The organism is Cognatilysobacter tabacisoli, assembly GCF_003586305.1.
Classification (GTDB): domain Bacteria; phylum Pseudomonadota; class Gammaproteobacteria; order Xanthomonadales; family Xanthomonadaceae; genus Cognatilysobacter_A; species Cognatilysobacter_A tabacisoli.
In genome coordinates, this window is the sequence record NZ_QXJI01000001.1 from 54,747 (window position 1) to 163,009 (window position 108,263).

A 108,263-nucleotide genomic window follows, 5' to 3' on the forward strand; every position below is an offset into this window, starting at 1 on the left:
CCGCTGTGCAGCACCGTGTCGTCGATGTCGGAGATGATCCCCAGGCGCGACGACGGCGACACCTGCAGCACCGGCTGCTCGGTCATCAGCGTGCCGTCGGCCAGCGACACGCTGGCGTTGTCCCACGGCGCGTCGCTCGCGCCCGCGGTCGGGCGCAGGTGGACGCGGTAGTAGCCCTCGTGGTCGGTCACCGTGTCGGCGGCCGCGTCGCGGAAGCGCACCCGCAGCGCGACGCCCGGCACTTCGTCGCTCTCGAAGCGGCGGTAGGTGTTGAGCAGGTTGTCCCACCAGCCGTCCTGTTCGGTCGGGCCGCCCAGCGGCGGCTCGGCGAGCACGCGGCCGGTAAGTTCGACGCCGTCGTCGTCGACGAAGCTTCGGTACGTGGCGATGTGACGCGGGCGATCGAAGCGCAGCCGCGCGCGCAGTCGGCTGCGCGCGGCATCGAGGTGGTCGTCGGCGTCGATGACCTGCTCGCGCAGGAAGCGCGCGACGTGGTCGGGCCAGCGCGGTGGCGTGCTCGGCGCGGACATGCGCCCTCCGGTTCGGCAGCGGGGCGGGCAGTGTTGGGGCCGCACGGCCAAGGCGGCGTGAGTGCACCGCCTGGCGGGTGGCTCCCGGTGCCGTCGCGTGGTGGTGCCGCGGTGCCGATGTAACCGTCCGCCCCCTCGCGGCGAAGTGTCCCTGTGAGAGGCAGGCGGATGCGCGATCGGCGCGCCGGCGACGCCGCTCCACCCACACGAAGGAGATCCGCCATGGCCCACCGCATCAACGCCGTTCCTGCCCTTGCCCTCGCTGCTGCCCTCGGCTCCGCACTGGCGGTGGCCGCCGTGCCCGTCCACGCCGCGGGCGGCGCCAAGCAGGAAAAGTGCTACGGCGTGTCGCTCGCCGGCAAGAACGACTGCGCCGCCGGCCCCGGCACGACCTGCGCCGGCACCTCGAAGACCGACTACCAGGCGAACGCGTGGAAGCACGTCCCGGCGGGTACCTGCACGAAGACCCCATCGCAGACCTCGCCGACCGGCTTCGGCCAGCTGGCGGCGTTCAAGGGCAAGCCGGCGTCCGGCAAGGCGATGTGAGCGACGGCGGAGACGGCACGGTGCGCATATCGACCTCCCCATGCGTCGCGTCGTCCCTGCGCGATGCCGGCCTGCCCGCGCAGGCCGGCATCGGATTCAAGCCACGGCACTACGGCGCGCTGAGCGAAGACCCTCAACCGCCCGGGTTCATCGAGGTCCACGCCGAGAACTACCTGGGCGCCGGGGGCCTGCCGCATGCGCAGCTTGCCGCGCTGGCCGGGCGCGTGCCGCTGTCGGTGCACGGCGTGGGCCTGTCGATCGGCGGCGAACAGCTGGATGTGTCGCACCTCGACCGCATCGCCGCGCTGCTGTCGCGGTACCCGGCGGCGTCGTTCTCCGAGCACCTGGCGTGGTCGACGCACGACGGCCGGTTCTTCGGCGACCTGCTGCCCTTTCCATATGACGACGCGGCGTTGAGCCGCGTCTGCCGTCACGTGACGCGGGTGCAGGAACGAATCGGTCACCGCATGCTGCTGGAGAACCCGAGCACCTACCTGGCGTATGCCGCGAGCTCGCTCGAGGAGCCGCAGTTCCTCGCCGAGGTCGTCGCCCGCACCGGCTGCGGGCTGCTGCTCGATCTCAACAACGTCCACGTCTCGTGCCACAACCTTGGGCGCGACGCGCGCGCCTACCTAGCTGCGCTGCCGCTGCACCAGGTCGGTGAGATCCACTTGGCCGGGCACGCCGTCGAGGCGCTCGACGGCGCCGCGACGCTGCTGGTCGACGACCACGGTTCACCCGTGCGCGACGCGGTGTGGGCCCTGTATGCGGAGGTGATCGCGGCGATCGGTCCGGTGCCGACGCTGATCGAGTGGGACACCGACGTGCCCGATTACGCCGTGCTGCGCGCGCAGGCGCGGCGCGCGCAGGCAGTGCTCGACGCCTCGCGCAGCACCGACCGGACGTTGGCGGCATGAGTGCCGCGCGCGTCCTCGCCGACGTGGCGGCAGCGCTGTGCGCGCCGGAGCGCGCCGTTCCCGCGGTGCTGTGCGCGCCGTCCCCGGCGCAGCGCGAACGCCGCTTCGCCGTGCACCGCAACACCTTCGTAGCCGGCCTCGTCGACGGCCTGACGGCGTCGTTCCCGGTCACGCGAATGCTGCTGGGCGACGCGTTTTTCCGCGCGATGGCGCGGGAGTGCGTCCTCGCCGCGCCGCCGCGCTCGCCTGTGCTGATCGAGTACGCCCAGCACTTCCCGGCCTTCGTCGCCGAATATGGCCCCGCTGCGGGCGTGCCGTACGTGGCCGCCGTCGCGCGGCTGGAAGCAATGCGCGTGGCCGCGTTTAGCGCGGCGGATGCCGAGCCCCTGACGCCGGCCGCGTTCGCGCCTTGGCTTGCCGACCCGTCGCGGCTGGCGGCGCTGCGGCTCGCGCTGCACCCGGCCGCGTCGTGCCGTCGCTTCGACCACGCCGCCGTGTCGCTGTGGCGCGCGCATCCGGCCAACGGCGCGCCGGACCTGGACACCCTCGCCGCGATCGACGTGGACGCCAGGGAAGACGCGCTGGTGACCCGGCCGCGCTGGGACGTCTCGGTCGACCCGCTGCCCGCCGGCGCGATCGCGCTGCTCGACGCGCTGCGCGACGGCGCGCAGCTCGGTGACGCATTCGCCGCTGCACGCGCCGACGGCGACTCAATCGACGACGGCGCGCTGTTCGGCGTGCTGATCCGGCCCGGCGTGATTGCCGGCTTCCTGACTTCCGTGGAGTGAGGCCATGAGTACGACCGTTCCGACCGCGACGCCGCGCTTGGGTCTTCCGATCGCCGCGGCACGCGCGGCGATCCGGCGGCTGCATGCCGCTTTCGCGCGCATCCCGCACGCCGCCATCGCGCTGCTCGCGCGCTTTTCGCTCGCGGTCACGTTCTGGGTGTCCGGCCAGACCAAGATCGAAGGGCTTGTGCTCGACCCGATCGGCGGCACCGTGGCGCTCGGCGTGCCGCGCGTGGCGGACGGCGCGGTCGAGCTGTTCCGCAGCGAATACGCGCTGCCCCTCCTGCCGCCCGAGCCGGCGACGCAGCTGGCGGCGGTCGCCGAGCACGTGCTGCCGCTGCTGCTCCTCGTCGGGCTGGCCACCCGCCTGTCCGCGCTGGGGCTGCTGGTGATGACCCTGGTCATCCAGCTGTTCGTCTACCCCGATGCCTACGCCACGCACGGGCTGTGGGCCGCGCTGATGCTGTACCTGATGGCGCGCGGTCCGGGTGCGGTGTCGCTCGACCACCTGCTGGCGCGGCGCGGCGGGGGGTGAGCGCCGTGGCTGGCCGCCGTCCCGGAGCCGTCGCATGATGGCGACCATCCTTCCGTTTCCGGCACCGGAGTCGAACGCGTCCATGACGATGCCCGACGGCGCCGGATCGCCGCATCACGACGCCGCCCGCGCCGACAGCGGCGACCGGTGGGCGGCGCTGATGGTGCGCGCGCAGGACGGCGACCGGCAGGCGTACCACGCGTTGCTCGCCGCAATCGTCCCGTACCTGCGGGCGATCGCGATCCGTCATCTGGGCCGCGGCGAAGACGCCGAGGACGCCGTGCAGGAGATCCTCATCGTCATCCACGACATCCGCCACACCTACGAGGTCGGGCGACCGTTCAAGCCATGGTTGGGGACGATCGCGTCGCGTCGCTGCATCGACCTGTTGCGTCGACGCTCGCGCCGCCTGTCGCACGAGGTGGCCAGCGAGGACGGGTTCGAGCTGCACGCGGAGCCGTCGGCCGGGCCCGACGAGGCGACCGCGCGGCAGGATGCGTCACGGGAGGTGCGCGATGCGGTCGAGCGCCTCTCGCCCAAACAGCGTGAAGCCGTGCGGATGGTGCACCTGTCCGGGCTCTCGCTCGCCGAGGCCGCGAGCCGCTCGCGGCAGAGCGTCGGATCGCTCAAGGTGGCGTGCCATCGGGCGCTGAAATCACTGAAGCAGGTCCTGGGCGACCGGGAGCACCACCATGACTGACACCGACCACCTCATCGACCAGCTGGCCGCGCGCGCGCGGCCGGTCCAGCGCCTGGCATCGCCGATGCGCCGGACCGCGCTGTGGACCCTTGCCGCATCGGTCGTCATCGCGCTGATCGCACTGGCGTACGGCCCGCGCCCGGACTTCCTCCACACGCTGGCCGACGGACCCGCGCTGCTGGAGTGGACGGCGAGCATTGTCACCGGGCTGCTTGCCGCGTACGCGACGTTCCAGATCAGCGTGCCCGGGCGTTCGCCGTCGTGGGCCTGGATGCCGTTGCCCGCGCTGTTGGCGTGGCTGTTCGCAGTGGCCTGGGGCTGCGCGACTGACTTCGCCCGGCTGGGGCGCGACGCGTTCGCGATGCAGTACGGCTCGTGGGAGTGCGCGATGGCCATCACCGTGACCGGCGTGCCGCTCGGACTGGTGATGCTGCTGCTGGTGCGCCACGCCGGCGTTGTTCGGCCGGCCGCGACCGCGATGCTGGCGACCCTCAGCGCGACTGCGCTTTCGGCCGCAGGCGTGAGCCTGTACCACCACGGCGAGAGCGCGCTGATGGTGCTGACCTGGCACGTGGGCGCGGTGGCGCTGCTGTCGCTGCTGTCGCTGGCGTTCGGCCGATCGCTGCTTGGTTGGATCGGGCACGCGCGAGGCTGACGGGGCACGCGGACACGGGAGGCGCCGGCGAGCGCGTCGGCCGCGATCGGCATACGCTCTGCGCTCCGCCACGACGAGGTGCACCATGGACATCCCCCGACCCACCGCCGGCAGGCAGGCGCGCTACACCCGCCGCGGCCCGGTGCCGCAGGACGTGGTCTCCGCCGATTCATTCGACGTGGCGGCGCCGGCCGCCGGCCAGGTGCTGGTCGAGGTGCTGGCAGCGCCGATCAATCCGTCCGACGTGCTGACGCTGACCGGCGACTACGGCTCGCTGCCGCCGCTGCCGGCGATCGGCGGCAACGAGGGCGTCGGCCGCGTGATCGCGACCGGCGACGGCGTGACCGCGCCGCGCGTCGGCCAGACCGTCCTGCTGCCGGTCGGCTCCGGCACTTGGAGCACGCACCTGGTGCTCGACGCGGCGACGCTGGTGCCGCTGCCCGACGGCGCCGACCCGGTGCAGCTGTCGATGCTCGCGATCAATCCGCCGACGGCGAAGCTGCTGCTCGACGCGGTGCCGCTGCAGCCCGGCGACTGGGTGATCCAGAACGCGGCCAATTCCGCAGTCGGTGGCTACCTCGTGCAGCTGGCGAAGGCGCGCGGGCTGCGCACGGTCAACGTGGTGCGCCGCGACTCGGCGGTCGACGGCGTGCGCGCGCTCGGCGCCGACGCGGTGCTGGTCGATGGCGACGACCTCGCCGAGCGCGTCAAGGCCGCGACCGGCGGGGCGAAGGTCGCGCTTGGCATCGACGCGGTCGGCGGCATGGCCACCGAGCGGCTGGCGCAGGCGCTCGCGCCCGGCGGCACGGTGATCAACTACGGCGCGATGGGCGGCGAGGCATGCGCGATGTCGCCGGCGTCGCTGATCTTCCGCGGCATCACCCTGCGCGGATTCTGGCTGGCGCGCTGGTTCAAGACCGTCGACGCCGGCACGCGCAACGCGCTGTTCGCCGAGCTGGTCGCGATGATCGCCGCCGGCCGCCTGCACGCGCCGGTGCACGCGACCTACGGCATCGACGCGATCCGCGAGGCGGTCGCCGCGGCCGCGGCAGGCGGGCGCAGCGGCAAGATCGTCGTCGTGCCAACCGGCTGATCGCCGGGCGGTCGGCGGCGGCGCTGCGGCTCGTGCCGGGCGCGTGCCGGCGCCGTGGCTGGACGAAGTGCGGCGGTGTCGCCGCTTCGCACCCCGGCGATTGCGGGCACGGCCGGCACCTGTCAGTCGAGCGCCACCGTGCCCCGGCGCGGGGGCACCACGTGCACCTCGGCCGCGTGCGGTCCGCTGTCGTGGCCGTGGCGGTCGAGCCACTCGACCAGGTAATCGATGAACGCTCGCAGTTTCGGGGCGGGCAGCCGTTCGCGCGGGTACATCGCGTGCAGTAGGAGGCGCGGCCCGGACCACTCCGGCAGCACGCGCTGCAGCCGGCCGTCGGCCAGCTCGTTGGCCAGCATCGCGGCGCCCGCCATCAGGATGCCGCCGCCGGCGACCGCGGTCTGCACCAGTGGATCGGGATCGCCGGCGATGACGCCCGGCTGCAGCTCGGCGTCGACCGTGCGGCCGTCGTCGGCGTGCAGCCGCCAGCGGTAGCCGTCGCCGCGTCGGTGGGCGCGCAGCGCGAGCGTGCGGTGCTTGGCGAGGTCCGCCGGCTCGCGCGGCGCGCCGTGCAGCGCGAGGTATCCCGGGGCGGCGTACAGCCCGAGCGACAGTCCGCACAGGCGGCGCGCGGCCAGGTCGGAGTCGGGCAGGGGGTCCGGACTCAACCGCAGCGCGAGGTCGATCTCGTGCTCGATGAGGTCGAGCCGGTCGTTGGACAGGATCAGCTCGACCTGCAGCGCCGGATGGCGCACGCCGAGTTCGGCGAGCAGCGGCGCCAGCATCGCCGTCGCCAGCGAGAACGGCACGGTCACCCGCAGCGTGCCGCGCACGGCGCCGCTGAGTTCCATCACCGCCTGCTCGGCGCCGGCCAGGTCGCCAGCGATGCGCGCGCTTCGGCTGTAGTAGAGCGCGCCGGCTTCGGTAAGCGCGAGGCGTCGCGTGGTCCGGTGAAGCAGCTGCGCGCCCAGGTGCAGTTCCAGCTCGCGCACCTTGCGGCTGACCGTCGTCTTCGGCAGCCGCAGCGCGCGAGCAGCCGCGGCGAAGCTGCCCAGCTCGGCGACCTTGAGGAAGACCAGGGTGTCGTTCGCGTTGTGGGGCATCGGGCGACCCGCTCGGAGGACCGGACCACGGTCGGCATGATTATTCCCGAATCGGACCCCTAATCGCGCCGCCGGCGCTGCCACAGCATCGGGGAGTGCGGAGCCGCCGGCGCCGCCCGACCCCAATGGAGCGTCCCGATGAAAGCTGCGTTGCCCCTTGCTCTCGCCCTCGCCGGCGTACTCGCCGCCGCCCCCGCGCCCGTCCGGGCCGCCCCGCCGGCCGCCGTGAGCCCCGCCGCGCTGCAGCGCATCGCGCCGGAAGAGTCGGTGCTGGTGTACGTCGACTACGTGACCGGACTGGACAACCTGATCAACACGATCCCGCCGCGGCAGTTCCGCAACAACGTCGAGGCGTTCTCGAAGTTCAACGTGCTGTTCAAGCTTCCGGCGGCGGTGCTGGGCGAGGAGAACGACTACTACGGCACGTTCTTCCCGGAGATCAGCCGCAACGTCACCTACCAGTCGCAGCGTTTCCCGCGCACGTCCGTGTCGGGCTACACCCCGGAAATGGCCGCGTGGCTGAAGGGGCAGGGGCGCCGCAACGTCATCATCGGCGGCATCTCACTGGACAACTGCACGCTGGAGACGTCGCTGGACCTGCTTCGCGACGGGTACAACGTGTACGTGGTCGTCGACGTGTCGGGCAGCAACAGCCCCATGGCCGAGGCGATGGCGGTCAACCGGCTGCGCGACGCCGGCGCGGTCACGGTGACCTGGCTCAACGTGGCCACCGAGATGGCCGACGACTTCGCCACGCCGCTTGGCAAGGCCGCGATGGCGCTGATCGCCCAGCACTGGCCGGCATCGACGATCGGGCGGGTGCAGGACCTCACCCCCGACGGGCACGGCTGGCCGCTGCCCGAGGACATGCGCTGAGCGCAGGCCGCGTCGTGCATGCGGCCCCCGCGGCGCTGCGGCGCAGCGTCGCGGGGCCTACACCATCCACCACGCCGCGTGCAGGGCCAGCACGACTGCGCTGATGCCCAGCCGCATGCGCTTGTACGCGCGGCTCCACAGCGGGTCGCGCAGGTCGAGCAGCAGCCAGCCGGCGAACCCGACCGCCAGCACCACCAGCGCGGCGTGCGGGTGGTGCACGAGGAGCAGCGCAGTGAAGCCGAGCAGGCTCGGCAGCACCGCCTCGGCGTAGCGCGAGGCCGGCAAGCCGGCGCCGAGCCCGCGGCCCCAGCGCGCGCCGCCGAGGAAGCTCAGGATCACCGCGGCGTACGCGATGAACACCGACAGCGCGCCCTGCCGCCACTCCGGCAGCACCGCGGCAGCGGCGACCGGCGCGGCGAACGGCAGCAGGCCGCTCCAGCCGAGCAGGCGCAGGCCGCGCGGCAACGGGGCTTCGATCGGTGCGGACATGCGGTCTCCGGGCGGGGGCGAGGTCGCTGCGATGGTCGACGGCGCGCGCCGGCGGCGCAAGCGCGCGGCTGCTAGGCTCGCCGCACCACTTCCCGGGGAATGCACGATGGACGGACTGGACGCACTGCCGATCGAGATCCGCATGCTGGCCTGGGCGATCGCGCTTGGCCTGGCGCACCTGCTGCTCGCGGCGGCATTGATGACGCGCGAGCGCGGCCTGCGCTGGAACACCAGCGCGCGCGACGCCGAACCCGCGCCGCTGGGCCCGGTCGCCTCGCGCCTCGACCGCGCGCAGCGCAACTTCTGGGAGACGTTCCCGTTCTTCGCCGCGGCGGTGCTGGCGGTGGTCGTGACCGGCCGCGCCAGCGCCGACACGGCGTTGGGCGCGCAGGTCTACCTGTGGGCGCGGGTGGCCTACGTGCCGATCTACGCCGCCGGCATCCCGTACCTGCGCACCGCGGTGTGGGCGGTGTCGCTGTGGGGCCTGTGGACGGTGCTGAAGCCGCTGCTGTTCTGACCGCTGCACCGGCCGGGCAACGCGGGCGATCGGTCAGCGATCGCCCGGGTGCCGGAAGCTCCGTCGACTAGGCGTCGAGCTCGCGCAGCGTCACCGACGGCGGCGCGTCGAGCACCTTGCGCGTGGCGAACAGCCCCGCCAGCAGAGCTGCGACCACGCCGAACGCCGCGCCGGCCGACGCCATCCGCCAGTCGGCCGTCCACGGCAGGTCGAACACCTGCGTCGCGACGACACCGGCCAGCACCGACGCCGCGATCGCCGCCGTCGCGCCGGCGAGCAGGCCGATCGCCGCGAACTCCGACGCCTGCGCCAGCCGCAGCTGGCGACGGCTGCCGCCGATCGCGCGCATCACGCCGCCCTCGAGCAGGCGCTCGTCCTGGCTCGCGCTGACCGCCGCCATCAGCACCAGCAGGCCGGCGGCGAGCGAGAAGTAGAAGACCACCTCGACCACGGTCGACACCTGGTCGGCCGTGCTGCGAACCTGCTTCAGCACCGCGTCGACGTCGATCACCGACAGGTTCGGGAACGTCGACACCAGTCCGGCGGTGAAGCGGGTCTTGTCCGGCGGCACGTTGACCGCGGTGATCCAGCTGGCCGGGAAGCCGTCCATCGAGCCGGGCGACGCGATCACGAAGAAGTTCGGGCGGAAGCTCTCCCAGTCGACGCTGCGGAAACTGGTGACCGTCGCGGTGAACGGCTGGCCGGCGATGTCGAACGCGACCGTGTCGCCGAGCTTCCAGCCCAGCCGCTGCGCGAACTCCTCCTCGACCGATACCTCCGGGCGGCCCGGCCCGTCGGCGTCCCAGAACGTGCCCGCGGTGATCTGGTTGTCGTCGCGCAGCGTCGCGGCGACCGACAGGTTGAATTCGCGCTCGGCCTGACGCCGCGCGCGCTCGCCCTGTTCGGCGAAGTCGTCGCCGGTCACGGGCTTGCCGTTGAGCGACACCAGCCGTCCGCGGATCATCGGGAACAGGGTCGGCTCGCCGATGCCCTGCTGCGCGATGTACTTGCGCACGTCGGGGACCTGGTCGTCCTGCACGTTGATGATGAAGCGGTTCGGCGCGTCGGCCGACAGCGCCATCTGCCAGCGGTCGAGCAGGTCGGTACGCACGAACGTCAGCAGCAGCAGCGCCATCAGCCCGAGCCCGAGCCCGGCGATCTGGGCGACGCTGGTGCCGGCGCGGCGCGACACGTTCGCCAGCCCGTAGCGCAGGCTGCCGCGCAGGCGCGGGCGGACCTTGCGGACCACCACGACCAGCGCCCACGCCAGCAGCGCGAGCACCGCGAACGTGCCGACCAGGCCGAGCAGCATCGCCAGCGCCAACGTCGGCGAGCCGGCCTTCCACCACAGCAGCGCGGCCAGCCCGCCGAGGCCGAGCACGGCCACCAGCCACGCGCTCGGCTCGGTCGGGTCGAGGTCGCGGCGCAGCACGCGCAGCGCGGGCACGCGGCGCAGCGCCAGCACCGGCGGCGCGCCGAACGCGAGCAGCACCAGCAGGCCGACGCCGTAGCCCTGCAGCGCCGGCAGCCAACCGGCGGCGGGGATCGACAGTTCCAGCTCGCGCTCGAGCCACGCGCCGACGCCCCACTGCAGCCCGTACGCGAGCGCGACGCCGATCGTCGCGGCGAACAGCCCGAGCAGCACCAGCTCGCCGATGTGCACGGTCACCAGCGTGCGCTGGCTGGCGCCGAGGCAGCGCATCACCGCGGTGCCGGACAGGTGGCGCTCGCTGTGGCGGCGCGCGGCCATCGCGACGGCGACCGCCGCCAGCACCACCGAGACCAGCGCGGCCAGGCCGAGGAAGCGGCCGGCGCGGTCGAGCGCCGACCGGATCTCCGGGCGCGCCTCGCTGACGGTTTCGAGCCGCTGGCCGCGGCCCAGCGCGGGCTTGGCGGTGGCGACGAACTGTTCCACCGCGTTGGCGTCGCCGGCCACGACCAGGCGGTAGCCGATGCGGCTGCCTTCCTGCACCAGCCCGGTGGCGGGCAGGTCGGCGAGGTTGGCGAACACCTTCGGCGCGACGTTGAAGTAGTCGAGCGCCGCGTCGGGCTCCTGCACGACCAGCGCGACCAGCCGCAGCTGCGATTCGCCGATGCCGATCGAATCGCCGATCGACGCGCCGAGCGTGTCGGCGCCGGCGCGGCTGAGCCACACCGTGCCGGGCGCAGGGATCGCGCCGGCGTCGCGTTCGACGCCGTCGGCATCGACCACGCGGAACGTGCCGCGCAGCGGGAAGCCGTCGCCGATGGCGCGCAGCTCGCCGAGCTGCAGCCGCGCGGCGTCGCCGTCGCCGACCCGGATCATCGTCGACAGCTGCTGGGTTTCGGTGCGGCGCAGGCCCGGCGCGTTCGCCGCGTCGCGCACGACGCCGGCGATCGGGGCGTCGGCGCGCAAGACGGCGTCGCCGCCGAGCAGGCGGTTGGCCTCGATCGCGAGCGCGCGCTCGGCGCGGTCGGTGACGAAGCCGACCGCGGTCACCGCCAGCACCGCCAGCACCAGCGCGGCGAGCAGGATGCGCACGTCGCCCGCCTTGAGGTCGCGGCGCAGCTGGCGCCACGCGAGGGTCAGCGCGGTCACGGCGCGGCCACCGCTGCGGTCACGGGCGCGCGCGCCTCGTCGCCGAGCAGGCGCCCGCTGTCCAGCCGCAGGCGGCGTCCGCAGCGCGCGGCGAGGTGCTCGTCGTGGGTGACCAGCACCAGCGTCGTGCCAGCGTCGTGGTTCAGTGCGAACAGCAGTTCGATGATGGCCTCGCCGGTGTGGGTGTCGAGGTTGCCGGTCGGCTCGTCGGCGAACAGCAGCTGCGGCCGGGTGACGAAGGCGCGTGCGAGGGCGACGCGCTGCTGCTCGCCGCCCGACAGCTGGCGCGGGTAGTGGCCCAGCCGCTCGGACAGGCCGACCTTGGCCAGGATCTGCCGCGCCGGGCCCTCGACCTCGCGGTCGCCGCGCAGCTCCAGCGGCAGCATCACGTTTTCCAGCGCCGTGAGCGACGGCAGCAGCTGGAAGCTCTGGAACACGAAGCCGACGCGCTCGCCGCGCACCCGCGCGCGCCCGTCCTCGTCGAGCGTCGACAGCGGCTCGCCGGCCAGCGTGACCGCGCCGCTCGACGGCGTGTCGAGGCCCGCCATCAGCGACAGCAGCGTGCTCTTGCCTGAACCGGAGGCCCCGACGATCGCGACCGTGTCGCCTTGCGCGATCGTGAAGCCGACCCCATCGAGGATCGTGAGGTCGCCGTCCGGCAGCGCCACGTGCTTGCCCAGGCCGTCCACCTGCAGCATCGGCGGGCGCGTGGCGGCAGGGGTTTCAGCGTGGGGTCGGTTCGAGTCGGCCATGATCGTCCTTCGTGCGGTGCGGTCGACCGCGTTTCGATGTCGGGAGCGGCGCCAGCGCCGCGTGGTGGGCACCGGGCACCCAAGGGGCCCGGTCGTGCAACGGGCGCCGTGCGGCGCCCGAGGGAGATACGGGATGTTTCGAAGCAGATATGCGGCAGCGCGGCAGGGCCTTCAATGGGCCATCGGTTGGGCAACGCTGGTCATGGCGGCCGCGCTGCTGGCCGGCGCCGCGGCCGCGCAGCCGGTCGCCAAGGCCGCCTCGGCCACGGCGCCGCGCAGCGCAGCGCCGCGCACGGTGCTGGTGATGGGCGACTCGCTGTCGGCCGGCTACGGCATGGCCGCCTCGCAGGGCTGGGTGACGCTGACCGCGCAGCGCGTGGCCGCGACCCGCCCGGGCTGGCGCGTGGTCAACGCCAGCATCAGCGGCGAGACGACGGCCGGTGGCGTGTCGCGCATCGGCGGCGAACTCAAGCGGGTCAAGCCGGCGGTCGTGGTCATCGGGCTCGGCGCCAACGACGGCCTGCGCGGCCTGCCGCTGGCGCAGACGCGCGCCAACCTCGACCGGATGGTGCGCGCGTCGAAGGCATCCGGGGCCAAGGTGCTGCTGCTCGGCATGCGCATGCCGCCGAACCTCGGCAAGGCCTACACCGACGGGTTCGAGGCCAACTTCCGCGCGGTCGCCAAGCAGCACGGCGTGGCGCTGCTGCCGTTCCTGCTCGAGCCGATCGCGACCGACCGCAACGCATTCCAGGCCGACAACCTGCACCCGACCGTGGCCGCGCAGCCGAAGCTGCGCGACCACGTGTGGCCGGCGCTGGCGCCGCTGCTGCGCTGAGCGCGCGCCGCGTCAGGGCGCGGCGCGGACCTGCACGGTGACGCCCTCGAACGTCACCACCTGGCCGGCGCGGATCTTGGCGGTCTTGCGCAGTTCGACCGCGCCATCGACGCTGACCGCGCCGCTGGCGACCAGCTGCTTGCCCATCCCGCCGCTGCCGCACAGGCCGGCCAGCTTCAGCAGCTGGTTGAGCTCAATGTGCTCGCGGCCGGCGTCGAGGTCGAAGGTCAGCGTGGTCATCGTCGGGCATCGGGTCGTCGCGGCGGGTGCACAGGATCGCATGCGCCGTCGGCGCGGACCTCACGCCGGCGGCGCGCACTCGCCGCGGCACAGCGCGCGCTTGCGCTCCGGGCTGAGGCGCTTGATCGCGTGCTCGGCGCGGCTGGCTGCGGCGCGGTCGGCGTACGGGAAGTGCGCCAGCAGCCGCAGCGGCGGGTGCGATCGGGTGTAGCGCGCGCCCTTGCCGGCGGCGTGCTGGGCGTAGCGGCGCGCGACATCGACGGCGATGCCGGTGTACAGGCTGCCGTCGCGGCACTCGAGCAGGTAGACGAACCAGGCGCGCATCGGCCCAGCGTAGTCGACGCCGTCGCGGCGCGACCAGCGTGGGGGAACTCCCCGATGGCGGGTTCCGCAGGCGGCCGGGATCCTGTTCAGGCAACCCGTCCGCAACCGGGTGACGCCGCGCGCGCGACCGGCCAAGCTATCGCGCACCTACGACGCCGACCCGCCCGATGATCAGACCCGAACGGCCCGAGAACGACGCGGCCCGCGTGGCCGCACTGCACGCGTACCGCATCCTCGACACGGCGCCGGAGACCGACTACGACGATCTGGTCCGGATCGCGTCCGGCATCTGCGGCACGCCGATGGGGTCGGTCAGCCTGGTCGACGCCGATCGCCAGTGGCTGAAGTCGATGCACGGCTTCGACGCCTCGCCGACGAGCCCGCGCGAGGCGTCGTTCTGCGCGCACGCGATCCTGCAGCCCGACCGGGTGATGGTGGTCCCGGACGCATTGCTCGACGCGCGCTTCCACGACAACCCGCACGTGACCGAAGGCGGCATCCGCTTCTACGCCGGCGCGCCGCTGGTCGGCGAGGGCGGCCACGCGTTCGGCTCCCTGTGCGTGCTCGATGCGAAGCCCCACGACCTGTCCGACGCCCAGGCCGAGGCGCTGCAGGCGCTGTCGCGGCAGGTGTCGCGGCTGATGGAGTTGCGCCGGGTCAGCCACGCGCTGAACCTGCAGTTGCTCGACCGCGCCTGGTACGAGGAGCACCTGCTCGACTACCAGCGCCAGCTCGAGGCGCACAACGCCGAGCTCAGCGAGCAGACCCGCACCGACCCGCTGACCGGGCTGGCCAACCGGCGCGCGTTCATCGCGGCGCTCGAACTGGCGATCGCCGCGCAGCGCGGCTTCGCCGTGGCGCTGGTCGACATCGACCACTTCAAGACCGTCAACGACGTGCACGGCCACGCGATCGGCGACGAGGTGCTGGTCGCGGTCGCCGAGTCGCTGCGTTCGGCCAGCGGCGGGCACGGGCTGGTGGCGCGCCACGGCGGCGAGGAGTTCGTGTGGCTGATCCCGGAGGTCGACGCCGACCGTGCGCGCCTGAACTGCGAGTACCTGCGCGAGTCGGTGCACCACGCGTCGCAGTCGCTGCCCGTGACGGTCAGCGTCGGCGTCGCCGAGCGCCGCGCGGGCGAGAGCGTCGCGGCGGTGATGCAGCGCGCCGACGAGGCGCTGTATGCGGCCAAGCGCGGCGGCCGCGACCGCGTGGTCGTGGCCGACTAGCCCTGCCGCGCGCGGCGATCAGCGCCCGTTGGCGCTGTAGCCGCCCGGCCCCAGCAGGGCCAGCGCCGCGCCGGACGCCAGCAGCATCGCCTGCAGTTCGATCGCCCAGCCGCCCTGGCCGTTGAAGTCGGTCAGGTCGCCCATGTGCGCGAGGAAGATCGCGAACAGCATGTTGACCGCGATCAGCGCGCCGCCGAGCCGCGCGTAGAACCCGACCAGCACCAGGATCGGCGCGAGCACCTCGCCGGCGAACACGCCGTACGCCAGCCACGACGGCAGGCCGTGGGCGACGACCATCGATTCGATGCCGCCGATGCCGCCGCGCAGCTTGGCGATGCCGTGGAACAGCACCACGACGCCGAGGGTGAGGCGCAGCAGCAGCTTGCCGAAATCGGCCTGGGTGTTCGGATTCATCGGAGTCCCCTGTCGAGCGAAAGCGCGGCGCGAAGCATAGACGGCCGGCGACGCGCGCGGCGAGTGCGCGCGCGTGCGCGCGGTCACGGGCTAGCGGATCGGCACCTTCAGCCGGCGGCCCTGCCAGCCGAGCACGACGCCGTCTTCGGTGATCGAATCGACCACCGCATCGCCGACGCGGTCGCCCTCGCTGACACGGTTGCCGTCGACGATCGCGAACCGACGGTCGGGCGCCGGGTTCCACATCAGCATGCTGATCTTCAGCGCCGGCAGCTGCTGGCGCTCCTCGATCGAGAGGTCGGACAGCCGCAGCGGCGACGTCGGCGAGGTGAAGGTCGCGGCCGCCGGCGCCGTGTCGGGCGTGCTTGCCGGCGTGCGGGTCAGCGCGCCGCCGGGGGCGCGGGTGGACGGCACGACCAGCACCGGCGCGGGCTCGGGTCGGGGAGCGGTCGCGACGGTCGGAGCCGGCGGCAGCACCGCCGGTGCCTGCGCGCCACGCACGGGCGCCGGCACCGGGCCGCTGGCCGACGCGGGCGCGGGGACCTCGGCGGCTGCCTCAGGCGCGCCGGTGAGCGCCGGTGCGGAGGCGGCGGGCATCGACGGCATTGGCGCCGGGACGACGGGTGTCGCCGGCAGCGGAGCGGTCGACGATGCGGTTGCCTCCGCCGCGGTGGCGGCACCCGCGCGGGCCGTGCCGGTCGCGGCCACCCCAGTCGTCGCGTCGACGGCCGGCGGATTGCCGGCGGAGGCGTCCGTGTCCCGCGCCGCACGCAGCGCGTACGCGACCGCCAGCAGCACGGCGATCGCGGCGACGGCCCACAACCAGGCGCGCGGCGGGCCGGCGGCGCCAACGGGCGCGGCGACGGGCGCCTCGTCGAACAGGTCCGGCACGTCGGCGCGGCGCCGCTCGGCCTCGGACTTGCGCAGGGCGTCGAGGATCATCGACATCGCTTACTCCAGTGACGCGCGCAGGCGCGGCCCGGCGTCGCGCGCCGCGAGCGCCATCAGGGTTTCCGGTCCGACCACGCCGTCGGCGGCGAGACCGCGGTCGCGCTGGAAGCGCAGCACCGCGTCGCGCATCGCCGCGTCGAGCGTCGCCGGCGCGTCGTTGGCCAGGTACTGCGGCGCGAGCCCGTCGCGCACCCACGCCACCGCCGCCGGCGGGCTGGCGGCGGTGATGGGCGCGACCACGTCGTCGGGCGCGCGCCAGAGGACGGCGTATCCGCCGTCCCAGGCGCGCTCGAGCGCGATCCGCGGCACGTCGACGGTCGCGTCGTCGAGCCGCAGGCGCGCGTGGCGCGCGTCGGCGCCGAGCAGGGCCGCCCATCGCTGCGCGTCGCCGTCGCGCAGCAGCAGCATCGCCGGCCGCTCCTGCGCGGTGAGCTTGTCGAGGCTGCCGCGGCCGCGCAGGCAGTAGACGCCGGGCGCGAGCACCGGCGGGCACGCGGCCGCGCGCTCGGCGTCGGCGGCGGATGCGGGCAGGTTCCACAGGCCGAGCAGGTGCCGCCACGCGTCCCACGGCGCCGTCGGCGCCACGATGCGCGCGGCCAGCGACGCCGCGTCGAGGCGGGGCACCGGCGCCACCGCAGGCGCCGTCGATGCGCTGCGCGCGACCCGCGGCGCCACCGTGGTCGGCGCCGTCGTTGGGGGCGCACGCAAGGCCCACGCGCCGGCCGCTGCGAGCAGGGCGACGCCGAGCGCGACCGCGATCGCGCCCTCGCGCCGGCCGATCCGGCGCGGGCGTCTTTCCGGCAGCGCCTCGCGCGCGGCGCGGTCGACGAAGTGGTGGTCGATGCTGGTCAGGTCCTGCGCGTACGCGCCGAGCAGCGCGCGCTCGGCGATCACGTTGATCAGGCGCGGCACGCCGCCGGAGTGCGCGTGGATGCGCTGGATCGCGCGCGCGGTGAACGGCAGGTGCAGCCCGCCGGCGACGCGGAAGCGGTGGCGCAGGTACGCCGCGGTCTCGTCGGCGTTCAGCGGGGTCAGGTGGTAGCGCGCGGTGATGCGCTGGGCCAGCTGGCGCAGGTCGTCGCGGGCGAGGATCGTGCGCAGCTCCGGCTGGCCGATCAGCAGGATCTGCAGCAGCTTCTGCGTCGCCGTTTCCAGGTTGGTCAGCAGCCGCACCTGTTCGAGCGACTCGACCGACAGGTTCTGCGCCTCGTCGATGATCAGCGCCACGCGCAGGCCGCGCGCGTAAGCGTCGAGCAGGTACGCGTTGAGCGCGTCGACCAGCGCCTTCAGGCTGCCGCGGCGCGTGCCCGACTCGGTGCCGTCGAGCGGAATGTGCAGCTCCTCGCAGATCGTCTCGAGCAGCTCGACCGGCGACAGCCTGGGGTTCAGCACCAGAGCGACGCGGGTGGTGTCGGACAGCTGTTCGAGCAGCAGCCGGCACAGCGTGGTCTTGCCGGTGCCGACCTCGCCGGTCAGCTGGACGAAGCCGCCGCCGCCGCCCTTGTCGATGCCGAACAGCAGGTGCGCGAGGGCGTCCCGGTGGCGCTCGCTGAGGAACACGAAGCGCGGGTCGGGCGTGATCGAGAACGGCGGCTCCTTGAGGCCGAAGTGCTCGAGGTACATGCGCGTCCCGGTGGTGGCGAGGTCACTAGCCTGACACGAAACGCACGGCGCCAGGCGGCCGCGGCCCGCGGCGCGCGCGCGGGTTCAGTCGGCGATCTGCTTGGACTCGGAGGTGCCGAGCAGCTCGGCATGGCCGGCGCTCTGGTCGCGTCGCGGCTGGCCGAGCAGCGGGTGCACCAGCACCGCGACCAGGATGATCGCCACGCCGGCGTAGAACTGCGGGGTCAGCTCGCGCTGCTCGTTGAGCAGCACGATCGCCAGCACGATGGCGTAGACCGGCTCGAGATTCACCGCCAGCTGCGCGGTGAACGCGCTCATGTGCCGCAGCGCGACCAGCGACAGCGCGAAGGGCAGCAGCGTGCACGCCAGCGCCAGCGCCAGCAGCAGCCACGCGTCGCGCGCGCCGGGCAGCACCAGCAGGTCGCCGGCGAACGACGGGAACAGCAGCGGCATCAGCGGCGCCAGCGCGGTCATCGCCAGCGTGCCGGCGCCGAGCTCGATGCCGGTGACCGTCAGCGGGTCGCCGTGCTCGACCAGGCGCTTGTTGAGCGAGCCGAAGATCGCGCACAGCAGCGCCGAGACCGCGCCGACCGCGATCCCGAGCCGCATGCCGGCCGGCACGCCGCCGACCACCAGCGCCACGCCGGGCAGCACCGCCAAGCCGAGCGCGACCTCGCGCTTGGACAGGCGCGTGCGCGTCAGCCACGGCTCGACCAGCGCGGTGAACACCGTCGCCAGCGCGATGCAGGTCGCACCGACCGAGGCGTTCGAGAGCTTGATCGAGCCGTAGAACGTCAGCCAGTGCAGTGCCACGAGCACGCCGATGCCGGCGTAGGCCAGCACCAGCCGCGGCGGCATCGCGCGCAGCCCGCGCCACACCTGCGGCAGCACCGCGAGCGCTGCGACGACGATCAGCATCCGCCACCACACCAGCGGCAGTGCCGGCAGCGAGATCAGCTTGCCGAGGATGGCGGTGAAGCCCCACAGCGCCACGCAGAAGTGGATCTGCAGCAGCGCCTTGGTCGTCGGGGTGAGGGCGGGTCGGCTCATGGTGCGTGCATTTTGCACGCCCGCGCGGCGCCGCCGTCGCCGGCCTATGATCGCGACGGTCGGGCGCGCCGTCGCGCCGCCGTGGCAAGGGGGCTGGCATGCGTCGGATCGATAACTTGGCGCCGCTGGGCCGGCTCGCGCCGTTGTCGCCGGTGGGCCGGCTGGTGGCGCTGGCGGTGTGCGCCGTGTCGCTGGCGTCGTTCGTGCTGCAGTACGTGCTGCTGATCCGGCTGACGCTGGACACGGTCGGGCCCGGCTTCGCGACCGTGCGCTTCCTCAGCTACTTCACGATCCTCAGCAACCTGGCGGTGATCTGCGCGACCGCGAGCGCGGCGCTCGACGCGCGCGGGCCGCTTGCGGCGTACTGGCTCACGCCGCGCACCCTCGGCGCGATCGCGCTGTACATCGGCGTGACCGGGACCGTGTACGTGACCGTGCTGCGCCACCTGTGGCAGCCGACCGGCGCGCAGTGGTGGGCCGACAGCGGGCTGCACTACGCGACCCCCGCGCTGTACCTGGGCTGGTGGCTGGCCTGCGTGCCGCACGCGCGGCTGGCGTGGCGCGACGTGCCGGCGTGGCTGGTGTTCCCGGCCGTCTACCTGGCGTGGGCGCTGTTCCGCGGCACGTGGGCGCACGAGTACCCGTACCCGTTCATCGACGTCGCCGCACTCGGCGCCGCGGCGGTCGCGCGCAACGCGGCCGGGGTGATGGCGCTGTTTGTCGCGTTCGGCGCGCTGCTGGTGGGGCTCGACCGCGTGCTGCTGCCGCGGCTGGCGCCGCGCGCGCTGGCGTGAGCGCGGACTGGCTGGCGCACCTGCGCGACCTCTGCGCGCAGGCCGTGGGCGACCTCGGACCAGTCTCGACGCGCGCGATGTTCGGCGGCCACGGTCTGTACCTCGACGGTCGCATCGTCGGCGTGGTCATCGACGGGGCGCTGTACCTGAAGGTGGATCCGGACACGCGCGCGCGGTTCGCCGATGCCGGCGGCGCGCCGTTCGTCTATCGCGGCCAGGCCAGGCCGATCGAGATGTCGTACTGGTCCCTGCCCGAAGCCGCGCTCGATTCGGCCGATTTGTTGCGCCCGTGGCTGCGCCTCGCGCACGCCGCCGCGCTGCGCAAGCCGCCGCCGCGCGCTCCGCGGCGCTAGCGCGGCGGCTCGGCGAACCCGAGCAGCCAGTCGACGAAGCGCTGCGCCGCCGGCCGCAGCCGGCGGTGCGACGGGTACACGACGGCGTACCGCCAGCGGCCCGGCATCGACGGCCCGGGCAGGCGCACCAGCCGCCCGGCCTCCAGGTACGGCGCGACGATGCGTTCGCGCGCCAGCGCGACGCCGAGCCCGAACACCGCGGCGTTGAGCGCGTCGGTCGCATCGCTGAAGTGCAGGCGCTCGTCGATGCGCCCGTGCACGCCGGCCAGCCGGAACCAGTCGTGCCAGCCCTGCCGCGACAGGTCGGCGATCAGCGGCAGCGCGGCGATGTCCTCGGCCGTGCGCACGCGGTCGAGCCCGGGGAAGTCCGGCGCGGCCACCGGGAACAGCGCCTCGTCCATCAGGTAGTGCGCGGTCAGCCCCGGCCAGTGGCCGGGCCCGTGGCGAATCGCAAGGTCCGGGCCGCCGTCCTCGAAGCGGGTCAGCGAGACCTCGGTGTCGATCGCCAGGCGGACGTTTGGGTGCGCCGCGGTGAACTGCCCGAGCCGCGGCATCAACCAGGTGTAGGCGAACGAGTGCAGCGTGCTGATCCGCACCCGGTCCTGCTCGTCGCGGGCATCGCGCAGGTCGCGCAGCGCATCGTCGACGTCGGCCATCGCACTGCCGGCCGCGTCGGCCAGGCGGCGCCCCTCGGCGGTCAGGGTGACCCCGCGCGCGTGGCGCTGGAACAGCACCACCCCGAGCCGCGCCTCGAGCTTGCGCACGTGGTGGCTGACGGCGCTGGCCGTGAGGTGCAGTTCCTCGCCGGCGTGGGCGAAGTTCTGGTGGCGGGCGGCGGCTTCGAACGCCGCCAGCGCCGGCAGCAGGTCGGGACGGAGTGCCATGGAGCCTCAAGCCTGGTTTGCGTCTGACGCCGAAAGTACGCGCTTGCTTGCCCATCGGGCAACCGGACAATCGCCATACGACACGAGCCAGATTGACGCCAATCGCGGCGCTGGACCGTGCACCGCCGCCGTCGAACCCGGGACCCGCCATGAACGACCTCAGCTATGCCATCGATCCCGATGCCCTGCAGGCACTCACGCTCGACGAGGCCCCGGCGGTCGAGGTTGGCGACGGCTGCACCCGCCGCGCGCTGCCGAGCGTCCCCGGCGTGCGGGTCTGGGTGGTCGACATGGCGCCCGGCGCGTCGTGGCCGAAGATCGACCACCACGACACCGGCGAATCCTTCTACGTGATCAGCGGCGAAGTGATCGAGGGCGAGGCGCGATTCGGCGCCGGCACGTACGTGAGCTTCGCACCGGACAGCCGGCACCGCCCGCGAACCGAAACCGGCGTGCGCCTGATCGGCTTCAACCTCAGCACGCCGGCGTTCCTGGCCGCCGGCGGTGGCGTCGACGCGATCGCCCACGCCTTCCACCCGTCGCAGGGCTGAGCCCGCGACGCTTCCTGCCGCTCCGGAGCCGCCATGAACACTACCGCCGCCGCGCCGTCCCCCGCGCTGCCCGCGACCGCACAGGCCTGGCTGACGCCGCTCGAACTGGGCGTGCTCGGCGCGATCTGGGGCGCCTCGTTCCTGTTCATGCGGGTCGCGGCCGGCGACTTCGGCGCGCTGGCGCTGGTCGAGGTGCGGCTGGCGCTCGGCTCGCTGGTGCTGCTGCCGTTCCTGTGGCGCGCGCGGGCGCAGTTCCCGGCGCGGCTGTGGCCGAAGTTGGCGCTGATCGGCGCGATCAACTCGGCTGCGCCGTTCCTGCTGTTCGCGTGGGCGGCGCAGCGCGCGCCGGCCGGCGTCGGCGCGATCGCCAACGCGATGACGGTGCTGTTCACCGCGCTGGTCGGCTTCCTGTTCTTCGGCGAGAAGATCGGCGCGCGCCGCGCGGTCGCGCTGCTGGTCGGCTTCGGCGGCGTCGTGGTGCTGGCCAGCGGCAAGACCGCCGGCGCCAGCATCGGCTGGGCGGTCGCGGCCGGCGTCGCGGCGTCGTTCCTGTACGGCATCGGCATCAACCTGGTGCGTCGCCACCTCGGCGGGCTGCCGGCCGCGGCGGTCGCGTCGGCGACGCTCGGCGTCGCGGCGATCCTGACCCTGCCGTTCGCGGTGGCGACCTGGCCGACGCAGCCCATCCCGGCCGCGTCGTGGGCGTCGGCGGTGATGCTCGGCGTGGTCTGCACCGGCGCGGCGTTCGTCCTGTACTACCGGCTGATCGCGCGCGTCGGCGCCGGCCGGGCGTCGACCGTCACCTATCTGATCCCGGTGTTCGGCGTGGCGTGGGCGTGGGCGCTGCTCGACGAGCCGCTCACGCTGACGATGGCGATCGCCGGCGCGCTGATCCTCGGCAGCGTCGCGCTGAGCCAGCGCTCGCCGTAGCGCGCTGGCGCGGTGCTCACAGCCGCGCGAGCAGCGCCATCGCGGCGGCCGGGTTGCGCGCCTTCGCGGCGGCGATGAAGAACACGAACACGTCGCGCGGCTGGCGCGGCGCGGACGTCGACGGGTCGAGCTTCGGCAGGTCGTCCGGCTCGCCGCCCCCGGCCCACGTGCGGGCCCGTTCGGCCCAGCGGTCGAGTTCGCGCGGCGGGTAGCCGGTCGCGACGTCTTCGCGGCTGCGCATCAGCCGTGCGTAGACGACGTCCGCGGTGACGTCGGCGAACGACGGGTGCTCGTCCGAATCGGTGAATACCGCGGCGATGCCATGCCGGCGCAGCAGCGCGACGTGCTCGGCGTCGACCGACGCCGCGTCGCGCAGGTCGAGCACGTGGCGCAGTGGCCGACCGTCGGCCGTCGCCGGCAGCAGCGCCAGGAACGCGGCGAGGTCGTCGCGGTCGATCGGCGCCGACGGCTCGATCTGCCACACGATCGGGCCGAGCCGATCGCCGACGCCAGCCCGCCGACGAAGTCCTCGACCTGGCGGCCGGTCTTCGCCAGCACCTTCGCCTGGGTGATCCGCATCGGCGCCTTGGCCGAGAACACGAAGCCGTCCGGCGTCTCCGCGGCCCACTTGGCGTAGGTCGCCGGTGTCTGCGCGCGGTAATAGGTGCTGTTGACCTCGATCGCGGTGACGTGGCGGCTGGCGTGCTCGAGCTCGCGCCGCTGCACCAGGCCCTTCGGGTAGAAATTGTCGCGCCACCGCGCGTACACCCAGCCGCCGATGCCGACGCGGATCGCGCCGGTCTCGGGCTTGCCACCGCTGCGTCGCGTCGCCATCGCCGCGATGGCGCCGCTACTTGATCGGCTGGTCGAGCAGCAGCTCGCGGACGAAGCGGACCGGCGGCGACCCGTACGACAGCACCTTGTCGTGGTAGGCCTTGAGGTCGAACGCCGCGCCGTCGCGCTTCTCGATCTCGCGGCGCAGGTCCAGGTGTTCGCTGTAGCCGACGAAGTAGGTCGGCAGCTGCGCCGAGGTCAGCTGCGCGCGCACCCACTTGCCGGCCGCCTCGCGCTCCTGCTGGAACGTGGTCACCGTCATCAGCTTCATCGCGTCCTCGCGGCTCATGCCGTCGACGTGGATGGCCTGGTCGAGCAGCGCGTTGGCCATCGCCCGCAGCGCCCACTTGCGCTGGATCAGCTGCATCAGCGGGTCGTTGTCCATGTAGCCGGCGTCGGCCATGACCTTCTCGGCGTACATCGCCCAGCCCTCGATGAAGGGGCCGGAGCCGAGCACCGCGCGCAGCGTCGACGGGTGCTTGTTCGAGTGGGCGATCTGCAGGTAGTGGCCCGGCATCGCCTCGTGGATGCTGAGCTCGTGGATCGAGCGGGTGTTGTATTCGCGCAGGAACGAGTCGACCTGCTCGTCGGTCCAGTCGTCCGGGATCGGCGAGACCGCGTAGAACGTGTCCAGCCCCTTGTCGAGCGGGCCCGGGGAGTCGCAGTACGCGACGGCGACGCCGCGCTGGAACTCCGGCATCAGGATGATCTGCACCGGCGTGTCCGGCACGGTGACCAGGTTCTTCTCGCGCACGAACGCGGTTGCCTGCGCGGTGGACTCGCGGGCGACCTCGACCACCTTGTCGCGCGCGGGGCGCTCGGCGTAGGCCAGCTCCAGCGCCGCCTCGATCGCCTTCTGCTGCTGCGCGTCGCCGGGCTGCGGCGGCATGTCCTTCGGCGGCGCGACGCCGGCGGCCTGCGCGCGCTCGGTCAGCAGCTTGCGCGCGATCTCGTACATCTCCGCGCGCGTGGCCTTGATCGCCGCCTCGGCGCGCGTGCGGATCTCGGCCCGGGTCATCGGCGAGTTCAGCGCGAACGCGAGCTTCTCGTCGTACAGCTGCTGGCCGATGCGGAAGTTGCCGCGGGCGTTCGGCACCAGCGTGTCGTCGAGCCACGCCTGGTGCTCGGCCACCGCGGTGCGCAGGCCGGCGATCGCGCGGTCCAGCCGCTGCCGGTCGGCGCCGCCCAGCGCCTTCGCGTTGGGGACGACCAGCCCGTCGACCAGCTGCAGCAGGCCGGCGTTCTGCTTGGCGACGGTCTCGGCGTGGATCTTCGGCACGCGCGCCGGGTCGAGGTTCTCGCGCATCTGCGCCAGCAGCGCCGGCAGCTTCTCCATGCGCGCGGTCGCCGAGCGCAGGCGCTGCGGCATCGGCGCGAACTCGCGCGCCATCAGGTTGTAGATCGCGCTGCCGGCAAGCTGGCTGTAGACCTGCGGGTCCCACGCCCACGACTGCAGCGTCTCCAAGGTCCACAGGTCGTAGCGCACCTGGTTGCGCAGGATCGCCGCGTCGATCTGGTTCTCGCGCGAAAGGTCGGCGACCTGCAGCGTGTCGAGTTCGGCCAGCGTCTTGCGGTTGAAGTCGATGGCCGCCTGGCGGCCGGCGGGCCCGAGGTCGTCGATGCGGTCGTCGAAGTCGTGGCGGCCGACCTGGGTCGCCGCGACCGGCTGCAGCGCCAGCCAGCCGTCGAGCCAGCGCGCGGCGATGTCGGCGAAGCGCTGGTCGGCCTGGGCCGTGGTGGCGGGCGCCGGCGCGGTCGCGGCGGCCTTGGGCGCCGGGGCGTCCGGGCCGCAGGCGGCGAGGGCGAGCGCCAGCGAGGCGGGCAGCAGGAGGGCGGGCAGGCGGCGGGCGGACATGCGGCGACTCGCGGAGGGGGGGGCGATAGGCAGAGCATATCGCCGCCGCGCGATCCCCGGCGACGCCGATGGCGTGCGGTTCAGCCGCGCAGCGCGCCGGGGTGCGTGTAGACGTTGAAGCCGTCGTCGCGGGCGAAGCCAACCAGGGTCAGGCCCGCGGCCTGCGCGGTGCGCACGGCCAGGTCGGTCGGCGCCGACATCGCCACCAGCATCGCGATGCCGGCCGTGGCCGCCTTGTGCACGAGCTCGTACGACGCGCGCGAGGTCATCACCGCGAATCCGGCGTGCGGGTCGAGCGGGGAGCCCGGCGCGGCCATCGCGCCGATCAGCTTGTCGAGCGCGTTGTGGCGGCCGACGTCCTCGCGCACCAGCAGCCCGCGGTCGTGCACGAACGCCGCGGCGTGGACGCCGCCGCTGCGTGCGTTCAGCGGCTGCAGGCCGGCCAGCGCGCGCACCGCGGCGTGGACGGACGCCGCGTCGACGGGCCGCGCCGGCGCGACGGCCGGGACCGGCCGCAGCGCGGCGTCGAGCGACTCGACGCCGCACAGCCCGCAGCCGCTGGGTCCGTTCACGCTCCGACGCCGCGACTGCAGCGCATCGAAGCGCGCCTGCGGAATCGCCGCGTGCAGCGCGATGCCGCCGTCGTGCACGACCGTGTCGACCAGCGCGAACTCGGCCGGCGTCGCCACGATTCCTTCGCTGAGCGCGAACCCGAGCGCGTAGTCGGCCAGGTCGTGCGGCGTGGCCATCATCACCGCGTGCGACTGGCCGTTGTAGAGCAGGGCCACGGGGCACTCGACCACGGCCTCGTCGTGGGCCGCGTGGCGCGCGCCGGCGCGCACCCGCAGCGCGTCGACCGGCGCCAGCGGCCCGCTCACGCGCCCGCGCACAGCGCGCGCCCCTTGGCGGTCAGCCACAGCCGGGTGCGCTCGCCGTCGACGCGGGCCTCGACCAGCGCCAGGCCCGGCAGGCGCGGGTCGTCGCCGAGCGCGACCAGCAGCCGCTGCAGTTCGCTGGTGCGCAGGCCCAGCGCCTTGGCCGCGCGCGGCAGCGACGGGCCGTCGTCGCGGGCCAGCATCGCGAGCAGTGCGGCGGCCTGCGCGTCGGGCTCGCGTGCGGCGTCGTTCATGCGGGCGCCCGCGGCGACAGCCGCACGGGGATCGCCTTCGACGCCGGCGTGCGCGCGCGCTCGGCGTGGTGGTCCAGCGGCACCAGCGCGTTCGTCTCGGGGAAGTAGCTCGCCAGGCAGCCGTCAGGAATGTCGTACGCGATGAGGCGGAAGTCGGACACGGTGCGCTCCTCGAGCGCGCCGTCGGCGGCGTGCCACACCGAGGTGATGTCGACGTGCTGGCCGTCGGCCAGGCCGTGCCGCTGCAGGTCGGCCGGCGAGATGAAGCACACCCGCCGCAGCCCGTGCACGCCGCGGTAGCGGTCGTCGAGGCCGTAGATCGTGGTGTTGTACTGGTCGTGCGCGCGGACCGTCATCAGCGTGAACGGCGCTGGGGCGGGCGTTGCCATTGAGCCCTCGTCGAGCGGATGCGCGAACAGCTGCGCGCGGCCGGACGGCGTCGGGAAGCGGCGGTCGCGGCCGGGGTGGCGCAGGTGGAAACCCCCGGGCCGTCGCACGCGCGCGTTGAAGTCGTCGAAGCCGTCGACGACCTGCGCGATCCGATCGCGGATCCGGTCGTAGTCCTCGACCAGCCACGCCCAGCGCGTGCGGCTGCGCGGCAACGTGGCCGCGGCCAGCCGCGCGACGATCGCCGGCTCCGACAGCAGGTGCTCCGACGCCGGCGGGTTCATGCCCGACGACAGGTGCACCATGCTCATCGAGTCCTCGACCGTCACCGCCTGCGGGCCGCCGGCCTGCAGGTCGATCTCGGTGCGGCCCAGGCACGGCAGGATCAGCGCGTCGCGGCCGTGGACCACGTGCGAGCGGTTGAGCTTGGTGCTGACCTGCACCGTCAGCGCGCAGCGCTGCAGCGCCGCGTGCACGCGCGCGCTGTCGGGCGTCGCCGCGGCGAAGTTGCCGCCCATCGCGAAGAACACCGCCGCGCGGCCGTCGTGCATCGCCTCGATCGCGGCGACCGTGTCGAAGCCGTGCGCGCGCGGCGGGGCGAAATCGAACGCCGCGCCGAGGTGATCAAGAAAGGCGTCGCTGGGCTGCTCGTAGATGCCCATCGTGCGGTCGCCCTGCACGTTGCTGTGGCCGCGCACCGGGCACGGGCCGGCGCCCGGCCGGCCGATGTTGCCGCGCAGCAGCAGCACGTTGGCGAGCATCTGGATCGTCGCGACGCTGCGGCGGTGCTGGGTGATGCCCATGCCCCAGCACAGGATCGTCGCGCGGCTGTCGACGTACACCTGCGCGGCTTCCTCGAGCTGCTTGCGCGTCAGCCCCGATTCGCGCTCGAGCGCGTCCCATCCGGTCGCGCGCAGCGACGCGGCCAGCGCGTCGAAACCGTCGACATGCGCCGCGATGAAGGCGTGGTCGACCGCGTCGCGTTCGACCACGACCTTGGCGATCGCGGTCGCCACCGCGAGGTCGCCGCCGATGCGCGGCTGGTAGTAGTGCGTCGCGATCCGCGTGCTGCCGCCGCCGAACATCTCGGCCGGCGACTGCGGGTTGGTGAACCGCTCCAGCCCGCGCTCGCGCAGCGGGTTGAACGCGACGATCCGGCAGCCGCGCTTGGCCGCGCTGCGCAGTTCGCCGAGCATGCGCGGGTGGTTGGTGCCGGGGTTCTGGCCGAAGATGAAGATCGCGTCGCACTGCTCGAAGTCGTCGAGCGTGACCGAGCCCTTGCCGCTGCCGAGCTGTTCGGTCAGCGCCACGCCGGACGGCTCGTGGCACATGTTCGAGCAGTCCGGCAGGTTGTTGGTGCCGAACTCGCGCACGAACAGCTGGTACAGGAACGCAGCCTCGTTCGAGGTGCGCCCGGACGTGTAGAACACCGCCGCGTCAGGCGACGGCAGCGCGTGCAGCGCGGCGGCGATGCGCGCGAACGCGTCGTTCCAGCCGATCGGCACGTAGCGGTCGCTGGCCGCGTCGTAGGCCATCGGCTCGGTCAGGCGGCCCTGCGCCTCGAGGAAATGGTCGTCCTGCTGCGCGAGCCACGCCACCGGATGCTCGGCGAAGAACTCGCGGGTGACGCGCCGGGCGGTCGCTTCGTTGGCGACCGCCTTGACCCCGTTCTCGCAGAACTCGAACGATGAGTGCGCGTTGCGGTCCGGCCACGCGCAGCCCGGGCAGTCGAAGCCTGTCGGCTGGTTGGTGCGCAGCAGGGTGCCGGCGCCCTTGAGCACGACGTCCTGCTCGCGCAGCGCGTGCAGCGAGCTGCGCAGTGCATCCCAGCCGCCGGCGGGCTTGTCGTAGGGGGTTACGGGCGGGTCGTCGGCCATGGCCCGGATGATCGCGCCGGCGCCGCGGGCCGTCCAATCGGCCGTCGTGATCGCGCGGTGCAACGTGCCGGGGCGCGTCGCGACGTGCGCATCGACGGCCTGCGATCCGGCGCGGTCACGCGTGCCGCGCGATGGGAATCACTCGTCCTCTTCGCCGTCGTCGAATTCGACCAGAGCGTCGAGATCGAAGGCGAGCGCCTCGACCGTCTCGCGCACCTTGCGCTCGGTCGACGCGTTGGGGACCTCGATCTCGATCTCGTGGACGTCGGCGCCGCCGAGGTCGCTCAGGCCGGCCGAGCTGGAGTCGGAGTCGTCCATGCGCGGCATCAGGTCGGCGACTTCCTCGACGTGCTCGATGCCCTCCAGGCTCAGCAGCAGGTTGGAGATGGCGCGGGCGTCGTCATCGCTGCCGGTGACACGGATGCGCAACAGGGACATGGCGGTGGGCTCGATCGGGGGAGTGACGGGGAGGCTAGGCACGCGCCGGCTAAGGCGACGTGACGGCAGCGCGCGGCCGAGCGCCGGGATCGCCGGCCGGGGCGCTGTCGCGCCGTTGACGTGCCGCTGCGCTACCGTTGCCGCATGTCGACGCCGCTCCCGCCCGTGCCGCCGGAATCGCCGCAGCGCCCGCCCGGCGAGGCCCGCGTGTCGCTGCGCCCGCTTGAGCGCGGCGACCTGCACTTCGTCCACACGCTCAACAACAACCGCAGCGTGATGAGCTACTGGTTCGAGGAGCCGTACGAGTCGTTCATCGAGCTGGAGGAGCTGTTCCGCAAGCACATCCACGACCAGACCGAGCGCCGCTTCATCGTCGAGGACGGCGCGCAGGAGCGGGTCGGGCTGGTCGAGCTGGTCGAGATCGACCACCTGCACCGGCGCGCCGAGTTCATGATCATGATCTCGCCGGAGTTCCAGGGCCGCGGCCTGGCGCGCGCCGCGACGCGGCTGGCGGTCAACTACGCGTTCCGCGTGCTCAACCTCTACAAGTTGTACCTGCTGGTCGACGTCGACAATGCGCGCGCGATCCGCATCTACGAGGGCGTCGGCTTCCGCCGCGAGGGGGTGCTGGTCGACGAGTTCTTCAGCGACGGCCGCTACCACAGCGTGGTGCGGATGTGCCTGTTCCAGCACGAGGCGCTGGGCCGCCCGAGCCTGCCCGCCGGCTGACCGGCGCTGGCGTCAGCCGGCCTCGCCGGCCTGCGGCACGCGCACCACGGTGACCGTGCACGGGGCCTCGGCGACGACGTGCCCCGACACGCTCCCGAGCATCCGCCGCACGCCGGTGATGCCGCGCGCGCCCATGACCAGGTGGTCGACGCGGTTGCTGCGCGCGAACTCGAGCAGCGCGACCCCCGGGTCGGCGTGTTCGAGCACGTGCACGGTCAGGCGGCTGTCGCCGAGCTGCAGCGGGCGCGCCCAGTCGCGCAGCCCGAGCAGCCGCTTGACGTGGCGGTTGCGGCCGTCGGCGTCGAGCGTCTGCTCCATCCCGATGCGCGGGGTCCGCATCACCGTCACGCACGCCAGCCGCGACTGCGGGAACGCCGACAGCACCCGCTGCACCGCCAGCCGCAGCGCCTCGGTCAGGCGCGCGTCGGGCTGCTTGAGGTCGACGGCGACCATCAACAGCGGCGCGTCGCCGAGGTGGTGGCTCGGCCGCCGCGCCGGGTCGTGCTCGCGGCCGTGGCTGCGCCACCAGCGCTTCAGCACGGTCCAGCGCGCGTCGCGGTGCGCGCGCTCGGCGCGCGCGGTCAGCGCGACCTGCTCGGGATGCGCCAGCGCGTGCGCGACCTGCGCGGCGGTGGCCGGACGCCGGTCGGGATCGGCCTCGAGGCAGTGCAGGATCACCTCCTGCAGCCAGCGCGGCAGGTCGCGGACGAACGCGCGCGGCGGCACCGGGTCGCGGTACAGGCGGCGGCGCAGGCCGGCCGCGCTGGTCGGATTGCCGAACGGGCGATGGCCGGTGGCGAGGTGGTAAAGGGTCACGCCGAGCGCGAACAGGTCGCTGCGCGGGTCGTTGCGCGCGCCGAGCACCTGCTCGGGCGCGATGTACGGCGCGGTGCCCATCGGCACGTGGAACTGCTCGGCCAGCAGGTCCGGCAGCAGCTCGTGGTGCGACAGGCCGAAGTCGATAAGCGCGATCGTGCCGTCGGGCCGCCGCAGCAGGTTGCTCGGCTTGATGTCCAGGTGCACGACGTGCTGCCGGTGCAGCGCATGGATCGCGGTCGCAGCGGCGGCGCCGAGCGCGGCGACGCGTTCGGGCGGGAGCGGGGCCTCGTCGAGCAGCGGGCGCAGCGTGTCGCCGGCCAGGTGCTCCATCACCAGCCACGGCTGGTCGTCGAAGTCGCCGCTGGCGACGAAGCGCGGCACGTGCGGGCCGGTCAGCGTCGGCAGGATCATCCGTTCGACCTCGAAGCCGACGATCTGGGTCGCCGCCTCGCCGTGCCCGATGCGCGGCAGCTTCATCAGCAGCGGACCGGGGTGATCGGGGTGGCGCACCCGCCACAGGGTCGCCATGCCGCCGTCGTGCAGCCGTCCGACCAGCTCGAAGCCGCCGATCGTCAACCCTTCGCGGAGTCTGGCCGGCACGATCAGGTGCCCTCGGCCAGCCGCGCGGCGAACGACGGGGGCAGGCCGGCGGCAAGAATGCGCTCGGCCGCGGCGTGGTGGTCGTACGGCACCCGCAGGCAGGTCAACGCGCCGCGGTCGGTGTCGAGCCATGCGCAGCACGCCGACGGGTTGCCGTCGCGCGGCTGCCCGACCGAGCCGGGGATCGCCAGCCAGCGCTGCGACGCCGCGAGCGGGATCGGGAAGTCGCTGCGCGGCACGAACGCGCCGGCGTCCATGCCGGGCCGCGCGTGGTAGACGGCCGGCTCGTGCACGTGGCCGCAGAAGGTGATGCGCTGCGGCGTCGCCGCCAGGCTGCGCGCGGCCATGCGCGCGTCGTCGACATAGCCCCAGTTGCCGGGGTTCCACGCGTTGGCGTGAACGTACAGGCGATCCTCGTCGGTCACGGCCAGCGGGAGCGCGTCCAGGAACGCCAGCTGCGCGGGGTCGAGCTGGCGGTGGGTCCACTCGATCGCCTCGCGAGCCCGGGCGTGCATGTGCTCGGTCGCGCCGCGCACCGCGGCCTCGTCGTGGTTGCCGAGCACGCAAACCGCGCCGTCGTCGACCATCCGCTGCACGGTATCGACGGTCCACGACGCGTCGGCGCCGTAGCCGACGATGTCGCCGAGGATCACCGCGCGGTCGTAGCCGACCTTGCCCAGCCGCCGCAGGCAGGCCTCGAAGGCCTCGCGGTTGGCGTGCAGGTCGGCGAAGAAGGCCAGGCGCATCGGGTGGGTCGGCGGGCAGGGATGTCGCCGATGGTAGGCACGCCCCGTCCGCGCCGCGATGCGGCTTTGGTCGCGCCGGCTACTTCGCTGCGGCCGGCGGCGTGCGCGTCGGCAGCGGCACGTTGCACAGGTCGATGTGGCCGGCCGGGCGCTTGTAGAAGTCGTCGCGGCGGTTGCGGCGCGACTCGACCAGCGCGTCGAACGTCGGCGTGTCGGTGCGCAGCAGCTGCAGCGCGGTGCGCTCGGCCGCCGGCACCTGGCTGGCCAGCCGCACCGAGCGGATCGCCACGCGCTGCTCCGGCTGCTCGTAGAAGCCCAGCGGCCCGGTGCCGCGCGGCACCACCGACAGCCGCTCGATCCCGTGCACGACGCGGCCGACGACGGTGATGTTGCGGTCGAGCTGGCGCGGCGACTGGCCGGTCACCACGTACAGCTCGGCGCCGGTGCTCGAGTCGGCGTCGTTGTTGCGGCCGGCGCCGACCGCGCCGTAGCAGTGCGCCATCCACGCCACGTTGGCGGCCTCATCGCGCGCGGCCGGGAAGCCGTCGACGAAGCCGACCTGAGGCGCCCAGCCGTCGCGGTCGGGCAGCGCGTGGAACGCCAGCCCCTTGGCTGGCCGCTCGAACTCGGCGGGGAGCTTGGCCTTCGCGCTGCCGAGCGGCTTCTTCTTCGCCGCGTCGTCGGCGTTGGGGTCGCCCCACTGCACGACGAAGTTGTCCTGCGAGCGCACGATCGCCAGCCCGTCCCAGTAGCCCTCGCGCGCCATCGCCGTGATGTTCGCCACGTGCGCCGGGGCGAACTGCGGGGCCAGCTCGATCACCACGCGGCCGCTGTCCAGCTCCATGTACAGCGTGCGCGCCGGGTCCAACTCCCGCCAGTCGGACGGCTGCGACGCGTCGAGGACGTCCTGCATCGTGCGGGCCTGCATCGTGCGCGGCTCGGCCGGCGCGGCGGTTTGCGCGAGCACCGGCGCGAGCGCGGCGGCGACCAGGCTGGACAGCAGTACGGCGGTGGGCAGGCGCATCGGTCGTCCTCGGGTGGCAGGACGGCGAGTGTAGACGGCGCTCGGCGCGCCGCGTCCGCGCTCAGTGCCGGGTCGCGGGCTTGGTGCCCGCCTTGGCGCGCCCGGAGCCGGACTGCTTGCCGCCGCCGTCCTGTTTGTTCACGGTCGCCCAGGCGATGCGCTCGGCGTCCTCCTGCGAGCGGCCCTGCTCGCGCTCGCTTTCTTCGATGTGGCGGGCCTGGCGCTTCTGCTTGTCGGTGTAGGCCGACTTGTCGCCGCGGGTCATGGGGCGCTCCGGGCGCCGCAGACCGGTGCGGCGCAACGCCGGTGTAGCAGCGCGCGCGTCGCGCCTGCGCCAAGGACCGCGCCCGGGTCGCCCCCACCGCCCGCGAGCGCCGTGGCGCATGACCGACGGCACCCCACGACTAATGGCAGGGGCGCTATAGCCGACTCAACACTAGTGTGGAGTCCAAGGTAGCGGCCCCCGTCGGGCCCGCCGTGGAGGCGCCCGTGACCGACCCCGATCCGACGATGCCCGACCGCGCCGCGCTCGACCGCGCGCAGGTCGACGGCGCGCTGGTCGACGGCGCGCTGCGCAAGTTCCAGAAGGAGCTCAGCGCCGGCACGGTGTCGCTGGCGCTGCTGGCGGTGCTGGGCGCGGCGCGCGAGCCGATGTACGGCTACCAGATCGCCAAGCGGCTGGAGCAGTACGGCGACGGCGTGCTCAGCGGCAAGCAGAGCGCGCTGTACCCGGTGCTGCGCAACCTCGGTGCCGGCGGCCTGCTCGACAGCCACGTCGAGCCGTCCGTCGCCGGACCGCCGCGCCGCTACTACCGCATCACCGACGCCGGCCGCGAGGTCCTGCGCCAGTGGGTCGCCGCCTGGCGCGCGACCCGTGATTCCGTCGATTCCGTCCTTGAGGGGCTGCCGCAATGAACGCCATGAACGGTTCCGCCACCGGGGCGCTTCCGACCACGATCCCGGCCTACCTCGAGCAGCTACGCCGCTCGCTGGCCGGTGCCGACCCGGCGCTGGTCCAGGACGCGCTCTACGACGCCGAGGAGTACCTGCGCTCGGAGCTGGCCGAGAACCCCGGGCGCACCGAGGCCGAGGTGATCGCGTCGGTCGCCGGCAGCTACGGCGCGCCGGAGGAGGTCGCCGACATCTACCGCGACACGGAGGTGACGGTGCAGACCGCGCTGCGCACGCCGCGTCCGCCGCCGCGTCGCTCGCTGCTCGGGCGCTTCTTCGGCGTCGCGGCCGAGCCGCGCACGTACGCCGCGCTGTTCTACCTGCTGCTGTCGCTGGCGACCGGCATCTTCTATTTCACCTGGGTGGTCACCGGCGTGTCGCTGTCGGTCGGCCTGGCGGCGCTGATCATCGGCATCCCGTTCGTGATCGTGTATTTCGGCTCGGTGCGGCTGCTGTCGCTGGTCGAAGGCCGGCTGGTCGAGGTCATGCTCGGCGAGCGCATGCCGCGCCGCCCGCTGTACTCGACGCGCGGGCTGCCCCTGCTCAAGCGGATCGCCGAGCTGTTCACCGACCCGCGCGTGTGGGGCAGCCAGCTGTACTTCGTGCTGATGCTGCCGCTGGGCGTGGTCTATTTCACGATCGCGGCGACCGGGCTGTCGGTTGCGCTGTCGCTGATTGCCCTGCCGATCGCGCTGCTGCTGGGCTACGGCGGTCACCTGTTCGTGGACGGCTACAGCGTGCTCGACGCCAACCCGTGGTGGGCCGTGCCGGCCTGCGTGATCGGTGGCGTGCTGCTGCTGTTCGTGACCCTGCACGTCGCGCGCGGCATCGGCCTGATGCACGCGCAGCTGGCCAAGCACCTGCTGGTGAAGTGGGCGCAGTACTGACCCGGTGACCGGCGAAAACGCGGACGGCGCGGGGATCGCTCCCCGCGCCGTCTGCGTGTCTGCGGCCGGCGATCAGAAGTCGAACAGCTCGCCGAGCAGGTTCTTCTTGCGCTTGTGCTTGTAGTGGTCGCCGCCGTAACCGTGCGCGGGGTAGCGCGGCGTCTCGTACGCCGGCGGCGGTGCCTGGCGCGATGGCTGCGCCTGCACCGGCGGCGGGGCGGCCTCGGCGGACGCGCGCTCGATCAGCTTGTCGAGCTCGCCGCGGTCGAGCCAGACCCCGCGGCACTGCGGGCAGTAGTCGATCTCGATGCCCTGGCGGTCGGTCATGGCCAGTGCGACGTCACAGGTGGGACACTTCATCGGCAGCTCCATCGGGGCGGTCTTCCCGATGTCAGGCTGCCGGGGCGCCGATTCAAGCGGCGCGGGCGGGTCCGCGGCGAACCGCCGCATTGCGCACGGCGGCGGGCGGGGATCAGCGGCCGCGCGGTACCGCGCGCAGGCGGCGCTCGCCGGGCGGCTTCGCCCCGGTCTTGGCCGCGGGCACCTTGGCGGCGTGCGCGGCGATGAACTCCCGGACCTGAGGGTAGACCTGGGTGCGCCAGCGGCGGCCGCTGAAGATGCCGTAGTGGCCGGCGCCGCTGACCGTCAGGTGGCGCTGGTCGGCCTCGGGGATGCCGGTGCACAGCTTGTGCGCGGCGCGGGTCTGGCCCTGCCCGGAGATGTCGTCGAGCTCGCCCTCGATCGTCATCAGCGCGGTGCCGCGGATCTTCGACGGGTCGACGCGCTCGCCGCGCACGTCCCACAGGCCCTTCGGCAGCAGGTGCTGCTGGAACACGATGCGCACCGTGTCGAGGTAGTACTCGGCCGGCATGTCGAGCACGGCGTTGTACTCGTCGTAGAAGCGGCGGTGCGACTCGGCGTCCTCGAGGTCGCCCTTGACCAGGTGCTCGTAGAAGTCCCAGTGCGACTGGAAGTGGCGCTCGGGGTTCATCGCAACGAAGCCGCCGTGCTGCATGAAGCCCGGGTACACGCGGCGGCCGCCGCCGGGGTAGTTGGCCGGCACGGCGTGGATCAGGTTGGCCTCGAACCACCACAGCGGCTTCTCGACCGCGAGGTTGTTGACCTGGGTCGGGTTCTCGCGGGTGTCGATCGGCCCGCCCATCATCACCAGCGAGCGCGGGGTGGTCTCGCCGCGGCCGGCCATCAGCGACACCGCGGCCAGCACCGGCACGGTCGGCTGGCAGACGCTGATCACGTGCAGGGTGTCGGCGCCGATCGTGCGGATGAACTCCTGCACGTAGCCGATGTAGTCGTCGAGGGTGAAGCCGCCGGCCTCGGCCGGCACCATGCGCGCGTCGACCCAGTCGGTGATGTAGACCTTGTGGTCGCGCAGCAGCGTCTTGACCGTGTCTCGCAGCAGGGTGCTGTGGTGGCCCGACAGCGGGGCGACGACCAGCACCGGCGGGTCGTCCTTGAACGCGGCGATGCCGGCGGCGTCGTCGGCGAAGCGCTTGAAGCGCAGCAGCCGGCAGAACGGCTTGTCGACGACGACGCGCTCGACCACCGGGTACTCGGTGCCGTCGATCTCGACCTGGTGGATGCCGAACTCGGGCTTCTCGTAGTCCTTGCCGATCCGGTACATCAGCTCGTAGCCGGCGGCGATGCGCGACGCGCCCGGCACCGACGACAGCCAGCTGCCCGGCGCGCCGAACATCTTGGCGCCGGCGTCCGCCCAGTAGGTCATCGGCGCCATCCAGGCGCGGCCGAATTCGTGCATCTGGTAAAGCAGCATCGCGACGTCGTCCGGGAGGGATGATGCGCTGCAGCATACTCCGGCCCCGCGGGGGACGGATGAACCGGCGGGGAGGGGCCCCGCGGGGGTCCGCGCGGGGGCGGCGGGGTCAGGCCGGGACTTCGAGCGCGGCCGTGCCGTCGGCCAGCGCCGGGCCCAGCCACAGGTGCGAGCCCAGCGCGGTGAAGCCGTGCGCGGCCAGCCGCTCGCGGTAGAAGCGCGCCGGCCGGCGCTGGAAGCCGTGGGTGTCGCCCTCGATGCCGTCCTCGCGGGTGAACGTCTCCAGGAAGGCCACGCCGCCGCACAGCTCGGCCAGCCCGGGCAGGCCGCGGTCTAGCTCGCGCGCGTCGAGGTAGTGCATCACGTCGCTGCACACCAGCAGGTCGACCGGCGGGCACGGGCGCAGCAGCGCGAAGTCGCCGAAGCGCGCCAGGTGCAGGTTGCGGCGCGCGCCGTAGCGGCCGATCGCGTACTCGCTGGCGTCGAAGCCGAGGTAGGCCAGCTTCGGCCGCAGTTTCAGCAGCGGCGCGCGCCACGCGCCCTCGCCGCAGCCGACGTCCAGCACCGTGCGCAGCGGACGCTCGAGGTGGTACTCGGCGGTCGCGACGGCCAGCGCGACCTTGCGCGCAAGCCGCGCCGGGCCGCCGATCGCGGCGTCCTTCAGCGCGGGGTCGCGGTACCAGCGCTGGAAGTACGCGGCGTCGTAGGCCTTGGGGCGGGAGGTCGGCGGGGGCATGGCGGTCCTGCGTCGGGGCGGCGTGCGGTCGCGGGCGGCTGCGCGCGGCGTGGCATCCTAGCGCGCCCCCGCCACCCGACCGGAGCTTCGATGGATACGGCCTACGTTTGGACCAAGACCGCGCACCTGGTGTTCGTGATGGCGTGGATGGGCGGCGTGTTCTATTTGCCGCGCATCCTCGTCAACCTCGCCGAGGCCGGCGACGAACCGGCGGTGCGCGCGCGCCTGGTGCTGATGGGCCGCCGCCTGTACCGCTTCGGCCATTTGATGTTCGGGCTGGCGGTGCTGCTCGGCTTGGCGCTGTGGATGCACTTCGGCATCGGCGGCGGCTGGATGCACGCCAAGCTCGCGCTGGTCGCGCTGCTGTTCGCGTACTACATCGTCTGCGGGCGCTGGCTGAAGGGCGCCGAGGCCGGCAGGCCGCTGCCGTCGTCGAAGGCGCTGCGCTGGATCAACGAGCTGCCGGTGCTGGTGCTGGTCGCGATCGTCTACCTGGTGCTCGGCAAGCCGTTCTGACCGCGCGACCGCGCAGGGCCGGATCGTTGCCGCCGTGGGATGACGGCGTTGCGGCCGCGGCCTCGCGCCGGGCAGGGGCGCTCGGCTAAGGTGCGGGACGATGGCGCGGGCCGGTCCGCACCGAGGCGACGCGCATGGCCCTGCTGAAAGCCTGGTTCCGCATTCCGTTCTGGCAGCGCGTGCTGGCCGGCTTCGTGCTCGGCGCGCTCGCGGGCTGGCTGATGGGCCCGGCCGCCGACACCTGGTTCAAGCCGCTCGGCGACCTGTACGTCACCCTGATCAAGATGATCGCGGTGCCGCTGGTGTTCTTCGCGGTGATCAACGCGATCTCGTCGCTGCACGGCCAGAAGTCGATGGCCGCCCTCGGCGGGCGCACGTTCGCGTGGTTTGCGATCACCGCCGTGCTCGCGGTCGGCATCGGCCTGGCGGTCGGCATCGTGGTCCAGCCCGGCGCCGGCGTGGGCGCGCTGACGGTCGATCCGAATTTCGTGCCTCGCACCGTGCCGAGCCCGGTGCAGGTGCTGCTCGACGTGGTGCCGGCCAATCCGTTCTACGCACTGGCCGGCATCGGCACCCGGGTCAACGCCGCCGGCGAAACCGTGCTGGCGGCCGGCCGCGGCTCGATCCTGCCGGTGATCTTCTTCGCCGCGCTGCTCGGCTTTGCGATCGTCAAGCTCGGAGAGCGCGTGGCCGGCATGCGCAAGCTGGTCGGCGAGGCCAGCGACGTGATGATCCAGGTGACGCGCTTCGTGCTCGAGCTCACCCCGATCGGCACGTTCGGCCTGATCGCCTCGCTGGTCGGCGCCTACGGCTTCGGCAAGCTGCTGCCGCTGGGCTCGTTCGTGTTCGCGCTGTACCTGGCGTGCGCGCTGATGATCGTGGTCGTCTACGGCGGCCTGCTGCTCGCGCACGGGCTCAACCCGCTGAAGTTCTTCCGCGGCGCGGCGCCGGGCATGCAGGTCGGCTTCGTCGCCTCGTCGAGCTTCGCGGCGATGCCGGTGTCGCTCCGCTCGGTGACGCACAACCTCGGCGTCGACAAGGACTACGCGGCGTTCGCGGTGCCGCTGGGCGCGAGCATCAAGATGGACGGCTGCGGGGCGATCTACCCGGCGCTGTGCGCGGTGTTCATCGCCCAGTACACCGGCGTGCCGCTGACCGCCGACCAGTACCTGATCGTGATGATCGCCTCGGTGCTCGGCAGCTTCGGCACCGCCGGCGTGCCCGGCACCGCGGTGATCATGGCCACCGTGGTGCTCAGCGCGGCCGGGCTGCCGCTGGAAACGATCGGCTACCTGTACGCGATCGACCGCGTGCTCGACATGATGCGCACGATGACCAACGTGACCGGACAGATGCTGGTGCCGGTGCTGGTCGCGAAGGAAACCGGCCTGCTCGACCGCGAGGTCTACAACGCCGCGTCGAGCAACGTCGGCATCGCCGAGGGCGAAGAGCCCGGCACCCCGTAGGGCGGGCTCCAGCCCGCCAATGCCACACCGGTTCGCCCCGCGGCAATCCGCCGGGCGCCTGGCCGTGCATACGCGGCACGCGCATGCGCAGACAGCCCGACGCCATGGATGCGATCTCTGCGATCGCAGCGGGATGGCGGGCTCAGGCGCGCCTTACACCCGCGAGTAGCGCCACGACACCATGCGACCGTCGCGGTACGGCATCACGCCGTGGAACGGGCGCGGGTCGTCGTCGAACACCAGCGGCAGGAACTCGCGGTCACCTTCCCACATCGGCAGCTCGTGCAGGCGCTCCAGCGGCACCCACTCCAGCGTGCCCTCGGCGTTGCGCGCCGGCGGCGTGCCGTCGAACGCGGTGACGACGAACACGAAGCCGAGCCAGTCCTCCCCATGCTTGCCGAAGCCCGGCCAGCTGATCGTGCCGCGCAGCGACAGCGCGGTGCAGTCGATGCCGGCCTCCTCGACGATCTCGCGGCGCATGCCGGCGACGACGTCCTCGTCCGGCTCGAGCTTGCCGCCCAACCCGTTGTACTTGCCGAGCTGGTGGTCCTCGGGACGCGCGTTGCGGTGGACCATCAGCACCTCGCGGCCGTCCGGCGACAGCACGTAGCCGAGGGTCGCGACGATCGGGGTGTACGGCATCAGCGCGCGCCCTTCGACGCGTCGCGCTGCTCGTCGACGAGCTTGTCGAGGTTGCGTTCGGCGCGGTCGGCGTACGCGCGGCAGGTCATCGGCTCGGCGTGCGGCGCGGCGGTGTTGGCCGGCGTCCAGCCCGACGCGTCCGGGTGCGGGGTGATCAGCAGGTCGCACGGCAGCGCGCGCACGGCGGCGAAGCCGCGGCGGTAGTCGGCGACGATGTTCGGGTAGCGCGGGTTGTCGACCAGGTCGTAGCCGGGCGCGCTGAGGCTGTCGACGTAGGCGATGCGCAGCGGCGTGCCGGCGGGTCGGCGGCCTTCGATGGCGGTGTCGGTCCAGGTCCAGCTGGTGCTGCCGGGCGTGTGCGCCGGGGTGAAGTGCGCGGTGAAGCGCACGCCGCCGAGCTCGACCACCTCGCCGTCCATCACCAGGCGGTCGACCTTCGCCGGCGGGAACGGGATGCCGTCGCCATTGTGGATGTCGTCGGTGCCGCCGCGCGCCAGCAGCACCGCCGATTCGGCATTCGCGACGACGCGCGCGCCGGTCGCGCGGGCCAGCGCGGCGACCGGGCCGGCGTGGTCGGCGTGCGCGTGGCCGGCGAGGATCAGCTTGAGGTCGCCGGGCGCGACGCCGAGCGCGGCCATGCGCTGCAGCAGCATCGGCGCGGCCTGCGGCAGGCCGCCGTCGACCAGCACCGCGCCGGCGTCGGTCTTGACCAGCAGCGCGCTCAGGCCGGCGGTGCCGATGTAGTGGGTGCGCGCGCCGATCGCGAACGACGGCACCGGCTGGCGCCAGCTGTCCGGCGTCTCGTACCGGCCCGACGGCGGCAGCACCGGCTCGGCGGCGGAGGCGGACAGCGCGAGCAGCGCGAGCGCCGCAGGCAGGAGCGCGGGCACGGCGGGACGGTTGGGCATGGCGGTAGGCGTCGGCGGGGCGCGACAGTGTCCGCGATCGCCACCGCCGCTGTCAGCGGGCGCGTGACTTCCGGGGGGTTATCGCCATCGGCGACGCGGGGTAGGGTGCGGTTCCACTCCGGGGAAAGAAGGGGCGCTCCATGCGCATGCACCAGATCGCGGTGCTGCTGGGCGGATTCGCGTTGGCCGGTTCGACCGTTGCGTTCGATGCGAACGCGGCGGCCGGGCAGGGCGATCGCTGGTCCGTGCCGGTGGCCGTCAAGAAGCTCGACAACGGACTGACCGTGGTCGTGTCCGAGGACCACAGCTCGCCCACCGTCGGCATCAGCGTGGTCTACCACGTCGGCATGCGGCTCGAACCGAAGAACCGCACCGGCTTTGCGCACCTGTTCGAGCACCTGATGTTCGAGGGCACGCCCAACGCCGGCGAAGGCGTGTTCGACCGCGTGATCACCGGCGGCGGCGGCCGCAACAACGGCTCCACGCGCGCGGACTTCACCAACTACATCGAGGTCGCGCCGGCCTCGGCGCTCGAGCCGATCCTGTGGCTCGAGGCCGACCGCATGAAGACGCTCGACTTCAACCCGACCACGCTGAAGAACCAGCAGGACGTGGTGAAGGAGGAGATCCGCGTGAACGTGAAGAACCAGCCCTACGGCGGCTTCATGTGGATCGACATCGGCCAGCAGGCGTTCCAGAAGTGGGAGAACAACCACGACGGCTACGGCAGCTTCCAGGACCTGGAGAACGCCAGCCTGGAGGACGTCGCCGCGTTCCACCGCGACTACTACGGCCCGAACAACGCGGTGCTCGGCATCGCCGGCGACGTCACTCCCGAGCAGGGCTTCGCGCTGGCCGAGAAGTACTTCGGCGGCATTCCCGCGCGGCCGACGCCGAAGGCACCGGACTACCGCGAAGGCCTCAACACCCAGGAAAAGCGCATCACCCAGTCCGACGCGCTGGCGCAGGTGCCGGCCATCGCGGCGGCGTGGAAGATGCCCGACCGCGGCAGCCGCGACCAGGCGCCGATGGCGGTGCTGGGCGAACTGCTTGCCGGCGGCGACGCCTCGCGCCTGTACCAGGGTCTGGTCAAGGGCCGCGAGCTCGCGCTCAACGTCGACTCGCTGTACGGCCTGACCGACCCGTGGACCTACGACGGCCCGACGCTGTTCACCGTGTTCGCGCTGTACAAGCCGACCACCAACGCCGACGCGATGCTGAAGGCGATCGACGAGGAGGTCGCGCGCGTGGTCAAGGACGGCGTCGACGACGCGACGCTGGCGCGGGTCAAGACCCGCATGCTGGCCGACTGGTACAACTCGAACGAGGCGTTCATCAACCGCGCCGACACGCTCGCCAAGCTGCAGACGCTGTGGGGCGACGCCAACGTCGTCAACCAGGTCCCGGGCTGGATCGAAGCGGTGACGTCGGCCGACGTGCAGCGCGCCGCGCGCACCTACCTGACCACCGCCAACCGCACCGTCATCGACCGCAAGCCGGCCGCGATGCTCGCGCCCGCCGCGGCCGCGACGACGTCGAAGTAAGGAGACGACCATGACCCTGCACAAGACTCTCCTCGCCGTCGCGGTGTCGCTGGCGTTCGCCGGCGCGGCGGTGGCCGGCCCCAACGCGCCGCTGCCGAAAGATCTGCCGGCGTACGCGCCGGACCGGCCGCTGCCGGTCGCCGACATCGCCCAGAAGACCCTCGCCAACGGCATGACCGTGTGGGTGGTGCCGCGCGACGGCCTGCCGCGCGTCGACTACGTGCTCGCCGTGCGCGATGCCGGCTATTCGGCCGACGCCGCCGATGCGCCGGGCTTCGCCTCGATGCTCGCCGGCCTGCTCAGCGAAGGCACCGCCCAGCGCGATTCGAAGACCATCGCCGAAACCGCGCAGGGCTTCGGCGGCAGCGTTGGCGCCGGTGCCGGCAACGACGGCATCACCGTGTTCGGCAACGCGCTGGTGTCGAATGCCGCCGGGATGCTCGGCCTGCTGGCCGAGATCGCGCGCCAGCCGGCGTTCCCCGAGGGCGAAGTGAAGCTGGCCCAGGCCAACGCGCTGCAGGGGCTCAAGGCCTCCGAGGCGCAGCCGGCATTCAAGGCCGAGCGCGCGCTGGCGCAGGCGATCTACGGCGACCACCCCTACGCGCGGACGCAGCCGACCGAGGCCGCGATCACCGCGGTCACCCCGCAACAGCTGCGCGACGCGCACGCGCGCCGCTTCCGCCCGGAGCGCGCGCTGCTGGTGATCACCGGCCGCGTGTCGCCCGACGAAGGCTTCAAGCTGGCCGAGCAGGCGTTCGGCGACTGGCGTGCGACCGGGGCCGCTCCGCCGGCGCCGCCGAAGGCCACCGGCGCGGCCGCGACCAGCCGGGTGCTGGTGCAGCGACCGGGCAGCGTGCAGTCGGCGGTGCGGCTCGGCCGGCCGGCGATTGCCGCCACCGGCGAGGACTACATCCCGCTGCAGCTGGCCAACACCGTGCTCGGCGGCGGCTTCAGCAGCCGGCTGATGCAGAACCTGCGCGAGAACAAGGGCTACACGTACGGGGCGCGCTCGGGCGTCGGCGCGCTCGCCCACGGCGGGCGGATCAGCGCCAGTGCCGACGTGCGCAACGAGGTCACCGGCGCGGCGCTGAAGGAATTCTTCGCCGAGTACGCGCGGATGGGCAGCGAGCCGGTGCCGGCGCAGGAACTGGAAGACACCAAGCGCTACGTCGCCGGCGGCTACCTGATCAGCAACCAGCAGCAGGCCGCGGTCGCGTCGACGCTGGCGTCGAACTGGCTCGTCGGCCTGCCGCCGGAGTTCCTCGGCGAGTACGTGCCGAAGATCCGCGCGGTCGACGCGGCGCAGGTGCAGGCGATGGGCCGCAAGTACTTCGATCCGAAGGCCCAGTCGATTGTCGTGGTCGGCGACGACAAGGCCATTGCCGAGCAGCTCAAGGCGTACGGCGAGTTCGAGGTGCGGGCGAAGTAGGGCGGTCCAGTCGACCGCAGTCGGCGAACAACGTAACGGCCGGCGTCGCGAGACGCCGGCCGTTTTTCGTTCCGCGTTCGCGCCGACGACTACAGCTTCGGCAGCCCCTTGCGCGGCCGCGCGAACAGCCGCGCCGCCAGCAGCGCGGCCGGCACCGGCAGCAGCAGGCCGAGCGCGGCGACCCAGGTCGGGTGGTCCGGCACCATCACGATCATCGCGACCACGCCGGTCATCACCACCAGCCCGATCGCGATCGCCGCCGCATTGGCGTGGAACGCGATGCGCGCGGCCACCGCGGCGCCGGTGAATGCACCCAGCGTCCACGCCAGCACCAGCAGCGCGAACGCGCCGGTCGGCATTGCCGCCATCACCTGCGCGACCTGCGCCGGATCGCGCGGGTCGAGGCCCGGCGGCGGCGGGTACAGCGCGTGGCCAGCCATCTCGACGCCCATCGTCACCAGCCACATCGCGACCAGTCCGGCCACGATGCCGAGCACGGTTCGTCCCATCTGCAATCCCCCCGTCTGGAGGCGCCAGCTTTGCGCCGCCACGCCCGCGCCGCAAGGGGCGCGGCGCGCATAATCGGCGCGACTCCACGACGGAAGCCGACGATGCCCGCACCGACCCCGCGCCTGCTGGCCTTCGCCGGGAGCCTGCGCAGCGGCTCCTACAACCGCCGGCTGGTGCACGTGCTCGCCGACGGCGCGCGCGCGTCCGGCGCCGACGTGACCCTGATCGAACTGCGCGACCACCCGCTGCCGCTGTACGACGGCGACATCGAGGCGGCCGGCATGCCCGACGGCGTGCGCGTGCTGCAGCAGCTCGTGCGCGAGCACGACGGGCTGCTGGTCAGCACGCCCGAGTACAACGGCTCGATACCGGCGCTGGTCAAGAACACGCTCGACTGGATTTCGCGGCCGATGGCCGACGGGCGCTCCGGCACGACGCTGTTCACCGACAAGGTGGCCGGCATCGTGTCGGCGTCGCCGGGGCCGGCGGGCGGCCTGCGTTCGCTGATCGTGCTGCGCGACGCGCTGGCCAAGCTCGGCCTGGTCGTGGTGCCGCAGCAGGTCGCGGTCGGCCTCGCCGCCGAGCGGCTCCCCGAGACGGGCGTGCTGACCGACGAGCCCCTGCGCGCCGGCGTGCACGGCGTCGGCGCTGCCGCGGCCCGGCTGGCGCAGGCCCAGGCCCTGCTGCGGGCGAGCGCGGAGGTGGCGGCATGAGCGGGCAGCAGCGCGAACTGACGCTGCGCTTCCTGGCCGAGCCGACCGACGTCAACTACGGCGGCAAGGTCCACGGCGGCGTGGTGATGAAGTGGATCGACCAGGCCGGCTACGCGGCTGCGGTCGGCTGGAGCGGCCGCTACAGCGTGACGGTCGCGGTCGGCGGCATCCGCTTCGTCGCCCCGGTGCGGATCAGCGACCTGGTCACGGTCACCACCAAGCTGGTCTACACCGGCACCAGCAGCATGCATTTCTCCGTCGACGTCAGCGCGCGCGACCCGATGGGCGGCGAGGCGCGGCTGTGCACCCACTGCGTGATCGTGTTCGTCGCCCTCGACGGGGTCGAAGGCAAGCCCACCGCCGTGCCCAGCTGGGTGCCGGCCAGCGACGAGGACCGCCGCCTCTCCGAGTACGCGACCCGGGTCATGGAGCTCAGCAAGGGGATCGAGCAGACGATCGAGCGCTACCGCCAGCCCGCCGGCTAGTGGCGGGCGCCCCGCAACGAAAAAGGCCGCGCAGTGCGCGGCCTTTTCACGTCCGGGCGCGCGGGCCTCAGATGCCTTCGACCCGGCGGGCCTGCAGGAACTTGTTGCTCCAGTAGCCCTCGGTGAGGCTCGACACGGTGACGTCCTTGCCGCGGCTCGGCGCGTGCACGAAGCGGCCCTCACCGACGTAGATGCCCACGTGGTCGACCGTGCCGCGCTTGCCGAAGAACACCAGGTCGCCAGCGGTGAGCTTGGCGCGGTCGTCGATCAGCTGGCCGGTCTTGGCCATGTCGCGGGACACGCGCGGCAGCTCGATGCCGATCGCGTTGCGGAACACGTACCCGACCAGGCCGCTGCAGTCGAAGCCCTTGTCCGGGGACGTGCCGCCCCAGCGGTACGGGGTGCCCAGCAGCGCCATCGCGCGCTGCAGGACGGTCTTGACCTGGCCCGACGAGGCCGGCTCGCGGGTCGCCAGCGCGGCGCCCGGGATCAGCAAGCGGTTGAGGTCGGTCGCCAGCAGCAGGGCGCGGTCGGACACCGAGAGGGCGTCGGACAGGGCCGAGCGGGTGGCCGGGGCGACGTCGGCGGTGTCGGCGCGCAGCGAAGTGCTGTCGGCCGCGGCATCGGCGCCGGGGGCCTGCTGGGCGAGCGCCGGGGTGGCGGCGGCGAGCAGGAGGCAGGAAAGGACGGAGGCGAACACGCCGCGGCGGACGCGGACGGGGGTGGCGGCTTGGCGGCCTGGGCAGGTCGTATGGGTCGTCACGCGCTCATCACTAAATCGAAGACCGAGCGACCTTACCGGTGAAAGCGGTGTGATAGGTTCAAAAAATGTTAGAAATTAGTTAATGAATGCGGGCGGAGTTCCAGTTCCGGCCGAAACCGCAACCGATTCCGGGGCGGGGGTCAGCGCAGGACCCGCCGGGCGCCGGAGTAGTTGTCCCGCCAGTAGGCGCCGTCGAGGTGGTCCAGCCGCACCGTGCCGCCGCTGCTCGGGGCGTGCACGAACCGCCCCTGGCCGACATAGATGCCGACGTGGGTGACGCTGCCGCGGCTGCCGAAGAACACCAGGTCGGCGGCCGCCAGGCGTGCGGGGTCGATCCGGTCGCCCTGGTACTCGGCCAGCGCCCGGGAGGTCCTCGGCAGGCCGAGGTCGAGCATGTCGCGGAACACGTAGTTGACCAGCCCGCTGCAGTCGAAACCGCCCTCCGGCGAGTTGCCGCCGTAACGGTAGGGCGTGCCGACGAGGCTGATCGCGCGGATCACCACCGAATTGGCCGCGGCCGGATCGCCCGGGGCGACGACGGCCCAGTCGCGCTGCGGCGGCGGCGCGCGGCGGACGGTTTCGGGCGGGCGCCCGCAGCCGGCGACAAGCGCCGCGGCGATCAGCCCCACGAGGACGGCGCGGCGGCCCCGCGCTGGCGCGGGGGCAGGCTTGCCGGGATAATGCGCGGCCTTCGTCATCGGGCCACAGCATCCCCGCTGCGCCGCGCGACGACAAGCCTTCCACCGCAGCCGGTCGACGGCTGCACCGAGGTCGCCACCGCGGCGGCCGCCTCTCCCGGGCCGCCTTGGCCACCCATTCGAGTCCCGCAATGAAGATCGAGAAAGACCGCGTCGTCCGCTTCCACTACTCCGTTGCCGAAGTCGGCCAGGAGGCGCTGGAGAGCTCCGAGGGCCGCGACCCGCTGACCATCCTGGTCGGCCACGGCAACATCATCCCGGGCCTGGAGCAGGCGATGGACGGCCGCGAGGCCGGCGACAAGTTCGAGGTCGACGTCACCGCCGCCGACGCCTACGGCGAGCGCCGCGACGGCCTGACCCAGCGCGTGCCGAAGAAGCACTTCGGCGCGCAGAAGCTCGCCCCGGGCATGCAGGTCGTGCTGAACACCAACTTCGGCCCGCGCGCCGTGACCATCGAGAAGGTCGGCATGAGCGTCGTCGACGTCGACCTCAATCACCCGATGGCCGGCAAGGACCTGCACTTCGCGATCGAGATCGTCGACGTGCGCGAGGCCAGCCCCGAGGAAGTCGAGCACGGCCACGTGCACGGCGAGGGCGGCCACCAGCACTGACGCCTGGCTGCGAGCGCGACACCCGGACGGCCCGCGCGAGCGGGCCGTTCCGTTTCCGGGCCACCGGAAACCGGAGTTCCCGCCGGCCCACCGGCGGGCGCCGAGCGCGGCGCGCCACGGCCGCCGCCCCCCTGTCATGATCGCCGCCGACGCCTTCTCGAGCTGCGCCATGACCCTGACCGAACCGCTGTCCCCGATCGGCGCCCGCGAGCGCATCGTCGCGATGGACGTGCTGCGCGGCTTCGCGCTGCTCGGCATCCTGCTGATGAACATCGAGGCCTTCGTCGGCCCGCTGTTCGGCGCGATCACCGGGCTGGACCCGGCCCTGCGCGGCGCCGACCGGTTCGCCGATGCGGCGATCTACATCCTGGTGCAGGGCAAGTTCTACACGCTGTTCTCGCTGCTGTTCGGCATGGGCTTCGCGGTGATGCTTGCGCGCGCGCAGGCCGCCGGGCGCGGCTTCGTCGGCGTGTACCTGCGCCGCACCGCGATGCTGCTGGCGATCGGCCTGGTGCACGCGCTGCTGCTGTGGTCCGGCGACATCCTCACCGCCTACGCGGTGCTGGCGCCGGCGCTGCTGCTGTTCCGCAACACCCCCACCTCGCGCCTGCCGGTCTGGGCGCTAGTGCTGTACCTGCTGCCGATCGCGCTGGTGCTGGCGCTGGGCGCGCTCGGCTCGCTGGCGCAGCTGGTGCCGGCCGCCGCCAAGGAAATGGACGCCGCGCTGGCCGAGCAGGGGCGCGTGATGGGGGACGCGCTCGACGCGCAGCGCCGCATCTACGCCGACGGCACCTACGCCGAGGCGGTCGCGCGCCGGGTGGCGGACATGCAGCTGTTCTTCACCCACGTCGCCACGGTGATGGGCTGGCAGATCGTCGGGCTGTTCCTGCTCGGGGCATGGTTCGTCCGCAGCGGCGCGATCGCGAACCCGGAATCGCACGCGCGGCTGTACGCACGGCTGCGCACCCTCGGCTTCCCGATCGGGCTGGCGCTGACGCTGGCGTCGTTCGTCCTGCTGCCGACGGTCGACTTCGCGCGGATGGACCTGGTCAGCAGCGCGGCCACCGCGCTGGCGCTGGCCGGCAGCCTGCTGATGTGCCTGGGCTACGTGGCGTGGATCGTGCGCGGGCTGCAGTCCCCTGCGTGGGCGCCGCGTCTGGCGCTGCTGGCGCCGGCCGGGCGCATGGCGCTGACCAACTACCTGATGCAGACGGTGGTCTGCACCTTCGTGTTCTACGGCTACGGGCTGGGCTACTTCGAGCAGCTGTCGCGCGCGTGGCAGGTGCCGTTCGCGCTCGCGCTGTTCGCGCTGCAGGTCGCGGCCAGCCACTGGTGGCTGCGCCGGTTCCGGATGGGGCCGATGGAGTGGCTGTGGCGCGCGGCCACGTACCTGCGCCTGCCGCCGCTGCGCCACGCCGCCGCCGCGGCGTGAGTCGCGGCGCGCGTCCGCCGCGCGGCAGGGCGGACGCGCCGGGCATAATTGGCGTCCCTCCGCACACCGGCCGGCAATGTCGAGTCGCGACCACGATGTCCTGATCATCGGCGCCGGCGTCATCGGCCTGGCGTCCGCGCTGGCCCTGCTGGAATCCGGCCGCAGCGTGCGCGTCATCGACGCCGGCGCGATCGGCGGCGGCGCCTCGAAGGGCAACTGCGGCACGATCACGCCGAGCCATGCGCCGCCGCTGGCCGCGCCGGGCATGGTCGGGGTCGCGCTGCGCTGGATGCTGACGCCCGACGCGCCGCTGTACGTCAAGCCGCGGATCGACCCGCTGCTGTGGCAGTGGCTGCTGCGCTTCGCCGCGCGCTGCAACGTGCGCGACTGGCGGGCCAGCACCGCGGCGAAGGCGGCGATCCTCAACGATTCGCGCGCGCGGCTGGCGCAGTGGGTGCGCGACTACGGGCTGCAGTGCGAATTCGCCGAGTCCGGCGTCGACTACGTGTACCGCGACCGGCAGGCCTTCGCCCATGCGCAGGCCGGCATCGGCGCGCTGCGCGAGGCCGGCATCCCGGTAGCGATCGTCGACGCGGCGGCGTACGAGGCCGCCGAGCCCGCATTCAAGCCCGGCCTTGCCGGCGTGGTCCGCTTCGATGGCGACGCGGCGCTGCGGCCGGACCGCTACGTGGCCGAGCTGGCGCGCGCGGTCCGCCAGCGCGGCGGCGAGATCCTCGAGGACTGCGCGTTCGGCGCGCTCGACAGCACCGACGGGGTAGTCACGGTAGAAACGGCGCTCGGCCCGATGCGCGCGCGCGACGTGGTCGTCGCCGTCGGTGCGTGGTCGCCGCGGCTGGCGCTGGCGATCGGCGCGCCGTCGCTGCGGCTGGCGATGCAGCCGGGCAAGGGCTATTCGATCACCTACTCGCGACCGGCACGGGTGCCGTCGCGGCCGGTGGTGCTGAAGGAGCGGCAGGTCTGCGTCAGCGCGTGGGCCGACGGCTTCCGGCTCGGCAGCACGATGGAATTCTCGGGCTACGACGACACCCTCAATGCGCGCCGCCTCGGCGCGCTCGAGCGCGGCGCGGCCGAGTACCTGCACGAGCCGGTCGGACCGCAGCTGCGCGAACGCTGGTACGGGTGGCGGCCCATGAGCGGCGACGACGTGCCGATCATCGGCCGCGTGCCGGCGCGCGATGGCGTCTGGCTGGCGACCGGCCACGGCATGCTCGGCGTCAGCATGAGCGCGGCCACCGGTCAGCTGGTCGCCGACCTGCTGTGCGGGCGCACCCCGGCGATCGACCCCGCGCCGTTCCGGCCCGAGCGTTTCGCCTGATCGGGATAACGGGCGTGCGCGGGCACCGTCCGCATCGCCCGCCCGCTACGATCGACCCGGCGCACGCTGTGTGGCGCGACCGACGGGAACCGGCATGGACCGCGACTTCGACCTGATCGTCATCGGCGGCGGCTCCGGCGGACTGGCCGGCGCGTTCCGCGCGGCCGAGCACGGCGCGCGCGTCGCGCTGCTGGAGCCGCACCTGCTCGGCGGCACGTGCGTCAACGTCGGCTGCGTGCCGAAGAAGGCGATGTGGCTGGCCGCCGAGATCGCCGCGCGGCTGCGCATCGCGCCGACGCTCGGCTTCGCGCCGGGGTCGGCCGAGCTGGACTGGCCGACCTTCATCGTCCACCGCCAGCGCTACATCGCCGGGATCCACGACAGCTACCGGCGTCGCCTCGACGCGGCCGGGATCGTGTCGATCGCCTCCCGGGCCCGCTTCATTGCACCGCACGCGGTGCAGTGCGACGACGGCGTGCGCCTCGGCGCGCGCCGGATCCTGATCGCGACGGGCGGCGAGCCGGTCCGTCCGGCGATCCCCGGCGCCGACCTCGGCGCGGTGTCGGACGACTTCTTCCAGTGGACGGCGGCGCCGGCTCGGGTCGCGATCGTCGGCGGCGGCTACGTGGCGGTCGAGCTGGCCGGCGTGCTGCAGGCGCTCGGCAGCCGGGTCGAGATGTTCGTGCGCGGTCCCCGGCTGCTCGACGGTTTCGATCCCGAGCTCACCGAACTTCTGGCCGAGGACTACCGTCAGGCCGGCGTGCACGTGCACCTGGGCGCTGCGTGCGGCGCGGTGGAGCGCGACGCCGACGGGCGGCGCATGGTCCTCGACGCCGCCGGCGGGGCGCACGGGCCGTTCGACCAGGTGCTGTTCGCGACCGGGCGCCGCGCCAGCACCGCGTCGCTTGCGCTCGACGTCGCCGGCGTCGTCACCGACGCGCGCGGCAGCATCGTCGTCGATGCCTGGCAGGCCACCAGCGTCGAGGGCGTGTACGCGGTCGGCGACGTCACCGCGCAGCCGGCGCTGACGCCGGTGGCGATCGCCGCGGCGCGGCGGCTGATGTCGCGGCTGTACGGCGGAATCGTCGATGCGCGGGTCGACCTGCGCGACGTACCGACCGTCGTGTTCTCGCACCCGCCGCTCGCGCGGGTCGGCCTGACCGGGGACGAGGCGCGCGCCGAGCACGGGGAGGAGGCGGTGACGGTGCTGCGCGCTGGCTTCCGGCCGATGCTGCACGCGCTTGCCGACTCGCCGCAGCGCAGCCTGTTCAAACTGGTGTGCGTCGGCCCCGAGCGGCGCGTGGTCGGCATCCACCTGCTCGGCGAAGGCGCCGACGAGATCCTGCAGGGCTTCGCGGTCGCGCTGAAGCGCGGCATCACCCTCGACGACCTGCACGACACCATCGCGATCCACCCGACCAGCGCGGAAGAAGTGGTGCTGATGCGGTAGGGCGCCGCCCGGCGCTCGCCTCCGCATCGCAGTTGGCGGGTGCGTGATGGCGCGAAACGGGGGCGCGCAGCCGGTGGCGGGCCGGGGCCGCCCTACAATCGGCCGATGGACACGCTCGACACCGTCAACCTGCACCGCGGCACCGCGCCGCTGCTGGTCAGCCTGCCGCACGACGGCAACGCGATCCCGGATGACCTTGCAACACGGATGACGGCGGAGGCGCGCCGCGCCCCGGACACGGACTGGCACGTCGCGCGGCTGTACGACTTCGCCCGCGAGCTGGGCGCATCGGTGCTGGTGCCGCGGTACTCGCGCTACGTGGTCGACCTCAACCGCCCGCCCGACGACACCTCGCTGTACCCGGGCCAGAACACCACAGGACTCTGCCCGGCGGTGCGCTTCGACGGCGGGGCGGTGTACCTCGATGGCCAGGCGCCTGCGCCCGACGAGGTGGCCGCGCGGGTCGACCGCTACTGGCGCCCGTACCACGACGCCCTGCAGGGCGAACTGGCGCGGCTGCGCGCCGCGCACGGCCGGGCGACGCTGTGGGAGGGCCATTCGATCCGGGGCAGCGACCTGCCGTTCCTGTTCCCGGGACGGCTGCCGGACCTCAACCTCGGCACCGCCGGCGGCGCGAGCTGCTCGCCGGCCCTGCAGCAGCGGCTCGAGGCCGTCCTGGCCGGCCAATCGCGTTACGACTGGGTGGCGAACGGACGCTTCAAGGGCGGGTACATCACCCGCCAGTACGGCGACCCGGCGAACGGCGTCGATGCCGTGCAGCTGGAGATCAGCCAGCGCATCTACATGGACGAAACCACGTTCGCCTACGACGACGCGCTCGCCGGCCAGACGCAGGGTGTCCTGCGCAGCCTGCTGCTCGCGGCCTTGCGGTAGCGGTACGACCAGGGGGGACAGGGCATGAAGAACCACAATCCGGCCGGAAAGGGCCTGCGCTTCGCGCAGACGCGCCAGCGCCTCGTCGCAATGACGGTGCTGGCCACGATGGCTCTGCTGGTCTGGCTGGCGTGGAGCGGCCGCTACGACGTGGAAATCAACCGCTTTGCCGAGTGGCTGCAGCGCCAGGCCGGGCACGTCGCCAACGGCGTCCGCAACCTGTTCTGAGCGCGGCCGCCGGCGCGATGCGTCGGCGGCGGTCGAATCAGACCTCGAGCGTGGCCAGGTCGCCCTTGGCCTCGAGCCACGACTTGCGGTCGCCGGCGCGCTTCTTCGCCAGCAGCATGTCCATCAGCGAGTGGGTGTCGGCACTGTCGTCCACGGTCAGCTGCACCAGCCGGCGCGTGTCCGGGTGGATCGTCGACTCGCGCAGCTGCGCCGGATTCATCTCGCCCAGGCCCTTGAAGCGGGTCACGTTGACCGCGCCGCCGGAGCCCTTCTTGCGATCGGATTTCTCGCGCTCGATCTTCTCCAGCACGATCCGTTTTTCCTCTTCGTCCAGCGCGTACATCACCTGCTTGCCCACGTCGATGCGGAACAGCGGCGGCATCGCGACGAACACATGGCCCGCGGCGACGAGCGACGGGAAGTGCCTGAGGAACAGCGCGGTCAGCAGCGTGGCGATGTGCAGGCCGTCGGAGTCGGCATCGGCGAGGATCACGACCTTGCCGTAGCGCAGGCCGGTGAGGTCGTCCTTGCCCGGGTCGCAGCCGATCGCGACGGCCAGGTCGTGCACTTCCTGCGATGCCAGCACGCTACCGGAGGCGACTTCCCAGGTGTTCAGGATCTTGCCGCGCAGCGGCAGGATCGCCTGGAAGTCCTTGTCGCGGGCCTGGCGCGCGCTGCCGCCGGCCGAGTCGCCCTCGACCAGGAACAACTCGGTACGCGAGAGGTCCTGGCTGATGCAGTCGGCGAGCTTGCCGGGCAGGGCGGGGCCCTGCGTGACCTTCTTGCGCGTCACCTGCTTCTCGGTCTTCAGCCGCGCGCTGGCGCGCTCGATCGCCAGCTGCGCGATCTTCTCGCCCATCTCGGTGTGCTGGTTGAGCCACAGCGAGAACGCGTCGTGCGCGGCGCCCTCGACGAACCCGGCCGCCTGGCGCGAGCTCAACCGCTCCTTGGTCTGGCCGCTGAACTGCGGGTCGGTCATCTTGATGCTGAGGACGAAGGCGACGCGGTCCCACACGTCCTCCGGCGCGAGCTTCACGCCGCGCGGCAGCAGGTTGCGGAAGTCGCAGAATTCGCGCAGCGCGTCGGTGAAGCCGCTGCGCAGGCCGTTGACGTGCGTGCCGTGCTGCGCGGTGGGGATCAGGTTGACGTAGCTCTCCTGCACCAGCTCGCCGTCGGGCACCCACGCCACGGCCCAGTCGACGACCTCGGTGTCCTTCTTCAGGCTGCCGACGAACAGCTCCGGCGGCAGCAGCTCGCGGTCGGACAGTTCGCCGCGCAGGTAGTCGCGCAGCCCGTCCTCGTAGAACCACTGCAGCCGCTCGCCGCTGGCTTCGTCGAACAGCGACACGGTGAGGCCGGGGCACAGCACGGCCTTGGCGCGCAGCACGTGCTTGAGCGCGCGCAGGTTGAACTTGGGCGTGTCGAAGTACTTGCCGTCCGGCCAGAACCGCACGCGGGTGCCGGTGTTCTTCTTGCCGACGGTGCCGATGACTTCCAGCGGCGTGGCGCGGTCGCCGTGCCTGAAGGTCATCCGGTACTCGTTGCCGTCGCGCTTGATCCGCACGTCGACCAGGGTCGACAGCGCGTTGACCACGCTGACGCCGACGCCGTGCAGGCCGCCGGAGAACGTGTAGTTCTTGTTGCTGAACTTTCCGCCGGCGTGCAGCCGGGTCAGGATCAGCTCGACGCCGGGAATCTTTTCCTCCGGGTGGATGTCCACCGGCATGCCGCGGCCATCGTCGGAGACCTCGCAGCTGCCGTCGGCGTAGAGCGTCACTTCGATCGCGCGCGCGTGGCCGGCCAGGGCCTCGTCGACGGCGTTGTCGATGACCTCCTGCGCCAGGTGGTTCGGACGCGAAGTATCGGTGTACATGCCGGGCCGGCGCTTGACCGGGTCGAGGCCCGACAGGACCTCGATGTCCGCGGCGTTGTAGCGGTTGTTCATTAGTCAGACTGCTAACAAAGCGGAGCGGCGAGAATGGCGACGGCGCCGGAGCCGGTCAAGGCGCGCGACGCTTGTGTCACGCAGTCGGCAAGGTGAAGGGTTCGTTGTTCAGTGGCGAGCACGGGTGGCATCGCTACGGTGCGGTGGTCGCTGAGGGGAGCGGCTTCACGCAAGCCCTTGTTCCGTATCCCTTGTTCCACTTGGCAGCACAGGAGACCACGCATGAATTTCCGCAAGCTCACCATCGCCACGGCCATCGCCATGGTCCTCGCCGCCCCGGCCGCGTTCGCGCAGGGCGCCGGTGCAAAGGGCGGCGCTTCGATCGGCGCGCAGGCCGGTCCGGTCGGCGCCCAGGCCCAGGCCGGCGTCGACGCCCAGGTGCGCACCGACGTGATCCGCGACGCGGCCACGACCGCGCGCGATGCCGGCGACCAGGTCGGCACCGCCGTCCGCGACGCCGCCCGCACCGGCGCGCAGGCGACCGAAAAGGCCAGCGATACCGCGGTCGACAAGGTCCAGGCCAACGCCAACGCCAATGCGAATTCGACGCTCGGCACGGGCGAGGAGCCGACCGACACGCCGGAGCCGGAGGAAGACGACGAGTAAGCCGGTTGGCATCAGCGCCACGTTGCACCACGACGCCCCGGTTCGCCGGGGCGTCTTGTTTTGCACGCGTTCATCGAAACGAGGGCTCGCCGCCGGGTCGCGTGCGGCGGGCCCGAACCCAGGCCAGGCGGGGCTTTGCGGGGCATCGCGCGGTGCACCGTCGCGCCGACCCCGCGCGTGGCCGGGCGCGGCGGCAATCCGGGAAATCCTTCACACGGCGATTCGGGTTCAGTCGGCGGCCACGCTGCGCTGCCTAGGGTCGCCACGTCGCAGATGGCGACCCCTTGTCCTCAGGAGAAATGTCATGAACCGGAACTCGCTCATTCTGTCCCTCGCCATTGCCGCCGTGATCGCCGCACCGTCGGCCAGCGCGCAGCTGCTCGGCGGCGGCGTCAACATTGGCGGCGGCGGCGGCATCCAGGCCGGCCCGGCCAGCATCGGCGGCGGCGCGCAGGTGCGCGGCGATGCCGCGCTGCGCACCGACGCGGTCCGCGACACCACGCGCCGCGTGCGCGATGCCGCGGTCCGCACCGGCGCCGCCGCCGAAGGCGCGGCCAACGCGACGGTGAACGCCGGCCAGCAGGTCGCCGCCGACGCCGCCGCCCGCGCCCAGGCCTCGGCCACCGGTGCCGGCCAGGCGGCCGCGCAGGTCGGCGAGCGCGCCGCTTCGACCGTCGGCTCGACGCTGGCCACCGATGTCGCCGCGCAGGGCAGCGCGACGCTCGGCGTTGACGCCGCCGCGAACGCGAGCGACCGCGCCGTGGCGGCCGTGTCCGGCAACGCGACAGCCGCGGCGAACAGCGCGGTGACCGGCCAGGCGGGTGCTGCCGAGCCGACCGCGCCGTCCGCCGACGGCGACGCGGTCCCGGCCGAGCCGACCGACGACCGGGCCGACCGCCGCGAAGGCCGTCGTGCCGACGGGAAGCGCCCGACGCCGTAACGGGCGCGCGTCGCCACGCGGCAAGCTCCACACAGCGCCCCGGTTCGCCGGGGCGCTGTGCATCCGGGGCTCTTGCATGCCCCCGGCCCGCGCGCTCGGCGGGGCATGCGGATGGACCGTTGCGCGTCAAGCGGTCGCGGCCCGCGCAGTCAGCCGGTAAACTACGGCTTTCCAGCGGCAGCAATCCCATGACCCCCCTGATTTTCGTCACCGGCGGCGTGGTGTCCTCGCTTGGCAAGGGCATCGCGGCCGCCTCGCTGGCGGCCATCCTCGAAGCGCGCGGCCTGCGCGTGACGATGATGAAGCTGGACCCGTACATCAACGTCGACCCGGGCACGATGAGCCCGTTCCAGCACGGCGAGGTGTACGTCACCGACGACGGCGCCGAGACCGACCTGGACCTGGGCCATTACGAGCGCTACGTCCGCACCCGGCTCAGCCGCAAGAACTCGATCACCACCGGCCGGATCTACGAGAACGTGATCCGCAAGGAGCGCCGCGGCGACTACCTCGGCGGCACCGTGCAGGTGATCCCGCACATCACCGACGAGATCAAGCGCTGCATCGTCGAGGCCACCGAAGGCTTCGACGTCGGCCTGGTCGAGATCGGCGGCACGGTCGGTGATATCGAGTCGCTGCCGTTCCTGGAGGCGATCCGCCAGATCCGCAGCGAGCGCGGCCCCGAGGGCGCGCTGTTCATGCACCTGACGCTGGTGCCGTACATCGCCGCCGCGGGCGAGCTGAAGACGAAGCCGACCCAGCATTCGGTCAAGGAGCTGCGGTCGATCGGCATCCAGCCCGACGTGCTGCTGTGCCGCTCCGAGCAGCCGCTGCCGGACAGCGAGCGCCGCAAGATCGCGCTGTTCACCAACGTGCCCGAGCGCGCGGTGATCTCGGCCGTCGACCTGGACAACATCTACAAGCTGCCGCAGTGGCTGCACGACCAGGGGCTCGACACGATCGTGATCAGCCGCCTGCACCTGAAGGCCGGCGACGCCGACCTGTCGGAGTGGAACGCCGTCGTCGACGCGACCGAGCATCCGGTCGACGAGGTCACGATCGCCGTGGTCGGCAAGTACATCGACCACCAGGATGCGTACAAGTCGCTGGCCGAGGCGCTCAAGCACGGCGGCCTGCGCCAGCGCACCCGGGTGCGGCTGAAGTGGCTGGAATCGACCGACGTCGAGCGCGACGGCGCGGCGGCGCTCGAAGGCGTCGACGGCATCCTGGTGCCCGGCGGCTTCGGCGACCGCGGCTTCGAAGGCAAGGTCGCCACCGCGCAGTACGCCCGCGAGCACGGCGTGCCGTATTTCGGCATCTGCTACGGCATGCAGGCCGCCGTCGTGGACTACGCGCGTCACGTCGCGCACCTGGAAGGCGCCAACAGCACCGAGAACGACAAGAACAGCCCGTACCCGGTGATCGGCCTGATCACCGAGTGGCGCACGGCCAGCGGCGACGTCGAACGCCGCAGCGAAGACAGCGACCTCGGCGGCACGATGCGCCTGGGCCTGCAGGACCAGCGCCTCAAGCCCGGTTCGCTCGCCCGCGAGCTGTACGGCAAGGACGTCGTCGGCGAGCGCCACCGCCATCGCTACGAGTTCAACAACCGCTACCTGGCGCAGCTCGAGCACGCCGGCCTGGTCATCAGCGCCAAGTCGATGGACGAGACGCTGGTCGAGATGGTCGAACTGCCGAAGTCGCAGCACCCGTGGTTCCTGGCTTGCCAGGCGCACCCGGAATTCCTGTCGACGCCGCGCGACGGCCACCCGCTGTTCATCGGCTTCATCCGCGCCGCGCGCGAGCACAAGGCGCATGCCGGCCAGTCCGCCGGTGGGCGGCTGCTGAAGGAAGCCACCGCGTGATGGCAGCGGTACCGCGTCGCCCGTCCCCCTCGACCCCCGCGGCCCGCGCCGCGGCACCGGGAGCAACACGATGAAGCTGTGTGGATTCGAGGTTGGCCTCGACCAGCCGTTCTTCCTGATCGCCGGTCCGTGCGTGATCGAGTCGATGGAGCTGCAGATGGAGACGGCCGGGCGGCTGAAGGAGATCACCTCCGAGCTCGGCATCCCTTTCATCTTCAAGTCGAGCTTCGACAAGGCCAACCGCACGTCGGGCAGCAGCTTCCGCGGGCCGGGCCTGGAGGGCGGGCTGAAGGTGCTGGCCGAGGTCAAGCGCCAGCTCGGCGTGCCGGTGCTGACCGACGTGCACGAGTACACGCCGATGGACGAGGTCGCGTCGGTCGTCGACGTGCTGCAGACCCCGGCGTTCCTGTGCCGGCAGACGGACTTCATCCAGAACGTCGCCCGCGCCGGCAAGCCGGTCAACATCAAGAAGGGCCAGTTCCTGTCGCCGTGGGAAATGAAGCACGTGACCGACAAGGCGCGCGCGACCGGCAACGAGCAGATCATGGCGTGCGAGCGCGGCGTCAGCTTCGGCTACAACAACCTCGTCAGCGACATGCGCTCACTGAGCGTGATGCGCGATACCGGGTGCCCGGTCGTGTTCGACGCGACCCATTCGGTGCAGCTGCCGGGCGGCGCCGGCGGCAAGAGCGGCGGCCAGCGCGAGTTCGTGCCGGTGCTGTCGCGCGCGGCGATGGCCGTCGGCATCAGCGGCATCTTCATGGAAACCCACCCGGACCCCGAGAAGGCGCTGTCCGACGGCCCCAATGCGTGGCCGCTGCCGAAGATGCGCGCGCTGCTGGAGACGCTGAAGCAGCTCGACGAGATCACCAAGCGCAACGGTTTCCTCGAGGCCGACGCGTAAGCGCCGCCCGAACCCACTCCCACACTGCACAGACCCCACCGACCCGATGACCACGATCGCCAAAGTCCACGCCCGCGAAATCCTCGACAGCCGCGGGAACCCGACGCTCGAAGCCGAGGTCACCCTCGCCGACGGCAGCTTCGGCCGCGCGATGGTGCCGTCCGGCGCGTCGACCGGGACCAAGGAGGCCGTGGAGCTGCGCGACGGCGACAAGACGCGCTACCTCGGCAAGGGCGTGCGTCGCGCGGTCGAGAACGTCAACGGCGCGATCGCGCAGGCGCTCGGCGGGTTCGACGCGTCCGACCAGGCCGGGCTGGACCGCCGCCTGATCGACCTCGACGGCACCGAAAACAAGGGCCGCCTGGGCGCGAATGCGCTGCTGGGCGTGTCGATGGCCAACGCGCACGCGGTGGCTGCGTCGAAGAAGCTGCCGCTGTGGAAGCACCTGGCCGGCGACCGCGCCGTGGCGCTGCCGGTGCCGATGATGAACATCATCAACGGCGGTGCGCATGCCGACAACAACGTCGACCTGCAGGAGTTCATGGTGCTGCCGGTCGGCTTCGACAGCTTCGCCGAGAGCCTGCGCGCCGGCACCGAGGTGTTCCATGCGCTGAAGTCGGTGCTGAAGGGCCGCGGGCTCAGTACGGCGGTCGGCGACGAGGGCGGCTTCGCGCCGGACCTGCGCAGCAACGAGGAAGCGCTGGAAACCATCCTCGAGGCGATCGGCAAGGCCGGCTACAAGGCCGGCGAGGACATCCTGCTCGGCCTGGACTGCGCCGCGAGCGAGTTCTTCGACAATGGCAAGTACAACCTCACCGGCGAAGGCAAGCGCCTGACCAGCGAGCAGTTCGTCGACTTCCTCGCCAACTGGGCCGCGCAGTACCCGATCGTGACGATCGAGGACGGCATGGACGAGGGCGACTGGGCCGGCTGGAAGCTGCTGACGGAGAAGATCGGCCACAAGGTGCAGCTGGTCGGCGACGACCTGTTCGTGACCAATCCGAAGATCTTCCGCGACGGCATCGACCAGAAGGTCGCCAACGCGATCCTGATCAAGGTCAACCAGATCGGAACGCTGACCGAGACCCTCGAGGCGATCGCGATGGCCGACGCCCACGGCTACGCCGCGGTCGTCTCGCACCGTTCGGGCGAGACCGAGGACACCACGATCGCCGACATCGCCGTGGCCACCACCGCGACCCAGATCAAGACCGGCTCGCTGTGCCGCAGCGACCGCGTCGCCAAGTACAACCAGCTGCTGCGCATCGAGGAACAGCTCGGTGCCGCCGCCCGCTATGCCGGCCGCGACGCGTTCGTCTCGCTGAAGCGCTGACGCCCGATGCCCGCGCGCTGGCTCCGCGTGCTGCTGGTGCTGCTGGTCGCGCTGTTCGCGTTCCTGCAGTACCGGCTGTGGCTGGGCGAGGGCGGGCGCCGCTCGGTGGCCGCGCTGCGCGAGCAGGTCGAGCAGCAGGAACGCGAGAACGGCGGCCTGCAGCAGCGCAACGACGCGCTGGCCGCGGAGGTCGAGGACCTGAAATCCGGCGAGGCGGCGGTCGAGGAGCGCGCGCGCAGCGAGCTCGGCATGATCCGGCCCGGTGAGACGTTCTACCGCGTGGTCGAGCCGCAGGGCGCGCCGGGCGCGGAGTCGCCGCCCGCAGCCGGTGCGCAGCCGCCTGCGCCGGCCGATGCCGAGGAACGCAACGAATGAGTGGCATCGCCGTCGGGACGTCCGTGCGGTGATCTGGGCGATCGTCCCGGCCGCCGGTCGCGGCGCGCGCTTCGGTGGCGACGTGCCCAAGCAGTACCTGCAGATTGCCGGCGAGCCGCTCATCGCGCACGCGCTCGACGCGCTGCTGGCCGAGCCGCGGGTCGAAGGCGCGGTGGTCGCGCTGGCCGCCGACGACGCGCGCTGGCCGGGCTGGACGTCGCGCGCCGGCAAGCCGCTGCGGCGCTGCGACGGCGGCGGCGAACGCGCGGACTCGGTGCTGGCGGCGCTGCACGCGCTGCCCGCGGCCGTCGGCGACGACGATCTGGTGCTGGTGCACGACGCGGCGCGTCCGAACCTGCGCGTCGACGACGTGTCGCGCCTGATCGACGCCGCGCTCGGCCATGCCGACGGCGCGATCCTCGCTGCACCGGTGCGCGACACGCTCAAGCGTGCCGGCCGCGACGGCGCCATCGCCGCGACCGAGCCGCGCGAGGCGCTGTGGCGCGCGCTGACCCCGCAGGCGTTCCGCCGCGGTCCGCTGACCCGAGCGCTGCAGGCCGCGCGCGACGCCGGCGCCGTCGTCACCGACGAGGCGATGGCGATGGAGCGCGCGGGCGCGCGCCCGCGGCTGGTCGAGGGGCGCGAGGACAACCTGAAGGTGACCACGCCGGCGGACCTGGCGCTGGCCGAGTACCTGCTCGCGCGTCGCTAGGGCGGCGCGCGGCCCCTACAATCGCGGCCCCGCGTCGCGCAGGATCACCCCATGAACATCCGCATCGGCCAGGGCTACGACGTCCATGCGTTCGGCGACGGCGACCACGTCGTGCTCGGCGGCGTGCGCGTCCCGCACGACCGCGGCGTGCTGGCGCATTCCGACGGCGACGTGGTCATCCACGCGCTGTGCGACGCGATGCTCGGCGCGCTGGCGCTGGGCGACATCGGCACCCACTTCCCGCCGAGCGACCCGCAGTGGAAGGACGCCGACAGCCGGGCGTTCCTGCGCCACTGCGATGGTCTGCTGCGCGCGCGCGGCTGGCGCGTCGGCAACGCCGACGTCACGGTGGTGTGCGAGCGGCCCAAGGTCGGGCCGCACGCCGCGGCGATGCGCGCGGTGCTGGCCGAGGACCTCGGCGTCGGACTCGACGCGGTCAGCGTCAAGGCGACGACGACCGAGCGGCTCGGTTTCACCGGCCGCGGCGAGGGCATCGCCGCGATAGCCGTGTGCCTGCTGGTCGACGCGTGAGCGACGCGACGCCAGACGCGCTGCCGACGGCCCATGGCGCGCCGGCGCTGGCGGCGACGATCCGCGCGACGGCGGAGGACTTCCGCGTCGAGGAGCTTCCCGGTTTCGAGCCCAGCGGCAGCGGCGAGCACCTGCTGCTGACGATCGAGAAGCGCGGCATGAACACCGCGTTCGTGGCGAAGCGGCTGGCCCAGTGGGCAGGCATTCCCGAGCTCGGCATCGGCTACGCCGGCCTGAAGGACAGGCACGCCGTGACGTGCCAGCGGTTCAGCGTGCACCTGCCGAAGAAGGTCGCACCGGAGCTGGCCGCGATCGACTACGACGGCGGGCAGGGCGAGCGGCTGCGCGTGCTGGAGCACAGCTGGCACAGCCGCAAGCTGCCGCGCGGCGCGCTGGCGGGCAACCGCTTCGTGCTGGTGCTGCGCGACGTCGTCGGCGATCGCGACGGGATCGAACGGCGGCTGCGCGATATCGCCGCGGCAGGCGTGCCGAACTACTTCGGCGAACAGCGCTTCGGTCGCGCCGGCGACAACGTCGCCCAAGCGCTGGCGATGTTCGCCGGACGCCGCGTCCGCCGCGAGGAGCGCAGCGCGCTGCTGTCGGCCGCGCGTTCGGCGCTGTTCAACCGGGTGCTGGCCGAGCGCGTGCGGCGCGGCTGCTGGAGCACGCCGCTCGACGGCGAGGTCTGGGCGCTGGCCGGCAGCCGCAGCGTGTTCGGACCGCAGCCGTTCGACGACGCGCTCGCGCAGCGACTGGCCGGGTTCGACATCCATCCCAGCGGTCCGCTGTGGGGCCGCGGCGAACTGCGCACGACCGGCGCGGCCGCGCAGCTCGAGTGCGACGTGCTGGGCGACGCGGAGGCGCTGGCGCTTCGCGCCGGGCTGGAGCGGGCCGGCCTCGAGCAGGAGCGCCGCGCGCTGCGACTGCGTCCGGAACAGCTGGCGTGGCGATGGGTCGACGACGCTGCGCTGGAGGTGTCGTTCGAGCTGCCGCCGGGCACCTATGCGACCACCGTGCTGGCCGAACTGGGCGACGTTCGAGCCGGTCGGCCGCTGACGGCCACGTAGCCCGCGCAACCGCTCGTCGGAAACTCGCCGGGTGCACTGGTCCGCCGGAAGCGCCGGCGTATAAGCCGGAAGTGCGCCCGGCACGTGGCCGGGGCGGGGCCCACGCCCCACACGCTGCATCGGGAGACGCCGTCATGAGTGCATCGCTTCGCGTTGCCGTTCTGTCGCTGTCGATCCTCGGCCTGGCTGCCTGCGCGAGCACGGGCGGCACGGCCTCCGCGCCACCGCCGCCGGAGCGCGCCCCGTCCGTGATGGACAAGGACCAGGCCTACATCGCCGCGGTCGAGCGCATCGCACGCATCCGCGGCATCCAGGTCCAATGGGTGAACATGCCGCGCCTGCCGCGCAGCGAGACCGACCCGCAGGACGACAACTAGCAGGACGACAACGGGTCGATTCGCGCCGGTCCGTACCGGCGCGCGCAGCGCCGTCGCTCAGCGCGGGCGGCGCGGCGACACCAGCACCAGCACCGCGCCGGTGCCGCCTTGGGCGGCCGGCGCGGAGTGGTAGGCCAGCACGTCCGCGCGCTGGCGCAGCATCCGGTCGACCAGGTTCTTCAGCACCGGCAGCCCGCTGCTGTCGATCTCCGGGCTACGACGTCCCTTGCCGTGGATGACCCGCACGCATCCGGCGCCGTGGTCGCGCGCGTCGTTCAGGAACGCCCTGAGCAGCGCTTCGGCGGTGCGCGCGTCGCTGCCGTGCAGGTCGAGTTCCTCCTGCACCGCGATCTCGCCGCGCTTGAGCCGCTGCAGCACCTTCGGCGGCACGCTGTCGCGCCGGTACGACAGCGCATCGCCCGCCGCCAGCAGCGATGCATCGAGGCCGGCGCGGAACTCGTCGCGTGCCAGCGCCTCGTCGCGCTCGGCCATTCGCGCGCGCGGTCGTGGCTTCGGCGCGGGCGGCGGCGCTTCGACGGCGCGCACCGGGCGCACCGGGCCGACGGCGCTGCGGAACAGATCGGCATCTTCGTCGTCGGGCGCGCCCATGCCCGCAGCGTAGCGCGGCGGCGCTGCGCTGGCGACGACGCGCTCCCGGCGAAGCGGTCGCCGCGCACCCATCGGCTATCATGGGGTCACGCGCCGCCGTCTTCGTGCCGCGCGCGTTTGACCGGGCGCCAACGGCCGCGTTCCGCGCCGATCCCACCGAACGACTGCAGCAAGGGAGTCCATGCGAGTTCTCGTGAGCAACGACGACGGCGTCGACGCGCCGGGCATCCGGGTCCTCGCCGACGGCCTGCGCGCCGCGGGCCACGAGGTGATCACCGTGGCCCCCGACCGCGACCGCTCCGGCGCGAGCAACTCGCTGACCCTCGACATGCCGGTGCGGGTGCTCCGCCAGGACGACACCACGTGGCGCGTGTTCGGCACGCCGACCGACTGCGTGCACGTCGCGCTGACCGGCATGCTCGAGCACGAGCCGGACATCGTCGTTTCCGGCATCAACAACACCGCCAACCTCGGCGACGACGTGATCTATTCCGGCACCGTCGCCGCCGCGATGGAGGGGCGCTTCCTCGGCCTGCCGGCGCTGGCGATGTCGCTGGCCACCGCCGACCACGTCGGCCGGCATTACGAGACCGCCGCGCGCGCCGCGGTCGAGATCACCGCGCGGCTGGCGACCGATCCGCTGCCGGCCGACACCATCCTCAACGTCAACGTCCCCGACCTCCCGTGGGACGAGGTGCGCGGTTTCGAAGTGACGCGCCTGGGCAACCGCCACCGCGCCGAGCCGTGCATCCCGCAGGAGGATCCGCGCGGGCGCCAGTGGTTCTGGATCGGGCCGGCCGGTCCGGAGCAGGACGCCGGCCCCGGCACCGACTTCAACGCGGTGCGCCGCGGCTTCATCTCGATCACCCCGATCCACGTCGACCTGACGCGCTACCAGGCGCTCGAGCAGGTCGCCAGCTGGGTCGGCGGCCTCGCCGAGTCGATGCGCCGCGACGCGGGTGCGCAGGCATGACGGTGCGCATGCGGCTGCAGCCGGAGGCGATCGGGTCGGGCATGACCAGCCAGCGCGTGCGCGACCGGCTGGTCGAGCGCCTGCGCGAGAAGGGCATCGTCGACGAGCGCGTGCTCAACGCGATCCGCACCGTGCCGCGCCACCTGTTCGTCGACGAGGCGCTGGCCACGCGCGCCTACGAGGACACGGCGCTGCCGATCGGGCAGGGGCAGACCATCTCGCAGCCGTGGGTCGTCGCCAAGATGACCGAGACGCTGCTCGAAACCGCGCCGTCGAAGGTGCTGGAGATCGGCACCGGCTCCGGCTACCAGGCCGCGGTGCTCGCGGCGCTGGGGCTGGAGGTCCACACCGTCGAACGCATCGGCGAACTGCTGCGCACCGCGCGCAAGCGCTTCCGCACGCTCGGCCTCAACGTGCGCAGCAAGCACGACGACGGCCGCATCGGCTGGCCCGAGAACGGCCCGTTCGACGCGATCATCGTCACCGCGGCGGCGCCGGCGCTGGTCGATGCGCTCACCGCGCAGCTCGCGCCGGGCGGCACGCTGGTCGCGCCGGTCGGCGGCTCGGGCGGGCAGTCGCTGATGCGCCTGCGCAAGGACGCCGACGGCGTCGTCACCCAGCATGACCTGGCCCCCGTGGTATTCGTGCCGCTGCTTTCGGGAATGGTCGACTGAGCATGGGCAACACGCAGGTACCGGGCGCGTCCGCGGCCCACGGGTCCGGTTCTCTGGGCGAGCAGCTGCAGCAGATCATCGACGACTTGCCCGAGGACCGCTTGAATCTCGGCGAGCTGCTGGCGGTGTTCGGCGACGAGGGCCTGCTGCTGCTGACGATCCTGCTGACGCTGGTGTTCCTGATCCCGGTGTCGATTCCCGGCGTCAGCACGGTGTTCGGCGCGGCGATCCTGCTGGTCGGCATCAGCCGCGTCAGCGGCCGCCCGCTGTGGCTGCCGGCGCGCATCCGCGATCGCGCGCTGCCGGCCGACAAGCTGCGCCCCGGGCTGACCGGCGGTCTGGTCTGGGTGCGCAGGCTCGAAAGGATCAGCCGGCCGCACCGGCTGCGCGGCGTCGTCGACGGCCGCGCGCAGAACCTGTTCAACAACCTGGCGTTCATCCTCGCCGCGCTGTTGCTGATGGCGCCGTTCGGCTTTGTGCCGTTCAGCAACACGCTGCCGGCGCTGGCGCTGCTGTTCTACGCGATCGGACTGATGCAGCGCGACGGCGGGGCGATCCTGCTCGGTCACCTGGCGAACATCGGCACCATCGTCTACTTCGGCGTGCTGATCGGCGGGGGCGGCGTCGCGCTTCGCGAGCTGATCCAGCGCATCTCCACTTGAAGGCGACCGGCTGCGCACGCCGCCGCGCCACCGCTGACACGGACGACACTTCCAGCCGCATGACCGACACGATCCGCTTCCCTGCCGCCCTTGCCACCGCCGTGCGCACGCTGCTGCTCTGCATCGCCGTAGTCGGCGCGCTCGCCGCCTGCGGCCGGAGCACGGTGGTGCGCGAGACCGGCAGTCCGGCGGCGCGCGCGTCGGTGCCCAAGCCCGGTGCGACGACGGTCGTGCAGCGCGGCGACACGCTGTACGGCATTGCGTTCCGCAACGGCATCGACGTGCGCGACCTGGCCTCGTGGAACGGCATCGGCGCGCCGTACACGATCTACCCGGGCCAGCGCCTGCGCCTGTACCCGCGCAGCGGCGGCTACACCGCCGCGTCGCGCCCACCCCCGCGTCCGTCTGCGGGCGCGGCAACCGTCGCGCGCGCGCCGTCGACGCGTCAGGTCGCGCCTCCGCGTGCGGGCGCGAGCCCCAGCGCGCCGCCCTCGCGCGCGACGCCGCCCGCGCCGGTAGCAGCGCGCCCGCCGGTCGACAACGGCCTGCGCTGGCGCTGGCCGGCCGATGGCGAACTGCTGCGCGGCTTCGTCGCGGGCGAGCCGACCCGGCAGGGCATCGACATCGCCGGCGCCGGCGGCGCCCCGGTGCGCGCGGCCGCCGACGGCGTGGTCGTGTACTCGGGCGCGGGCCTGGTCGGCTACGGCGAGCTGATCATCATCAAGCACGACGACGCCTGGCTGTCGGCGTACGGCCACAACCGCAAGCGCCTGGTCAACGAAGGCCAGCTGGTCAAGGCCGGCGAGCAGATCGCCGAGATGGGCCGCAGCGGGGCCGCGCGCGACATGCTGCACTTCGAAGTCCGCTACAACGGCAAGCCGGTCGATCCGCTGGTGTACCTGCCGCCGCGATGACCGCGCCGCACGCTGGCGACGTGCGATGCCGCCGTCGCTTCCGGGCGCGCTCGCTGGTGATGGTCGCGCGTGGCGTGTTGGCGGTGGCCTTGCTGTTCCTGGCCGGATGCGCGGCGACCGCGTGGACGAACGGGCCGGCGCCCGCGCCGTCGGTCGACGTCGTGACGCTGAATCTGTGGCACGACCGCGCCGACTGGCCGCGACGGCGCGCGACGATCGTGGCCGAGCTCGCACGCCTGAGGCCCGACTTGATCGTGCTGCAGGAAGTGCTGCAGGACACGGCGCTGCCGAACCAGGCCGCGTCGCTCGCCGACGCGCTCGGCTACACGGCGCATTTCGCCTCGGTCGACCCGCCCTCGCGCGCGCGGCGCTACGGCAACGCGATCCTGACCCGCCGGCCGGTGCTGGCGCGCGGTGAACACCCGCTGCAGCCGAGCGGGGACTACCGCATCGCGGCGTGGCTGCGGATCGAGGTCGACGGCCGCCCGCTCGACGTCTACGCGGTGCACCTCAACTTCACCGACGCCAGCGGCGCAACCCGCGCACGGCAGGTCGCCGACCTGGTCGGGTTCATGCGGCGCACCGCCGGCCCCGGCCCGTCGGTGGTGGCCGGCGACTTCAACACGACCGCCGGCAGCGCGGAGCTGGCGGCGCTGCGCGAAACCCACACCGACAGCTACGCCGCGGTGCGCGGCCACGTCGACGACGCGGATGCCTCGCACGTCACCCTGGTGCCGGGCCTGCATGACCGGCCGCAGCGGATCGACCACGTGTTCGCGCAGGCGGGCGCGCTGGTGCCCGAACGCGCCAATCGCATCCTCGACCGCGCGGGCGCTGACGGCACCTGGCCGTCGGATCATTTCGGGGTGTGGGTGCGGCTGCGGTTCGTCGAGACCGCCCAGGGGCGCTGAGCGCGTCCCTCAGCCCGTCGGCGGCTGCAGCACGAACGCGGCGACCACGCGGCGCGACTCGCCGGCCAGCACGTTGAACGTGCGCGCTGCGGCGGCATTGGTCATCACCTCCAGCCCGATGCCGCGCCCGAGGCAGGCGGCCATGACGACCGCCGGAGGGAACACCTGCCGCGCGCCACTGCCGAGCACGATCACTTCCGGCTCCAGCGCGAGCAGCGGCGCGAGGTCGTCCGGAGTCATCGCGGCGACGTCGGCCACCGGCCAAACCTCGACGATCCGGTCCGGCGCGACGGCGAAGCTGGATTCGAACGCGCGGTCGTTGACGACGGCGGCGTGGCCGTCGGCGCCGCGCAGGTAGTACGCGTGGTCGGGGCGTTCGAGATTGAGCTGCATGGCGGGGCGGCTCGCCGGGGCCCGGGTCAGCCGCGCGGCAGCACGATGTGCCGCTTGTCCTTGCTCGGCCGGTACAGCACGGCGGTGTGGCCGATCCGCTGCACCAGCGCCGCGTCGGTCCGCCCGGCGATCTGCTCGATCAGCGCGTCGCGGGCGTCGCGGTCCTCGGCGGCGACCTTCACCTTGATCAGCTCGTGGTGCTCGAGCGCAAGGTCCACTTCGCCGACCAGCGCGTCGGTCACGCCCTTGCCACCCACCTGCAGCATCGCCTTGAGGTCGTGCGCCTGGCCCCGCAGGAATCGGGTCTGGGCGGCGGTCAGGACGGTCGGCATCGGGTCACGCGAAGGGCTGGGGGTGGTGCGCAGGGTATCATGGCCCCCCGTTTTCTCCCCCCGGCGGGCCGGGCCCCGCAGCCGATGGCGACCCGCAGCAAGAGCAGCCAGCGCTGGCTGAAGGAACACTTTTCCGACCCCTTCGTGAAGAAGGCCCAGGCCGAGGGCCTGCGCTCGCGCGCGGCCTACAAGCTGGAGGAACTGGTCGAGCGCGACCGGCTGCTGAAGCCGGGCATGGTCGTGGTCGACCTGGGCGCCGCGCCCGGCGGCTGGTCGCAGTGGGTGCGGCAGGCGCTGGACACCCTCGACCGGGTGAACCCGGGCCGGGTGATCGCGCTGGACATCCTCGAAATGCCGTCGCTGGCCGGGGTCGAGTTCCTTCATGGCGATTTCAGGGAGGATGCGGTCCTATCCCAGCTGGTCGCCACGCTGGGCGGCAAGCCGGTGGACCTTGTGCTCTCGGACATGGCCCCCAATAAGAGCGGTGTGGACGCGGTCGACATGCCGCGCGCGATGTACCTGTCGGAGCTGGCGATGGATTTCGCCGACCAGCACCTGCGGCCCGGCGGCACGTTCCTGATCAAGCTGTTCCAGGGCGTGGGGTTCGACGACTACGTCAAGGAGCTGCGCCGCCGTTACGACAAGGTGGCGATCCGCAAGCCCGAGGCCTCGCGCAAGCGGTCCCCGGAGGTGTACGCGCTGGCACAGGGCAAGCGGGTGCAGATCAAGTAGGGTGGTCCGGCCGTCGTTCTGGCGGCGGATCGCAGGATTCGAACGGCCCGTTCCAACGGCGGGCCGCACTGAACGGGATGCGGCGCACGTGCGGCGCATCTGGGCGGCCCAGGGCCGCGTAAATGCAGGCGACTGCGGGATACAGAGAGCCGGATGAACGACTTGGCCAAGAACTTGCTGCTGTGGGTGATCGTCGCCGTCGTGCTGATGGTGGTGTTCCAGGCGTTCGGCCCGCGCACGCCGGGCAGCGAAGCGCTCGCGTACGACCAGTTCGTGCAGCAGGTGCAGCAGGACCGGATCAAGTCGGTGCGCATCGCCGAGGACCGCACGACGATCACCGGCGAGCGCAAGGACGGCGGCCAGTTCACCACCTACAACCCGGGCGACAAGGACCTGGTCAACGACCTGATCCGGCACAAGGTCGCGATCGACCAGGCGCCGCCGCCGAGCGGCCCCTCGTTCTGGTCGATCGTCATCAACTTCCTGCCGATCGTGCTGATCGTCGCGTTCTGGCTGTTCGTCATGCGGCAGATGCAGCAGGGCGGCGGCAAGGGCGCGATGAGCTTCGGCAAGTCGCGCGCCAAGATGCAGGGCGAGGACCAGGTCAAGGTCACCTTCGCCGACGTCGCCGGCTGCGACGAGGCCAAGGAAGAGGTCGGCGAACTCGTCGAGTTCCTGCGCGATCCGTCCAAGTTCCAGAAGCTCGGCGGCAAGATCCCGCGCGGCGTGCTGATGGTCGGCCCGCCGGGCACCGGCAAGACGCTGCTGGCGCGCGCGATCGCCGGCGAGGCGAAGGTCCCGTTCTTCTCGATCTCGGGTTCGGACTTCGTCGAGATGTTCGTCGGCGTCGGCGCCAGCCGCGTGCGAGACATGTTCGACCAGGCCAAGAAGCATGCGCCGTGCATCATCTTCATCGACGAGATCGATGCGGTCGGCCGCCATCGCGGCGCCGGCCTCGGCGGCGGCCACGACGAGCGCGAGCAGACCCTGAACCAGCTGCTGGTCGAGATGGACGGCTTCGAGGGCGGCGAGGGCGTGATCGTGATCGCCGCGACCAACCGTCCCGACGTGCTCGATCCGGCTCTGCTGCGCCCGGGTCGCTTCGACCGCCAGGTCGTCGTCGGGCTGCCGGACGTCAAGGGCCGCGAGCAGATCCTGCGCGTGCACATGCGCAAGCTGCCGCTGGCCGACGACGTGGTGCCGATGACGATCGCGCGCGGCACGCCGGGCTTCAGCGGTGCCGACCTGGCCAACCTGTGCAACGAGGCCGCGCTGTTCGCCGCGCGCGAGAACGCGAAGGAAGTCCGCATGGACCACTTCGACCGCGCGCGCGACAAGATCCTGATGGGCGCCGAGCGCCGTTCGATGGCGATGAGCGAGGAAGAGAAGAAGCTCACCGCCTACCATGAGGCCGGCCACGCGATCGTCGGCCGGATGGTCCCGGAGCACGACCCGGTCTACAAGGTCACGATCATTCCGCGCGGCCGCGCGCTCGGCGTGACCATGTACCTGCCCGAGGGCGACAAATACAGCTACAACAAGGTCGCGATCGAGTCGCAGCTGTGCTCGCTGTACGGCGGCCGCGTCGCCGAGGAGCTGATCTTCGGCGCCGACAAGGTCACCACCGGCGCGTCGAACGACATCGAGCGCGCGACCAAGATGGCGCGCAACATGGTCACCAAGTGGGGCCTGTCCGACGAGATGGGGCCGATCGCCTACGGCGAAGAGGACGACGAGGTGTTCCTCGGCCGCTCGGTCACGCAGCACAAGAGCGTGTCGAACGAGACCGCGCGTCGCATCGACGAGGTCGTTCGCGGCATCCTCGACAAGGCCTACGGCCGCACGACGAAGATCCTGCACGACAACCTCGACAAGCTGCACATCATGGCCGACGCGCTGCTGCAGTACGAAACGATCGACGCGCGCCAGATCGACGACATCATGAATGGCCGCACCCCGGGGCCGCCTGCGGACTGGAGCAAGACCACGCGCCCGGGTCCGGACGACAAGGACCGGCCCGACGCGATCGGCGGCGCTGCGACGCAGGTCTGAGCGCCACCGCAATGCGACGAGGGAAGGACGGCTCCGGCCGTCCTTTTTCTTGCCCGCCGGCTGCACCGCGCGGTCGATCTCGCCACGCATCAGGCGCGCGATAAGGCCGGGCGCCATCGCTGGCCGCATCGAACGGCTCCGGCTACGCTGCAGCGGCATCCGCCCGGAGTTCCGCCATGTTCGACACCAGCCCGACCCTCGACTGCAACGGCCGCCGGCTGGTGCTCGATCGCACGCGGGTCATGGGCATCATCAACGTCACGCCCGATTCGTTCTCCGACGGCGGGGACCACGCCGACGTCGACGCCGCGGTCGCCCACGGCCTGCAGCTGGTGGCCGAAGGTGCGGACCTGCTCGACATCGGCGGCGAATCGACGCGGCCCGGAGCCGGGGACGTCGCGCTGGACGAGGAGCTGCGACGCGTCGTGCCGGTGATCGAGCGGTTGGCGCGCGAAACGTCCGTGCCGATCAGCGTCGACACCTCCAAGCCCGAGGTCATGCGCGCCGCGGTCGCGGCCGGCGCGGGGATGATCAACGACGTCTACGCGCTGCGCCGCGATGGCGCGCTCGAAGCAGCCGCCGCGCTCGGCGTATCGGTGGTGCTGATGCACATGCAGGGCGAGCCGCGATCGATGCAGGCCGCGCCGCAGTACGACGACGTGGTGGCCGAGGTGCACCGGTTCCTCGCCGAGCGGGTGTTCGCGGCGGAGATGGCCGGCATCGCCAAGCGCAACCTCGTCGTCGATCCCGGATTCGGCTTCGGCAAGGCCCGCGACCACAACCTGGCGCTGCTGGCGCAGCTCGAGCACTTCGGCAGCCTCGGCGTGCCGCTGCTCGCAGGCCTGTCGCGCAAGCGCACGATCGGCGAGCTGACCGGGCGCGAGGCTGCGCGTGATCGCGTGCACGGGTCGGTGGCGGCGCATCTGATCGCCGCGCAGCGCGGCGCGGCGATCGTGCGCGTGCACGACGTCGCTGCGACCGTGGACGCACTCAAGGTCTGGGCCGCGGTCGACGCCGTCGCGCTGCCGCGGCAGGCCGCCGCTGCGCCGTCCGTTCGCTGGCCCGACGACGACTGAAGCCGCGTCGGCACCGTCGCTGGGCAATTCCTCGCCAGTCGTCGCGCAGGCCCCACCACTGCAGGCGTGGAACCGCGTGTCCACGCGCTTGTCCCAATGCTTGTCCACAGGCGCTGGGAACAACCGCGCGCATGCGGCCGGCGAGGGACCGGAATCAACCACTTGCGTGCGCTGGCGAAAAATCCGCCACGCGCGCGCACGCCTTGTCCCGCCTTGCTTGGGCTGCGCTTCGCCATGACTTGTCCCGCGGGTTCTCCACAGGCGCTGGGGAAAACCTCCACGCCGCATCGTTGACGGCGCGGGCGGGGCGCCCGGCGGACGTGGTGAAGATTTCGCCACCGCTGCTGCGGGCCGCGCCCCGTCAGGCGCCGGGCACGTTCGTCCCGGACTTGTCAGACGGCTTGTCCACAGACGCTGGGGACAACCTCAGGTCAGGCGTCGGCACGGCGCCGCAGCGCGTGCGCGCGCGGGTCGATCCAGTGGAACCACAGCGGCGGAACCAGCGCCAGCACGAACATCGCCGCGTAGCCGCCGGGCAGCTGCGGCGCGTCGGCATGGTGGCGCAGGATCGCGTAGCCCCGCCGCGGGAACGCGTGGTGGTCGGAGTGGCGCTGCAGCTGGAACAGCAGCAGGTTGCTCAGCGCGTAGTCGGCGTTCCAGCTGTGCAGGTGGGTGGTGCGTTCGTAGCGGCCGTCGGCTTCGCGCCGGCGCTCCAGCCCGTAGTGCTCGACGTAGTTGATGATCTCCAGCGACGCGGCCGCGCCCACGCCCTGCAGCACGAAGAACGCCAGGCCGGCGACGCCCAGCCACAGTCCCATCGCCGCGGCGAACCCGGCCCACAGCAGCGACCAGCCGAGCAGTTCGTTGCGCCAGTGCCACCACGGCCGCCCGCGCTCGCGCAGCCGCTGGGCCTCCAGTCGCCACGCGCTCGACGTGTTGCGCAGCAGCGCGCGCGGCAGGAATGACCACACCGACTGGCCGAGCCGCGCGCTCGACGCGTCCTCCGGCGTGGCGACGTGGACGTGGTGGCCGCGCAGGTGCTCGACCTTGAAACCGTGGTAGCCGACGCTGGCCAGCAGCACGCCGCCGGCGGCCTGTTCGATCCGACCCGGCTTGTGGATCAGCTCATGCGCGGTGTTGATCGCGAGCACGCCGCTGACGACGCCCTGCGACAGCAGCCAGCCCGCCGCGCCCGCCGGACCCAGCGTCGCGTGCGCGAACCAATGGCCGGACCAGGCCAGCAGCGCCAGCTGCACCGGCACGCACGCCAGCGTCAGGCCGACGAACCACGGGTGCCGAGCGGTCCGCGCCTCGCGTTCGACCGCCACGTTGGCCGGGTCGTGGCCGAGCGCGTAGTCGGCCAGCGGCAGCAGCAGGAACAGGAAGAACAGCGGGAACCATGCCGCCACCTCGCGCGGCACGCCGGTGGCCGCCAGCCACGCGGCCGCCGGCATCAGGACCGGCACGACGAACACCAGCAGGAACGCGAGGGCTTTCGTCCGCGGCATGGCTCCCTCCGGTCCGCCCCGGGGCGGGGCACGCGCCGAGCATACGCCGGCGTCGAGCGCGCGCAGTGGCGCCGGTTATGCTGCGCGCTGCCCGAGCCGAGCCCCGCCGATGACCTGGTCCCCGCTGCACATCACCTTCGCGGTCTACATCCTGGCGGTCATCGCGATCGGCTTCATCGCGTGGCGCGCGACGCGCAGCTTCGACGACTACATCCTCGGCGGCCGCTCGCTCGGCAGCTTCGTGACCGCGATGTCGGCCGGCGCGTCGGACATGAGCGGCTGGCTGCTGATGGGCCTGCCCGGCGCGCTGTACCTGGGCGGCGTGTCGGAGGCGTGGATCGCGATCGGGCTGGTCATCGGCGCGTGGGCGAACTGGAAGTACGTCGCCGGACCGCTGCGCGTGTACACCGAGCGCACCGAGAACGCGCTGACGCTGCCGGACTACTTCACCCACCGCTTCGAAGACCGCCAGCGCGTGCTGCGGGTGCTGTCGGCGGTGGTGATCCTGGTGTTCTTCGCGGTGTACTGCGCCTCCGGCATCGTCGCCGGTGCGCGGCTGTTCGAGAGCGTGTTCAACGTGCCCTACGCACAGGCGCTGTGGCTGGGCGCGTTCGCGACGATCCTGTACACGCTGGTCGGCGGCTTCCTCGCGGTCAGCTGGACCGACACCATGCAGGCGACGCTGATGATCTTCGCGCTGATCCTGACGCCGGTCGCGGTGCTGATCAGCCTCGGCGGGGTGGCGCCGAGCCTGGCGATGGTCGAGCAGGTCGACCCGGCCAAGCTCGACTGGTTCAAGGGCGGCGCGCTCGGCGCGGTCGGCATCGTGTCGCTGCTGGCGTGGGGACTGGGCTACTTCGGCCAGCCGCACATCCTGGCGCGCTTCATGGCCGCCGACAGCCTCGGCACGATCCCGGCCGCGCGCCGCATCGGCATGACGTGGATGGTGCTGTGCCTGGCCGGCGCGATGGCGGTCGGATTCTTCGGCATCGCGTACTTCGCCGCGCATCCGGAGCAGGGCGGCATGGTCCGCGAGAACCACGAGCGCGTGTTCATCGCGCTGGCCGGCGTGCTGTTCAATCCGTGGATCGCCGGCGTGCTGCTGTCGGCGATCCTCGCAGCGATCATGAGCACGCTGTCGTGCCAGCTGCTGGTGTGCTCGAGCGCGCTGACCGAGGACCTGTACAAGGGCTTCCTGCGGCCGGCGGCGAGCCAGCGCGAGCTGGTGTGGTTCGGCCGGGCGATGGTCGGGCTCGTGGCGCTCGTGGCGATCTGGATCGCGCGCGACCCCGACAGCCGCGTGCTCGGACTGGTGTCGTACGCGTGGGCCGGCTTCGGCGCAGCGTTCGGCCCGGTCGTGCTGCTGTCGCTGTTCTGGGGGCGCATGACCCGCAACGGCGCGCTGGCCGGCGTGGTCGTCGGCGCGGTCACGGTGATCGCGTGGAAGCAGGTGGCGGTCGGGCAGATGGGCAGCGCGCTGTACGAGATCGTGCCGGGCTTCATCGCCGCCACGGTCGCGATCGTGGTCGTCAGCCTGCTCGGGCGCGCCCCGGGCGCCGCGATCGCGACGCGCCACGCGCAGGTGCGCGAGACCCTCGCCGAGCAGGGCTACTGACGCGGCGCCGCGAGCCGCGCGAACGCGACTGGAGCCGAGGTCGATGGGCCTGGACCTGCGCCCCGACGCGATAGCGCTGATGGGCCCGACCGCGTCGGGCAAGACGGCGCTTGCGCTGGAGTGGGCGCAGCGGCTCGGCGGCGAGATCGTCAGCGTCGACTCGGCGCTGGTGTACCGCGGGCTCGACATCGGCGCGGCCAAGCCGACCCGCGACGAACAGGCGCGCGTGCCGCACCACCTGCTGGACCTGCGCGCGCCGTGGCAGCCGTACTCGGCGGCGGAGTTCGCCGTCGACGCGCGCGCGGCGATGGCCGCCATCTCCGCGCGCGGCCGCATCCCGATCCTCGCCGGCGGCACCGGGCTGTACTTCCACGCGCTGCTGCACGGGCTGTCGGACATGCCCGAAGCCGACGCGGCGACGCGCGCGCGGCTGGAGGCGGAGGCAGCGGAGCGCGGCTGGGCGGCGCTGCATGCCGAGTTGGCGGGCGTCGACCCGATCGCCGCCGCGCGCATCCACGCCACCGACGCGCAGCGCATCCAGCGCGCGCTCGAGGTGTACCGGCTGTCGGGCCGAACGATCACCGACTGGCGGCGCGCGCCATCGTCGACGCCGCCGCTGGGTTTCCGCGTGCTGAAGCTGGTGTTGGCGCCGGCCGACCGCGCGCTACTGCACGAACGCATCGCGCGCCGGTTCGACCAGATGCTCGCCGGCGGCTTCCTCGACGAGGTCCGCGCGCTGCGCGCGATGCCGGAACTGCAGGCGCACCCGCGGCCGCTCGACCTGCCCGCGCTGCGGGCGGTCGGCTACCGCCAAGCCTGGGAGCACCTCGACGGTGCGTACGGCCTCGATGCGCTGCGCGAGCGCGGCATCCACGCCACGCGCCAGCTGGCGAAGCGCCAGCTGACGTGGCTGCGTGGGCAGCTCGACGCGCGCTGGTTCGATCCGCTGGCCGGGCGCGATCGCCTGGAGCAGGCGCTGGCGCTATTCCTCGGCGCGCGCTGAAACGCGGCGCGCGTGCAATCCCGGGCGGGCGTCGCAGTCCCGCGCTGGCGCCGGATCGCGCCAAGCCCGATTGCGCTACCATCGGGCCGTTGCCGCTGCGGGGACAGCGCGGCGACGCGGCCATCGGGCCGGCCTAATAACTAGAACCAGCTGGGGAATATTGCGATGTCCAAGGGGCAATCTTTGCAGGACCCGTTCCTGAACGCGCTGCGTCGCGAACGCGTTCCGGTGTCGGTCTACCTCGTCAACGGCATCAAGCTGCAGGGCACGATCGAGTCGTTCGACCAGTTCGTCGTGCTGCTGCGCAATACCGTCAGCCAGATGGTCTACAAGCACGCGATATCCACCGTCGTCCCGGCGCGCAACGTGCGCGTCGGACCCGGCGGCGGGTACGTGCAGCCGGGCGACGGCAGCAGCGAGCCGGACGCCGACGACGCCGAGTAGGCGTTTGCCGACGGCGACCGGACCTGCGCTCGGGCGCGGTGCAACGCGGGCCCGGCGCGCGCCGCCGGGCCCGGTCCATCGCCACCGTTCGTCCGGGCCGTCTTGAAGCGGGGCGGCGGCGCCCCCATTGCTGCGGAACCCCGGTGGCGGGGACCGGAGCAGAATCCCCCGAATGTTCGAACGTTCCCGCAAGGGTGAAAACGCGCTGTTGATCCAGACCCACGCCGGCGGCCCGCCGGACGACGGAGTGCTGGAGGAATTCATCGACCTGGCCCGCTCGGCCGGCGCCACCGTGGCGACGGTGCTGACCGCGCGCATCGACAAGCCCAACGCCGCGATGCTGATCGGCAGCGGCAAGCTGGAGGAGGTCAAGGCCGCGGCCGACGCGACCGGCGCCGACCTGGTGCTCGTCAACCATCCGCTCAGCCCCGGCCAGGAGCGCAACCTCGAGAAGGCGCTGCAGCGCCGCGTGGTCGACCGCACCGGCCTGATCCTCGACATCTTCAGCCAGCGCGCGCACAGCGCCGAGGGCAAGCTGCAGGTCGAACTCGCCCAGCTCAAGCACATGGCCACGCGGCTGGTGCGCGGCTGGACCCACCTGGAGCGCCAGCGCGGCGGTTCGATCGGCCTGCGCGGCCCGGGTGAGACCCAGCTCGAGACCGACCGCCGGCTGCTGCAGAAGCGCGTCGAGCAGCTGCAGAAGCGGCTCGACAAGGTCGAGGTCCAGCGCACGCAGATGCGCCGCGCGCGCGTGCGCAGCGCGCTGCCGCGCGTCGCGCTGGTCGGCTACACGAACGCCGGCAAGTCCACGCTGTTCAACGCGCTGACCGGCGCCGAGGCCTACGCCGACGATCGCCTGTTCGCCACGCTCGACCCGACCGTGCGCCGGATCGAGCTGTCCGGCGGCAGCGCGGTGCTGGCCGACACGGTCGGCTTCGTGCGCGACCTGCCGCACGAACTGGTTGCGGCGTTCCGCTCGACCCTGTCGGAGGCGCGCGAGGCCGACCTGCTGCTGCACGTCGTCGACGCCGCCGACCCGCTGCGCGACGAGCGCATCGCCCAAGTCGACGCGGTGCTGGCCGAGGTCGGCGCCGGCGACCTGCCGCAGCTGCTGGTGTTCAACAAGATCGACAAGCTCGCGCGCGCCGGAATGCCGGACGCGTCGCCGACCGATGGCGCGGTGCCGGCGGACGAAGCCGTCGCGGCGGGTGACGACCCGTCCCTGCCGCCGGTATCGCCGCGCCACGACCGCCCGGCCGATGGCCGCCAGCGCGTGTGGCTGTCGGCGCGCGAGCGCGACGGGCTTGACCTGCTGCGCGCCGCGCTCGGCGAGGCGCTCGAGCTGCGCCACCTGCGCGGCGACCTGCGCATTCCGCCGGAGGCCGCGCGCCTGCGGGCGCGGCTGCACGAGCTGGGCGCGGTCGAGTCGGAAACCGGCGACGAAGCGGGCTGGAACGTCACGGTCGACCTGGCCGTCGCCGATGCCCAGCGCCTGTTCGTGCAGCCGCACGGCGAATGGCTGCGGCCGCTGCTGGAGACCCTGCCGGTCGACGACGCCGATGCCGCATGGCGGGTGCCGGCCTGATCCGGCGCGCCGGTTCGCACGTACCTGCTGCACTCCCGGCGTTTGCTTGAGGCGCTAGGGGCCCCCACCTAGAATCGAACCTTCGTGCCAACCGGCGCGCGCGGCACCCACGGACGGGGCGCGACACCTCTGAGGAGCAGGCATGGCCTGGAACACCCCTGGCAGTGACAATTCCGGCGGCAGCAACCGCCCGCCGCGGTCGCGACGACCGGGCAACCGCGGGCTGGACCAGCTGCTGGACCCGCTGCGCGGCCTGTTCGGCGGCGCCGGCGGCGGCGACGGGATCTGGCGCTGGGTCGCGATCGTGCTCGGCCTGTGGGTGCTGTTCAACTCGTTCGTGCTGATCACCGAACAGCAGCGCGGCGTGGTGCTGCGCTTCGGCCAGTTCGCCCGCGTGCTGCAGCCGGGCCCGCACCTGAAGGCGCCGTGGCCGATCGAGCGGGTCACCAAGGTCAACGCGACCGAGATCAAGACGTTCAGCGAGACGGTGCCGGTGCTGACCAGCGACGAGAACATCGTCAACGTCGCGATCAACGTCCAGTACAAGATCGGCGACCCGCAGCAGTATCTGTTCGGCACCCGCAACGGCGATGAGGTCCTCAAGCAGGCCACGCTGAGCACCGTGCGCGAGCAGGTCGGCCGCGCCACGCTCGACACCGTGCTCGGCGCGCGCGCGCAGCTGGGTGCGGCCTCCGAGCGGCAACTGCAGCGCTCGCTCGACACCTACCGCACCGGGCTGCTGGTCACCGAACTCAACCTCCCCGACGCGCGGCCGCCGCAGGAGGTCAAGCCGGCGTTCGACGACGTCAACAGCGCGCAGCAGGACAAGGAGCGCCTGATCAGCGAATCGCGCGCGTACGCCGCCAAGATCGTGCCCGAGGCCCGCGGTGAGGCGGCGCGCACCCGCACCGTCGCCGAGGGCTACAAGGCGTCGGCGATCGCGCGCGCCACCGGTGATGCGCAGCGCTTCTCGCTGCTGGTCGACGAGTACAAGGCCGCGCCGGAAGTCACCCGCAAGCGGCTGTGGCTCGACACCGTGCAGCAGGTGCTCGCCGACAACCGCACCATCGTCGGCGGCGATTCGCGCCAGCTGATCTACGTGCCGATGGACGGGCAGGGCGGCAACCGCGCCGCCGGCCCGGCCCCGGCTCTGACGCCGGAGCTGCTCGGCCCGGTCACCTCCACCCCGCAGGCGCAGGACACCCGTCCGGCGCGCGACGCGCGCCCGAACGGCCGCGAGGAGTCCACCCGATGAGAGTTTCTATCGTCGTCGCCGGCATCGTCGCCACGCTGCTCGCGCTGCTGGGCTCGGTGTTCGTCGTGGCCGAGGGCCACACCGCCATCGTGCTGAACCTGGGCCGCGTGTCGCGCTCGGAAATCGGCCCGGGCCTGCACTTCAAATGGCCGCTGGTCGAAACCGCGCGCGTCTTCGACCGCCGCCTGCAGGTGCTGCCGGCCGAGCCGGAGCGCTACCTGACCTCGGAGCGCAAGGACGTCAGCGTCGACTTCTTCGCGATCGGCCAGATCGAGGACACGCGCGCGTTCTACCGCGCCACCGGCGGCAACGAGGAGACCGCGGTCGAGCGGCTGGCCCCGATCATCCGCGACGCGCTGCGCAACGAGATCAACTCGCGCACGCTGCAGCAGGTGGTATCCGGCGACCGCACCCGGATCGTCGCCGCGCAGCTGGACGTGATCAACAAGGGCGCGTCGACGCTGGGCATCCAGATCGTCGACCTGCGCCTGAAGCAGATCGACCTGCCGACCGACAGCAAGGTCATCGAGGACGTCTACAACCGCATGCGTGCGCAGCGGCAGCAGGTGGCGAGCAAGCTGCGCGCCGAGGGCGAGGAGGCGGCCAACCAGATCCGCGCCGAGGCCGACCGCGAGCGCTCGGTGGCGCTGGCCGAGGCCGAGCGCGACGCGCAGACCCTGCGCGGCGAGGGCGACGCCCAGGCCACCCGCCTGTACGCGCAGGCGGCCAACAAGGACCCGGGCTTCTACGCGTTCCAGCGCAGCCTCGAGGCCTACCGCAAGTCGTTCTCCAGCGGCGACAGCGTGATCGTGCTCGACCGCGACGACCCGTTCCTGCAGTACCTGCGCTCCGACCGGTAATCGATGAGCACGGACCTGTTGGCCGCGCTGTGCCTGGTCGCGGTGATCGAGGGGCTGTTCCTGTTCGTCAGCCCGCGGGCCTGGAAGCGCATGGTCGAGCAGCTGTACCACCTGCCGGAGCGGCACATGCGCATCACCGGCGCGGTCATTGTGGCCGCCGGCCTGCTGTCGCTGTGGGCGGTGCGCGCCGGCTGACGCCCCGCCTGCGGCAGGCCGTGCTTCGGCCTGTCGGCTTCATCCGAACGGGAGCGCGGGTGTGATGGCCGGCTCCATGCCACGCGCTGTCCTGAACCGTGCCGGGCCCGCCCCGTCCGATCGCGTCGCGCAAGGGTGGCCGCGCCCACCCAAAACCCGGATAATTCCCGAAAGCCGGAAGGGGCCGCTCGCAGCAGCACGCCCCGCCCGGCTTTTTCCGTGTCTGGGCGGTCCGCGCCCGGCGCCGGCCCCGAGGCGGGCCGAACCCATCCGTACATGAGGAGCAAGGCCGTGGGCCAGTCAGTTGTAGTCCTGGGCGCCCAGTGGGGCGACGAAGGCAAGGGCAAGATCGTCGACCTGCTGACCAAGGAGATCGGCGGCGTCGTCCGCTTCCAGGGCGGCCACAACGCCGGCCACACGCTGGTCATCGGCGGCAAGAAGACGGTGCTGCACCTGATTCCGTCCGGCATCCTGCGCGACGACGCGCTGTGCCTGATCGGCAACGGCGTGGTGCTGAGCCCGGCCGCGCTGATGAAGGAGATCGGCGAGCTCGAGGCCGCCGGCATCGAGGTCCGCAGCCGCCTGAAGATCAGCCCGGCCACGCCGCTGATCATGCCGTACCACATCGCCCTGGATCAGGCCCGCGAGAAGGCCGCCGGCAAGAGCGCGATCGGCACGACCGGGCGCGGCATCGGCCCGGCCTACGAGGACAAGGTCGCGCGTCGCGGCATCCGCGTGTCCGACCTGAGCTACCCGAAGGAGCTGGCCGAGAAGCTGCGCTCGACGATGGACTACCACAACTTCGTGCTGACGAAGTACCTCGGCGTCGAGGCGGTGGACTTCCAGAAGACGCTCGACGAGGCGCTGGCGTTCGGCGAGTACGTCGAGCCGATGAAGTCCGACGTCGCCGGGATCCTCCACGAGCTGCGCAAGCAGGGCAAGAAGGTGCTGTTCGAGGGCGCGCAGGGCTCGCTGCTCGACATCGACCACGGCACGTACCCGTACGTGACCTCGTCGAACACGACGGTCGGCGGCGCGTATGCCGGCTCCGGCGTCGGCGCCGACGCGATCGATTACGTGCTCGGCATTGCCAAGGCCTACGCCACGCGCGTCGGCGGCGGCCCGTTCCCGACCGAGCTCGACGACGAGGTCGGCCAGGGCCTGCGCGATCGCGGCCAGGAATACGGCGCCACCACCGGCCGCCCGCGCCGCTGCGGCTGGATGGACATCGTTGCGCTTAAGCGCGCGGTGGCGATCAACGGCATCAGCGGGCTGTGCATCACCAAGCTCGACGTGCTCGACGGCATGGAGAAGCTGAAGATCTGCATCGCCTACGAGTACCGCGGCAAGCGCACCGAGTACGCGCCGCTCGACGCCGACGGCTGGGACGAGTGCACGCCGGTGTACCTGGAGTTCCCGGGCTGGGACGAGAACACCCACGGCATCACCGAGTGGGACAAGCTCCCCGCCGCGGCCCGCGCCTACCTGCGCGCGCTCGAGGAGCTGGCCGGCTGCCCGCTGGCGATCGTCAGCACCGGCCCGGACCGCGACGCCAACATCGTGCTGCGCGATCCGTTCGCCTGAGTCCGGCCGCACAGGCATGACCCGGAAAGCCCCGCCGCGTGCGGGGCTTTTCGTTGGTGCGCACGGCCGCGTGGCGCCGGCGCGGCCGCGCGGGGACGCGACGGGGGCCTCGTTCGCGTTCACGCGGCGCTGCCGGTAGCCGCCGCACCCTCCCGCTCGAGCGCGGGGGTTGCACACGGGGCCCGCGCCGCCCCGCGGCCGTCGGGCCGCCATCAGGCAGCAGGCACGAGTGTTGGAGATGTCGTCGCAGGAATCCGCAGGCGCCGGGGGCGTCCGCCCCGTCGCGCCGCTCGTCGACGCCGATTACCGGCGGATGGTCGACGCCGTGCGCGATTACGCGATCTTCATGCTCGACCCGGACGGCTACATCCGCTCGTGGAACCCCGGGGCCGAGCTGCTGAAAGGCTACGCCGCGGAGGATGTGCTCGGTCGCCACTTCAGCCTGTTCTACCCGCCGGAGCAGCGCGAAAGCGGGTGGCCGGACCGCGAACTCGAGCTGGCCCTGCGCGACGGACGGATGGAGGACGAGGGCTGGCGCTTGCGCAAGGACGGCACGCGCTTCTGGGCGAGCGTTGTAATTACCGCGCTGCGCGACGCCGACGGGACCCATCGCGGCTACGCCAAGGTCACCCGCGACCTCACCGAGCGGCGCCTGCAGGAGGAGCTGCTGCGCCAGAGCGACGAGCGTTTCCGCCTGCTGGTCGAGGGCGTGCGCGACTACGCGATCTTCATGCTCGAGTCGGACGGCCGCGTGGCCAGCTGGAACCTCGGGGCGGAGCTGACCAAGGGCTACACCGCCGACGAGATCATCGGCCGTCACTTCTCGGTGTTCTACCCGCCCGAGCTGATCGAGCAGGGCTGGCCGCGCCACGAACTCGAGATGGCGCTTGCCCACGGCCGCTTCGAGGACGAGGGGTGGCGGCTGCGCAAGGACGGCACGCGCTTCTGGGCGAGCGTGGTGATCACCGCGCTGTTCGACGAGCACGGCGCCCACCGCGGGTACGCGAAGGTCACCCGCGACCTGACCGAGCGCAAGCGCGTGTCGATGCTCGAGGACGAAAGCCGCCACCTGACCCAGTTCCTCGCCGTCCTCGGCCACGAGCTGCGCAACCCGCTGGCGCCGATCTCCAATGCCGTGTCGCTGCTGCAGCACGGTGCGCCGACGCCCGAGCGACTGACTTTCGTCACCGACGTGCTGGCGCGGCAGGTGCCGCACCTGCGCCGTCTCGTCGAAGACCTGCTGGATGTCGGCCGGATCGTCAGCGGCAAGATCCACCTCGACCGCCAGGTGGTGCGGCTGCAGTCCGTCGTCGACGACGCGGTCGAGGCGGCCGCGCCGCTGATGCAGGCGCGCGGGCACGCGTTCGAGGTCGATGCCTGCGCCGAGGCGCTGTGGGTGATCGGCGACCCGATGCGCCTCGTGCAGGTGCTCGGCAACCTGCTGCACAACGCCGCGAAGTTCACGCCCGAAGGCGGCTCGGTCCGGCTGGCGCTGCGGGCGGACGGGCCGCACGCGGAGCTGGCGGTCAGCGACAACGGGCCGGGCATCCCCGAGCGCGACCTGTCGTACGTGTTCAAGCTGTTCGCGCAGGGCGAGCGCGACGCATCGCTGCGGGAGCACGACGGCCTGGGGATCGGTCTCAGCCTCGCCCATCAGCTGGTCGCGCAGCACGGCGGCGAGATCAGCGTCTTCAGCCGCGGCGAGCCCGGTCGCGGCGCGGAGTTCCGGATCCGCCTGCCGCGCATCGACGACGCGTCCGATGCGGGGTGGCGCTAGGCGGGCGGGTTCCGAAGGGCCGGTTGGGTCAGGCCTCGAACCGGTCGTCGGCGCGCTGTGACTCAGGGCCGGGCAGCGGCCGCCGCGCCATGATCGCCACCAGCAGCCCGAACAGCACCAGCCCCAGCAGCGGCAGCACGACCGCGACGAACACCACCAGCAGCTGCCACACACTCAGTCCGAACATGGGGTCTCCGCGTCGTGGTCGTGGACGCAGCGGGCCGCCGATGCGGCGCCCACCGCGTGGGCTCGGGTCACTGCGCCGACAGCTTCTTGTGCATGCGCTGGTAGTCGCGCCGGTACTGGCCGGCCAGGCGCGTCTTCTCCGCCGCGCTGAGCACCTTGCCGGACACCTGGAAGAACTTCTTCTCCTCCTCGCGCAGGTGGTGGTGCACCTCGTGCGACAGCTCGCGCGCCTTCTCGATCCACGCGGTGCCGGCCGGGTCGAGCGCCTGCAGCTCCGCGACCAGCTCGTCGATTTCGTGGTGCTCGTGCAGCGCGTGACGCGTCGACATCAGGCCGGCGTCGTCCATCAGCATCGGCGCGTAGAGGTAGCGCTCCTCGGCCGCCTCGTGCGCGGCCAGCTCGACGCGGACCTCGGTGAACAGCGCGATGCGCGCCTGGGTGCCGGCGCGGCTGCGCAGCAGGCGGCGCAGCAGTGCGCGCTGGCGCTCGTGGCTTTCGCGCAGGGCGTCGTAGATGGAGTCGGGCATCGCGGGATCCTCAGGGCAACGCCGGGCAGGCTAGCGGCCCGGCCGTCAACGCGGCGTCCGCCGGCTTGACCTTGCCCCGGTGGGAAGGTCGAACGTGCACGCGACCCGGCGGGAGGCCGCCTCCGGGCCGCCGAACCGGGAGGTGCCCGGCGCGGCCGGATTCTTCCCGGCACGAGGAACGGCGACGATGATGCTGCACGTCAACGACATCCGCTGCGGCGACTGCGTCCGCGCCATCACCGATGCGGTGCTGCGCGTGGACCTGGGCGCCCGGATAAATGTCTGCGCCGCCGGGCGAAGAGTCCGGATCGAAGGTCGCGTCAGCGTCGAGCAGGCGAGGCGCGTGATCGAGCAGCGCGGCTTCGCCGTCGCGCGGGTCATCGACGCGCGGGCCACCGACACGGCCGTGCGGCTGCGCGACGACCGCTCGTTCGCCTACTGATCGGAATCGCGGGAGCGCGCGCCTGCGCGTCCGGCGGCCTGGCGCCGCCGGTCGAGCAGGCCGAGCAGGGTCAGCACCACCAGCGTCAAGGCGGTCACCGACGTCGCCAGCACGTGGAACTGGAAGCCGACCGCAACGCCGACCACCGCCACCATCAGCAGCGATGCGGCCGTGGTGATGCCTGCAACCGCCTGGCCACCGCGGGTGGCGAAGATCGTGCCGGCGCCGATGAACGCGACGCCCGCCACGACCGCCTCGACCAGGCGCAGCACGTCGATCTGGAGGGTGGCGTTGTCGCGGAAGTCGCTCTCCAGCATCGCCAGCCGACCGACGCCGACCAGCAGCGCGGCTGCGCCGCCCACCAGCATGTGGGTACGGAAGCCGGCCGGCCGATCCTTCATCTCGCGCTCGAAACCGACGAAGCCGCCGAGCAGCATCGCGAACGCCACGTCGAGCACGACGCGCAGTTGGGGCTCCCAGTCCATCCAGGCACGATGCCGCGGCGACCGTAACGGCCGCGTGGTCGCAGTCGTTCGCGTCCGCGGCCGCCCGGTGTGACCGGGCGGACTGGCGCAGCGTGGGGGCTGGATTCCCAACGCTTCGAATGCGCCGGCGGGCCGCGCTCACGCGCCCGCCGTGGCGGCGGCGCTACGGTCAGCACCGCGCCCGCGCGATCGCGCCGCGGCAACGTCCTGACGCCCATGCCTGCCATTGGAGGCCTACATGCTGGTCCTGCTGACCAAGGTGCTGGTGACCGCGGTGATCGTCGTGGCGATCAGCGAGCTCGGCAAGCGCAGCTCGCTGGCCGGCGCGCTGCTGGCGTCGCTGCCGCTGACGTCGCTGCTGGCGCTGGTGTGGCTGTACCGCGACACCGGCGATGCGCAGCAGGCCGCGCAGCTGGCGCGCGGGATCTTCTGGCTGGTGCTGCCGTCGCTGGCGTTCTTCGCGGTGTTCCCGGCCGCGGTGAAGGCCGGCGTGGCGTTCTGGCCGGCGATGGGCGCCGGGATCGCGGCGACGCTTGCCGCCTACGGCGCGCTGCTCGGCGTCGACCGGGTGCTGCAGCTGCGGCTGTTCGGCTAGCCCGGCGTCGCGCCGCCGGATGTGGCGTCGGCGTCGGCATCGAGGTCGAAGTGCAGCACGTCCTCGCGCGTGCCGAGCTTGGTGTACAGCGCGATCGCCGGGTCGTCGCCGTGGTCGGCCTGGACGAACACCACGTACGCCCCGCGGGCGCGCGCTTCACGCTGCAGCGCCTCGATCAGCGCGGTGGCGATGCCGCGCCGACGGTGCGTCTCGGCCACTGCCAGGTCGTAGAGGTACACCTCGCTGCGCTCGCGTTCGAACTTCGGCAGCACGTAGGCCGCGAGGCCGCCGACCACCGCGGCGCCGTCGAGCGCAGCGACGGCAATGAAGGTGGGGCTGCCCAGCAGCCGCGCGAGGTAGGCGTCGCGCGGCTGTGCGTCGGTGTACGTGGGCAGATCGTCGAACGCCGCGCCGAACATCGCGAGCACGCCGCGCATCGTGTCGACGTCGTCGGGCCCGAGCAGGCGGAGGTCGGAGCGCTCCATGGTGGCGTGCCGGTCGTCGCGCGGCGCGTGGCCGCTATTCGGCGGCGGCCTCGCCATGCACCGCGAACGTCGTCGTACCGCCGTCACGGCCGACCAGCTCGGTCTCGTAGCGCTGCACGCGGCCGTCCGGCACTTCCATGCCGGGCGAACCGAGCGGCATGCCCGGCACCGTCAGGCCCTTGGCGTCGGGCTTCTCGGCGAGCAGGCGCTTGATGTCCTCGGCCGGCACGTGGCCCTCGACGAAGTACCCGCCGACCTCGGCCGTGTGGCACGAGCCCTTGCCGTACGGCACCCCGACGCGCTCCTTGACCGCGCCGACCTCGTCGGACTCGATCACTTCGACGGTGAAGCCGGCCTGCTGCATGTGCTCGACCCACAGGCCGCAGCAGCCGCAGGTCGGGCTCTTGTGGACGGTCACCAGCGGCAGCGCGGCAACCGGCGAGGCCGCGGCGGGGTTGGCGGTGGCGGTCGCCGCGGTTGCGGTCGCCGGTGCTGGCGACGACGCAGCCGGCGCGGCCGCTGCCGTGCCCTGCGATGCGGCCGCACCCTGCGCGCTGGCCGGCGTCGAGGCGCCCTGGCACGCGGCCAGCACGAACAGCGCGCCGAGCGCGGCGGGGGTCAGCAGGCGGGGCGAACGGGGGGCGGTGGGCATGGTCGGCTCCAGGCGGGCGCCAGCGCGGCGCGGGGAAGGGCAGGCCGCCAGTGTGCCTGAGCGTCTCTGGGTCGGAGTGCGGTTCAGCAAAAGGCGTATGCTCGGCCTAGAGCGGTCGGGGGCGGCGCGACATGGCAGCTGCGGTGGAGCGTGTGGTCCCTATTTCGGCCGAGCTAGCGCGGATCTTGCTACTGGCTTCGCTCTGGTTCGTCGCGAGCTACTTGAGCCTGCTGCTGCCCACCGAAACGGCAGACTATGCGCCGATTCGGGTCGGCGGGGCGCTCGCCCTGGGGTTGCTGCTGCGGTGGCGTCCAACGCAGGTCTGGCCCTACCTCGTGGCGGGCCTCATCGCCCTGGTGATCTCCAATGTGCTCGGCGGTCGCATCGATGGGCTCGTCTGGCCCGTGTCGGCGGCGCGCGTCGCTGAAATCGGGCTGGCCTACTACTTGCTGAGGCGCTGGGACATCGACCCGGTTGGACTGGGCACGGCGAAGAATCTGGGACAGCTGCTGATGATCGCCGCCGTCGTGGCCCCGCTGCCTTCGGCGGCGTTTGCCGGATGGGTGGCCGCAGAGCAAGTCGGTAGCCCGTACTGGAGCGCGGTCTTCACTTGGCTGGTAGGGAACGCGTTCGGCATGGTCGTCGGTCTGCCTGCCGTCCTGGCTTACCGGCCGGGGCGGTTCACGCAGCTCTGGGCGGCGGGCCAAGGCGCAGCGAATGCGGCAATCGTGGTGCTGTCTCTGGCAACGACTGCGCTGGCGTGGCTAATGTTGGCCAGGCCGTTCGTCGTACTTGCCGTGCCGCTATTGCTCGCTGCGTTCCGGTTCGGCCGTTTCGGTACCGCGCTCCTGTGCGCGGCAAACATGGCGCTTGTCATCGCCCTGGCGCTGGGCGGCCTGCACGCAGACGTTCCCGGCTTGGAACCCGGCCAGCTGGGATCGAGCGAACTTGCGCTCTACTGCGCGCTGAGCATCCTCGGACCGGTGGTGGTCTCCATCGTGCTCGCCGAGCGCGACCTCACGCGCGAAGCGCTGTTCCAGGAGAAGGAGCTCGCACAGGTCACGCTCGAATCGATCGGCGATGCAGTTGTCGCCGTCGATGCGGAAGAGAAGATCGTTTACATGAACCGCGTGGCCTGCGACATGACCGGCTGGCCGCTCGAGCACGCAATCGGCCGCAACATGCACGAGGTTGTCTGCATCCACGATGCCGAAACGGGCGATCCGGCGCCTGCGCCACTGGATCGAGCCATGCGCGACGACAAGGTGCTTGGACTTGCCCTGAATAGTCTGCTCGTGCGCCGCGATGGATATACGTCCGCGATCGAGGACTCTGCCGCTCCGATTCACGACCGCGCCGGTCGTGTCATTGGAGGGGTGATGGTGTTCCACGACGTGAGCGAGTCGCGCGCGATGGCGCTGAAGATGTCGCATCTGGCGCAGCACGACTACCTCACCGACCTGCCCAACCGCATCCTGCTGCAGGACCGCCTGACCCAGGCGATGCTGCACTCTCAGCGCGCAGGCACGGCGCTAGCCACGCTCTTCATTGACCTGGACCATTTCAAGCGAATCAACGATTCGCTCGGTCACCACGTTGGTGACCGACTTCTTCAGCAGGTCGCCGCACGACTTCGGCAGGTTGTGCGCGGCGACGACACGGTCAGCCGGCAAGGCGGCGACGAGTTTGTAATTCTTCTGGACCGCCTGAAGCAACAAGGCGATGCGGCGCGGGTCGCGGAGAAGGTCATCGCCGCTCTCGACCAGGTGTTTGAGGTCGAGGAGCACCACTTGTACGTCTCGTGCAGCATTGGAATCGCAATCTATCCGCACGACGGTATGGACCCGCCGAGCCTGATGCGCAGCGCCGACGCGGCCATGTACCACGCGAAGAAGTCAGGTCGGCGTCGCTTCGCGTTCTTCGCACCGGAAATGAACGAGCAGGTCACGCGCCGGCTGATGCTGGAAACTGCCCTGCGCAGAGCCGTCGTCGAAGGGGAGCTGCAGCTTTACTACCAGCCAAAGGTGGCCCGCGACGCTTCGACGATTTGCGGCCTCGAGGCCCTCGTGCGCTGGCACAGGCCGGACGGTGCGTTGGTGTCGCCGGAGGAGTTTATTTCTGTAGCGGAAGAAGCCGGGCTGATCGGCGAGATAGATGCATGGGTGATGGAGGAGGCAACTCGCCAAGTCGCTGCGTGGCGCCTTGCGGGTATTCCGGTGGTGCCCGTAGCGGTGAACGTGTCCGTCCTGCGGCTCGTCGGCGAGGACTTCCTCGGCGCCGTTGACCGCGCTTTGGCAGCCAGCGGGGTCGAGGGTTCAATGCTGCAGGTCGAGGTGACCGAGTCGCAGGTGCTGGCGAACGACGAGGGCACCCGGGCCATCTTCACCGGGCTGCGTGCCCGCGGCATCCAGATCGCCATCGACGATTTCGGCAATGGGCGCGCGAGCCTGAGCTATCTGTGCGGCTTGCCCTTCGATGTGCTCAAGATCGATCGAAGCTTCGTCGCCGCGCTACCGACCGACCCGCGCCAGGCGCTCGTAGTGGACGCCATTCTCGGGATTGCCAAGGCGCTGCGTTTCAAGGTGGTCGCTGAAGGCGTGGAGACGGCCGGACAAGTCGACATTCTGCTGAGGCGTGGCTGCGACGAACTGCAGGGCTTCCTCTTCAGCAAGCCGGTCCCTGCAGCGCAGATGGCTGAACTGCTGCGTCACGGGCGCTTCGACGGAGCCCGCTCCGCGGCGGGATCGCCCTAGCCCCCCCGCGCCCGCCTCCCGCTAAAGGGGTCGGCGCGCGTCGTGTTCTCATTTGTCCACCGGGGCGCGCAGTGGCCCCTCGCGATCGCGAGAGGCGTGCATACCCGACCCCGCTTCGTCCGTATCTGGTTGGCGCAACCTGCCAAGAGACACCTCATGCCTCGGATGTCCTGCCTGACGATGCTGCTCTCTGGGCTGATGTCGCCCGCCTTCGCCCAGCAGGCGGCCGACCCGGCCCCGCCGGCGATGCGCCCTGCGCCCGACGGACTGTCGCTCGGCGTCGCCGCGATCAGAAGCGACGGCGTGATGCTCGGCGAGGACGCGCGCCAGTTCGTCGTGCCGACGATCGGCTACGAAGGCGAGCGCTTCTTCTTCCGCGGCATCGCCGGCGGCGCGCACCTGGCGACGTGGGGCCGCGTCCATCTCGACGCCACGCTGTCGGCGCGGCTCGACGGCTGGGACGCCGACGACCTCGACGCGGCGGCGCTGGCGGCGCGCGGTATCGACCGTGCTTCCCTGCAGGACCGCGACCAGGGCGTCGACGCCGGGCTCGCGCTGGTGTGGCAGACCGGCGCCGGCGTGTTCGGTGCCGACCTCAAGGCCGACGTCAGCGGGGCGAGCGACGGCGTCGCCGCGCGCGTCGAGCACGGCCTGCCGATCCCGTTCGCCGGCGGCATGCTGACGCCCACCGTGCAGGTGCAGCGCTGGTCGCCCCGGCTGGCGGACTACTACTACGGCACGCTCGATGCGGAGGAGGCCGCCGGCGTGCCGCGCTACCGGCCCGGGGCCGCGGTGATTCCGGGCGCGGGCGTGCGCTGGTTGCGGCCGTTCGCGCGGCACTGGGTGCTGGTCGCCGGGGTGCAGGTCGACGCGCTCGACGACGCGATCACCGACAGCCCGCTGGTCGACGACGACGCCGACGTGCAGCGTGCGGTGTTCCTGAACGTCTCGCGGCGCTTCGGCGCGGACTAGCGGCCGACGCGATCACCACCAGCGCCTCCACCTCGCGAGCGCCAGGGCGCCGGCAACGAGGCCGAGCATCGACACGATCGCGATCACGAAGCCGCGCGTGCCGGTGCGGAAGAACGGCGTGTCGAAGTTCATGCCGAGCACGCCGGCGAGCACCGCCAGCGTGCCCAGCAGCACGGTGACGAACGTCAGCACGCGCATGATGTCGTTGGTGCGCTGCGCGGCGTGCGTGGCGAACAGCTCGAAGCTGCCGATCACCAGCTCGCGCGCGGTCTCGACCGTGTCCAGGCTGCGTTCGAAGCGCTCGTTGAGCGCGCGGAACTGCGCCTGCACGTCGGGCCCGGCCTCCGGGCGGAAGTCGGGGCGCGCCATCGCGCCGTAGACCTGGCGGTGCGGCGTGATCATCCGGCGCAGCCGCGATGCCGCGCGGCGCAGCACCGCCAGCTCGGCGACGTAGTCGCGCGGCTTCGGGTCGGCCAGCAGCTGCACTTCGAGTTCGTCGACGTCGGCCTCGAGTTCGGCAACCGCGTCGAAGTAGGTCGACATCTGCCAGTCCAGCAGCGACGCGGTGAAGCTTTCGGCGCTGAGCACGCCGATGCGGGTTTCCGCGCGCTCGCGGTCGCGCAGCTGCGCCAGGTAGTCCAGCGGCTCGCGGTGCAGGGTCACGACGAAGTTCTCGCCGCTGAGGACCAGCAGCGACTGCGGCCGCCACGCCAGCCGCTCGCCCGGCGCAATCGCGACCACGTGGACCAGGAACCACTCGCCGAAGTTGCGCAGGCTCGGCCGCTCCCAGTCGTCGTCGAGCGCCGGCAGCGCGTCGCCGAGGCCGAGCCGGCGCAGCAGATCGCGCACGCCGTGGCCCTGGTGATCGATCCACAGCAGCTGGCGCTCGGACAGGGCGTCCAGCCGCAGCGCGTCCAGCGGCTGCTCGCGGTCGTTGCCGTCGGCGTCGAACAGCACCGCGTGCGTGCCGTCGCCGGCCGGCTCGGGCAGGCAGCCTGAGTGTCCGGACGCGGCCTCGGCGGCGCGCACGGGCTCAGTGCTTCTTCTTGCGGTCCCCGCGGTCCCCGCGGTCCCCGCGGTCGCCCTGGCCGGACGGGGCGGGGCGCTTGGCGGCCTGGCGCACGTCCTGCGCCAGCGACTTGCCGAGGTCGTCGGACTCGCGGATGCGGCCCTGTTCGTCGCGACGGATCAGTCGCTTGTCGCCGTTGGGAGCGATCAGCTCGCGCTTTGCCATGTCGGTGGCTCCAGCCGGTGGGGCGGCCAGCATTGGGGCCCCGCGGTGAAAGCGTGGCGAATGCGCACCGGCAGCGTTCAGCTGTCGCACACGCCGTGGGGCGCGGTCGGCGCGCCGCTGGGCGAAGCCGGTGACGGTGCGGTAACGCGGCGGCGCCTACGGTGCACGCCACCCTCGTCGGTCGGAGATGCCCCCATGCGCCACTACAAGATCGCCGTCTTCGTCGGCAGCCTGCGCCGCGAATCGTTCAACCGGCGCTTCGCTGACGCGCTGGTGAAGCTCGGGCCCAAGGAGTTCAGCTTCAGCGACAGCGCCATCGGCGACCTGCCGCTGTACAACCAGGACGACGACGCCAGCCCGGCCGCGCCGGTGAAGCGCCTGAAGGGCGAGATCGCCGCGGCCGACGGCGTGCTGTTCGTGACGCCCGAGTACAACCGGTCGGTGCCCGGCGTGCTGAAGAACGCCATCGACCATGCGTCGCGCCCGTACGGCCAGAGCGCCTGGGCCGGCAAGCCGGCCGGCGTGATCGGCGTGTCGGTCGGCGCCATCGGCACCGCGCTGGCGCAGCAGCATCTGCGCAACATCCTGGCCTACCTCGACTGCCCGACGCTTGGCCAGCCCGAGGCGTTCGTGCAGCAGAAGGACGGCCTGGTCGATGCCGACGGGGCGATCGGGGCGCAGAGCCGCGAGTTCCTGCAGGGCTGGATGGACGCGTACGTCGGGTGGGTCAAGCGGCACGCGGGTTGATCCGCCGAGCGGTATCGGCCGAGGCCGCGGTGCGCGTCACGCAGGCGTAGAGTGGTTCGATGCCGGCGCCCCCCTTCGCGCCGCGAGGGCGCGCGTCGCATGGGCACCACCACCGCGCTGCGGCGCGAGATCAAGCGGGTGTTCGTACCGCTGGCGAGCGCGCGGGGGTTCAGCGTCGATCTGAGCGAGGCGCCGGCGTTCCTCGGGTTCCGCCGCACGGTCGGCGACACCGTGCAGCTGTTCGACCTGCAATGGGACGAGGACGGCGACACGCGCTTCGTCGTCAACGTCGGCAGCTGTCCGGTCGCCGGGATGGCGCTGTCCGACCGCGTGCTGCCGGCGGAGCGGGTCGTGGCCAGTTGGACCCCCAACGCCGCTCGCCTGCAGCCGCGCCGGGGCGCGACGACCGCCAGCTGGTTCCGGCAGGACAAGCCGCTGCCCGAGCGCCTGCTGGCGCGCGAGAAATTCCACGACGCGTCGGAGGTGGTGTCGCAGCTGGTGTCGCTGTTCCCCGAGGTCGAGGCCTACCTGGCCGACGGACGCGTCGGCCCGCACCTGCACGTCGTCGCGCGCTAGCGGCCACGCCGGCTGGCGGAAACGAAAAGGGAGGCGCGTGGCGCCTCCCTTCCCGAACCCCTTGCCACGTGCGGTGCGCTCGCGCACTCAGGCGAGCGTGCGCACCTGCGCTTCACGGTCCCAGAAGCGCTGCTTGGCCGCCTTGATGAAGGCCTTCGCATTGCCGGCGTCGACGATGCCCGCGTCCGGCTCGATGCCGCCGGCCTGCAGCACCGCGGTCGCGCCGGCGTCGTAGGCGATCGCCTTCAGGTGGCCGAATGCGTCGCGGACGAAGTCGACGGCGGCCGCCTCGGTGGCGAGGTCGGCGCCGCCCTCTTCGGACAGCACCAGCGCGACCGCGTCGAAGATCGTCGACGGCGTCCCGGCGAGCTGCCCGTCGGCCGGCAGCTTGCGGCCGTCACTGAGCGTGGCGCCGCCGACCTTCTTGGCAACGATCTTGACCGTCGCCCCGGCGGCCTCCGCCGCGCTGCGCAGCGCGCGCACGGTGGCGGCATCGGAGCCGTCGTGGATCAGGATGCCGACGCAGCGGCCCTCGAGCGTGTCCTTCATCTTGCCGATGATCTGCAGCGCCGGCGACGGCGGCAGGTCGACCGGCTCGACCGCGGCCGGCGGGGCCGGCGGCAGTGCATCCATGCCCAGTCCGTCGGCCACGCGACGCGCCAGGTCGCCGTCGATGTGCCGCAGGTGGCCGACGATCGCCTCGCGCACGTGCACGGTGCCGACCTTCGACAGTTCGAACACCAGCGCCGACGCGATGTGGGCCTGCTCGTACGGCGTTTGGCTGCGGAAGAACATCCGCGCCTGCGAGTAGTGGTCGGCGAAGCTCTCGGCGCGGATGCGCGCTTTGGGCTCGTCTTCGCTCGGCTGGGCGAAGCTGCGGAATCCGGTCGCCACCTGGCGCGGCGTGCCGTCCTCGAGCGAGCTGGGCTCGTAGTTGACGCGGCCCTTGGGCACGGCCATCTGCATGTGGCCGTCGCGCTGCAGGTTTGCGAACGGGCACTTCGGCGCGTTGATCGGGATCTGGTGGAAGTTCGGGCTGCCCAGCCGCGACAGCTGGGTGTCCAAGTACGAGAACAGCCGGCCCTGCAGCAGCGGATCGTTGCTGAAATCGATGCCCGGCACCAGGTGCGACGGACAGAACGCGACCTGCTCGGTCTCGGCGAAGAAGTTGTCCGGCCAGCGGTCCAAGACCATGCGCCCGATCACCGTCAGCGGCACCAGCTCCTCGGGGATCAGCTTGGTCGCGTCGAGGTGGTCGAACGGGAACGCGTCGGCCTGCTCCTGGGTGAACAGCTGCACCGACAGCTCCCACTCCGGGAAGTTGCCGGCCTGGATCGCCTCGAACAGGTCGCGGCGGTGGAAGTCGTTGTCCGCCGCCTGCAGCTTGACCGCCTCGTCCCACACCGTGGACTGCAGGCCGAGCTTCGGTCGCCAGTGGAACTTGACGAAGGTGCTGTTGCCGTCGGCGTCGAGCAGCCGGAACGTGTGCACGCCGAAGCCCTCGATCATCCGCAGCGAGCGCGGGATCGTGCGGTCGCTCTTGATCCACATGATCATGTGGAACGCTTCCGGCGTCAGCGAGATGAAGTCCCAGAAGGTGTCGTGTGCCGATGCTGCCTGCGGGAAGCCGCGGTCGGGCTCCATCTTCACCGAGTGCACCAGGTCCGGGAACTTCATCGCGTCCTGGATAAAGAACACCGGCACGTTGTTGCCGACCAGGTCCCAGTTGCCTTCCTGCGTGTAGAACTTCACCGCGAAGCCGCGCACGTCGCGCGGCGTATCGACCGAGCCGGCGCCGCCGGCCACGGTCGAGAAGCGGCAGAACACCGGCGTGCGCTCGCCGACCTCGGTCAGGATGCGCGCCGTGGTGAATTTCTTGAGCGACTTCGTCAGTTCGAAGTAGCCGTGCGCGGCGCTGCCGCGCGCGTGGACGATGCGCTCTGGAATGCGCTCGTGGTCGAAGTGGGTGATCTTCTCGCGGAGGATGAAGTCCTCCAGCAGCGTCGGGCCGCGCGAGGTCGCGCGCAGCGAGTTCTGGTTGTCCGACAGCGGCGTGCCCAGGTTCGTGGTCAGCGCCGGGTGGCTGCCGCCTGCGAACTGGTGCAGCTCGTCGCCGTTGCCGCGCTGGTCGCGGCCGCTGCGCGCTGCGGAGGCCTTCGAGGCGGCGGACGCGCCGGGTCGGCCGCCAGCGGCGCTGCCGGCCTTGGTCGCGCTTGCAGGCGCCTTGGCGGCGCTGCTCTTGCTGCCTGCGGGCGTCTTGCGCGCAGTGGTCTTGCGTGTGGCCATCGGGGTTCTCCGCGAAGCTGGCTTGAAAGGGGGAGGGAAGGGCGGCGGCGCGCGTCACGAGCGCGCGCGGCGAGGTCGACGTGGCGGCCACCTGCCGGAAAAAGAGCGGGCGCACCTTGCAGTGCGCCCGCGTGGGTTACAGCATCTTGTCGCGCTGCTGTTCGGCGCGCGACGCGCCGATGGCGGTTTCGACCTGCTTGACCTCTTCCGGCGGCGGCAGCACGGCCGGCAGGCCGAGCGCGCTGATCCACAGTTCCCGGCACCAGCCGGTCGTGTGGTAGAGGTGGTGGTCCTCGTCTTCCTCGACCTGTTCGTGCGCGGCCTTCAGCGCCGCGGTGTGGGCGCTCTTGCCCTTTTCGGCGACGTGGCCGAGCAGCTCCCAGTTCATGTGGTCCTTGGTTTCCGCCAGGACGACGCATTCGCACGCGACCAGTTCGGCGGCGTGCGCGTCGCCCTCGGCCTTCGCCATCTGCATCGCCTTCACCAGCGCGTTCCCGATGTGCGCCACGACCTTGCGGCCGGGCGTCTGCACGTTGGGGTCGAGTCCGACCTGTTCGAAGAGCGCCAACAGCACCTGCTGGTGCGTGCGCGTTTCCTCGAGGTACTCCTTCCACTCGCTGCGCAGGTCGTCGTTGACGGCGCAGCTGATCGCGGCAAGGTAGATCTGCTCGCCACCGAGTTCGGTCTCGAGCATCTGGTACAGCAGTTCGTCGAGCTGGTGCTCGTCGTAGGCGGTACGGGCCATTGACGTGGTCTCCACTGGGGGAGGCCTCACTGTCCGCGCGTCGTCGTGGTCGATCGGTGAAGCGCGAGGGCTTCACCGGCCTGAACCGGCGCCTATGTCGCCGCGCGATCGCGGCCCACGCGTCGGAGCACGGTCGAATGGACCTCAAGAGCGGCTACCCGTTCTGGGCGATCAAGAACGGGTTGATGCATGCGTTCGAGCCGCTGCAGCGCGACGTGCGCTGCGAAGTCGCGGTCATCGGCGGCGGCATCACCGGCGCGCTGATCGCCGACGAGCTGGCCGCGCACGGCCATGAGGTCGTCGTGGTCGAACAGCGCGACATCGGCTGGGGCAGCACGTCGGCGAGCACGGCACTGCTGCAGTACGAGATCGACACGCATCTGGTCGAGCTGGCCGAGCGCTACGGCGAGGCCGACGCGGTCCTGGCCTACCGCGCCTGCGCCGAGGCGATCGGCCTGGTCGGCGAGCGCGCCCGCGCGGTGCGCGACGTCGACTTCGGCCCGATGCGCAGCCTGTACTGGGCCAGCCGGCGTCGCGACGTCGACCCCCTCCAGGCGGAATGCGCCCTCCGGGCCCGGCACGGCTTCGACGTGTCGTGGCTGGACGCCGGGGCCGTGCGCGAGGAGTTCGGACTCGCCGCGCCCGGCGCGATCCTCAGCGCGCTGGCCGCGCGCGTCGACCCGTACCGCCTCGCCTATCGCCTGTTCATGCGGTTGCAGCGCAACGGCACGGCCATCCACGACCGCACCCGCGTCGACGAGGTCGAGGCGACCAGCCGGCGCGTGCGGATGCGCACCGCGTCCGGCTGCCGCATCGAGGCCGACTACGCGGTCGTCGCGGCGGGCTACGCCAGCCAGCACTGGCTGAAGGAAACGGTCGCGCGCAATCGCAGCAGCTACGCAATCATCACCGACCCGCTGCCGGACGGGGCGGCGGGCGGACTGGCCGACACGATGGCGTGGGAGTCGGCGCGGCCGTACCTCTACCTGCGCACCACCGGGGACGGGCGGCTGCTGGTCGGCGGCGAGGACGACGCCGTCGACATTCCGGCCCGCCGGGACAAGCGCGTGCACGGCAAGGCGCGCACGCTGGTCAAGCACATGCACCGTGCGCTGCCGCTGCTGCCGGTGGTACCGGCGTTCTCGTGGGCGGGCACGTTCGCCGAAACCGAAGACGGGCTGCCGTACTTCGGCGCGCATGAACAGCGCGGCCCGCGCGTGCTGTTCGCAATGGCGTACGGCGGCAACGGCATCACGTACTCGATGCTCGGCGCCGGGCTGCTGCGCGCGACGATCGAGCGGCGCGCACACCCGCTGAAGACGCTGTTCGGATTTGCACGGCGCGAGCGTCGATGACGCCTCGCGATGCCGCAGGGACGCCGCTGCGCGCCCGCACCGCGAACGAAAAAATGACCTCGGTGAACAGCGTGCAACATCGGCAAGCACCACTGCGCATTCATCCACGTCAATTCACGGGCACGTGATTCAAGCGCGCGCAGTCTGCGATGGCGGTCGCAGTGCAGCAACGTTTCGAACTGCCGGACGCATTGATGCGCCCGACACGGTTGGATCGATGCACGAGCGATCCACACACGGCAACACCCCCACGCAACACCCATCGACAACACACAGCGGAGACGAGCAATGAAAGAGGTCAAGAAGGATCACAGCATCGGTGAAGGCACGGGCGCAGTGGCAGGCGCAGTGAGCGGTGCGGCCATCGGCTCCGCGGCCGGTCCGGTCGGCACCGTCGTCGGCGCCGTCGTCGGCGGCGTGGCCGGTGCGAAGGCGGGCGGCGCGATCGCCGAAGCCGTCAACCCCACCGAGTACACCACCCACTTCAAGAACAACTACCAGACCACCTCGTACTACAACCGTGACCGCACGTGGGACGACTACTCCCCGGCGTACGACTACGGCTACAAGACCTATGGCCAGTACCAGGGCCAGAAGTTCGAGCAGGTCGAAGACAAGCTCGAGCGCGAGTGGAACGAAGCCAAGGCCGACTCGCGTCTGGCCTGGGGCGAGGCCAAGGGCGCCGTGCGCGATGGTTGGCACTACATCGAGCGCGCCATGCCGGGCGACGCCGACCGCGACGGTCGCTAAGCCGAGCGGCACGTTCCTCGACATGTCGCCTGACGCGACGGGTGCGCGTCTCCTTGCGCCACTCGCCGCGTCGGCCGGCCGCCGCGCTGCCCGGTTCGCCGGGCAGTCGCGGCGCACGGGTCACCGTGAGGGGCCGCGAAGGAGTGCGGTCCACCCGTGAATCCACCCGACGACTCTGGCCCTTCGGGGCCAGAGTCGTCTTGTATCCGCCATTCCACTTCGCGCGCCGCGCGCGATCGACCCCGAAAACTCAGAGCTGACCATGGACACTGCCCCCACCGGACTGGCGCGCACCGCGCAGATCCTCGGCTTCCTGCTGCGCTATCGCGACGCCGGCATCTTCACCGGACTGGACCTGTCGGCCGTCGATGCCGCCAACGCCGCCGAGGTGCAGGGCGCGGCACCGGTCACTCCGGACGGCCGCCCGGACGTCTTCGTCGACGAACTCGAAGCGCTGGGCCCGACCTTCATCAAGATCGGGCAGGCGCTTTCGACGCGCCCCGACATGGTGCCGCCGCCGTATCTCGCCGCGCTCGAGCGCATGCAGGACGACTGCGAACCGGTTGCCTTCGACGTGATCCGCGACTCGATCGAGGCGCAGCTCGGCGTGCGGCTCAACAAGGTGTTCGACACCTTCGACGAAACCCCGCTGGCTGCCGCGTCGCTGGCGCAGGTGCATCGCGCCACCCTCCGCGATGGGCGCGCCGTGGCGGTGAAGGTGCAGCGCCCCGGCGTAACGGAGGTCGTGACGGCCGACCTCGACGCACTCGATTCGCTGGCCGCGAAGGCCGACCGCTTCACCGACCTAGGACGACGGCTGCACTTCGTCGACTGGGTGCAGGAGCTGCGCAAGACGCTGATGGACGAGCTCGACTACCGCGGCGAAGCGGAGAACCTCGAGCGCTTCGCCCGCCACTTCGCCGAGTACCCCGAGATCGTCGTGCCGCAGCCGGTGTGGGATTACGTCCGGCCGCAGCTGCTGGTGATGGAGCTGGTCGCCGGCACCAAGGCCACTGACATCAGCGGCCTGCGTCGCACCGAACAGTCGCTGTCGCACCTGGCGACCGCGGTCATGCGCGCGTACCTGGACCAGGTGTTCGTGCACGGCGAGATCCACGCCGACCCGCACCCGGGGAACCTGCTGGTCACCGACGACGGCCGCATTGCGCTGCTCGACCTGGGCATGGTCGCGCACGTGCCGCCGCGCCTGCGCGGACGGCTGCTGAAGCTGCTGTTCGCCGCGGTCGACGGCCGCGGCGAGGAGGTCGCGCAGGAGTGCATGGCCATCGGCACGCGGCTGGAGGACTTCGACGAGGAGCGCTTCGTCCGCGAAGTCGGCCAGCGCGTCGCACGCTACGCCGCGCACGGCGGCGGGGGCGGCACCACGTCGCCCGGCGAGGGCCGGCTCGTGCTCGACCTGACCCGGCTGGGCACCGCCTGCGGCCTGCGCACGCCGCCGGAGCTGAGCCTGCTCGGCAAGACCCTGCTGAACCTCGAGGCCGTCAGCCACGCGCTCGACCCGGACCTCGACGTCAAGGACGTGGTCGAGGACCACCTCGAGAGCGTGATGCGCGCGCGGCTGAAGAAGTCGTTCTCCGCTGCGAATCTGGCCAGCGAAGCGATGGAAGTGCAGTCGCTGCTGCGCGAGGCGCCCGGTCGCGTCTCCAGCATCCTCGCGCTGCTGTCGGAAAACCGCCTGCAGGTGCGCCTGACCGGACTGGAGGAATCGCGCCTGCTCGAGAACCTGCAGAAGATCGCCAACCGGATCAGCGCCGGTGTCATCACCGCGGCGCTGATCCTCGCGTCGGCGATGCTGATGCGCGTCGAGGCCGGCCCGCGCGTGTTCGGTTACCCGGCGCTTGCGTTCGGCCTGTTGGTGGTCGCGGTGATGCTTGGCCTGGCCATCGTCGTCAGCGCCCTGCGTCGCGACCGCACCGCGCAGCCGGTCGAGACGCACGGGCCGCGCTAGGCGCGCAACGGCGACGGCCGCGACGGGTTGATGCCCCCGCGCGCCGGGGCTAGGCTGTCGCTGCGGCCACGGAGGCCGCGGGCGTGGACAAGGAGCAGGTCATGCGCGATGTCGTCCGCAGCAATTTCCCTAATCGCCGCGCCACGGGTGCGGTCGCGTCGGTGCGCGCCGCGCCGGCGCGTCTTCGGTCGGCTGGCCCGCGCAGCGCGCGGGCATCGGTCGTGGCGGCCCTGGTCGCGACCGCGCTGCTGGTCGGTTGCGCCGAGTCCGCGCCTGCGCCTGCAGCGGCCGGCCAATCGGCCGCGACCGTGCAACCCCTCTCGGCGGCGGCCCCGGCCCCCGCGGCCCCCGGATCGGAGTTTTCGATGAGCGACATGGTGGACGCAGCATCCAGGCGCATGGCGTCGACCGGTCTTGAGCCCGTCGTGGTCCGGGTGGCCGCGGACGATCCCGCCGTTGCGGCGGCGGTCGGCTACCGGCCGGGCGGGCCGGACGCGCCCCCCGAATGCGCGCTGATGGTGTTCGCCGCCAACGGCGGGACGCTGGCCATGGTCGAAAGCAGCGCACAGCTGGTCGACTGCAGCGCGCACCCGACGGCCGAGGGCATGGCCGAGGCGATCGAGCTGGACGTGCAGGCCCAGCGCATCGCGCTGTTCTACCAGGGCGACAAGCGCAACGCGCGCTTCGAGTTCGTCCGGCGCGCAGACGGTCGCTGGGCGGTCGCCGCGGCGCGCTTCACGTCGCCTGAGTACGACGCCGACGCCGACGAGATGCGCGTGTTCACCGACTCGGTCGCGTATGCCGCCGACGGCAGGCAGCTCCTCGTGTCCGACTACCGCTATGCCGTGATCGAGCCCGACCTCCAGCGGAAGGAAGTCGAATAGCGCGAGCACCCTCCATCATTCCAGGGACTGGACATGGCCGCATCGAACTACTCGTTGAACCGCTCGTCGGCGCTGCTGCTTCAGACCGCGATCGAGGCCGGGATCACCTCGCCGGCCGAACTGGCCAACCTGATGGGCAACGCGCACGTCGAAACCGCCGGGTTCTCGACGATGCACGAGAGCTTCCGCTACCGCTCCGCCGACCGGCTCATCAGTGCCGTCAGCTCAGCCGACGAGCGATTCACCCGCGCGCAGATCGAAGCGGCCGTCGCAAGCGGCGAACCCCGGCGCATCGCGACGATCATGTACGAAAACCGCCGCGACCTCGGCAATACCGAGCCAGGGGACGGATGGCGCTTCCACGGTCGCGGCTACCTGCAGTACACCGGCCGCCACAACTACGCGGAGTACGGCCGCAGGTTCGGGGTCGACCTCGAAGGGCAACCCGAGCTCGCGGCCGAGCCGCGCATGGCGGCCCACCTCGCCGTCGCCTACTGGCAGGACAAGATCCCCGAGTCGCAGCGCGAGGACGTGCGTACCGCCGCCCGTCGGATCAACGGAGGCGAGAACGGCATGGCGCAGCGCGTCGCCGCGTCGGCCCGTTGGTCTCAGGTGATCACCGGCGACCTGGTCGCGCGCGTGCGTGACGGACGGCTGGGCGTCGAGGAGCTCGTCGGAATCGGCGCGGCATCACGGGATGAGCTTGCATCCCGGACCGCGCCGAGGGCACCTGACGCGACTGCGGCGCAGGTCCGCACCGCACAGGCCGCCCTCAATGCACTCGGCTACCGCGACGCCGGTGGGCGTGCGCTGGTCGTCGACGGCGACCTCGGTGCGCGCACCCGCCACGCGCTCGAGGCGTTCCAGCGGGACACCGGCACTGGCGCGGATGGACGCATCGGCGCGGAAACGCTCGCTGCCCTGCAGCGCGCCCAACAGGCGCCGCTGCTGTCGAACCCGACGCATCCCGACCACGCGCTGTACCGGCAGGCGCTGCGAGGCATCGAGCAGTTGCCCGCGGACACGTTCCGCAGCGACGTCGAGCGCCGCAACGCCGCGGCGACGCTGGTGTTCGAAGCGCGGGTCAGCGGCGCAACGCGCATCGACCACGTGGTGCTCAGCCCGCGCGCAGACGGCTTGTTCGCGGTGCAGGGCGCGCTCGGCGACCCCGCGCACCTGCGCGTCTACGCCGATCGCGCGCAGGCCGCGGCCCAGCCCATCGAACGCAGCACCGCGCTGCTGCGCGACGAATCGCAGCGTCGCCTGGCCGCCGTCGACGCCGCGGAGATGGGTGCGCGTCAACCGGTGGGCGATCCAAGTCGAACGCCTCAGGCGCCGTGGTGAGCAACGACCCAACCTTCGGTCAGCCACTGTTCGACGCGGTGACTTGGCCATTTTTTGATCCACACGATTTCCGACCAAGGATTCCAGAAGATGATCCGTACATCCGCCCTCTGCAGCTCGCTCTTGTTACTGCTCTGTGCCTGCTCCGCGTCCAACGGCGATGCCGCAGTCCAGCCGCCAACCTCACAGCCCCCTGCAGTAGCGTCGGGTCACGAATCGGCCGTGGCGTCGGCGAGTGCGCCCGTCCCATCGCCTGAGAGTCCGGCCAACCAAGATGGAGAAACCTCGATGGAAGCGAATAATCGTGATGCGGCGGTACTGCGGCCCGACTACCAAGCGTGCATCGCCGCGTCGGGCGGGGTGACGCCGGTCATGCAGGACTGTATTGAGGCCGAAGCCGAATTTCAGGCAGGCCGGCTTGCGTCGGTGTACGCCAAGCTGCTGGCCTTGCTGTCGGCCGGCAATCGGGCGGCCCTGGAAAGCGAGCAGTCTGCGTGGATGCGTGAGAAGGACGCGGCCTGTGCGTGGAATGCGGACGAAGAGGGCCAGGGTCAGCGACTTGAAGGAAATGAGTGCGCATTGCAGATGACTGCCTCGCGCGCCGACACGCTGGAGAAGCGATTGCAGTCTCCGTAACAAGACCTCCAACGCAGAAGGGAGCATAGGGATATGCAGAGCACGGAATGGCGCCTTGGTCAGACCTCGGAGCGCTACGAAACGGGCGGCCGCGGCGCCGGTACGATCTCGACCGGTCGGGGCGACAACGGCGGTGCGTCGTACGGCACGTACCAGCTGTCGTCGCGCATGGGGACGCTTGCCGAGTACCTGGCGGAATCGTCATACGGCGATCAATTCCGCGGACTGACACCGGTGACACCGGCGTTCGATCGACGGTGGCGTGAACTCGCCGCAGCCGATCCGGGTTTTGCCCGCGACCAGCACGAGTTCATCAAGCGATCCCACTACGACGTGCAGCACGAGCGATTGCGCGCAGCGGGCCTCGATCTGAGCGAACGTGGGCCCGCCGTGCAGGACGCCGTGTGGAGCACCTCAGTGCAGTTCCGCAACTTGACGCCGCGGATCGTGTCCAGAGGCCTAGAAGAGCGCTTCGGCGCCGGCTACCGCCTCGACGACCTGTCCGACCGGCAGATCGTCGAAGCAATCCAGGACTACAAGATCGCGCACAACCAGCAGTTGTTCAGCCGGTCCCCGACGCTGTGGCCCGGACTGTTGGACCGCGCCCGCAGCGAGCGGGAGGCCCTGATCGAGCTTGCATCGCCGGATCGTGCTCGCGAGGTCGGCGCGACGCCGGAAGCCGAGGCGCGCGGACCGGCGGGCAGGACGTTGGAAATGGGTGATCACGGGGCGCGGGTTCGCACAGTGCAGGAGTACCTGGTGCGGCTCGGCTACGGCGACGCCGACGGCCGCGAGGTGGTGGTCGACGGGGACTTCGGTCGACGCACGCAGCAGGCGGTCGAGCGCTTCCAGCGCGACAGCGGGCGCGATGTCGACGGCATCGTCGGCCCGCGCACTCTGGCTGCGCTGGAGCGCGGCGAACAGCAGCCGCTGCTGTCGAACCCCGCGCACCCGGACCACGGCCTGTACCGGCAGGCGCTGCGGGGAATCGAGCAGCTGCCGGCGGGCACGTTCCGCAGCGACGTCGAGCGCAGCAACGCCGCGGCGACGCTGGCGTTCGAAGCGCGCATCAGCGGCGCGTCGCGCATCGACCACGTGGTGCTGGGCCAGCGCGGCGACGGCTTGTTCGCGGTGCAGGGCGCGCTCGGGGATCCGGCGCACCTGCGCGTATATGCCGACCGCATCCAGGCCGCGGGCCAGCCGATCGAACGCAGCACTGCACTGCTGCGCGACGAATCGCAGATCGGGCGGGCCGGCATCGACCCCGGCCCGGTCGTGACGCGCGCGCCCACCGTCGACCCCAGTGGCGCCCCGAGCGGCATGCGGCTCTGACGGAAGCGGCGCCCCGCCGTACGCGCAAAGAGGGCCCCGCCCGCCGGGGCCCTCTACGCTTCACGGCGTGGTGCGCCAGGCCAGCGGTGGGTCTCAGCGCGGAGCGCCGAGGGGCGGACATTCGCGCCTGCCGCGCCATGACGTCCGTGGACCTCGCGCGTACGGGGACGCCGGTGGTGTCCCTCGACGCATGCATGCATCCCTCGCTGCGAGGGCGTGCTCGCGACCCGGCCTGCGTCGTCCAGCGCGGGAACCGATACGGATTCACCCGACGCATATCCGGGCGCGGCTACGGTCTGCACACCGACGGCCCCGGCGGTCGTCCGCTCGATCCAGACGCGGAGGCGGCGTGGCGCGTGCGAAGACACTCAAGCTGGCGACGTTCAACGTCAACGGCATCGGCACGCGGCTGGCGCACCTGCTGGCCTGGCTCGAGAAGGAGCAGCCGGACGTCGTCGCGCTGCAGGAGCTCAAGGCCGTGGACGCGGCGTTTCCGGTCGCGGAACTCGAGGCGGCCGGCTACGGCGCGATCTGGCACGGACAGCGGTCGTGGAACGGCGTGGCGCTCCTGGCGCGCGACGCGATGCCGGTCGAAAGCCGGCGCGGGCTGCCCGGCGACGCGAAGGACGACCAGAGCCGCTACCTCGAGGCGGTCGTCCACAATCTCGTCGTCGGCTGCCTGTACCTGCCCAACGGCAACCCGCAGCCGGGTCCCAAGTTCGACTACAAGCTCGCGTGGATGGAGCGCCTGATCCGGCATGCGCGCACGCTGGTCGACCTGCCGCACCCGGCGGTGCTGCTGGGCGACTTCAACGTGATTCCGACCGACCTGGACGTCTACGACCCGAAGGCGTGGCGCAAGGACGCGCTGATCCAGCCGGAAGTGCGCGCGGCGTTCGAGCGGTTGCTGGCGCAGGGCTGGACCGACGCGCTGCGGCACGTTGCCGGGGACGCGGTGGTCTACACGTTCTGGGACTACTTCCGCCAGCACGCGGAGCGCGACCGCGGGCTGCGCATCGACCACCTGCTGCTGAACCCGGTGCTGGCGACGGGCCTCAAGGACGCCGGCGTCGATCGCTGGGTGCGACTGCAGGACAAGGCCAGCGACCACGCGCCGACGTGGGCCACGGTTCGCGTGCCGGCGGCGCCGGCGCGTCCGGTGCGTTCGACACGATCGAAGAGTTGAGGCGCTGCGAAGCGATTCGCCGGCGGCGCCAGGGCCTTTCGTCGTCGTGATCCGACCTTGGCTGGCGAACGTGCGGCGCGCGCAGCGGGTGCCGCGCCGCCGGCCGACGCCGGTGGGTCACCAGACCAGGTCGTCGGGCACCTGGAACTGCGCGTAGTACGCATCGTCGTCCGACGTCGGCGCGGCCGGCTCCGTGCCGGCCGCCTGGCCGTGGTCGAGCACGATCATCGTCGCGTCGCGCTCGCGCACCTTGTCGCCGGCGGCGCGTGGCAGCAGCTCGTAGCGGTCGCCATGCCGCGCGATCACGAGCGCGCCGCCGGCCAGCAGCTTGCGCTGGGCGTCGTCGACCAGCAGCGTTCGGATCGCGCCGTCGGCGGTGAAGCGGTACTCGCTCGCGCCGGTGCGCGGCACCTTCTTGTCGTCGATGATCTGGCGCGCCTGCGCGCGCAGTTCGGCGGTGCGGGCCTGGGCCTTGCGCTCGGCGGCCAGCGCACGGTCGCGCTCGGCCTTCTCGGCGCGGGCACGCTCGACGTCGCGGGCCAACTCGTCCGGCTTGGACGGCCCCTTCGCGTGCAGGGCCTTGTTCTGTTCGCGCGCCGCGTCGGCGACCTGGGACTTCTTGACCAGTCCGGCCTTCAGCAGCTGCGCCTGGAGTGGAGTGGGCTTGGCCATGGCTCGGGTTCGCGGAAAGGCTTAGCGGGTGGCCATCATACTGGGCACCCGCCGAGCCGCCCTTCGCCCACGCCGACGCCCGTCGATGACGACCCTGAAATACCTCGCCGGCTACCCGCCACAGCTGCTCGCGCAGGTGCAGGCGTTGATCGAGCAGGACCGGCTCGGCGCCGTGCTGGCGGCCAAGTACCCGCAGGCGCACGCGGTCCGCAGCGACGGGCAGTTGTACGAATACGTGCAAACGCTGAAGGAGCGCCACCTTCGCAAGGCCGTGCCGCTGGGCAAGGTGGTCTACGACGGCAAGCTGCAGGTGATGAAGCACGCGCTGGGCACCCACACGGCGATCTCGCGCGTACATGGAGGCAGGCTCAAGGCCAGCCGCGAGATCCGCATCGCCAGCGTGTTCCGCGACGCGCCGGCCGGATTCCTGCGCATGATCGTCGTGCACGAGCTGGCGCACCTGAAGGAGCCCGACCACAGCAAGGCGTTCTACCAGCTGTGCACGCACATGGAGCCGGACTACCACCAGCTGGAGTTCGACCTGCGGCTGTACCTCACCCACCTTGATGGAGTGCGGCGGCGGAGCGGAGCAGCGGAAAGCGAGGCGGGCACGGACGCCTGACCGCGCGCGACCGACGTGCGACGTCGGCGGCGCCGCGAGAAAGACGTAGCGATGGACTGCACGCGACGCGCGTCGTGTGACCGCGCCCGTTCACGAACGATCGGAGCGTCGTAAGCGCTCGTCGCGCTCCATGTCGGGATGAATGCGGGCGCCGCGACGGCCTTCATCGCGCGTGCCCAATCGCGCTCGCGCAAATCAGCGATGTCAGCGTGCAGCGTCGTGAACGATTCACGATCGTCGATGCGACGCGCACGGCCGCGCGCCGCGCGTGCACGCATCGCAACGCGAGGAATCCTGCGTCGGGTCCTCGACACGGCGTATCGAAAGTTCAGCGGAAAC

The 108,263-nt window shown here is 72.1% G+C and carries 115 protein-coding genes and 2 pseudogenes (1 of these 117 only partly in view); 72 read left to right on the forward strand and 45 right to left on the reverse strand.

What is annotated here, in order from left to right; all coding sequences use genetic code 11:
• A protein-coding gene (locus D3A60_RS04725; RefSeq protein ID WP_119717603.1) for an App1 family protein crosses the window boundary here: on the reverse strand, window positions 1–530 show its 5' portion. 673 nt of this gene lie to the left of the window's left edge; 530 of the gene's 1,203 nt are visible here — the first part of the coding sequence; its start codon is at window positions 528–530; the stop codon falls past the left edge of the window.
• Window positions 531–752: 222 nt separating this feature from the next.
• Between D3A60_RS04725 and D3A60_RS04730 the strand changes: the two genes are divergently transcribed.
• The 7 genes from D3A60_RS04730 (at window position 753) to D3A60_RS04760 (ending at window position 5,764) form a co-directional block, all read left to right on the forward strand.
• On the forward strand, window positions 753–1,076 hold the full coding sequence (locus D3A60_RS04730) for a BufA1 family periplasmic bufferin-type metallophore (protein ID WP_119717604.1): 324 nt from the start codon (window positions 753–755) through the stop codon (window positions 1,074–1,076).
• A 20-nt stretch (window positions 1,077–1,096) separates the two neighbouring features.
• Window positions 1,097–1,993, forward strand: a complete 897-nt coding sequence (gene bufB / locus D3A60_RS04735) for an MNIO family bufferin maturase (protein ID WP_231120417.1) — start codon at window positions 1,097–1,099, stop codon at window positions 1,991–1,993.
• On the forward strand, window positions 1,990–2,781 hold the full coding sequence (locus tag D3A60_RS04740; RefSeq protein WP_119717605.1) for an HvfC/BufC N-terminal domain-containing protein: 792 nt from the start codon (window positions 1,990–1,992) through the stop codon (window positions 2,779–2,781). The genes bufB and D3A60_RS04740 overlap by 4 nt, the downstream gene beginning before the upstream one ends.
• A 4-nt stretch (window positions 2,782–2,785) precedes the next feature.
• Entirely contained in the window at window positions 2,786–3,316 is a 531-nt protein-coding gene (locus D3A60_RS04745) for a DoxX family protein (RefSeq protein WP_119717606.1), read from the forward strand.
• Window positions 3,317–3,350: 34 nt separating this feature from the next.
• Window positions 3,351–4,016: an RNA polymerase sigma factor gene (locus tag D3A60_RS04750; RefSeq protein ID WP_196778649.1), complete on the forward strand. Its 666-nt coding sequence runs from the start codon at window positions 3,351–3,353 to the stop codon at window positions 4,014–4,016.
• Window positions 4,009–4,671 (forward strand): NrsF family protein, encoded by a 663-nt coding sequence (locus D3A60_RS04755; protein WP_119717607.1) that lies wholly within the window; start codon window positions 4,009–4,011, stop codon window positions 4,669–4,671. The genes D3A60_RS04750 and D3A60_RS04755 overlap by 8 nt, the downstream gene beginning before the upstream one ends.
• A gap of 85 nt (window positions 4,672–4,756) precedes the next feature.
• Window positions 4,757–5,764 carry a zinc-dependent alcohol dehydrogenase family protein gene (locus tag D3A60_RS04760; protein WP_119717608.1) on the forward strand — a complete coding sequence of 336 codons (1,008 nt, stop codon included), beginning with the start codon at window positions 4,757–4,759 and terminating at the stop codon, window positions 5,762–5,764.
• A gap of 122 nt (window positions 5,765–5,886) precedes the next feature.
• Here D3A60_RS04760 and D3A60_RS04765 read toward each other — a convergent pair whose 3' ends face one another.
• Complete coding sequence (locus tag D3A60_RS04765) at window positions 5,887–6,864, reverse strand: LysR family transcriptional regulator (RefSeq protein WP_119717609.1); 978 nt, start codon at window positions 6,862–6,864, stop codon at window positions 5,887–5,889.
• Between the two features lie 225 nt (window positions 6,865–7,089).
• Between D3A60_RS04765 and D3A60_RS04770 the strand changes: the two genes are divergently transcribed.
• Window positions 7,090–7,740: an isochorismatase family protein gene (locus tag D3A60_RS04770; protein WP_157981398.1), complete on the forward strand. Its 651-nt coding sequence runs from the start codon at window positions 7,090–7,092 to the stop codon at window positions 7,738–7,740.
• Between the two features lie 57 nt (window positions 7,741–7,797).
• On the opposite strand, the gene D3A60_RS04775 is transcribed toward D3A60_RS04770, so the two are convergent.
• Window positions 7,798–8,229: a DUF3429 domain-containing protein gene (locus D3A60_RS04775; RefSeq protein ID WP_157981399.1), complete on the reverse strand. Its 432-nt coding sequence runs from the start codon at window positions 8,227–8,229 to the stop codon at window positions 7,798–7,800.
• 106 nt (window positions 8,230–8,335) lie between these two features.
• Between D3A60_RS04775 and D3A60_RS04780 the strand changes: the two genes are divergently transcribed.
• Window positions 8,336–8,746 (forward strand): MAPEG family protein, encoded by a 411-nt coding sequence (locus D3A60_RS04780; RefSeq protein ID WP_119717611.1) that lies wholly within the window; start codon window positions 8,336–8,338, stop codon window positions 8,744–8,746.
• A gap of 67 nt (window positions 8,747–8,813) precedes the next feature.
• On the opposite strand, the gene D3A60_RS04785 is transcribed toward D3A60_RS04780, so the two are convergent.
• The gene (locus D3A60_RS04785; RefSeq protein WP_119717612.1) at window positions 8,814–11,324 is read right to left on the reverse strand and encodes an ABC transporter permease; all 2,511 of its coding nucleotides are present in this window, start codon (window positions 11,322–11,324) and stop codon (window positions 8,814–8,816) included.
• Window positions 11,321–12,076, reverse strand: coding sequence for an ABC transporter ATP-binding protein (locus D3A60_RS04790; RefSeq protein ID WP_196778650.1), 756 nt, complete (start codon window positions 12,074–12,076; stop codon window positions 11,321–11,323). Before D3A60_RS04790 ends, D3A60_RS04785 begins: the two co-directional genes overlap by 4 nt.
• Window positions 12,077–12,209: 133 nt before the next feature.
• Between D3A60_RS04790 and D3A60_RS04795 the strand changes: the two genes are divergently transcribed.
• Window positions 12,210–12,911 carry an arylesterase gene (locus D3A60_RS04795; protein ID WP_196778651.1) on the forward strand — a complete coding sequence of 234 codons (702 nt, stop codon included), beginning with the start codon at window positions 12,210–12,212 and terminating at the stop codon, window positions 12,909–12,911.
• A 12-nt stretch (window positions 12,912–12,923) separates the two neighbouring features.
• On the opposite strand, the gene D3A60_RS04800 is transcribed toward D3A60_RS04795, so the two are convergent.
• Both D3A60_RS04800 and D3A60_RS04805 read right to left on the reverse strand, forming a co-directional pair.
• On the reverse strand, window positions 12,924–13,151 hold the full coding sequence (locus D3A60_RS04800) for an RNA-binding S4 domain-containing protein (RefSeq protein ID WP_119717615.1): 228 nt from the start codon (window positions 13,149–13,151) through the stop codon (window positions 12,924–12,926).
• Window positions 13,152–13,211: 60 nt separating this feature from the next.
• Window positions 13,212–13,475: a GIY-YIG nuclease family protein gene (locus D3A60_RS04805; protein ID WP_119717616.1), complete on the reverse strand. Its 264-nt coding sequence runs from the start codon at window positions 13,473–13,475 to the stop codon at window positions 13,212–13,214.
• A gap of 167 nt (window positions 13,476–13,642) precedes the next feature.
• Between D3A60_RS04805 and D3A60_RS04810 the strand changes: the two genes are divergently transcribed.
• Entirely contained in the window at window positions 13,643–14,701 is a 1,059-nt protein-coding gene (locus D3A60_RS04810) for a sensor domain-containing diguanylate cyclase (protein WP_119717617.1), read from the forward strand.
• Between the two features lie 18 nt (window positions 14,702–14,719).
• Here the strand turns inward: D3A60_RS04810 and D3A60_RS04815 are convergent, their stop codons facing one another.
• From D3A60_RS04815 to D3A60_RS04830, 4 genes are all read right to left on the reverse strand, one after another.
• Window positions 14,720–15,115 carry a DoxX family protein gene (locus D3A60_RS04815; protein ID WP_119717618.1) on the reverse strand — a complete coding sequence of 132 codons (396 nt, stop codon included), beginning with the start codon at window positions 15,113–15,115 and terminating at the stop codon, window positions 14,720–14,722.
• A 90-nt stretch (window positions 15,116–15,205) separates the two neighbouring features.
• Complete coding sequence (locus tag D3A60_RS04820) at window positions 15,206–16,063, reverse strand: general secretion pathway protein GspB (RefSeq protein ID WP_119717619.1); 858 nt, start codon at window positions 16,061–16,063, stop codon at window positions 15,206–15,208.
• A gap of 3 nt (window positions 16,064–16,066) precedes the next feature.
• Complete coding sequence (locus tag D3A60_RS04825; protein ID WP_119717620.1) at window positions 16,067–17,689, reverse strand: ExeA family protein; 1,623 nt, start codon at window positions 17,687–17,689, stop codon at window positions 16,067–16,069.
• 84 nt (window positions 17,690–17,773) lie between these two features.
• Window positions 17,774–18,739 carry a DMT family transporter gene (locus D3A60_RS04830; RefSeq protein WP_119717621.1) on the reverse strand — a complete coding sequence of 322 codons (966 nt, stop codon included), beginning with the start codon at window positions 18,737–18,739 and terminating at the stop codon, window positions 17,774–17,776.
• Between the two features lie 98 nt (window positions 18,740–18,837).
• Between D3A60_RS04830 and D3A60_RS04835 the strand changes: the two genes are divergently transcribed.
• Window positions 18,838–19,533: a Pr6Pr family membrane protein gene (locus D3A60_RS04835; RefSeq protein ID WP_157981400.1), complete on the forward strand. Its 696-nt coding sequence runs from the start codon at window positions 18,838–18,840 to the stop codon at window positions 19,531–19,533.
• The gene (locus D3A60_RS04840; protein ID WP_196778652.1) at window positions 19,530–19,886 is read left to right on the forward strand and encodes a TfoX/Sxy family protein; all 357 of its coding nucleotides are present in this window, start codon (window positions 19,530–19,532) and stop codon (window positions 19,884–19,886) included. Before D3A60_RS04835 ends, D3A60_RS04840 begins: the two co-directional genes overlap by 4 nt.
• On the opposite strand, the gene D3A60_RS04845 is transcribed toward D3A60_RS04840, so the two are convergent.
• The gene (locus tag D3A60_RS04845) at window positions 19,883–20,770 is read right to left on the reverse strand and encodes a LysR substrate-binding domain-containing protein (RefSeq protein WP_119717623.1); all 888 of its coding nucleotides are present in this window, start codon (window positions 20,768–20,770) and stop codon (window positions 19,883–19,885) included. The genes D3A60_RS04840 and D3A60_RS04845 overlap by 4 nt on opposite strands.
• A 149-nt stretch (window positions 20,771–20,919) precedes the next feature.
• Here D3A60_RS04845 and D3A60_RS04850 point away from each other — a divergent pair, with 149 nt between their 5' ends.
• Both D3A60_RS04850 and D3A60_RS04855 read left to right on the forward strand, forming a co-directional pair.
• The gene (locus tag D3A60_RS04850; protein WP_119717624.1) at window positions 20,920–21,321 is read left to right on the forward strand and encodes a cupin domain-containing protein; all 402 of its coding nucleotides are present in this window, start codon (window positions 20,920–20,922) and stop codon (window positions 21,319–21,321) included.
• Window positions 21,322–21,354: 33 nt separating this feature from the next.
• Complete coding sequence (locus D3A60_RS04855) at window positions 21,355–22,251, forward strand: DMT family transporter (RefSeq protein WP_119717625.1); 897 nt, start codon at window positions 21,355–21,357, stop codon at window positions 22,249–22,251.
• 16 nt (window positions 22,252–22,267) lie between these two features.
• Here D3A60_RS04855 and D3A60_RS04860 read toward each other — a convergent pair.
• The 6 genes and pseudogenes from D3A60_RS04860 to D3A60_RS04885 all read right to left on the reverse strand — a co-directional run bounded on the left by D3A60_RS04860 (window position 22,268) and on the right by D3A60_RS04885 (window position 28,771).
• A pseudogene (locus D3A60_RS04860) lies at window positions 22,268–23,085 on the reverse strand (DUF72 domain-containing protein).
• A 16-nt stretch (window positions 23,086–23,101) separates the two neighbouring features.
• Entirely contained in the window at window positions 23,102–24,940 is a 1,839-nt protein-coding gene (locus tag D3A60_RS04865; protein ID WP_119717626.1) for a DUF885 domain-containing protein, read from the reverse strand.
• An 80-nt stretch (window positions 24,941–25,020) separates the two neighbouring features.
• On the reverse strand, window positions 25,021–25,830 hold the full coding sequence (gene fdhD / locus D3A60_RS04870; protein ID WP_119717627.1) for a formate dehydrogenase accessory sulfurtransferase FdhD: 810 nt from the start codon (window positions 25,828–25,830) through the stop codon (window positions 25,021–25,023).
• Entirely contained in the window at window positions 25,815–26,069 is a 255-nt protein-coding gene (locus D3A60_RS04875; protein ID WP_119717628.1) for a hypothetical protein, read from the reverse strand. The genes fdhD and D3A60_RS04875 overlap by 16 nt, the downstream gene beginning before the upstream one ends.
• The gene (locus D3A60_RS04880; protein ID WP_119718974.1) at window positions 26,066–28,333 is read right to left on the reverse strand and encodes an FdhF/YdeP family oxidoreductase; all 2,268 of its coding nucleotides are present in this window, start codon (window positions 28,331–28,333) and stop codon (window positions 26,066–26,068) included. Before D3A60_RS04880 ends, D3A60_RS04875 begins: the two co-directional genes overlap by 4 nt.
• Window positions 28,334–28,471: 138 nt before the next feature.
• Entirely contained in the window at window positions 28,472–28,771 is a 300-nt protein-coding gene (locus D3A60_RS04885) for a hypothetical protein (protein ID WP_119717629.1), read from the reverse strand.
• Window positions 28,772–28,915: 144 nt separating this feature from the next.
• Here D3A60_RS04885 and speG point away from each other — a divergent pair, with 144 nt between their 5' ends.
• Window positions 28,916–29,500 carry a spermidine N1-acetyltransferase gene (gene speG, locus D3A60_RS04890; protein WP_119717630.1) on the forward strand — a complete coding sequence of 195 codons (585 nt, stop codon included), beginning with the start codon at window positions 28,916–28,918 and terminating at the stop codon, window positions 29,498–29,500.
• A 12-nt stretch (window positions 29,501–29,512) separates the two neighbouring features.
• Here speG and D3A60_RS04895 read toward each other — a convergent pair whose 3' ends face one another.
• The 4 genes and pseudogenes from D3A60_RS04895 to D3A60_RS04910 form a co-directional block, all read right to left on the reverse strand.
• Entirely contained in the window at window positions 29,513–30,919 is a 1,407-nt protein-coding gene (locus tag D3A60_RS04895) for a bifunctional serine/threonine-protein kinase/universal stress protein (protein WP_196778653.1), read from the reverse strand.
• 2 nt (window positions 30,920–30,921) lie between these two features.
• Complete coding sequence (locus D3A60_RS04900) at window positions 30,922–31,665, reverse strand: metallophosphoesterase family protein (RefSeq protein WP_119717631.1); 744 nt, start codon at window positions 31,663–31,665, stop codon at window positions 30,922–30,924.
• Between the two features lie 79 nt (window positions 31,666–31,744).
• Window positions 31,745–32,593, reverse strand: a complete 849-nt coding sequence (locus D3A60_RS04905) for a peptidylprolyl isomerase (RefSeq protein WP_407062771.1) — start codon at window positions 32,591–32,593, stop codon at window positions 31,745–31,747.
• A gap of 166 nt (window positions 32,594–32,759) precedes the next feature.
• A pseudogene (locus tag D3A60_RS04910) lies at window positions 32,760–32,954 on the reverse strand (HupB); the annotation flags it as partial.
• Between the two features lie 245 nt (window positions 32,955–33,199).
• Here D3A60_RS04910 and D3A60_RS04915 point away from each other — a divergent pair.
• Together D3A60_RS04915 and D3A60_RS04920 are read left to right on the forward strand one after the other, a co-directional pair.
• Window positions 33,200–33,604, forward strand: a complete 405-nt coding sequence (locus D3A60_RS04915) for a PadR family transcriptional regulator (RefSeq protein ID WP_119718976.1) — start codon at window positions 33,200–33,202, stop codon at window positions 33,602–33,604.
• A 5-nt stretch (window positions 33,605–33,609) separates the two neighbouring features.
• A complete protein-coding gene (locus tag D3A60_RS04920; protein ID WP_407062759.1) occupies window positions 33,610–34,527 on the forward strand; it encodes a sensor domain-containing protein in 918 nt (305 codons plus the stop codon).
• 72 nt (window positions 34,528–34,599) lie between these two features.
• Here D3A60_RS04920 and D3A60_RS04925 read toward each other — a convergent pair whose 3' ends face one another.
• The 3 genes from D3A60_RS04925 to D3A60_RS04935 all read right to left on the reverse strand — a co-directional run bounded on the left by D3A60_RS04925 (window position 34,600) and on the right by D3A60_RS04935 (window position 37,055).
• The gene (locus D3A60_RS04925; RefSeq protein WP_119718977.1) at window positions 34,600–34,887 is read right to left on the reverse strand and encodes a TFIIB-type zinc ribbon-containing protein; all 288 of its coding nucleotides are present in this window, start codon (window positions 34,885–34,887) and stop codon (window positions 34,600–34,602) included.
• Window positions 34,888–34,999: 112 nt separating this feature from the next.
• Window positions 35,000–36,319, reverse strand: coding sequence for a polyhydroxyalkanoate depolymerase (locus D3A60_RS04930; RefSeq protein WP_196778654.1), 1,320 nt, complete (start codon window positions 36,317–36,319; stop codon window positions 35,000–35,002).
• A 109-nt stretch (window positions 36,320–36,428) separates the two neighbouring features.
• Window positions 36,429–37,055, reverse strand: a complete 627-nt coding sequence (locus D3A60_RS04935; RefSeq protein ID WP_119717635.1) for a class I SAM-dependent DNA methyltransferase — start codon at window positions 37,053–37,055, stop codon at window positions 36,429–36,431.
• 90 nt (window positions 37,056–37,145) lie between these two features.
• Here D3A60_RS04935 and D3A60_RS04940 point away from each other — a divergent pair, with 90 nt between their 5' ends.
• Window positions 37,146–37,571, forward strand: a complete 426-nt coding sequence (locus tag D3A60_RS04940; protein WP_119717636.1) for a CopD family protein — start codon at window positions 37,146–37,148, stop codon at window positions 37,569–37,571.
• A gap of 134 nt (window positions 37,572–37,705) precedes the next feature.
• Complete coding sequence (locus tag D3A60_RS04945; protein WP_119717637.1) at window positions 37,706–39,037, forward strand: dicarboxylate/amino acid:cation symporter; 1,332 nt, start codon at window positions 37,706–37,708, stop codon at window positions 39,035–39,037.
• Between the two features lie 153 nt (window positions 39,038–39,190).
• On the opposite strand, the gene D3A60_RS04950 is transcribed toward D3A60_RS04945, so the two are convergent.
• Window positions 39,191–39,679: an NUDIX hydrolase gene (locus D3A60_RS04950; RefSeq protein ID WP_119717638.1), complete on the reverse strand. Its 489-nt coding sequence runs from the start codon at window positions 39,677–39,679 to the stop codon at window positions 39,191–39,193.
• Window positions 39,679–40,587: a subclass B3 metallo-beta-lactamase gene (bla, locus tag D3A60_RS04955; RefSeq protein ID WP_119717639.1), complete on the reverse strand. Its 909-nt coding sequence runs from the start codon at window positions 40,585–40,587 to the stop codon at window positions 39,679–39,681. Before bla ends, D3A60_RS04950 begins: the two co-directional genes overlap by 1 nt.
• Window positions 40,588–40,727: 140 nt before the next feature.
• Between bla and D3A60_RS04960 the strand changes: the two genes are divergently transcribed.
• Together D3A60_RS04960 and D3A60_RS04965 are read left to right on the forward strand one after the other, a co-directional pair.
• Window positions 40,728–42,131, forward strand: coding sequence for a M16 family metallopeptidase (locus tag D3A60_RS04960; protein ID WP_119717640.1), 1,404 nt, complete (start codon window positions 40,728–40,730; stop codon window positions 42,129–42,131).
• 10 nt (window positions 42,132–42,141) lie between these two features.
• The gene (locus tag D3A60_RS04965) at window positions 42,142–43,560 is read left to right on the forward strand and encodes a M16 family metallopeptidase (protein ID WP_196778655.1); all 1,419 of its coding nucleotides are present in this window, start codon (window positions 42,142–42,144) and stop codon (window positions 43,558–43,560) included.
• A gap of 89 nt (window positions 43,561–43,649) precedes the next feature.
• Here D3A60_RS04965 and D3A60_RS04970 read toward each other — a convergent pair whose 3' ends face one another.
• Window positions 43,650–44,075 (reverse strand): hypothetical protein, encoded by a 426-nt coding sequence (locus D3A60_RS04970; protein ID WP_196778656.1) that lies wholly within the window; start codon window positions 44,073–44,075, stop codon window positions 43,650–43,652.
• A gap of 96 nt (window positions 44,076–44,171) precedes the next feature.
• Between D3A60_RS04970 and D3A60_RS04975 the strand changes: the two genes are divergently transcribed.
• Window positions 44,172–44,783, forward strand: coding sequence for an NADPH-dependent FMN reductase (locus tag D3A60_RS04975; protein ID WP_119717642.1), 612 nt, complete (start codon window positions 44,172–44,174; stop codon window positions 44,781–44,783).
• Entirely contained in the window at window positions 44,780–45,268 is a 489-nt protein-coding gene (locus D3A60_RS04980) for an acyl-CoA thioesterase (RefSeq protein ID WP_119717643.1), read from the forward strand. Before D3A60_RS04975 ends, D3A60_RS04980 begins: the two co-directional genes overlap by 4 nt.
• Before the next feature lie 67 nt (window positions 45,269–45,335).
• Here the strand turns inward: D3A60_RS04980 and D3A60_RS04985 are convergent, their stop codons facing one another.
• Together D3A60_RS04985 and D3A60_RS04990 are read right to left on the reverse strand one after the other, a co-directional pair.
• Window positions 45,336–45,968 (reverse strand): C40 family peptidase, encoded by a 633-nt coding sequence (locus D3A60_RS04985; RefSeq protein WP_196778657.1) that lies wholly within the window; start codon window positions 45,966–45,968, stop codon window positions 45,336–45,338.
• A gap of 203 nt (window positions 45,969–46,171) precedes the next feature.
• The gene (locus D3A60_RS04990) at window positions 46,172–46,729 is read right to left on the reverse strand and encodes a C40 family peptidase (RefSeq protein ID WP_119717645.1); all 558 of its coding nucleotides are present in this window, start codon (window positions 46,727–46,729) and stop codon (window positions 46,172–46,174) included.
• A 131-nt stretch (window positions 46,730–46,860) separates the two neighbouring features.
• Here D3A60_RS04990 and D3A60_RS04995 point away from each other — a divergent pair, with 131 nt between their 5' ends.
• The 6 genes from D3A60_RS04995 to D3A60_RS05020 all read left to right on the forward strand — a co-directional run bounded on the left by D3A60_RS04995 (window position 46,861) and on the right by D3A60_RS05020 (window position 52,680).
• Window positions 46,861–47,340, forward strand: a complete 480-nt coding sequence (locus D3A60_RS04995; RefSeq protein ID WP_119717646.1) for an FKBP-type peptidyl-prolyl cis-trans isomerase — start codon at window positions 46,861–46,863, stop codon at window positions 47,338–47,340.
• 169 nt (window positions 47,341–47,509) lie between these two features.
• On the forward strand, window positions 47,510–48,772 hold the full coding sequence (locus D3A60_RS05000; RefSeq protein WP_119717647.1) for a DUF418 domain-containing protein: 1,263 nt from the start codon (window positions 47,510–47,512) through the stop codon (window positions 48,770–48,772).
• 76 nt (window positions 48,773–48,848) lie between these two features.
• Window positions 48,849–50,108, forward strand: a complete 1,260-nt coding sequence (locus tag D3A60_RS05005; RefSeq protein WP_119717648.1) for an NAD(P)/FAD-dependent oxidoreductase — start codon at window positions 48,849–48,851, stop codon at window positions 50,106–50,108.
• Between the two features lie 94 nt (window positions 50,109–50,202).
• On the forward strand, window positions 50,203–51,558 hold the full coding sequence (gorA, locus tag D3A60_RS05010) for a glutathione-disulfide reductase (RefSeq protein ID WP_119717649.1): 1,356 nt from the start codon (window positions 50,203–50,205) through the stop codon (window positions 51,556–51,558).
• 105 nt (window positions 51,559–51,663) lie between these two features.
• A complete protein-coding gene (gene hutG / locus D3A60_RS05015; RefSeq protein ID WP_119717650.1) occupies window positions 51,664–52,452 on the forward strand; it encodes an N-formylglutamate deformylase in 789 nt (262 codons plus the stop codon).
• 24 nt (window positions 52,453–52,476) lie between these two features.
• Window positions 52,477–52,680 (forward strand): hypothetical protein, encoded by a 204-nt coding sequence (locus tag D3A60_RS05020; protein ID WP_119717651.1) that lies wholly within the window; start codon window positions 52,477–52,479, stop codon window positions 52,678–52,680.
• Window positions 52,681–52,717: 37 nt separating this feature from the next.
• Here D3A60_RS05020 and parE read toward each other — a convergent pair whose 3' ends face one another.
• Window positions 52,718–54,625 carry a DNA topoisomerase IV subunit B gene (gene parE / locus D3A60_RS05025; protein WP_119717652.1) on the reverse strand — a complete coding sequence of 636 codons (1,908 nt, stop codon included), beginning with the start codon at window positions 54,623–54,625 and terminating at the stop codon, window positions 52,718–52,720.
• A 222-nt stretch (window positions 54,626–54,847) separates the two neighbouring features.
• Here parE and D3A60_RS05030 point away from each other — a divergent pair, with 222 nt between their 5' ends.
• The 10 genes from D3A60_RS05030 to D3A60_RS05075 all read left to right on the forward strand — a co-directional run bounded on the left by D3A60_RS05030 (window position 54,848) and on the right by D3A60_RS05075 (window position 63,335).
• On the forward strand, window positions 54,848–55,231 hold the full coding sequence (locus D3A60_RS05030) for a hypothetical protein (protein WP_119717653.1): 384 nt from the start codon (window positions 54,848–54,850) through the stop codon (window positions 55,229–55,231).
• A 304-nt stretch (window positions 55,232–55,535) separates the two neighbouring features.
• Entirely contained in the window at window positions 55,536–56,171 is a 636-nt protein-coding gene (locus D3A60_RS05035) for a hypothetical protein (protein WP_119717654.1), read from the forward strand.
• A gap of 188 nt (window positions 56,172–56,359) precedes the next feature.
• The gene (locus tag D3A60_RS05040; protein ID WP_119717655.1) at window positions 56,360–58,036 is read left to right on the forward strand and encodes a CTP synthase; all 1,677 of its coding nucleotides are present in this window, start codon (window positions 56,360–56,362) and stop codon (window positions 58,034–58,036) included.
• Between the two features lie 70 nt (window positions 58,037–58,106).
• Window positions 58,107–58,940, forward strand: coding sequence for a 3-deoxy-8-phosphooctulonate synthase (gene kdsA / locus D3A60_RS05045; RefSeq protein WP_119717656.1), 834 nt, complete (start codon window positions 58,107–58,109; stop codon window positions 58,938–58,940).
• 46 nt (window positions 58,941–58,986) lie between these two features.
• A complete protein-coding gene (gene eno / locus D3A60_RS05050) occupies window positions 58,987–60,273 on the forward strand; it encodes a phosphopyruvate hydratase (protein WP_119717657.1) in 1,287 nt (428 codons plus the stop codon).
• Window positions 60,274–60,279: 6 nt separating this feature from the next.
• A complete protein-coding gene (gene ftsB / locus D3A60_RS05055; RefSeq protein ID WP_119717658.1) occupies window positions 60,280–60,648 on the forward strand; it encodes a cell division protein FtsB in 369 nt (122 codons plus the stop codon).
• Window positions 60,626–61,360 (forward strand): 2-C-methyl-D-erythritol 4-phosphate cytidylyltransferase, encoded by a 735-nt coding sequence (ispD, locus tag D3A60_RS05060; protein ID WP_119718980.1) that lies wholly within the window; start codon window positions 60,626–60,628, stop codon window positions 61,358–61,360. The genes ftsB and ispD overlap by 23 nt, the downstream gene beginning before the upstream one ends.
• Window positions 61,361–61,411: 51 nt before the next feature.
• Window positions 61,412–61,891, forward strand: coding sequence for a 2-C-methyl-D-erythritol 2,4-cyclodiphosphate synthase (gene ispF, locus D3A60_RS05065; protein ID WP_119717659.1), 480 nt, complete (start codon window positions 61,412–61,414; stop codon window positions 61,889–61,891).
• The gene (gene truD / locus D3A60_RS05070) at window positions 61,888–62,958 is read left to right on the forward strand and encodes a tRNA pseudouridine(13) synthase TruD (RefSeq protein WP_119717660.1); all 1,071 of its coding nucleotides are present in this window, start codon (window positions 61,888–61,890) and stop codon (window positions 62,956–62,958) included. Before ispF ends, truD begins: the two co-directional genes overlap by 4 nt.
• Before the next feature lie 134 nt (window positions 62,959–63,092).
• Complete coding sequence (locus D3A60_RS05075) at window positions 63,093–63,335, forward strand: hypothetical protein (protein WP_119717661.1); 243 nt, start codon at window positions 63,093–63,095, stop codon at window positions 63,333–63,335.
• Window positions 63,336–63,392: 57 nt separating this feature from the next.
• On the opposite strand, the gene D3A60_RS05080 is transcribed toward D3A60_RS05075, so the two are convergent.
• A complete protein-coding gene (locus D3A60_RS05080; protein WP_119717662.1) occupies window positions 63,393–63,944 on the reverse strand; it encodes a Smr/MutS family protein in 552 nt (183 codons plus the stop codon).
• A 181-nt stretch (window positions 63,945–64,125) separates the two neighbouring features.
• Here D3A60_RS05080 and surE point away from each other — a divergent pair, with 181 nt between their 5' ends.
• From surE to D3A60_RS05105, 5 genes are read left to right on the forward strand one after another with little or no spacing between them, the layout of a single operon-like run.
• Window positions 64,126–64,917, forward strand: a complete 792-nt coding sequence (gene surE, locus D3A60_RS05085) for a 5'/3'-nucleotidase SurE (RefSeq protein WP_119717663.1) — start codon at window positions 64,126–64,128, stop codon at window positions 64,915–64,917.
• Window positions 64,914–65,591: a protein-L-isoaspartate(D-aspartate) O-methyltransferase gene (locus D3A60_RS05090; RefSeq protein ID WP_119717664.1), complete on the forward strand. Its 678-nt coding sequence runs from the start codon at window positions 64,914–64,916 to the stop codon at window positions 65,589–65,591. Before surE ends, D3A60_RS05090 begins: the two co-directional genes overlap by 4 nt.
• Window positions 65,592–65,593: 2 nt before the next feature.
• Window positions 65,594–66,253, forward strand: a complete 660-nt coding sequence (locus D3A60_RS05095) for an exopolysaccharide biosynthesis protein (RefSeq protein ID WP_119717665.1) — start codon at window positions 65,594–65,596, stop codon at window positions 66,251–66,253.
• Between the two features lie 59 nt (window positions 66,254–66,312).
• Complete coding sequence (locus D3A60_RS05100) at window positions 66,313–67,167, forward strand: peptidoglycan DD-metalloendopeptidase family protein (protein ID WP_119717666.1); 855 nt, start codon at window positions 66,313–66,315, stop codon at window positions 67,165–67,167.
• On the forward strand, window positions 67,164–68,078 hold the full coding sequence (locus tag D3A60_RS05105) for an endonuclease/exonuclease/phosphatase family protein (protein WP_231120419.1): 915 nt from the start codon (window positions 67,164–67,166) through the stop codon (window positions 68,076–68,078). Before D3A60_RS05100 ends, D3A60_RS05105 begins: the two co-directional genes overlap by 4 nt.
• 9 nt (window positions 68,079–68,087) lie before the next feature.
• Here the strand turns inward: D3A60_RS05105 and D3A60_RS05110 are convergent, their stop codons facing one another.
• Window positions 68,088–68,471, reverse strand: coding sequence for an Mth938-like domain-containing protein (locus D3A60_RS05110; protein ID WP_119717667.1), 384 nt, complete (start codon window positions 68,469–68,471; stop codon window positions 68,088–68,090).
• Between the two features lie 26 nt (window positions 68,472–68,497).
• A complete protein-coding gene (yhbY, locus tag D3A60_RS05115) occupies window positions 68,498–68,803 on the reverse strand; it encodes a ribosome assembly RNA-binding protein YhbY (RefSeq protein ID WP_119717668.1) in 306 nt (101 codons plus the stop codon).
• Window positions 68,804–68,887: 84 nt separating this feature from the next.
• Here yhbY and rlmE point away from each other — a divergent pair, with 84 nt between their 5' ends.
• The 3 genes from rlmE to folP all read left to right on the forward strand — a co-directional run bounded on the left by rlmE (window position 68,888) and on the right by folP (window position 72,663).
• Window positions 68,888–69,535, forward strand: coding sequence for a 23S rRNA (uridine(2552)-2'-O)-methyltransferase RlmE (rlmE, locus tag D3A60_RS05120; protein WP_119717669.1), 648 nt, complete (start codon window positions 68,888–68,890; stop codon window positions 69,533–69,535).
• A gap of 153 nt (window positions 69,536–69,688) precedes the next feature.
• A complete protein-coding gene (gene ftsH / locus D3A60_RS05125; RefSeq protein ID WP_119717670.1) occupies window positions 69,689–71,587 on the forward strand; it encodes an ATP-dependent zinc metalloprotease FtsH in 1,899 nt (632 codons plus the stop codon).
• 176 nt (window positions 71,588–71,763) lie between these two features.
• Window positions 71,764–72,663: a dihydropteroate synthase gene (gene folP / locus D3A60_RS05130; RefSeq protein WP_119717671.1), complete on the forward strand. Its 900-nt coding sequence runs from the start codon at window positions 71,764–71,766 to the stop codon at window positions 72,661–72,663.
• 431 nt (window positions 72,664–73,094) lie between these two features.
• On the opposite strand, the gene D3A60_RS05135 is transcribed toward folP, so the two are convergent.
• Entirely contained in the window at window positions 73,095–74,171 is a 1,077-nt protein-coding gene (locus D3A60_RS05135; RefSeq protein ID WP_119717672.1) for an alkane 1-monooxygenase, read from the reverse strand.
• Window positions 74,172–74,280: 109 nt separating this feature from the next.
• Here D3A60_RS05135 and putP point away from each other — a divergent pair, with 109 nt between their 5' ends.
• The 9 genes from putP to D3A60_RS05180 all read left to right on the forward strand — a co-directional run bounded on the left by putP (window position 74,281) and on the right by D3A60_RS05180 (window position 84,489).
• Window positions 74,281–75,786, forward strand: a complete 1,506-nt coding sequence (gene putP, locus D3A60_RS05140; protein ID WP_119717673.1) for a sodium/proline symporter PutP — start codon at window positions 74,281–74,283, stop codon at window positions 75,784–75,786.
• A 43-nt stretch (window positions 75,787–75,829) separates the two neighbouring features.
• The gene (miaA, locus tag D3A60_RS05145; RefSeq protein ID WP_119717674.1) at window positions 75,830–76,789 is read left to right on the forward strand and encodes a tRNA (adenosine(37)-N6)-dimethylallyltransferase MiaA; all 960 of its coding nucleotides are present in this window, start codon (window positions 75,830–75,832) and stop codon (window positions 76,787–76,789) included.
• Between the two features lie 165 nt (window positions 76,790–76,954).
• Window positions 76,955–77,233, forward strand: coding sequence for an RNA chaperone Hfq (hfq, locus tag D3A60_RS05150; protein ID WP_119717675.1), 279 nt, complete (start codon window positions 76,955–76,957; stop codon window positions 77,231–77,233).
• 172 nt (window positions 77,234–77,405) lie between these two features.
• Window positions 77,406–78,818 (forward strand): GTPase HflX, encoded by a 1,413-nt coding sequence (gene hflX, locus D3A60_RS05155; RefSeq protein WP_119717676.1) that lies wholly within the window; start codon window positions 77,406–77,408, stop codon window positions 78,816–78,818.
• Between the two features lie 142 nt (window positions 78,819–78,960).
• A complete protein-coding gene (hflK, locus tag D3A60_RS05160) occupies window positions 78,961–80,073 on the forward strand; it encodes an FtsH protease activity modulator HflK (RefSeq protein ID WP_119717677.1) in 1,113 nt (370 codons plus the stop codon).
• On the forward strand, window positions 80,070–80,933 hold the full coding sequence (gene hflC, locus D3A60_RS05165; RefSeq protein WP_119717678.1) for a protease modulator HflC: 864 nt from the start codon (window positions 80,070–80,072) through the stop codon (window positions 80,931–80,933). The genes hflK and hflC overlap by 4 nt, the downstream gene beginning before the upstream one ends.
• Window positions 80,934–80,936: 3 nt before the next feature.
• Window positions 80,937–81,128, forward strand: a complete 192-nt coding sequence (locus D3A60_RS05170; RefSeq protein ID WP_119717679.1) for a DUF2065 domain-containing protein — start codon at window positions 80,937–80,939, stop codon at window positions 81,126–81,128.
• A 291-nt stretch (window positions 81,129–81,419) separates the two neighbouring features.
• The gene (locus tag D3A60_RS05175; protein WP_119717680.1) at window positions 81,420–82,712 is read left to right on the forward strand and encodes an adenylosuccinate synthase; all 1,293 of its coding nucleotides are present in this window, start codon (window positions 81,420–81,422) and stop codon (window positions 82,710–82,712) included.
• Window positions 82,713–83,025: 313 nt separating this feature from the next.
• A complete protein-coding gene (locus D3A60_RS05180) occupies window positions 83,026–84,489 on the forward strand; it encodes a PAS domain-containing sensor histidine kinase (RefSeq protein ID WP_455423425.1) in 1,464 nt (487 codons plus the stop codon).
• Between the two features lie 28 nt (window positions 84,490–84,517).
• Here the strand turns inward: D3A60_RS05180 and D3A60_RS14460 are convergent, their stop codons facing one another.
• Both D3A60_RS14460 and D3A60_RS05185 read right to left on the reverse strand, forming a co-directional pair.
• Window positions 84,518–84,676: a hypothetical protein gene (locus tag D3A60_RS14460; RefSeq protein WP_157981401.1), complete on the reverse strand. Its 159-nt coding sequence runs from the start codon at window positions 84,674–84,676 to the stop codon at window positions 84,518–84,520.
• Between the two features lie 67 nt (window positions 84,677–84,743).
• Complete coding sequence (locus D3A60_RS05185; protein WP_119717682.1) at window positions 84,744–85,202, reverse strand: hemerythrin domain-containing protein; 459 nt, start codon at window positions 85,200–85,202, stop codon at window positions 84,744–84,746.
• Between the two features lie 94 nt (window positions 85,203–85,296).
• Here D3A60_RS05185 and D3A60_RS05190 point away from each other — a divergent pair, with 94 nt between their 5' ends.
• The gene (locus D3A60_RS05190; RefSeq protein WP_196778658.1) at window positions 85,297–85,644 is read left to right on the forward strand and encodes a heavy-metal-associated domain-containing protein; all 348 of its coding nucleotides are present in this window, start codon (window positions 85,297–85,299) and stop codon (window positions 85,642–85,644) included.
• On the opposite strand, the gene D3A60_RS05195 is transcribed toward D3A60_RS05190, so the two are convergent.
• A complete protein-coding gene (locus tag D3A60_RS05195) occupies window positions 85,638–86,129 on the reverse strand; it encodes an MgtC/SapB family protein (protein ID WP_119717684.1) in 492 nt (163 codons plus the stop codon). The two genes, D3A60_RS05190 and D3A60_RS05195, sit on opposite strands and share 7 nt — an antisense overlap.
• A gap of 238 nt (window positions 86,130–86,367) precedes the next feature.
• Between D3A60_RS05195 and D3A60_RS05200 the strand changes: the two genes are divergently transcribed.
• Window positions 86,368–86,724: a DUF3147 family protein gene (locus tag D3A60_RS05200; RefSeq protein WP_119717685.1), complete on the forward strand. Its 357-nt coding sequence runs from the start codon at window positions 86,368–86,370 to the stop codon at window positions 86,722–86,724.
• Here the strand turns inward: D3A60_RS05200 and D3A60_RS05205 are convergent.
• Window positions 86,721–87,209 carry an AAC(3)-I family aminoglycoside N-acetyltransferase gene (locus D3A60_RS05205; RefSeq protein WP_119718982.1) on the reverse strand — a complete coding sequence of 163 codons (489 nt, stop codon included), beginning with the start codon at window positions 87,207–87,209 and terminating at the stop codon, window positions 86,721–86,723. The genes D3A60_RS05200 and D3A60_RS05205 overlap by 4 nt on opposite strands.
• Before the next feature lie 34 nt (window positions 87,210–87,243).
• Entirely contained in the window at window positions 87,244–87,861 is a 618-nt protein-coding gene (locus tag D3A60_RS14705; RefSeq protein WP_231120420.1) for a DUF411 domain-containing protein, read from the reverse strand.
• Window positions 87,862–88,082: 221 nt separating this feature from the next.
• On the opposite strand from D3A60_RS14705, the gene D3A60_RS05215 reads away from it, so the two are divergent.
• Both D3A60_RS05215 and D3A60_RS05220 read left to right on the forward strand, forming a co-directional pair.
• Window positions 88,083–90,614: a bifunctional diguanylate cyclase/phosphodiesterase gene (locus D3A60_RS05215; protein WP_196778659.1), complete on the forward strand. Its 2,532-nt coding sequence runs from the start codon at window positions 88,083–88,085 to the stop codon at window positions 90,612–90,614.
• A 156-nt stretch (window positions 90,615–90,770) separates the two neighbouring features.
• Complete coding sequence (locus D3A60_RS05220; RefSeq protein WP_119717687.1) at window positions 90,771–91,586, forward strand: MipA/OmpV family protein; 816 nt, start codon at window positions 90,771–90,773, stop codon at window positions 91,584–91,586.
• Window positions 91,587–91,598: 12 nt separating this feature from the next.
• On the opposite strand, the gene D3A60_RS05225 is transcribed toward D3A60_RS05220, so the two are convergent.
• Window positions 91,599–92,615: a magnesium transporter CorA family protein gene (locus D3A60_RS05225; RefSeq protein ID WP_119717688.1), complete on the reverse strand. Its 1,017-nt coding sequence runs from the start codon at window positions 92,613–92,615 to the stop codon at window positions 91,599–91,601.
• A gap of 4 nt (window positions 92,616–92,619) precedes the next feature.
• Entirely contained in the window at window positions 92,620–92,820 is a 201-nt protein-coding gene (locus tag D3A60_RS05230; RefSeq protein WP_119717689.1) for a hypothetical protein, read from the reverse strand.
• 195 nt (window positions 92,821–93,015) lie between these two features.
• Here D3A60_RS05230 and D3A60_RS05235 point away from each other — a divergent pair, with 195 nt between their 5' ends.
• Window positions 93,016–93,567, forward strand: coding sequence for an NADPH-dependent FMN reductase (locus D3A60_RS05235; protein ID WP_119717690.1), 552 nt, complete (start codon window positions 93,016–93,018; stop codon window positions 93,565–93,567).
• Between the two features lie 99 nt (window positions 93,568–93,666).
• The gene (locus tag D3A60_RS05240) at window positions 93,667–94,143 is read left to right on the forward strand and encodes a hypothetical protein (protein WP_119717691.1); all 477 of its coding nucleotides are present in this window, start codon (window positions 93,667–93,669) and stop codon (window positions 94,141–94,143) included.
• An 87-nt stretch (window positions 94,144–94,230) separates the two neighbouring features.
• On the opposite strand, the gene D3A60_RS05245 is transcribed toward D3A60_RS05240, so the two are convergent.
• Together D3A60_RS05245 and D3A60_RS05250 are read right to left on the reverse strand one after the other, a co-directional pair.
• Complete coding sequence (locus D3A60_RS05245; RefSeq protein ID WP_119717692.1) at window positions 94,231–96,429, reverse strand: catalase; 2,199 nt, start codon at window positions 96,427–96,429, stop codon at window positions 94,231–94,233.
• A 136-nt stretch (window positions 96,430–96,565) separates the two neighbouring features.
• Window positions 96,566–97,174, reverse strand: a complete 609-nt coding sequence (locus D3A60_RS05250; protein ID WP_119717693.1) for a hypothetical protein — start codon at window positions 97,172–97,174, stop codon at window positions 96,566–96,568.
• Between the two features lie 137 nt (window positions 97,175–97,311).
• Between D3A60_RS05250 and D3A60_RS05255 the strand changes: the two genes are divergently transcribed.
• The 8 genes from D3A60_RS05255 (at window position 97,312) to xth (ending at window position 106,630) form a co-directional block, all read left to right on the forward strand.
• Window positions 97,312–98,529, forward strand: a complete 1,218-nt coding sequence (locus D3A60_RS05255; RefSeq protein ID WP_119717694.1) for an NAD(P)/FAD-dependent oxidoreductase — start codon at window positions 97,312–97,314, stop codon at window positions 98,527–98,529.
• 288 nt (window positions 98,530–98,817) lie between these two features.
• Window positions 98,818–99,279, forward strand: coding sequence for a glycine zipper domain-containing protein (locus D3A60_RS05260; RefSeq protein ID WP_119717695.1), 462 nt, complete (start codon window positions 98,818–98,820; stop codon window positions 99,277–99,279).
• Window positions 99,280–99,541: 262 nt separating this feature from the next.
• Window positions 99,542–101,248, forward strand: coding sequence for an ABC1 kinase family protein (locus D3A60_RS05265; protein WP_119717696.1), 1,707 nt, complete (start codon window positions 99,542–99,544; stop codon window positions 101,246–101,248).
• 83 nt (window positions 101,249–101,331) lie between these two features.
• Window positions 101,332–102,132 carry a hypothetical protein gene (locus D3A60_RS14465; RefSeq protein WP_157981403.1) on the forward strand — a complete coding sequence of 267 codons (801 nt, stop codon included), beginning with the start codon at window positions 101,332–101,334 and terminating at the stop codon, window positions 102,130–102,132.
• Window positions 102,133–102,165: 33 nt separating this feature from the next.
• Complete coding sequence (locus D3A60_RS05275) at window positions 102,166–103,476, forward strand: XVIPCD domain-containing protein (protein WP_119717698.1); 1,311 nt, start codon at window positions 102,166–102,168, stop codon at window positions 103,474–103,476.
• A 288-nt stretch (window positions 103,477–103,764) separates the two neighbouring features.
• Complete coding sequence (locus D3A60_RS14470; RefSeq protein WP_157981404.1) at window positions 103,765–104,112, forward strand: lysozyme inhibitor LprI family protein; 348 nt, start codon at window positions 103,765–103,767, stop codon at window positions 104,110–104,112.
• Between the two features lie 33 nt (window positions 104,113–104,145).
• The gene (locus D3A60_RS05285; RefSeq protein WP_119717700.1) at window positions 104,146–105,444 is read left to right on the forward strand and encodes a VgrG-related protein; all 1,299 of its coding nucleotides are present in this window, start codon (window positions 104,146–104,148) and stop codon (window positions 105,442–105,444) included.
• Window positions 105,445–105,793: 349 nt separating this feature from the next.
• Complete coding sequence (gene xth / locus D3A60_RS05290; protein WP_119717701.1) at window positions 105,794–106,630, forward strand: exodeoxyribonuclease III; 837 nt, start codon at window positions 105,794–105,796, stop codon at window positions 106,628–106,630.
• Window positions 106,631–106,747: 117 nt separating this feature from the next.
• Here the strand turns inward: xth and D3A60_RS05295 are convergent, their stop codons facing one another.
• The gene (locus D3A60_RS05295) at window positions 106,748–107,302 is read right to left on the reverse strand and encodes a DUF2058 domain-containing protein (RefSeq protein WP_119717702.1); all 555 of its coding nucleotides are present in this window, start codon (window positions 107,300–107,302) and stop codon (window positions 106,748–106,750) included.
• A gap of 85 nt (window positions 107,303–107,387) precedes the next feature.
• Here D3A60_RS05295 and D3A60_RS05300 point away from each other — a divergent pair, with 85 nt between their 5' ends.
• Window positions 107,388–107,924: a M48 metallopeptidase family protein gene (locus D3A60_RS05300; RefSeq protein ID WP_119717703.1), complete on the forward strand. Its 537-nt coding sequence runs from the start codon at window positions 107,388–107,390 to the stop codon at window positions 107,922–107,924.
• The last annotated feature ends 339 nt before the right edge of the window (window positions 107,925–108,263 follow it).

Excerpts from the sequence above, each read along its gene's own strand:
- D3A60_RS04830 (WP_119717621.1), bottom strand. The coding sequence starts at position 18,739 with ATGAGCCGACCCGCCCTCACCCCGACGACCAAGGCGCTGCTGCAGATC.
- D3A60_RS05005 (WP_119717648.1), top strand. The coding sequence starts at position 48,849 with ATGTCGAGTCGCGACCACGATGTCCTGATCATCGGCGCCGGCGTCATC.
- hflX (WP_119717676.1), top strand. The coding sequence starts at position 77,406 with ATGTTCGAACGTTCCCGCAAGGGTGAAAACGCGCTGTTGATCCAGACC.
- D3A60_RS04745 (WP_119717606.1), top strand. The coding sequence starts at position 2,786 with ATGAGTACGACCGTTCCGACCGCGACGCCGCGCTTGGGTCTTCCGATC.
- D3A60_RS05205 (WP_119718982.1), bottom strand. The coding sequence starts at position 87,209 with ATGGAGCGCTCCGACCTCCGCCTGCTCGGGCCCGACGACGTCGACACG.
- D3A60_RS04760 (WP_119717608.1), top strand. The coding sequence starts at position 4,757 with ATGGACATCCCCCGACCCACCGCCGGCAGGCAGGCGCGCTACACCCGC.
- D3A60_RS14705 (WP_231120420.1), bottom strand. The coding sequence starts at position 87,861 with ATGCCCACCGCCCCCCGTTCGCCCCGCCTGCTGACCCCCGCCGCGCTC.
- D3A60_RS04945 (WP_119717637.1), top strand. The coding sequence starts at position 37,706 with ATGGCCCTGCTGAAAGCCTGGTTCCGCATTCCGTTCTGGCAGCGCGTG.
- D3A60_RS05080 (WP_119717662.1), bottom strand. The coding sequence starts at position 63,944 with ATGGGCGCGCCCGACGACGAAGATGCCGATCTGTTCCGCAGCGCCGTC.
- D3A60_RS05285 (WP_119717700.1), top strand. The coding sequence starts at position 104,146 with ATGCAGAGCACGGAATGGCGCCTTGGTCAGACCTCGGAGCGCTACGAA.
- D3A60_RS04815 (WP_119717618.1), bottom strand. The coding sequence starts at position 15,115 with ATGAATCCGAACACCCAGGCCGATTTCGGCAAGCTGCTGCTGCGCCTC.
- D3A60_RS04980 (WP_119717643.1), top strand. The coding sequence starts at position 44,780 with ATGAGCGGGCAGCAGCGCGAACTGACGCTGCGCTTCCTGGCCGAGCCG.
- D3A60_RS05230 (WP_119717689.1), bottom strand. The coding sequence starts at position 92,820 with ATGGCAAAGCGCGAGCTGATCGCTCCCAACGGCGACAAGCGACTGATC.
- bla (WP_119717639.1), bottom strand. The coding sequence starts at position 40,587 with ATGCCCAACCGTCCCGCCGTGCCCGCGCTCCTGCCTGCGGCGCTCGCG.
- D3A60_RS04925 (WP_119718977.1), bottom strand. The coding sequence starts at position 34,887 with ATGAAGTGTCCCACCTGTGACGTCGCACTGGCCATGACCGACCGCCAG.
- D3A60_RS05265 (WP_119717696.1), top strand. The coding sequence starts at position 99,542 with ATGGACACTGCCCCCACCGGACTGGCGCGCACCGCGCAGATCCTCGGC.
- D3A60_RS14470 (WP_157981404.1), top strand. The coding sequence starts at position 103,765 with ATGGAAGCGAATAATCGTGATGCGGCGGTACTGCGGCCCGACTACCAA.
- D3A60_RS04990 (WP_119717645.1), bottom strand. The coding sequence starts at position 46,729 with ATGACGAAGGCCGCGCATTATCCCGGCAAGCCTGCCCCCGCGCCAGCG.
- ispD (WP_119718980.1), top strand. The coding sequence starts at position 60,626 with ATGCCGAGGAACGCAACGAATGAGTGGCATCGCCGTCGGGACGTCCGT.
- D3A60_RS04765 (WP_119717609.1), bottom strand. The coding sequence starts at position 6,864 with ATGCCCCACAACGCGAACGACACCCTGGTCTTCCTCAAGGTCGCCGAG.
- D3A60_RS04960 (WP_119717640.1), top strand. The coding sequence starts at position 40,728 with ATGCGCATGCACCAGATCGCGGTGCTGCTGGGCGGATTCGCGTTGGCC.
- D3A60_RS04995 (WP_119717646.1), top strand. The coding sequence starts at position 46,861 with ATGAAGATCGAGAAAGACCGCGTCGTCCGCTTCCACTACTCCGTTGCC.
- D3A60_RS04835 (WP_157981400.1), top strand. The coding sequence starts at position 18,838 with ATGCGTCGGATCGATAACTTGGCGCCGCTGGGCCGGCTCGCGCCGTTG.
- D3A60_RS05200 (WP_119717685.1), top strand. The coding sequence starts at position 86,368 with ATGCTGGTCCTGCTGACCAAGGTGCTGGTGACCGCGGTGATCGTCGTG.
- parE (WP_119717652.1), bottom strand. The coding sequence starts at position 54,625 with ATGAACAACCGCTACAACGCCGCGGACATCGAGGTCCTGTCGGGCCTC.
- D3A60_RS04930 (WP_196778654.1), bottom strand. The coding sequence starts at position 36,319 with ATGCTGCTTTACCAGATGCACGAATTCGGCCGCGCCTGGATGGCGCCG.
- hfq (WP_119717675.1), top strand. The coding sequence starts at position 76,955 with ATGTCCAAGGGGCAATCTTTGCAGGACCCGTTCCTGAACGCGCTGCGT.
- D3A60_RS05185 (WP_119717682.1), bottom strand. The coding sequence starts at position 85,202 with ATGCCCGACTCCATCTACGACGCCCTGCGCGAAAGCCACGAGCGCCAG.
- D3A60_RS05110 (WP_119717667.1), bottom strand. The coding sequence starts at position 68,471 with ATGCAGCTCAATCTCGAACGCCCCGACCACGCGTACTACCTGCGCGGC.
- D3A60_RS04730 (WP_119717604.1), top strand. The coding sequence starts at position 753 with ATGGCCCACCGCATCAACGCCGTTCCTGCCCTTGCCCTCGCTGCTGCC.
- D3A60_RS05000 (WP_119717647.1), top strand. The coding sequence starts at position 47,510 with ATGACCCTGACCGAACCGCTGTCCCCGATCGGCGCCCGCGAGCGCATC.
- D3A60_RS05240 (WP_119717691.1), top strand. The coding sequence starts at position 93,667 with ATGGGCACCACCACCGCGCTGCGGCGCGAGATCAAGCGGGTGTTCGTA.
- D3A60_RS05220 (WP_119717687.1), top strand. The coding sequence starts at position 90,771 with ATGCCTCGGATGTCCTGCCTGACGATGCTGCTCTCTGGGCTGATGTCG.
- D3A60_RS04795 (WP_196778651.1), top strand. The coding sequence starts at position 12,210 with ATGTTTCGAAGCAGATATGCGGCAGCGCGGCAGGGCCTTCAATGGGCC.
- D3A60_RS04850 (WP_119717624.1), top strand. The coding sequence starts at position 20,920 with ATGAACGACCTCAGCTATGCCATCGATCCCGATGCCCTGCAGGCACTC.
- speG (WP_119717630.1), top strand. The coding sequence starts at position 28,916 with ATGTCGACGCCGCTCCCGCCCGTGCCGCCGGAATCGCCGCAGCGCCCG.
- D3A60_RS05250 (WP_119717693.1), bottom strand. The coding sequence starts at position 97,174 with ATGGCCCGTACCGCCTACGACGAGCACCAGCTCGACGAACTGCTGTAC.
- D3A60_RS05105 (WP_231120419.1), top strand. The coding sequence starts at position 67,164 with ATGACCGCGCCGCACGCTGGCGACGTGCGATGCCGCCGTCGCTTCCGG.
- D3A60_RS04880 (WP_119718974.1), bottom strand. The coding sequence starts at position 28,333 with ATGGCCGACGACCCGCCCGTAACCCCCTACGACAAGCCCGCCGGCGGC.
- D3A60_RS04935 (WP_119717635.1), bottom strand. The coding sequence starts at position 37,055 with ATGCCCCCGCCGACCTCCCGCCCCAAGGCCTACGACGCCGCGTACTTC.
- hflC (WP_119717678.1), top strand. The coding sequence starts at position 80,070 with ATGAGAGTTTCTATCGTCGTCGCCGGCATCGTCGCCACGCTGCTCGCG.
- rlmE (WP_119717669.1), top strand. The coding sequence starts at position 68,888 with ATGGCGACCCGCAGCAAGAGCAGCCAGCGCTGGCTGAAGGAACACTTT.
- D3A60_RS04780 (WP_119717611.1), top strand. The coding sequence starts at position 8,336 with ATGGACGGACTGGACGCACTGCCGATCGAGATCCGCATGCTGGCCTGG.
- D3A60_RS04740 (WP_119717605.1), top strand. The coding sequence starts at position 1,990 with ATGAGTGCCGCGCGCGTCCTCGCCGACGTGGCGGCAGCGCTGTGCGCG.
- D3A60_RS05090 (WP_119717664.1), top strand. The coding sequence starts at position 64,914 with ATGACGGTGCGCATGCGGCTGCAGCCGGAGGCGATCGGGTCGGGCATG.
- D3A60_RS04905 (WP_407062771.1), bottom strand. The coding sequence starts at position 32,593 with ATGCAGGCCCGCACGATGCAGGACGTCCTCGACGCGTCGCAGCCGTCC.
- D3A60_RS05300 (WP_119717703.1), top strand. The coding sequence starts at position 107,388 with ATGACGACCCTGAAATACCTCGCCGGCTACCCGCCACAGCTGCTCGCG.
- D3A60_RS05235 (WP_119717690.1), top strand. The coding sequence starts at position 93,016 with ATGCGCCACTACAAGATCGCCGTCTTCGTCGGCAGCCTGCGCCGCGAA.
- miaA (WP_119717674.1), top strand. The coding sequence starts at position 75,830 with ATGGGCCTGGACCTGCGCCCCGACGCGATAGCGCTGATGGGCCCGACC.
- D3A60_RS04885 (WP_119717629.1), bottom strand. The coding sequence starts at position 28,771 with ATGTCCCTGTTGCGCATCCGTGTCACCGGCAGCGATGACGACGCCCGC.
- D3A60_RS05255 (WP_119717694.1), top strand. The coding sequence starts at position 97,312 with ATGGACCTCAAGAGCGGCTACCCGTTCTGGGCGATCAAGAACGGGTTG.
- D3A60_RS04940 (WP_119717636.1), top strand. The coding sequence starts at position 37,146 with ATGGATACGGCCTACGTTTGGACCAAGACCGCGCACCTGGTGTTCGTG.
- D3A60_RS05260 (WP_119717695.1), top strand. The coding sequence starts at position 98,818 with ATGAAAGAGGTCAAGAAGGATCACAGCATCGGTGAAGGCACGGGCGCA.
- folP (WP_119717671.1), top strand. The coding sequence starts at position 71,764 with ATGTTCGACACCAGCCCGACCCTCGACTGCAACGGCCGCCGGCTGGTG.
- D3A60_RS04855 (WP_119717625.1), top strand. The coding sequence starts at position 21,355 with ATGAACACTACCGCCGCCGCGCCGTCCCCCGCGCTGCCCGCGACCGCA.
- surE (WP_119717663.1), top strand. The coding sequence starts at position 64,126 with ATGCGAGTTCTCGTGAGCAACGACGACGGCGTCGACGCGCCGGGCATC.
- D3A60_RS05245 (WP_119717692.1), bottom strand. The coding sequence starts at position 96,429 with ATGGCCACACGCAAGACCACTGCGCGCAAGACGCCCGCAGGCAGCAAG.
- D3A60_RS04755 (WP_119717607.1), top strand. The coding sequence starts at position 4,009 with ATGACTGACACCGACCACCTCATCGACCAGCTGGCCGCGCGCGCGCGG.
- D3A60_RS04965 (WP_196778655.1), top strand. The coding sequence starts at position 42,142 with ATGACCCTGCACAAGACTCTCCTCGCCGTCGCGGTGTCGCTGGCGTTC.
- D3A60_RS05030 (WP_119717653.1), top strand. The coding sequence starts at position 54,848 with ATGAATTTCCGCAAGCTCACCATCGCCACGGCCATCGCCATGGTCCTC.
- D3A60_RS04775 (WP_157981399.1), bottom strand. The coding sequence starts at position 8,229 with ATGTCCGCACCGATCGAAGCCCCGTTGCCGCGCGGCCTGCGCCTGCTC.
- eno (WP_119717657.1), top strand. The coding sequence starts at position 58,987 with ATGACCACGATCGCCAAAGTCCACGCCCGCGAAATCCTCGACAGCCGC.
- D3A60_RS04950 (WP_119717638.1), bottom strand. The coding sequence starts at position 39,679 with ATGCCGTACACCCCGATCGTCGCGACCCTCGGCTACGTGCTGTCGCCG.
- hutG (WP_119717650.1), top strand. The coding sequence starts at position 51,664 with ATGGACACGCTCGACACCGTCAACCTGCACCGCGGCACCGCGCCGCTG.
- ispF (WP_119717659.1), top strand. The coding sequence starts at position 61,412 with ATGAACATCCGCATCGGCCAGGGCTACGACGTCCATGCGTTCGGCGAC.
- D3A60_RS14460 (WP_157981401.1), bottom strand. The coding sequence starts at position 84,676 with ATGTTCGGACTGAGTGTGTGGCAGCTGCTGGTGGTGTTCGTCGCGGTC.
- D3A60_RS05135 (WP_119717672.1), bottom strand. The coding sequence starts at position 74,171 with ATGCCGCGGACGAAAGCCCTCGCGTTCCTGCTGGTGTTCGTCGTGCCG.
- gorA (WP_119717649.1), top strand. The coding sequence starts at position 50,203 with ATGGACCGCGACTTCGACCTGATCGTCATCGGCGGCGGCTCCGGCGGA.
- kdsA (WP_119717656.1), top strand. The coding sequence starts at position 58,107 with ATGAAGCTGTGTGGATTCGAGGTTGGCCTCGACCAGCCGTTCTTCCTG.
- D3A60_RS04900 (WP_119717631.1), bottom strand. The coding sequence starts at position 31,665 with ATGCGCCTGGCCTTCTTCGCCGACCTGCACGCCAACCGCGAGGCCTTC.
- D3A60_RS04875 (WP_119717628.1), bottom strand. The coding sequence starts at position 26,069 with ATGAACGACGCCGCACGCGAGCCCGACGCGCAGGCCGCCGCACTGCTC.
- putP (WP_119717673.1), top strand. The coding sequence starts at position 74,281 with ATGACCTGGTCCCCGCTGCACATCACCTTCGCGGTCTACATCCTGGCG.
- D3A60_RS05040 (WP_119717655.1), top strand. The coding sequence starts at position 56,360 with ATGACCCCCCTGATTTTCGTCACCGGCGGCGTGGTGTCCTCGCTTGGC.
- D3A60_RS05100 (WP_119717666.1), top strand. The coding sequence starts at position 66,313 with ATGACCGACACGATCCGCTTCCCTGCCGCCCTTGCCACCGCCGTGCGC.
- ftsH (WP_119717670.1), top strand. The coding sequence starts at position 69,689 with ATGAACGACTTGGCCAAGAACTTGCTGCTGTGGGTGATCGTCGCCGTC.
- D3A60_RS05195 (WP_119717684.1), bottom strand. The coding sequence starts at position 86,129 with ATGGACTGGGAGCCCCAACTGCGCGTCGTGCTCGACGTGGCGTTCGCG.
- D3A60_RS04790 (WP_196778650.1), bottom strand. The coding sequence starts at position 12,076 with ATGGCCGACTCGAACCGACCCCACGCTGAAACCCCTGCCGCCACGCGC.
- D3A60_RS04750 (WP_196778649.1), top strand. The coding sequence starts at position 3,351 with ATGATGGCGACCATCCTTCCGTTTCCGGCACCGGAGTCGAACGCGTCC.
- D3A60_RS05020 (WP_119717651.1), top strand. The coding sequence starts at position 52,477 with ATGAAGAACCACAATCCGGCCGGAAAGGGCCTGCGCTTCGCGCAGACG.
- D3A60_RS04920 (WP_407062759.1), top strand. The coding sequence starts at position 33,610 with ATGAACGGTTCCGCCACCGGGGCGCTTCCGACCACGATCCCGGCCTAC.
- D3A60_RS05180 (WP_455423425.1), top strand. The coding sequence starts at position 83,026 with ATGGTCGACGCCGTGCGCGATTACGCGATCTTCATGCTCGACCCGGAC.
- D3A60_RS04810 (WP_119717617.1), top strand. The coding sequence starts at position 13,643 with ATGATCAGACCCGAACGGCCCGAGAACGACGCGGCCCGCGTGGCCGCA.
- D3A60_RS04820 (WP_119717619.1), bottom strand. The coding sequence starts at position 16,063 with ATGTCGATGATCCTCGACGCCCTGCGCAAGTCCGAGGCCGAGCGGCGC.
- D3A60_RS05075 (WP_119717661.1), top strand. The coding sequence starts at position 63,093 with ATGAGTGCATCGCTTCGCGTTGCCGTTCTGTCGCTGTCGATCCTCGGC.
- D3A60_RS05170 (WP_119717679.1), top strand. The coding sequence starts at position 80,937 with ATGAGCACGGACCTGTTGGCCGCGCTGTGCCTGGTCGCGGTGATCGAG.
- D3A60_RS04975 (WP_119717642.1), top strand. The coding sequence starts at position 44,172 with ATGCCCGCACCGACCCCGCGCCTGCTGGCCTTCGCCGGGAGCCTGCGC.
- D3A60_RS05095 (WP_119717665.1), top strand. The coding sequence starts at position 65,594 with ATGGGCAACACGCAGGTACCGGGCGCGTCCGCGGCCCACGGGTCCGGT.
- D3A60_RS04800 (WP_119717615.1), bottom strand. The coding sequence starts at position 13,151 with ATGACCACGCTGACCTTCGACCTCGACGCCGGCCGCGAGCACATTGAG.
- D3A60_RS04915 (WP_119718976.1), top strand. The coding sequence starts at position 33,200 with ATGCCCGACCGCGCCGCGCTCGACCGCGCGCAGGTCGACGGCGCGCTG.
- D3A60_RS05275 (WP_119717698.1), top strand. The coding sequence starts at position 102,166 with ATGGCCGCATCGAACTACTCGTTGAACCGCTCGTCGGCGCTGCTGCTT.
- D3A60_RS04825 (WP_119717620.1), bottom strand. The coding sequence starts at position 17,689 with ATGTACCTCGAGCACTTCGGCCTCAAGGAGCCGCCGTTCTCGATCACG.
- D3A60_RS05295 (WP_119717702.1), bottom strand. The coding sequence starts at position 107,302 with ATGGCCAAGCCCACTCCACTCCAGGCGCAGCTGCTGAAGGCCGGACTG.
- D3A60_RS04845 (WP_119717623.1), bottom strand. The coding sequence starts at position 20,770 with ATGGCACTCCGTCCCGACCTGCTGCCGGCGCTGGCGGCGTTCGAAGCC.
- D3A60_RS05035 (WP_119717654.1), top strand. The coding sequence starts at position 55,536 with ATGAACCGGAACTCGCTCATTCTGTCCCTCGCCATTGCCGCCGTGATC.
- D3A60_RS04865 (WP_119717626.1), bottom strand. The coding sequence starts at position 24,940 with ATGTCCGCCCGCCGCCTGCCCGCCCTCCTGCTGCCCGCCTCGCTGGCG.
- hflK (WP_119717677.1), top strand. The coding sequence starts at position 78,961 with ATGGCCTGGAACACCCCTGGCAGTGACAATTCCGGCGGCAGCAACCGC.
- ftsB (WP_119717658.1), top strand. The coding sequence starts at position 60,280 with ATGCCCGCGCGCTGGCTCCGCGTGCTGCTGGTGCTGCTGGTCGCGCTG.
- D3A60_RS04805 (WP_119717616.1), bottom strand. The coding sequence starts at position 13,475 with ATGCGCGCCTGGTTCGTCTACCTGCTCGAGTGCCGCGACGGCAGCCTG.
- yhbY (WP_119717668.1), bottom strand. The coding sequence starts at position 68,803 with ATGCCGACCGTCCTGACCGCCGCCCAGACCCGATTCCTGCGGGGCCAG.